Origin of the sequence: Staphylococcus sp. acrmy, assembly GCF_022690565.1 — a bacterium.
GTDB classification, from domain to species: Bacteria; Bacillota; Bacilli; order Staphylococcales; family Staphylococcaceae; genus Staphylococcus; species Staphylococcus caledonicus.
Window position 1 is genome coordinate 1 of record NZ_JALCVE010000010.1, and the last position, 84,470, is coordinate 84,470.

The window sequence follows — 84,470 nt, forward strand, 5'->3', positions numbered from 1 at the left end:
TCTATAACTATAAAAAATAGCTATGAAAAAATCTATCGTCATAGATTTCTTCATAGCTAATCTTAGTATGTTTAGGAGTCTCGTCAACAATACTACGTTATTAATATGGATTCTTACCTTAAGATATTTTAAAAATAATACATCTCGTATATTTTTATAATTATTGATTAGTTTAAGTATTTTATCGGCAGTTTATTTAACCAATTTTAATAAAGCGCTTTATTGGTTTTCAGCTGTAATTTAATGCAACTCACCCAATTATTTCTGTAACTCACAGATAAAAATGCCACAAAAAACCTTTTCCGTTCTATTCTAAATACATTAAAAGAAAGAAAAGGGAGCGTTTATTTATGTCAAATGACAATGCCTCAAATGGTGCTGCTCAACGAAATGGTAAGTTAGCCAAAACTTACAACTTTTTCCAACAAGCATTAACCATTGCCATAGTATTATTCATTTCTAAAATTATTGAAAGTTTTATTCCATTTCCAATGCCCGCTTCAGTAATTGGTCTTGTATTATTATTTATTCTATTATGCACAGGCATCGTGAAATTAGGACAAGTTGAAGGTGTAGGAACTGCACTCACAAACAACATTAGTTTCCTATTCGTCCCTGCTGGTGTATCAGTAATTAATTCATTACCAATCTTAAGCCAGCATCCTATATTAATCATTTTATTAATCGTAATTTCAACATTATTGCTATTAATCTGTGTAGGTTTTGTTTCTCAATTATTCGTAACAAAATCATTATTCCCATCTAAAGAACAAAATGAACAAACTAAACTTGGGGAGGGTAACTAATGGTTGATCACTTAGGTATTACAACACCATATTTCGGAATTTTAGTTTCACTTATTCCATTCGTTATCGCGCAATATTTTTATAAAAAAACAAATGGCTTTTTCTTACTTGCACCACTTTTCGTAGCGATGGTAGCAGGTATCGTATTTCTAAAAGTAACTGGCATTAGCTATGCTAACTATAAAATCGGTGGGGACATCATCAACTTCTTCTTAGAACCAGCAACAATTAGTTTTGCGATTCCTTTATACAAAAAACGTGACGTACTTAAAAAATATTGGTTACAAATCTTCGGTGGTATCGCAATTGGGACATTAATTGCACTTATCTTAATTTACTTAGTCGCAATCATCTTCCAATTAGGCGATAAAATTGGAGCATCAATGTTACCACAAGCTGCTACAACAGCTATTGCCTTACCAGTATCTGAAGGTATCGGCGGTGTGAAAGAATTAACATCATTAGCCGTTATCCTTAACGCAGTTGTTATTTCTGCACTAGGAACTAAAATTGTTAAATGGTTTAAAATTTCAAACCCTATTGCCCGTGGTTTAGCATTAGGTACAAGCGGACATACACTTGGTGTTGCCGCTGCTAAAGAACTTGGTGAAACTGAAGAATCAATGGGTAGTATCGCCGTAGTTATCGTCGGTGTTATTATCGTAGCCATCGTTCCACCACTCGCTTCAATCTTGTTTTAATCATTAAAAAGCAGCTATAAGAAATCTATAATAATAGGTTTCCTATAGCTGCTTTTTCTATTACAAAAATACAATTGATTTTATTTTAATTAATACTTTGAACTTGGTTTTGTCGTTTTTTACTTTTATTTGTTGGATCTAATCGACGTTCTAAAAAGCGTAGTCCTAAATCAATAAGAATAGCGATTAAGGCAATTGGAATCGCCCCTGCTAAAATATATACTGTACCGTCTGTAGAATTGGTACCACGAATAATAATATCACCTAATGTTGGCGCTCCAATAAATGAACCGATTGCCACAATACCAATCGCTACAACTAACGCAATTCGAATGCCTCCAAGAATAACAGATAATGATAATGGTAGTTCTATCATGCGCATAACTTGGTTCTTAGTCATGCCCATACCTTTGCCGGCATCTTTAATATTATTGTCTACTTCCGTAATACCAGTGTACGTATTTTTTATAATTGGAAGTAAAGCATATAAGAAGACCGCAAATACAACCGTTGTAGGTCCTAGTCCAAGTGATAACATTAGTATCGCTAACATCGCGATTGCTGGTACTGTTTGAATAATATTCGCAATCGTAATCAACGGCCATGCCAATTTAGTGTAACGTGAAATTAAGATACCTAAAGGAATACCAATAATACACGCGAATAGTACTCCATAAACTGACATTAATAAATGTTTAAAAAATAACTCCATCAGATAGCCAAAGTTCAAGGTATAGTATTCATAAAGTGAACTTAATAAGTTACCATTCATTAGTTTTGACCACCCTTCTTAGTATCATCTTCGAAATAATTATGTTTTTTCACATATTCTTCAGCAATAACAGCTGGCTCTTTTCCTTTACCATCCGCTTCATAATTTAATTTCTGCATTTCTCCCGTACTAATCTTGCCTTCAAGTTTTTGTAAAGCTTTATCAATTTCTGGGTTATCTTTGATTAGTTTTTCAGTTGCTAACGGACTTCCGTCATATGGTGGGAAGAATTTACGATCATCTTTTAAGATTTTTAAATCATACGCAGCAATACGACCATCTGTTGAATATCCAACTGCTACATCTAACTTTTTATTCTTCAACGCATCGTAAACTAAACCGATTTGCATTGGTCGTGCACTCGCAAATTTGAAACCATAATCTTTTTGGAACGCTGGATAACCATCACCCGCACGATTCATCCACTGCGTATCCATGCCTAGACGCAATTCATCTTTATATTTCTTCAAATCTGAAACCTTTTCAAGATGATATTTCTCAGCAACCTCTTTCGTTACCATAAATGCATACGTATTCTCAAAGCCAAATGAATTATAGAATTTTTGATCATATTTCTTTTTGAAAAGTCTTTGCGACTCTGACATCGCCTTTTTCGTATCTTTAGTAGGTGGCGCCTCAAGTACACTTGTCAATTCAGTACCTGTATATCTTACAGCCGACATATTGACGTCACCACGTTGTAAGGCGTTATGTTGAATAATACTAGAACCCAAGTTACCAACAATCGTCGGCTTAATTCTGTCATTGGTATAATGTTCAATCATTAACTTTTCAATATTTGCCATAATTTTTGTTTCACTTGTTTCAGTAGCGGTAATCTTCACACTATCTTTGCCATCGCCATCGCCTAAACCTGGTAAGCTACATCCAGATAATACAACGAGAGACAATGCCATAAGTATGAAAGTAAGTTTTAACTTTTTCATAAATTAGATATCCTCCCTTATTATCTAGATACTTTTAGTCCTTTAGGCACGGCCCATTTTTCAACTAAAGAAAGTAAAAAGTCTACAATTAATGCTAAACATGTTACTAAAATCGCTGCGCTAATAATCATTGGTGGTTGGTAAAGGTTTAAACCATTAAATACTAAGTCGCCTAAACCACCGGCACCAACATAACTGGCAAGTGTCGCCCAACTAATCACATAAACACTTGATAAGCGAATACCACTAATAATTAATGGTAAAGCCAATGGTAATTCAACGTCTTTCATAAGTTGTAATTTCGTCATACCCATACTCGTACCGGCTTGAATAATATTTTTGTCAATATTTTGCACACCTAGCACAGTATTATTTAAGATTGGTAATAATACATATATGAATAATGCAACTATTGCTGGTGTTTTACCTACACCAAAGATTGGAATCATAATGGCTAATACGGCTAACGTAGGAATGGTTTGAAGCACGCCCGCAATCGTCAACACTACATTCGCAGTTCGTTTGGTCTTAGACAATAAGATGCCTAATGGTACCGCAACGACAATCGCAATGAGTAATGCGATGATTGAGATATAAAAGTGTTCAACCGTTTTCGATACGAGCTGACTTCCATACTCTTGGAAAAATTGTCGCATTAACGATCAACTCCTGACTCATGTGTTTCATCTAAGTCGTGTGTGTCCAATCTATCTGTAACATCTTTCTGTTTATCCGTTGCATCTTTATTATTTTGTTGAGCAAGGTCTTTCTTTTCTTGATTGCCTAGTTCATTTTCACGTTCAACACCGTTCATATGTGAATCTGACAAGGTCATGTCTTGGTCTTCTTCGCCCCAAATTGAGTCATACACAATATCAACAAGGTTCGCACGTGTAATAAGCCCTATTAACGTATTGTCATTATCTACTACTGGAATATTTCTAACGTTTCTTTTCAAGATTGTGCGTACAGAATCTTGTAACTTAGAATCAATATGTACTTTATAAACATCGCGTTGCATCGTATCTATCAATTCTTTATGGTGACGTAATCCTTGATTGATATCTTCAATATCCAAGAATCCTAATAAACGATTATGACTATTCACTACAAACAGTGTATCTACACGACGCTCTCTCATTATATTTACTGCGTCGTTAAGTGAGTCATCAGCTTTGACTGTAACCGGCGTAATCATCGCATCTTCAACAGTTCTCATATTTGGACGATCTTGAATCAGTCTATTTTGACCGATAAATTCACGCACGAAGTCATTTGCCGGATTTCTAAGAATATTGTCTGGGGTATCATATTGCACTACTTTACCTTGCGACATGATGCAAATACGGTCGGCTAATTTAATCGCTTCGTCCATATCATGTGTGACAAAGATAAATGTTTTCCCTAATTTTTGTTGTAATTCTTTAACTAAGTCTTGTAAGGTATCACGAGTGATTGGGTCTAACGCACCAAAAGGTTCATCCATTAAAATGATATCTTGTTCTGCTGCTAAGGCACGTACTACCCCTATACGTTGTTGTTGTCCACCTGATAATTCAGAAGGATAGCGATCTAAATATTCTTCAGGTAAGTCTACTAATTTTATCAATTCTTTAGCTTTTGCGTTTTTCTTTTCTTTAGACCATTTTAAAAGTTTAGGTACTAACACAATGTTCTCACGAATAGTCATATGTGGCATAAGCCCAATTTGTTGAATCACGTAACCAATGCTTCTGCGCAATTCTACAGGGTTCATATTGCTTACATTTTTACCATTCATTTCAATTGTGCCTTCGGTAGCTTCAATCATACGGTTAATCATTCTTAACGCAGTTGTTTTACCGCTACCACTTGTCCCAATAAAAGCAATAAATTCGCCTGATTCAATATCTAGTGAAATATTGTCGACTGCTTTTTTATTGCCAGAGTAAATTTTTGTTAAGTTTTTCACACTTAGCGTCATTCCATTTCCCCCTCTTGTTATTCCCGATGAAAAATTTTCCGGACACAAAAAGGCCAACAGTCCCGTTGTTAAACATATACTTGATAAGTCAAACAAGAGCCTAATGGCCTTTGCTTTTTAATTTTTTAATTTTAATTCAAACGGAAAATCATCAATTTTTCATCATTTATAAATATATACCCTATATAATTTTTTGAAACATTTGTAATACCAACTATTAAAAAAGTTCACAATTTTTTTTTTTATGAATCATTTAAATATTAACAAACATTGCACTACTAATTCAAATCCGACTAATAACTAAAAATTCACACAATTGTCAATAATCCGAAATAATACTTCCCAATTATATAGGTTAAATTGAATTCTTATCGGAATAGTATTAATCTATAAGTGTAGTAAGTATTTAACGAAGGGATGTTTTACTAATGAAAGCAGCAGTATGGTATGGTCAAAAAGATGTTCGTGTGGAAGATCGCGAACCTAAACAATTACAAGACAACGAAGTTAAAGTAAAAGTATCGTGGGCAGGTATTTGCGGTACAGACTTACATGAATATTTAGAAGGACCTGTCTTTATTTCTACAGATAAACCTGACCCATTCTTAGGTCAAAAAGCGCCTGTAACGTTAGGTCATGAATTCGCAGGTGTTGTAGAAGAAGTTGGTAAAGACGTAACTAAATATAAAAAAGGCGACCGCGTTGTTGTTAACCCAACTGTATCAAAACGTGAAAAAGACGAAAGTGTAGACTTATATGATGGTTATTCATTCATCGGTTTAGGTTCAGATGGTGGTTTCGCAGAATTCACTAACGCTCCTGAAGAAAATGTTTATACATTACCTGAAAATGTTTCAGACAAAGAAGGTGCATTAGTAGAACCAACAGCTGTAGCAGTACAAGCCGTTAAAGAAGGTAATTTACTATTTGGTGACACTGTGGCTATCTTTGGTGCTGGCCCAATCGGTTTATTAACAGTTGTTGCAGCTAAAGCAGCCGGCGCAAGCAAAATCTTCGTCTTCGATTTATCAGAAGAACGTTTAGCAAAAGCGAAAGAAGTTGGCGCAACTCACGTTATCAATTCTGGTAATACTAACCCTGTGGAATTCATTAATGAACATACTGAAAATGGCGTAGACGTTACTTTCGAAGTAGCTGGTGTTGGCGTAACATTATCTCAATCAGTACAAGTTACTCGTCCTAGAGGTACAGTTGTTATCGTTTCTATCTTCGCTCACGAAGTAGACTTCGACCCAATGTTATTAACTAACTCTGGTGTACACTTAGCATCAACAATTGCTTATTCACCAACTACATTCCAACAAACAATTGATTTAATTGCGAACGGTAGCTTAGACGTTAAGAGCGTAGTTACTGACGAAATCGAATTAGAAAACATTGTTGAATCTGGATTCGAACAATTAGTGAATGACAAATCACAAGCTAAAATCCTCGTTAAATTAAACGGATAAATTTAAATACGCATCATTCAAAAGAATGGCTTGAGGGCGTTTTCCAAGGAAAACACCCCCAAGCCATTTTAATTATTTATCATCTATCAATACTCCGTATTGTTTGGCTCGCGTTCCGAGGAGATGGGTCGAGCCGCGGTCTCGACACTCATCCTATTCCCTCAGGAGTCTCGCCTACAATACTACGTTAGCTACATGTAATTAATTTAAATAAAGACAATGAGATATTTTAGTGTGAAATTTTAGCACTTTAATTTAATATTTAACTCCATTCTCACTTCCCAATTTTTTTCTTTTAATATAGCTTTTTCAACCTATTTATCATGCATGCCTTTGCCTTCTAAGATATGGTCAACATATTTATCTACTCTGTTTTGTCGTGTTTGGCTACGTTTGGCTTGGCTAATATGGTAAATATATTGATGTTGTCTTCCAGGTGTAAGTTGGTAAAATGCTTTTTCAAGTTCTGGCATGTCTTCAAATTTATGTTGTAACTCTTCAGGAATTGTATATTCTTCAGTCTGTTTTAAGGCCACTTTTTTACCTGCTTTTTCAACCTTAATCGCTTCATTAATATAATATAGAATTTCTTCTTGGCGCTCTTTAATCTCATCTAACGTATTAAATCTTAATTGTCTTGCTGCCTGCACCTTTTCAGTTTGTTGAATAAGTGTCTGATAACGGTCCTCTAAGATAGCCCCTTTATGAAATAACAGTGCTACATAATGCTTGAACCCATGGATTAATACTACATTTTTATCATTCAATGTATAACATGGATGCATCCATTTATAAGTTTCTTCTAACTCAGTTTCTTCAAATATCAAATTTCTTAAATATTGATATGCTTCCTTCCATTGGCTTTCTTTTTCTAAAAAAGTTAAAACATCAGCATTCGCCTGTTTCTGAGTCATGTGACACATCCTTTAGTTCATAATTTTAAAACAATACAGTCATTATAATATGATAATTTCTAATTAACTATAAATAACACAATATTTTGTAAAATCGCAAAATCATAAATTGACTAATTTATTGATAAGCGTATAATTATATTGTGTCATTTTTAATAAATATTAAAAGAAATAAAAGGAGATTTTATGGGACAGAATAACAACGATAGCAATAAGATCAATCTGACTCAACTAGTCTTACTTGGGTTAGGCGGTTTAATCGGTTCCGGATAGCTCTTTGGTACGTGGGAAGCCTCTTCAGTGGCTGGACCAGCATCGATTATCTCTTGGATAATTGGGTTTATCGTCATCGGATCTATTTCATATAACTATATCGAAATTGGAACAATGTTTCCGCAATCAGGTGGTATGAGTAACTATGCTCAATACACACACGGTTCTCTATTAGGATTTATTGCAGCGTGGGCAAACTGGGTATCACTTGTAACCATCATTCCTATTGAAGCGGTATCAGCCGTTCAATATATTAGTTCTTGGCCTTGGGACTGGGCTAAGCCAACATCTGCATTAATGCACGATGGAACTATCAGTACGATAGGTCTATTTACCGTTTATGCGATTATTATCATCTTTTCACTATTAAACTATTGGTCAGTGAAATTATTAACGTCATTTACAAGCTTAATTTCTATATTTAAACTCGGCGTACCTTTATTAACAATTATTATGTTAATTATCTCAGGTTTCGATACGAGTAATTACGGTTCATCAATAGGTGAATTTATGCCGTACGGTAGTGCGCCAATCTTTGCGGCTACTACAACGTCAGGTATCATTTTCTCATTTAATGCATTCCAAACAATCATTAACATGGGTTCTGAAATTAAAAATCCTGAAAAGAACATTGCACGTGGTATCGCAATTTCTTTAACATTAAGTGCGATTTTATATGTAGCTTTACAAAGTACATTTATCACATCAATGCCACAATCAATGATTCACGAGCACGGTTGGCACGGTATTAATTTCAACTCTCCTTTCGCTGATATGGCGATTCTATTAGGCTTAAACTGGTTAGCTATTTTACTTTATATTGAAGCCGTAGTTTCACCATTTGGTACAGGTGTATCATTCGTCGCAATCACAGGACGTGTATTACACGCAATGGAGAAAAATGGACACATTCCTAAATTCTTAGGAAAAATTAATTCAAAATATAATATCCCACGTGTGGCAATTATCTTTAATGCCATCGTAAGTATGATCATGGTAACGTTATTCCGTGATTGGGACGTACTTGCGGCGGTTATTTCAACTGCAACATTAGTGGCTTATTTAACTGGTCCAACGACAGTTATTGCTTTACGTAAGATGGGTCCTAAATTACACCGTCCATTCCGAGGTGCATTATTAAAATTCATGGCGCCATTCTCATTCGTTTTAGCATCACTAGCCATCTATTGGGCGATGTGGCCAACAACTGCCGAAGTTATCTTTATTATTATTTTAGGTTTACCAATTTATTTCTTCTATGAATATCAAATGAATTGGAGTAATACTAAAAAACAAATCGGCGGTAGTTTATGGATTATCGTTTACTTAATTCTTTTAGCTACAATGTCATTTATTGGTAGTAAAGAATTTAATGGTATTAATTTAATCCATTACCCTTACGATTTCATTGTTATTATTGTATTAGCGTGTATCTTCTATAAACTTGGTACAATCAGTCACTTTGAAAGTATTTACTTCAAACGTGCGAAACGTATCAATAAGAAAATGAAAGAAGATACTATGGATACAACACAACAAGACGTTAATCAACAACAGTCAGAGAAATAAGTAAAATTTAGAAGTGAGACAGAAATTAATTTAGATTTCTGTCTTGCTTCTATTTTTTTGTGTTTTTTTAATGGTAAAGTAAGGATAAATAGCGTATAGGAAGTAGTGATGAGATGGTTACAATTCAAACTGACGGTGGCAGTATTAGAGGTATTGAAAAAGATGGTTTACATATGTTTTTAGGCATTCCCTATGCTTATCCTCCTACTGAACATCGTCGTTTCAAACACTCTGAATTAGTAACAACTTGGGATAATATTATTGATGCTTTAGCTTTTCAAAATATCCCTCCCCAACCTGATAATAAATTAGAAACATTCTTTTCTTCTAAACCTGTTTCATTCAACCAGAGTGAAGATTGTTTATATTTAAATATTTGGTCTCAAAATAATCAACTCAAAAATAAACCAGTTATTATTTACTTTTACGGTGGCGGTTTTGTAAATGGTCATAGATCTGCCGAATTATACACGCCTGAACATATTGTTGAACAACACGATGCAGTAGTCGTGACTTTTAATTATCGCCTAGGCGCTTTAGGCTATTTAGACTGGCCCTATTTTAATCAAAACTATCATAAAAATAATGGGTTATCCGACCAGATCAATGTTTTAAAATGGGTACATCGTTTTATCGAAGACTTTGGTGGCGACCCTCACAACATTACATTAATGGGTCAGTCTGCAGGAAGTATGAGTATTATGGCATTGATGCAACAACCTGAGTTAGATATGTACTATCAAAAAGTCATATTATTAAGTGGTACTTTACAACTCGACACACTACAAAATGGCTATTTGAAAGCACAACATTTTGATAAATTAAGGGAGCACCATTTTCCAAATAAAGAGATAGAAGAGTTAACAGCTAATGAGATTCTAAAATTAATGGCAGAAGATGAAAAAGTTAGCGGGAAATCTAAAGGATTGGAACTTATTTATGCCCCTATTGATGATACAACAATGTGCCGTCCTTTATCCGAATTCACTAAGCCAGTCGTGGTTGGTTACACTCAGGATGAAGGAGATTGTTATATTCGTAATGAGTCGCGCAAATTAGTACCCCAACGATTTGTAGATGTTATGAAATTAAATAATATTAGAATTAATATTGAACAAGCTCAAACGGGTCAGCAACAAGCGCAAGTGGTCACAGACTTATATTTCAAACGGCCTGCCTTACAATTTCTAGATAATTTGAAGAATAATTCTCATAAATGGTTAGCACGTTTCGATTGGTCATTACTGTCTCATCCGGCTTTCAATAGCGCGTATCATATTTTAGATTTAGTGTTTTGGTTTGGGAAAATGGAAATTTTAAACGCTCACGATGTTAAAGATTTAACTTCTGAAAAAGTATTAAGCCAACAAATGATGAACGATTTATTCTATTTCGCGAAGAACAGTATCATGCCATGGGCGCCCTATACCCTTCATCACACTCAACCACATAAATATATTTAATAAAAACAAAGGCAATTTCTATCTAAAATTAGTAGAAATTGCCTTCTAATCATTAATTTTTAGCGTAGTGATAATTTTTCAATGTAAGTACAACGATTAAGCCTAATAAGCCTATAAAGGCACTTACTAAAGTGACCGCTTCGACAGAGATGTTAGATACAACAAGTCCGCCTATAATACCACCGAAACCGATGCCTGCATTAAGACAAGACATATTCCAACTCATCACTTGGCTTGTGTCGTCTTCGACATGTTCAATAATCCCACTTTGAATTGCTGGGTTGGTACTCCATTGAACGATGTTCCAAATAAAGAGCCCTATTAATAATAAGACCGTCGTAGAAAGTATTAAGTTAACGATTAACATCATGACAGTAAATACTGAAAATGCGATAATTAACCAACGTTTACTTGTTAGTTTATCTGCTAAGACACCACCTAATGATGTACCTACGACACCTGCCACACCGTTCACTAATAATGCTAATGATACATATCCCATGCTATGACCATTTTCCAAAATAAGTGGATTAATGTAGACGAATGTTACAGAATTGGCAATAAGAATTAACAGTGTAATCGCCAAGTATTTCACAATTTCTGCAGGACGTAAGATACGAGAAGACGACTGATTGTCTTCTGTCACATGATTAAACATTCGATTCGCATCATTAAGTTCTCCCGCGGTTGGTAAGTATTTCAACATTAATAATCCAGCAAGAAGACTGATTACAATAATAAAGACGAACGTAAAACGCCAACCAATCCAATCACCTATCATTGTTCCAATAGGTACACCGAAGACGTTAGCCCCACTAAAGCCAGTGTAGACAACGCCAATCATTTTACCTCTATTCTTAGGAACGGTAAGCATTGCTGTTAAAGCAAGTACTTTTACAATAATGAGAGAAGCAGCTGCTGAAGATAAAATACGTCCAATAACTAAAATAGTGAAATTAGGCGCTATCGCAATAATACCGTTACCCACGATAAACGCTACCAACGTCCATAGTAAAACTGAACGTGCAGGAAATCGATTGGTTAACTTAACTAATATAGGTCCACAAATCGCAAATGTTAGTGCGTAAAGCGTAACAAGCTGACCGATAATTGGTTCTGAAACGCCTAAGTCGTCACTCATAAGATTCATGATACCAGCGACCATCATTTCAACCATGCCTACGATAAAGACACTAATAATGAATGTCGCTATACGCATGACAGACATGTTATGTTCTCCTTTCTTTGTGTTATCTATACAAATATTGCTCATTAATAAATATGATCCCTTAAAAATAAAAAAACAGCTACAAACTATTTTCCAAGTATTATAACTGTTCTATTATATAATATTCAATTGTAATTTTCTTCAAAAAGGTTTTAATATACTTGTTTATTATCTTTTAAATATTGGTTAATCACTTCTTGTACAGTAATTAATAGTATTAGTAGTCCCATTGTGCCATATACGACATAGTTATTATGAAGTAATATATCAATGCCGAAATTCAAGTTGAAATGATTTTCTGTGAGAATAAATAAAAAGCGTAAAATATTGTATAAAACTAAGATAGTTATTATAAAGCCAATAATATGCGATAAAGTTTTCATATTAATACCCCTTCACTTCATTATTTAGCTTTATTGTAATCATCGTGGATTAATTCAAACTTATATTTTCCTTAATTTTTCCTTAAATAATAATAGCAAGAATAGTTAAATCTCAAAAAGTTTTATAAGATGAATAATGAGGTGTTATTAATGAATGAAGAGGTTCTTATAATTGAAGATGACAAAGATATTAATGAATTAATGAAATTATCTTTAAATACAAAAGGTATTACGCGAGTAACTGCGGTAGATAATATCATTGATGCAAAAACAGAATTACTAAATTTCAATTATCAAGTCGTGTTGTTAGATTTAAATTTAAAATCAGAAAGTGGTTATCAATTATTGAAATACATTGATTTAAAAGATACCGCAGTTATAGTAGTTACAGCGAAGACGACGCACATTGATGTTTATAAAGGATTTGAAAATGGCGCCGTTGATTATATTAAAAAGCCCTTTGATCCAATGGAGCTTTATTACAGGGTATCAATCCATTTAAAGAATAACTCAGACGAGATTTATACTTATCAACATTTAAAAGTAAACTTTAATAGTATGGAAGTTTATATACATAATCAGCTAATTAATCTAACTAATCGTGAGTATAATTTACTTACTTTTCTTATTAAAAATAAAAACCAAGTACTTACAAAAGAACAACTGTATTCTAAAGTCTGGGGCTACGATACTGGCGTTGATGATAATACGCTAATGGTTCATATTCGAACATTACGTAAAAAGATAGAAGATGAACCAAATACGCCAAAGTTAATCAAAACGGTGCGTAGTAAAGGCTATATGTTTAAGGAAGCTCAATATGAATAAGCGCTTTATTATAAAATTCTTCAAATATATGTCGATATTTCTTGTTGTTAATTTTATTGTATCTGTAGCTTTTGTATTTTTTATGTTTTATACACTTGTTGTTAATCTTTATGATGGTATGAATGCTATTAGTTCTGAAGATTTAGAACTCTACAACATTACTGACGAGCCAAATGAAAGGATAAAAAATTTAGCTAAAAAGCAAAATGCATCTCTTTATGTCACCAAAAAGAATGGTGATATCTCTTATCCTAAACATCTAAAATCTAAAAATATTAAGCCTATTATACTCAAGAATATTAATAATGCTAATTCTATAGAATCTGATCGTGGCATATATTTAGTTTATATTTATGATAATTTAACTAAAAATTATGCTATACGTAATAGTGACGATATTGATGCAAACCAGTTGCTAGATAGTATTAAAACTCAAGACTATAATCGTTTTAATTACAACGTTTCAGATGGCTTGCTCACTTTCACTAAGAATTCTAATTTTAGACAAGACTCCCCCTCAATAGAAGCTGGAGAACGAGCAAGTATGTCTTTCATTAAAATTACATGTATTTTTATTCTTGTAAATATAGTTTTAGTAGCGCTAACTGCTTTCTTTATTTCCAAACGTTTAACAAAGCCGTTATCATACTATATTGATTGGATTGGTAATCTGTCACAAGGTAAGCTACATCAGCCTACTTCTAAACGTAAAATTAAGAAAAAGCGTAAGACTTATCCAGAATTAGATACCTCGTTAACGCAACTGAATCAACAAATGTTGTCGAATAAGATTTATCATAATCAAATTGACTACTATAAATCTAAATGGATTAGCCAAATTTCTCATGATTTAAAATCACCGTTAACTACAATTTACGGCTATTCTAAATTAATTCAAACAGATGAATCATCTCAACCGTATGTTCAGCTTATCGTTGAAAAGTCTCTATTTATGAGTAAATTAATTGATAGCTTGAATACTACGTTCGATGCTGAAACTCGTCAAATGAAACAGGACAAAGAACATTTTCCAATCAAATCAACGGTCGATCATATTACATCGATTATTGGATATGAAGCTATTTCACTTACGTACAACCTTAATGGAAAAGACGAATTTTACGGTAACAAGTTATATTTTGAGCGTTTGTTAATCAATTTAATTAATAACAGTATTGAACATAATAATGAGAATCCAGCTATTGATATTACATTTACGCTTGAGGACATTAATTTAGTCATCGATTATAAAGATAATGGTCAAGGTATTGCTAAAAATAATATTGAACAATTAATTAAACAATCATATACTTCAAAGCTTAATAAAGAACAACATGGTGTGGGACTATCAATTATTCAAGATGCCGTTAATTATCATAATGGGCATATTGAACTTGTTCCTATTTCTAAAGGAGTTCATTTCCATATTGTGCTTATCAGTGAAGAAGACCCACAATAACACACAAGGCAGTTTACCGTTCACCTATATGAACGATAAACTGCCTTTTTATATTTAATAATCATTCACTTTCATGTTCGTTACTTTTTATTGGGGCTTCGCGGGCTACTAATTGATGGCGCGCATTAAAGAATTGATTATAACTTAAATATGTTGCGATTAAAGCTGACATGATAGTGGCAGTAGTATGAATAAACACTACGAGCAATTGGAATTTAATCGCTTGTAATGGTGGTGTGCCTCCAATAATTAGTCCTGTCATCATACCTGGAATTGAAACTAACCCGTATGTTTTAACTGAATCAATCGTTGGGACAATTGCTAGACGTATACTTTCTCTGATTGATTCTTTAGAAGCAAGCTTAGGCGTTGCAGCTAACGTTAACTTAGACTCAATGTCAGTGACATCTTTGACAAAGGCACGGTCTAAATTCTGATAGGCTAAGTTAATAGCGATTAAGCCATTGTTAGCCAACATACCACCAATAGGAATAACTTCGTTGGCTTTAAAATCAATCGCGCCTGCCAACACTGTTGCTGTTAAAGGTAACGCTGTTCCGATAAAAATAGCCACAAAAGAAATGAAAAATGCATGATGCATAACTGGTGACGCTCGGTTAATCGTATTCCATGAGGCATTCACAATAATGACAAGGACGGCTAGAATAAGAATCCACGCTTCGTCAATTTTAAAAATATAGTGAAGCACAAAGCCTAAAATAATCAATTGGACGACGGCACGAATAGACGCTACAACTAAATCTTTAATAATGTGCAGGCCTTCTTTATAAGAAATAAAGATAGGTATTAACAGTAATAACGCAGTTAAACAGAGGGCTGTATTACTCATCTTGATTCAAGTCCTCCTCTTTAGTAATCTGTCCATCGGTAATCGTAATTCTTCTTTGAAAATAGCGCATACTTTCATCATCGCTATGTGTAATCCATAAAATTGCGACCCCTTCATGTGCCAATTCAAAGATAATATCTTCAATCTTTTCTTTATTATGCGTATCCAATGCACTTGTCGATTCATCCAACAATAAAATTTCGGGACGATACATTAATTGTCGCGCAATTGTTATTCTTTGACGTTCACCGCCAGATAAGTGTTCAATGCGATCATTAAGTTGATAATGACCTAAACTGACTTTCTCAAGCAATTGTTGCGCTTTCTCTTCATCAAAGTCATCTCCATGCGCAAGAGCGGGAAACGCCATATTATCTCTAATCGTTTCACCAAATAACTGGCTTTGTTGCATTAAATAGCTAATTTTTGAGCGCAATTCTTCGGGTGGATAGTCATTATAAGGTTTTCCTTTGAAAAGTAGCTCCCCCTTCGTAGGGCTTATTAAGTTGTTGATTTGTTTAAGAAATGTACTCTTACCGCTTCCAGATGGGCCTATAATAGCTACTGTTTCTCCTGCTTCCAATTGAAAATTAACATCGTCTAATATAACCCGTCTATCCGCTTTATATGTAAGATGTTTTACTTCTAATAACATAGCCGTCCCTCCTCTTCATCATTATTTACAACACCAAATTAAATCATTACATAAAAACAATTTTTATATTAATTAATTTTCTCCTTTATAATAACAAAAAAGAAGTGGAAGAGTGTAACTCAAGTTTGTCCCTTGAGCTATTCTTTTCCACTTCTCTATAATCATTTTATTTCCACAACATCATACCAACAATTGTAAAATAGGATATGCCGTTGTTAATCATATGTAGCGTAATCGTCGTGGCGAGATTGCGTCCACTGAAATGATAAGCTACAATGAAACATGTGGCCATAATCAAATATGGACCTATTTCAAAAATTGAAGTTGCGTTTATGACATGCAAACTTGCAAAAAATACAATTGAAACTACGTACATTAAGCCGTATGTCAATTTCTTACCTAACTCATGAATGATTAAATGTCTAAACAATAATTCCTCTACGATAGGCGTAATAATAACAATATCTAAAAAGAGTATCGGCCAAATCCAAGTCGTTTTGAATAATTGAATAATTTGTTTATTATTCTCCGTCTCATCAAATTGATATTTCTTAGGTAAAAATTCCATCCCAAACGCATACGCATAATTTAATAAATACATCGCAATGAACACGATAACGATGAGTACGATATGCTTTTTCAAATCTTTAAACCGTTGAATTGCCAATGGAATAAGTGTTTTACGATGCATTAAGTAAAATAAAAGCAACACTAGACACTGGCCTATTAATGCGAATACTTGACTAATCCCCATGGCTTGTCGCGTAAATTCATTTTCAGAACTGCTGCCTGTTAATAAAACCATAAACAACATCACAAAAAATGATAATACAATTGGTAACAACATACTAAATCCTAAGTATCCCGGTATTAACCAAAAGTCACGTTTAACTACGCGTTTAGAGGCAAATTCATTCTCCAACTGTGGCTTCTGTGAAAGTGATTGCGAATCTTTATATTCCGAAGTCATATTTTTCTCCTTTTCTTCTTATCTTTGAAAAGTAAGTTACCCAACTCTTTTCAAATATTAAAAGAACCTTTCAACCATTGTAATAATAAATATCACCAATTGTACAGAGCTATGGTAAAGATAAGACGCTGCTAAATTTTTACCACTATATAAATAAACGACGATGGCTCCTATTGATAATATCATGTACGGTATCATCTCCATGATTGATATTAAATCATATACATGCAAGATGACTTCAATAAACAAACTTAAAATAACAACGAGTGCGAGATTCCACTTTTTACCTAGTTCATGTATGATCAAATGTCTCAAGATTAACTCTTCCACTAAAGGTCTCAAGATTACCATACTCACAAAGGCAAAAATTATCGCCCCAGGATGATTAAATAGCCCTTCTAATCGAATGAGTGCTTGCGTCTTTTCATATCCAAAAGGCGACGGGATAAATTGTGCTAACATATTAAAACCAAAGTACAAAATCAAACTAATGATAGTTACGCACGCTATTACTCCTACGTAACGTTGTTTAACATAATACAACTGGCGTCGCGCAACATCAGCAATATAATATTTATGCAAGGCAAAAAACGCCCCAATCGCAATAAACTGTGCAATAACGAAACTAATGCTTAATGTTAAATTATATAAATATAAAGGTGGCGGATCTTGGGTAATCATCGCCGTCACACCTAAAACACCAAAGACGATAATAATTGGCATTAATATTTGAAAAAATATGTAAATAGGAAGTAATAGAAAATCTTTCTTTACAATGTCGTTGGTTCCCCACCGATTTCTCGGAACCACACGCGCTACAACTTCTTTACTCATAACACACCTCAACTATTTCTTTGCTTAACCTTACCACAGAAAACCAATTATTTTTTATATTTTAAATTGTAACAAAGTTGCGATTATAAAAAATTTAAAATTTATTAAAAATTTGAATTGTAAAAAAGAAGTGTTGGTGTATGATTGAAATTGTAAAAGGATATAAGGGGGAAGTTTTAATTGTTATCATTACTTACAACAATGCAATTTATTGTAAATGTTATGATTTTTATAATCATATTTGCAGTAATCATCCTTGTTTTGATTTTCCTATTCAAAGATAAAGGGCAATCACAACATAGTGTATTACGTAATTATCCAGTTCTAGGACGCGTACGTTATTTTGCTGAGAAAATCGGTCCAGAATTACGTCAATATCTATTTGCGAATGATACAGAGGGGAAACCATTTTCAAGAAATCAATATACTAATATTGTCTTAGCCGGCAAATATAATACACGTATGTCAAGTTTCGGTTCACAACGTGACTATGAAGAAGGTTTCTATATTCGTAATACGATGTTTCCACTACAACGAAATGAACTTCACATTGATAACGCCTCAATGATTTCAACATTCGTATATACAGTGGATAATGAGCGATTGTTTAAAAGAGATGAACATCGTGATAGAAAAGATATTGATCCATACTATTTATCATCAGACAATGCGGTGGTCTTAGGTGAAGAACTTGCGCATCCATTTAGAATCAAACGTTTAGTAGGACAATCGGGGATGAGTTATGGTGCGCTAGGTGGACGTGCAATTACCGCGTTATCACAAGGACTAGCACGTGCCGGTACATGGATGAACACAGGTGAAGGTGGTTTATCAGAATACCATCTCAAAGGTGGCGGCGATATTATCTTCCAAATTGGGCCAGGATTATTTGGTGTGCGTGACAAGGATGGCAACTTTAGTGACGATAAGTTTATGGAAATGGCACAACATAAAGAAGTTAAAGCCTTTGAACTTAAACTTGCCCAAGGTGCGAAAACACGTGGTGACCATATGGAAGCTAATAAAGTGACAGAGGAAATTGCTCAAATTAGAAATATTGAACCATATAAAACAGTTAACTCACCTAACCGCTTCGAATTTATCAACTCTCCAGAAGATTTATTAAAATTCGTGGACAAGATACGTCAATTAGGTCAAAAACCAGTGGGCTTTAAAATTGTCGTGAGTAAAGTAGAAGAAATCGAGAAACTTGTGCAAACAATGATTCAACTTGATATCTATCCAGACTTTATTACTGTCGACGGCGGTGAAGGTGGTACGGGAGCCACTTTCCAAGAGCTTCAAGATGGCGTCGGCCTACCACTATTTACTGCTCTACCTATCGTTTCAGGTGTATTAGAACGCTATAAAGTGCGTGATAAGATGAAGATTTTCGCTTCAGGAAAATTAATTACCCCTGACAAAGTAGCCATCGCTTTAGGTCTAGGTGCAGATTTAGTAAACATCGCTCGGGGTATGATGATTAGCGTTGGTTGTATTATGAGCCAACAATGTCATCTTAATACTTGCCCTGTCGGTGTAGCGACAACAGATCCTAAGAAAGAGAAAGCTTTAATTGTAGAAGAAAAACAATATCGTGTAACCAACTACATAACAAGCTTACATGAAGGATTATTTAATATCGCTGCTGCAGTAGGCGTTAAAAGCCCAGATGAAATTACAAGCGACCATATCGTTATTAAACGAAAAGATGGTTCTATTGAAAATATCGCAAATTATAAACTTAAATTAATTGATTAAATATAAACGAGGTTGAGGTTAAGACATTAATAACTTATGCTCTGGGAAACCGATAAACGGTGTCCCAAAAGCAGGATTCTCGGCAGATACCGTCACGATTCGACAAAATTTGAAGAACAATTTTGCTCATCGTTCGGTTCTGCTCAAATCCTAAACACTTTTGTCCCAACCTCACTTCGTTTATTAATTCCTAGTAATTTGGTTTGATTTAAATTGAAACTGCTGTATAATATGGTTAAAAATATCAGAATATTCTATCAATTTGAGGTTTTATTTATGACAGAACAACATCCAAACTGGAAATTTGAAACTCAAACGATTCACGCAGGTCAAGAAGTTGATGAATTCTCGAAATCTCGTGCCGTTCCAATCTATCAAACTTCAAGCTATGTTTTTGATAACACACAGCATGCACAAGACTTATTTTCACTGGCTAAACCCGGCAATATCTATACACGTATCATGAACCCTACGCAAAACGTCTTTGAAGAACGTATCACTCAACTTGAAGGTGGCGTAGGTGCCTTAGCAACGTCTTCTGGACAAGCTGCTATTGCCCTTGCCTTACTCAACATTGTAGAATCAGGTTCAGAAATTGTTGCTTCGTCTAATCTTTATGGTGGTTCATATAATTTACTTCATATTACCTTTGAAAAGTTAGGCATTAAAGTTCATTTCGTCGATCCAAGCAATCCAGATAATTTTAAATCAGCAATTAATGACAATACACGCGCAGTATATGCCGAAACAATCGGTAACCCGGCAATTGATGTATTGGATATTGAAGCGGTAGCGAAGATTGCACACGATAATGGCGTACCTTTAGTAATTGATAATACGTTCGCCTCTCCATACCTATGCCGTCCATTTGAACATGGTGCCGATGTAGTTATTCATTCTGCCACTAAATTTATTGGTGGCCATGGTACATCTATTGGTGGCGTTATTGTAGATAGCGGTAAGTTCAATTGGGATAATGGTAAATTCCCAGGATTAGTTGAACCTGACCCAAGTTATCATGGCATTTCTTATACTAACGATGTAGGTGAAGCGGCTTATATTACTAAAGCACGTGTTCAACTCTTACGTGATTTAGGTTCAGCCGTCTCTCCATATAACGTGCATGAATTCTTAATTGGTCTTGAAATACTTCATTTACGCATGGAACGTCACTCTGAAAATGCCTTAAAAGTAGCACAATTCCTTGACCAACACCCTAAAGTAACTTGGGTAAATTATCCTGGACTTGAAAATAGTCAATATCATCATTTAGCTAATAAATATTTACCTAAAGGACAAGGCGCCATCTTAACTTTCGGCGTAGATGGTTCTATCGAGGATATCGCCCACTTTGTCGATGAGTTACAATTATTCTCATTACTTGCCAACGTTGGCGATTCTAAATCATTAGTTATCCATCCGGCTAGCACAACGCATCAACAATTAACGGAAGAAGAACAACGTCAGTCAGGCGTCCTTCCAGAAATGGTCCGCTTATCTATCGGAACTGAAAATGTTGATGATATCATCCAAGATCTCGACGCAGCACTAAATTCAATCTAAAAAATATAAAGGTTGAGTCATTAACTGTTTAAATTTTAAGAAACTACTTAATAGTTACTCAAAGTTTAATTAATGGCCCAACCTTCTTATTAATCATCTGTCATATTACTTTTTTGAGTGAATCCCATACGTTTTAATTGTCTTACTGTGCCTTCCATATTAACTTTCTTATCATTTTTAGAAGTTAAGGCTAATGAGAAGTATTGTTTAATTTCTTTGATATCTCCCTTTGTATAATCGATATCTATATTTTCCACCCATTTACCATGATTATTCTCTAAATGATATGTCACACCTTTTAAATGTTTCAATGGACGGTTCTCTTTAAACGCATTCTTACCTTCTTTTTTCGACATGCCTAAATCATTGTATTTCAATATGCTCACCGTCGATTGTTTGACTACCTTATTCTTCTTATAAGATAACGTCGTTAAGACATGCTTACCTTCCACGTTCCCCTCATATGTTTTAGAACGCTCTTTACTACAAGCCCCTAGTATACCTACGCTTAACACTAAGATTATCGTTAACGTTAAGAATTTTTTCATCCTATTCATCTACTTCCCACTATGTCATTTTCAACTAAATTATATCTCATTATCTATAACATTACCTTATACTTTCTATTACAAACACTTTTTTCAGAAAATTAAATCTAGGCATGCTACAATAACAGTATCTATTTCTATTGGGAGCGTGTGAAAATGAAAGAATCAATCGAATTACTCAAATCATTAACGGACGTTAATGGCATCGCTGGTTATGAACATCAGGTTAAGGAGAAAATGCGTGAGTATCTCGAACCAGTGAGCGATGAAATTATTGAAGATGGTTTGGGTGGCATTTTCGGGAAAAAAGAAAGTAAAAATGGTACTAAATCATTAATGGTGGCAGGTCATTTAGACGAAATCGGCTTTATTGTTACTAAAATCGATAAAGACGGCTTTATTAAATTCCAACCTATTGGTGGTTGGTGGAATCAAGTGATGTTATCACAAAAAGTGACTATTACCACTGATGATGGTACGGAAATACGTGGTATTATTGGATCTAAACCACCACATGCGTTAAGTGCTGAAGAAAGAAAACAACCCGTTCAAATTAAAGATATGTTTATAGATATTGGTGTACGAAGCAAGGAAGACGCAGAACAACACGGTATCGAGGTCGGTAATATGATTACACCTTATAGCGAATTTGAACAATTAGCTAACGGTAAATATTTAACGGCTAAAGCGTTTGATAACCGTTATGGTTGTGCATTAGCTGTCGATGTACTAAATAACATTAAAGATGAAAATATTGGTATCAATGTTTATGCAGGAGGCACAGTACAAGAAGAAGTAGGCTTACGTGGTGCGAAAGTAGCTGCTAACAAGATTAAACCTGATTTAGCCATTGCAGTTGATGTAGCAGTCACTTATGATACACCAGGAATGACTAATCTAGGCAGTGATACAGCTATTGGTAATGGTCCTGTCGTAATTTTAATGGATGCTTCTAACGTTGCGCATCAAGGCTTACGTCAACACATTAAAGAAGTCGCTAAGAAACATTATATCACGGTACAATGGGATACAACGCCTGGTGGTGGCACTGATGCAGGTAGTCTTCATGTCGCTAACGAAGGTATTCCAACCATCTCAATTGGTGTAGCTCTTCGTTACATGCACTCTAACGTTTCTGTACTCCATACTGACGATTATGAAAATTCAGTACGCCTAGTTACAGAAATCATACGTTCACTTAACGACGACGCATACGATAAAATTAAATGGTAATGATTACCTATTAAACATTAAAAGGCTGAGCCATAAAAGAATGGCTCAGCCTTTAGCTTTATCAGTAGTTGTCCGAAATGAAATTAAGACATTAATACTTTGTGCTTTGGAAGACCGATAAACAGTGTCCCAACTTTCCCCTTATTCTACTGAGTTTTTCCAACTGTTATCACTTAACATTTCGCCTGGCCAAGTATAAGCCATGACGCCTCCGTCAATACGAATGGTTTCTCCAGTCACAAATGAACTATCATCTGAAGCTAAGAACGCGACAAGTTTACCTACTTCTTCTGCTTTACCTAATCGACCAAGTGGCGTTACCCATTTTTGATTTTCACGGAATGTTTTACCCGCTTCATCTTCTTCTGTACCAGCTAAATTATCAACTAATGGCGTTTCAATTGTACCTGGTGCAATCGCATTAGCGCGAATATTCTCACGACCATATTCAATCGCAATTGACTTCGTGAAATTGATGACTGCCCCTTTCGCCGCATTGTAGCCTGAACGATATAAGTCTGCAGCTTGGCCTGAGAATGAAGATGTATTAATAATTGAACCACCGTTCTCCATCATTAATGGTAATAAGAATTTTGTTACTAAGAACGTTCCTCTCATATCAACTGCCATGATTTTATCAAACACTTCTACTGGATATTCATGAATACGGCCAGCGTTATCATCGACGCCTGCATTATTAAAGATAACATCAATGCGTCCATACTCTTTTTTCGCTTGATCAGCAAAGTCTTGAACCTGTTTATCATCTGAAATATCCACTTTATACGCCGTTGCTTTACCACCATTATTATTAATGTCTGCAACCGTAGATTCAAGTTCATCTGCAATATCTAGCGCTAAAACATGCGCACCTTCATTAGCTAACACTTGCGCTGAAGCTCGACCAATTCCAGTACTTGCCCCTGTAATGACTGCTATTTTATTTTCTAATCGTTTCATAACGCATTCACTCCATTTTTTAAATATCTGTCTAGAAGTTCAAGTTTTATATAATTCTTATGTTCCACTCTTGAAGTGTACTCAAACCCCTTCTGAAAATGATAGCGCTTTACCTTATCACCTTAATTTACTTATTTTAATTTGTTATATCTTATAAATATTATAATTTTTTCTTATGTAAAATTTCTGAAAATTGGTATATTTTAAAATAATGTTTGTTATACTTTACGTTAACTAACAAAGGGGGCTGCTTTATGACTACAAAGGCAAAAGAAAGACCATCTTTAATTAATCGATTTCTTAATATTGTTGAAAAAGCAGGTAATAAATTACCAGATCCTTCCGTACTATTCTTTTTAATGTGTGTGGGCTTAGCCGTCATCACATGGATTGTGTCGTTATTCGATGTGTCAGTTAAACACCCGGGTAGCGGAGAAATGATACATATTAAAAATATTATCAGTACCGAAGGCATCGCAATGATTATGAATGATGCAATTAAGAACTTTTCAGAATTCCCTACACTTGGGCTTGTACTAGCTGTCATGATTGGTGTAGGTGCCGCTGAAAAGTCAGGCTATTTCGATAAACTAATGATTTCAGTAGTCAATAAAGCCTCAAAGAAGATGATTGTACCTACTATCATCTTGATTGGTATTTTAGGAAGTTTAGCTGGGGATGCTGCGACAGTTATCTTACCACCACTCGCAGCGATGATCTTCATTAAAATTGGTTACCATCCCATTGCTGGCTTAGCTATGGCCTACGCTTCAGCTGTTGGAGGATTTGGTGCTAACTTACTTATCGGCATGCAAGATGCTTTAGTATATGCTTTTACAGAACCTGCGACAAAGATTGTTTCTGATAGCGTAAAGATTAACGTCGCAATGAATTGGTATTTTATTGCAGCGAGTGTCTTTCTCGTGTTGCCGGTCATTTATTTTACAACGACTAAAATCGTGCTACCACGCCTAGGTACCTACGATGAAAGTCAATCTACCATCGATGAGGAAGAAGAAACATCATCAACTATAACAACAACAGAGAAGCGCGCATTATTCTGGGCAAATATGTCATTTATCGTTTTAGTCGTTGCACTTATTATTTGTTGCCTTCCTGAAGGTAGCTGGCTACGTAACGCTAAAACAGGTAGTCTGATTGATGATTCCCCACTTATTAATGGCGTGGGTCTCGTTATTCTCGTACTTTTTTTAATACCTGGTATTGCCTACGGCGTTCTTAGTAAACAAATCAACAATTCTAAAGATTTAGGCGCCATGGTGAGTGAATCTTTAGGTTCAATGGGAGCGTTCATCCTAATCGTCTTCTTTGCCGCTCAATTACTCGCCTTTCTACAATGGAGTAACCTAGGCATTATTGTCTCTGTTTACGGGGCTAAGTTATTACAACATCAAAGCGGTATTGTACTCATTATCGGTATTATCGTGTTAAGCAGCTTAATCAACCTCATCATTGGCAGTGCCTCTGCTAAATGGGGCATTCTCGCTCCAATCTTTGTGCCGATGATGATTTTAGTGGGCTACCACCCTGCTTTTACGCAAATGATTTATCGTGTAGGTGACTCAGTTACAAATCCAATTACACCTATGATGCCTTACTTACCACTCATCTTATCTTATGCGCAAAAGTATGATAAAAATATGAAGCTTGGTTCTCTACTTTCAAGTCTTATGCCATATACAATTGCCCTATCTATCATATGGACACTCTTTATTATTGTATGGTACTTAATCGGACTTCCATTAGGACCAGGTGGACCAATTAAAATACCAAAATAACATGTAAATTCAGTTATTTTTCGACTAAATAAAGTCGATGATCATTTTCATAAATAAATTAAATACTTGGGTAAATAAATTCTTATTTATTAAATAAGATTTCTGCTCCAGTCCCTTTTTCAAACGGCAATATTACGGTAAAATATAAGTATAGAGAGTGTATAAATTCAGCTATTTTTTAGCAATTTAGGAGGACACGATGGAAGAACGTATAGGTTTAATAGATATTGGGTCAAACACCATCAGGCTAGTTATATTTAAATTTGATAAAGCGACAGGGATTAATGAATTACTAAACATTAAAACACCTGCCCGTCTTAGCCAATATCTCAATAAAGATAACGAAATGAGTAAAGAAGGTATTCAAGTTTTAATAGATGCCTTACACAGTTTTAAATCCGTTTCTGAGAAGTTTAACGTCACAGAATTACATCCAATTGCGACAGCTGCAATTCGTCAGTCTAAAAATAATGCTGATATTATAAAAGCAGTCAAAAAAGAAGTCGACATGGATATTAAAATTGTCCCTGAAGAAGATGAAGCGTTTTACGGTTACTATGCGATTACACATACCACAGAAATTGAAAACGGCGTTTCAGTAGATATTGGTGGTGGTTCAACAGAGGTCACATTATTTAAAGATAAAGAACTTCTTAAAGCACATAGTTTCCCATTTGGCGTCGTAACGCTAAACCGCAAATTCTTCGACGGCAAAGCGCACAACGACAAAGGTGCCATTAAAGATATGGAGAAATTCTTAGCACAACAATTCGATACATTAGATTGGTTAAAAGGCCAAGATGTCTCACTTGTAGGTGTAGGTGGTTCTGCACGTAACGTCGCTCGTATCCACCAAGCGAAACATTCTTACCCTATCGGTGGCGTGCATAACTATACAATGACATATAAAGATATCGATGAAGTCTTTGACCTTATTCGTAAAAGTTCTCGTGATGAGTTAACGAACCTTGATGGCTTAAGTCGCGATCGTGCTGACATTATTTTACCTGCCGTTTCTGTCTTTAAAGCACTTTATAAGAAAGTAGACGCAAAACAATTTACATTTTCAAGAAATGGGCTTCGTGAAGGCTATATCATTCATCAAGTGAATGAACGCTATCCTGATGTATTCGATAAGCACAATGTGCGTAAAGAATCGATTCATTTCTTAGCACGTGAATATATTATTGAAGACGTGACATCACAAGTACGATTAAAACTGGCGAAATCTTTACTTGCACAACTTATCGAGATGGCTGATTTAGATATTAGTGAGAACGACCAACGTTTATTTGAAGAAGGGACTTATATTTATTACTTAGGTAGTTTTATCGATTCCGATTCAAGTTCACCACATACATACTATATTATCGCGAACTCAATGATTAATGGCTATACACATAAAGATCGTGTCAAATTAGCATTATTAGCTAGTTTTAAAAATAAATCATTATTGAAATTCTATTGCGAAGAAACGGACTGGTTTAGCAATAAAGAAATAGATACAATTCAAACTCTCGGGGGTATTATCAAGTTCATCAATGCATTAAACATCTCACACACTAGTTTCGTTGAAGATGTCGTATTGAAGAAGAAGAAAAAAGGTGACGAGGATTACGAACTAACCGTATTTTATACTGAAGGTGAACCTGTCGCTGAAGAGTATCAAGCTGTAAGACAGAAAAAACATATAGAAAAGATACTTAAAGGGAAAGTTTCCATCATCTTTACAAAATCTTAAAATAACTATGCTATTTTAAAGTTAGGTAGTTATGCCTTCCACTAAAAAATTAATTAAACAAAGTATATTTGAGGAAATGACGAGGTGTATTCGGAATATGCAAACTCAATTGGGAGAAAATGATATTAGCTTACCACAATACTATAATAACCGCGAATTAAGTTGGTTAGACTTCAACTATCGTGTACTTCAAGAGTCATATGATAATAACAATCCATTATTAGAAAAATTAAACTTTATTTCTATTTTTAGCTCAAACTTAGATGAATTCTTTATGGTGCGTGTGGCCGGCTTAAAAGACCAAGTGAAATTAGGCTATGACAAACCTGAAAACAAAGCACAAATGACGCCACAAGAACAAGTCGATGCCATCCAAGAAAAAGCTAAAAAATATGTAAACAAACAATATGAACGTTATAACGAATTAATGAACGAACTAAAAGATTACGACATCGTAATGTGTGAACCAGACAAATTATCAGAATCTCTATTAGAAAAGTTAGAAAGGGACTTTAAATTAACCATTCTACCAACATTAACACCGCTTGGTATCGATGCGTACCACCCTTTCCCAAAACTTAATAACAAAAGCTTAAACATCTTCGTTGATATTGATACAGAGGATGCGATTAATTCAGCGATTGTACAAATTCCATCGCTAATTCCAAGATTCTTAACTTACAACGAAGGTCCTAAGCAATATGTCTTGATGATTGAAGATGTGATTTCATACTTCATCAATTATTTATTCACAGGATATGAAGTTTTAAATACGTTCACATTCAGAATTACAAGAAATGCCGATTTAACTATCCATGAAGATGGTGCTGAAGACTTATTAATCGAAATTGAACGTTTCCTTAAAGAACGTAAAAGCGGTTCTGCCGTGCGCTTAGAAGTAGATGGTCGCACTGCGAATCGTGATGATTTAGACTGGTTGGTTGAAACATTAGAAGTAGATAAACAAGACGTTTATTTCTTAGATGGTCCATTAGATTTAACATTTATCTTTAGCTTAGTTGATCATCTATCTCATAAACTAAATTATTTAACTTATAAGAAGTATTCACCACAAATTTCTCGTTCTTTAGGTAATAACAATGTATATGAATTAGCATTAAAACGTGATATCTTCTTCCACCACCCTTACGAATCATTTGAACCTATCGTCGACTTTATACGTGAAGCGGCGGATGATCCAAATACAATTGCGATTAAACAAACGCTTTATCGTGTAAGTAAAGATTCACCGATTATCAACAGTTTAAAAGAAGCTGCTGAAAAAGGTAAACAAGTAACGGTGCTAGTAGAATTAAAAGCTCGTTTCGATGAAGAAAATAATGTGCACTGGGCACGTATGTTAGAAGATGCAGGTTGTCACGTGATTTACGGTATGACACATTTAAAAACACACAGTAAAATCGCCCTAGTCGTTAAACGTATCGGCGGCGAATTAACATCATTCGTCCATCTCGGTACAGGTAACTATAACGATAAAACAGCGAAACTTTATACTGACATGGGCATTATTACCACTAATAAAGAAATTGCAGAAGACGCGATTAACTTCTTCAATTACCTAAGTGGCTACTCAGTGAAACCAGGGTACAATAAATTAATCGTTGCGCCATTCGATATTCGTGACGTCTTTATCGACCGTATCGATAAAGAGATTAATAGTCACCTTCAACATGGCAACGGTAAGATTATGATGAAGATGAACTCTTTAACTGATAAAGCTATCATTGAAAAGTTATTCGAAGCATCACAAGCCGGCGTGAAGATTCAACTTATCATCCGAGGTATTTGTTGCTTAAAACCAGGCATTCCTGGTATTAGTGAAAATATCGAAGTAGTAAGTATCGTAGGACGTTTACTTGAACATTCTCGTATTTATTACTTCCATAACAATGGCGATGAGCGCATTTATTTATCATCTGCCGATGTAATGACACGTAATATGATTAAACGTGTGGAAATTTTATTCCCTGTTGAAGATAAAGAAATTGGTAAACGTTTAGTAGACTTTATGAATTTACAATTATCTGATAATCAAAAAGGTCGTTATCAAGACCAAGAGGGTAACTACCATTATGTTGAAAATAATTTATCACCATTAAATTCTCAAGTATATTTAATGCGTGAAGCTGTTGAATATGGCCAAGAACTAAAGAAACAATCTGCGCAACCATCAGGCATGCCTGTCGTTTCTAAACGTAAAGCAGGTTGGGTTAACCGTATTCGACGTTCATTAAAAAAATAGGATTTTAATACGAAAAAGCTAGGTTTAATTCCAAACTATAGGCGTAGAAATGATTCAATTATGAATTATTTCTACGCCATTTTCATATTAATACTTCGTATTGTTTGGCTCGCGTTCCTGGGAGACAACTTCAGCCAGCCCATACTGACGTTTGGGCCCCAGTCTTCAGTTTGTCTTGTTTCCCTAGGAGTCTCGCCAACAATACTATGTTATATACATGTAATTTTACACTTAAATACTTTGCAGTTAAATCGACTTTGCTTACTTTAATATCGATAAATCACATTAATATTAAATAATTACTTAGTACTGAGATATTTTTAACTCAATCTCACTTTTTATTTTTCAGGGTTTTGGTACCAATGTTTGAGGAAGGTGTATAAGACGTTGCTATAGGTCTCTAATTCTGAGGCTTCTATTTTTTCGTCTACGCTATGTGCTTCTTCAAGGCTTCCTGGTCCATATAAAATAGTCGGAATACCAAAATGCGCTGTCCAACCACCATCTGTAACAGTCGTACTCATACCATATTGCATGTCGGTACCATTTACTGTTCGATGCGCATCTTGTAATTGTTTAAATCCGGGATGTTCTGTTGGAATCGTAAAGCTCGGGAAGATTTCACCTTTATCTTCAATCATAGATTCTCCGCCCCATTCGAATTGTAACGGGTTCTCTCGTAACCAAATATCTGCATTGGCCATTCGATTCAAGTAATCTTCAATTTCCGCTATAACATCTTCATAGCTTTCATTTGGCAAGTAGTGTACCGTAATCCACAATCGGCACTCATCTGCAATAAAGGCTGGATGACGGCCACCTTCTATCACTGCTGGATTAATAGTATTGGCACCTGGTGGCATACCAGGACTATGTTTCATAACGGCCCAATGTTGTTCTAACTCATTCAAGGCTTGTATGACTTTGGTCATCTTTTCTATAGCGCTTGCGCCAAATAAGCCACCGCCTGCATGAATGGTTTGGCTACGGGCACCATCATGGATAGTATTTTTACTTTTCACTGTTACCCAGCCTGTAATAACGCCACCTTGACCTAATGCCATCATTTCACTCGTATCTAATACTAAAGCTAAATCCGCTTTCGGACCAATTTCACACGCTAATTTTGTTCCCGCTTCGCCTACTTCTTCACCTACGACCGATTGTACGATAATATCGCCTTCAGGTTGGCGTCCTTCTTGGCGTAACTTTTCAAGAACATAAAATAATGAGGCCATGCCACCTTTCATATCACTCACACCACGACCATAAAGCCAGTCGCCACTTTGCGTAAGTTTAAATGGTGGATAAGTCCAGTTTGAGTCATCATCGACAGAAGCTACGTCTACATGACCATTTAAAATTAACTTCGGTGCATCAGGATTCTTACCTTTCAAGGTGCCTACAATCACGCTATCATTCTTATACAGTTGTTCACGTTGAATGCTAAAACCTATGTCTTTTAATACATGTTCAATCTCATCTTGTAGTGGATCTGTATTACGTCCAGGAGGGCTCTCCGTATTATACTTAACCAATAAATCTAATAAGTCATAAAGACGTTGTTCCATATCAGTCACATCCTTGTATAAAATTGAATACACTAAGCGTATGTCAATTCTAGTGTAACATTTTACAGGATATTATTTAGCCCCTGTTTACACTGGTCGGACAATGACTTCATTAACATTAACGTGGTCCGGTTGTGTTAAGGCATAAATAACCGCATTGGCGATATCTTCAGGGTCTAACTTTTTACGTCCGCCGAAATCAGTATTTTCCGTCATAGGCGTATCTACCATGCCTGGTAAAATGCTTGTCGATTTAATGCCTGTACGCGCTAATTCTTTCTCTAAGGCTTCTACGATACGTAGTACTGCTGATTTACTTGCGCTATAAATTGCACTGTCTTTTGATACTTCAAAGCCAGAAATTGAGGCTAAATTGATAATATGACCACTGTTTTGTTCTTCAAAGTGTGGTAATACAGCGTTCAAGCTATATAATAAGCCTTTGACATTCGTATCTATCATCGCGTCCCAGTGGTCGACGTCATAGTCTGTAATTTTAGATGAACCGTTAATACCGGCGCAATTGACTAGAATGTCTACTTGTTTAAATTTGGCGACGGCATTTTCAACTAGTGCGTCGACTTCGTCTTTAGATGTGATATCTGTTGGCGTAATGAGGTAATCACCTTCAGCCATATCACTTGCTACTTCTTGTAGTTTGTCTTCGTTCCGTCCTGCTAAGACGACTTTTACGCCTTGATGTGCAAGTGTTTTAGCGGTTGTTGCCCCAATACCACTACTTGCTCCCGTAATAATTGCTACACGTCCATTTAATTCTGCCATTTCAACTTCACCCTTTACTTTAGTGTCATTGATTACCTATCCTTAATCATCGTTGGCTAAACTTGGGTTGCTTTAATTTTCAAAAATTCTCAGAGAAAAGCTCATGAAGAATTGTATTATTTGTGAAAACGTAATAAAGTTAAGATATAGGATTCATGGGCATATAGAAAGAGAGGATGACAAGAGTGACATTTACTGAACGTATTCAAGCATTACGTGGTAGCATTGGTAGAACGAGTTTCTCATTCCGCTTCAAAGATTTATTTACTGAGGAAGAATGGTTAGAGATGAGTGTGAAGCAACGTACGCGTCAGGAGAGAGAATTTATTGCACAGATTGATCGTATTCTGCATGTGAGAATGCCTTTCTCAAGTGCAGAGCATTATAAATTTAAGTTATATAATCAAGAGTATCAATATAATGAAGTTAAGAAGAACTTTAAAGCAGTATAATGTGAGCGAGAGTTGGAATAGATTAAGTACGGATTGAGCATGCTGTGGTTTCAATTAGCTCGTATCACATGAAAGGCTGGGGCACTTTTGTAGAAGTGTCCCAGCCTTTTCAACACATTATTCCATGATGATTAGGGGTATATTTATGGTATGCCTCCGACTGCTCACCAACGAAGGCATAGTAAGTTCTTGAATGTTATAGGAGGTCATTCAAATTGTGTTAATTGCTTACGAGTGTTTTACGTTCGAGTCCATAGAAGTATAATCGTTCGGCATCGATATAAGGAATTGAGTCGATTGTTAAATAGCCATCTTTAATATCGCCAATAGTGCCTTGGTTTACACCTGTTTTTAAATAAATATCGTAGCTGCCTTCTTCAGAAAAAATTACATCTTCAATTACTTTTCTCATCCGTATCACTCCAATTACTTATTCCTTACACTTCATATCATACACGCTTTTTAAAATATTTAAAGTGATTTGTGATAGTTTTCACAAATAGTTCATTATTTTTAAAAATCAATTCTTTTTAATATTTTTATGCAGATAGTATTTAATGTAATGTTTCGTAAAAAAAGGAATCAAAATAGGTTTGGTTGCGTTTATGTTGTGACGCTTTCCTGCGTGAACTCGACGAGCCGCGGTCTCGCCATTCGTTCTTTTACGCTAGGAGTCGCACAACAACACTCCACCTCCCATTTTGGGATGCCGTCTCAGCCTGTAGTCTTCGACTGGCATTGCTTCCGCAGGAGTCTCGCTAACAATACTATGTTAGATCGAGAAATAATACATGCAAATATTAAAAATTAAAACACTTTCTCACGAAATTAAATTTAAAAAATAAAAAATGATAATTCCTATATTGTTTCAATAGAAATTATCATTTTCCTTTTAGCCTGAGTTATGTATGTCTCAGATTATTCTTTGATATTTACTTAAAATAGATAAATCTACCAAAGTACTTAAAATTGTATATATTATTCTTCAACAATGTATCTATAAATATCATCTCTAATTGAAGTTTTCATAGCTAAATTCATAGTAACTACTCTATCTCCAATATCTCTATCTTGTTCTTTAGCAGTGCCTTTTATATATTCCGCTTCTCCTAAATAGTAATGCAATTTGCCTTCAGCATCACTTTTTTTAACAAAAATATATATTTTCTTATTTCTTTCCTTATGATTTATAATATCTTGGATTTCTTTACTCTTAAGCGAAGCATTTGCTCTTGAAACCCAGGCTAGCTCATCTTGACTAAGAAAACGATCTTCATATTTTATATTATCATCTATAACTTCAGATTTCGTATAAGTTATAAACACAGGAATATGATCGTCTAATACTCTATAGCCATAGATGTTGTTACTCATATTCTTTTCATCATTTCTCCAATTAACTAACTTAAGGAAATCTAATCTTGAATATTGGTTGTATAAAATTAAAACATTACCAGAATCTTGAAATTTATTATTATAATATTTCGATAAACTAAGAATATCGGTTACATACTTTTTAAACTCATCATCTTCAATATACTTTTTAAATGTATTACTGAGTGAAACTTGCGAATCATTAACGACAATAGGTGAACCATATCTTTCTTGTTCAGGTAAACCAAAATAATCTAAAGTTAATATTTTAATTGATGTATCAATATCTTCATTTTTAATCGCATCTAAATTTTCATATAGTGCTTCACGATTCATATCAGTATTAATGATTTTTTCTAAAACTTCAATATCAGAACGTTTCAACCCTGGTAATATTTCTTTAGAAAGAAATGTTAGATTTTTAATCGCATTTTCAGACAGAACTTTTTCAGTATAATTATATTTTTTTAAGAAACAATAATAATTTCCAAATTTAGAAATTATTACTTCAGGATCTATAGAATGCTGCTCAGTATAATCCATCAACATAGGTGTTCTACCAATTCTCTGTTTGACATTATTAAAAGCTTCTTTAATTACTTTAACGCTATTTAAAGTTGCTTCGTTAATCGAATCATAAATTTTCTTTTTAGCTACTTCTTCAAAATTAATAGTAGATACACCTTCAATTTGATTTGGGTCACTTAAAAATTTACGATAATCGTTTTTATTTTGCGATTGATTATCTGACAATGCAATTGGAATAAGGTAATTGTTTTTATAATTCCCAATAAAGTCAATAACAGTTACATAATCTTTATTTGAACTTTTTCTTAATCCTCTTCCTAATTGTTGAATAAAAATAATACTAGATTCTGTTCCTCTAAGCATAACAATTTGATTCACTTCTGGGATATCTACGCCCTCGTTTAACAGGTTAACTGAAACAATATAGTTTATGTCTCCATTTACTAATTCATTTATTATTTTTAGTCTTTTGTTTTGATCATCTTGTTCACTGGTTAGTGACTTACTAGGTATATTTCTATCTTGTAATAATTTAGCTATTTCTTTTGCTTCTTCAGTACTACTAACAAAAATTAAACCCTTTAGTTCTTCACCTGAATATCCATAATAATTCGTCTTTTCGATAATATGATTTATTCTTTCATCTGAAGTTAAATCTTTTAAAGTAGTTAAATCATCACTTTCTACTCCGTTATATATATAATCCGTAACCCCAAAATAATGAAAAGGACAAAGTATATCACTTTCTAACGCTTTAGGCAGTCTAATTTCATAAGCTACATTGTTATCAAAAAGCTCAAATATATTCCCTGTATTTGTTCTTTCAGGAGTGGCAGTCATGCCTAAAAAGAAGTCTGGTGTGAAATATTCCAAAATTTTACGATAGGTTTTTGCATCAGTTCGATGTGCTTCGTCAAAAACTATATAATCAAATTCTTCTTTGTTAAAATTTTTATAACTATCTTTACTATTTAAAGATTGAATAGTTGCGAAAATATATTTAGCTTCTTTATTTTTGATAGTCCCTGTATAGAAGCCAAATTGATCATCACTTTCAAAAGGAAGTACCTTTTTAAATTCTTGTCGCGCTTTTTTTAATATTCCTTCGTTATGAACTATAAATAAAAACTTTTGAGGCTTATAATTTCTAACATCAAGAGCACATAAAATAGTTTTCCCAGTTCCTGTTGCTGAAACCACAAGGCCTTTGTGTTCCCCTGAAGTTCTTAATTTTTTTAACGCCATTAAGGCTTCCTCTTGCATTTTATTAGGCTTAATTTGTATTGAATTAGAAAACTTTTTTATATCTTCGTTTTGTTTACTATTAATCTTAAACAAATCTTTATATAATTTTGATTCAAATGTTTCTTCATAGTTGTTAATTCATTCATGGTTTAAAGGAATGCTCTTTTCCCATAAATCAAAGAATTGACTTTGAACATTATAAATTAACTCTCCATTTTTATGAGTCGATAATAATACATTATGTTCATAGTTTGTTTTCAATGCTGTTGAAGTTAAATTAGAACTTCCAATAATCATTGAAGAATAATTTTCATGTTCAAAAATATACCCTTTAGCGTGAAAACCCTCGATATCAGTTAATCGTATCTCAACGTTCTTCAATTTCAATAATTCTTTGTACATTTTAGGAGTATTAAATCCTAAATAATTTGAAGTAATTAGTTTGCCTTGAACACCTTTTTGTTTTAAATCATATAACACTCTCTTTAAACTAGTTAACCCGCTTTCAGTAATAAACGCTACTGAAATATAAAACGTTTTACATTTTTCTAACTCATTTATAATAGAAGTAAGAACATTTTGATTTCTATTATTAACTAACAACTTAGGGTTTAAGTTGCCTGTGTGAGCTGCGTTTTTATCAATGAATCCTTTGTATAAAGACTGCGTCAGCTTAGGTACTAAATTACTTTCCATTAGTTTTCACCCTTAATGATGATATTAACAGCAGGGATATCCGCTGGGGCCCAATTTAAATTACTTAGTTCATTTAATGGTAGCCATTTAATAGCTTTATGTTCTGTTAAGGTAGGCATTTCCTTATTCAACTCACATTTATAGGTCGATAAGCTTACTATTCCAAAATCATACTCATAATCTGTAGTAGTAATTTTTTCTTTCACTATAAGATCACATTTCATTTCTTCTTTTATTTCTCTAATTAAAGCTTCTTTTTCAGTTTCTCCTTTTTCGATTTTTCCACCAGGGAATTCCCACATCAAAGGAAGACTCATATTTTCACTGCGTTGTGCGCATAACACTTTACTTTCTGAGTAGATAACTGCTCCAACAACATTTATAATTTTTTTCAATAAAAACACCCTTTTTATATTATTATCTTTAATTTTATCAAAGTTGGCTTTTTCATCAATATCTTAAATACCACAGATATTATTTTATGATAAACGGGTTGATTGAATTTATCGGATTTACATATAGTTATATTAAAAAAGTCTAAAAAGTGATATTTTTAGTCAAAAGATTGCTATTTCTAGGGGTTTAAATATAAATTATTTATATTATAATTTAATTGTGTAATAGCTTTATAGCTATTACACAATCGGAGGTTTGTGTGGGTATGGAAAGAGAAATTCAAATTCTTCCTATATGCATCTTAGCGGAAAATGAGATGTAATTATTTATTATTAGTGAATAGTATTTTTGCTTTTTCTTTCCATAATTCTGTTAGATCGATCTAACTACCATTGAGAATGCCATTAATTCTCAATTGGTAAAATTCCTTAGGGGTTCATCTTAATAGAGAGTAAGATGGGTCCCTTTGTTTATTTTTTATCTATGTAAGATTGAGTAATAATCCAATTTTTATTTCTAAAATGGTCTCTAGCTATTCATTTCTTCTTTAAAAAATGTATAAAGTTTTTCTGTTGTTTTTAGTGTTAAATCATCTATGGCTTTATCACCGTTTCTCAATCCTGATATTACACTTTGACTAATACCTGTTTTTTTATATATTTTATATCCTGTAATATCACTATTTATGACCTTTACAATAACGTTTCTATAATCACTCATGCTGTTTTCACTCCTTGTTTAATTGCAAAATAACTTTTTGTTTTATATACTTAAATTTGAAAAGGACTTTTTATAGTCCTTGTTGTTTTCTTTTCGGTCTACCATACCGAAAATGAACAATCTGATTTCCTTCAAAATACCTGGTATTCGGTAAATAATTACTGATACCAGTATTTTTGTGTCTTTTCATCATTTTCTATTGCTCATTCTAGGTTTATACAAATCTTCTCAATTCTTTTTTAATATATTGCCTTAAATTTGTTATATATATTTTTCATACCCCATTTTATTAATCAATTTCTTAGAGTTTCATGATTTTTAGGCTGAATTTTATAAATTAGTCAAAAAAGTGATATTTTTAGTCAAAAGATTGCTACTGCTTGTGGTGTTTTTTCGAATATAATAAATGCATATTAGATTTCGGTCTAATATACGGAGAATCATAAGGGGGGACATTACATATGTAACTCCCCGGGGAAGCTCATCTTAGCGGAAAATAGGATGGGTTTCTCTCATAGTTAGTTTTATATTTTGTCTCTTATTTTGTTTAGTTAAAATGATGTTAAATTTTATTTTTTGTTTGAAACGAGTATAGTCAAAATGAGCAACGATTTATCATTATGCCAAACTAAAGATGTTTTAATCATTTAACTATTCAAGGTAAGAAGACACACGTCATGTTTAATGCCTTCTCTCTACTCCAAATATAAGGCAGGCGCAGGACATTTTAAGCGGGTGTAGCGTATTTCTTAATACGCAAAGAGCCTAAAGCGATATTAGTTAATCATTCAGGGTGTTTGATATTAACTTACGCTTTAGGCTCTATTTTTATAATCCGAGTTGTTTAATAAAATGTACAAGTTCGTCTTTCATTTTCGGATCTTTAAGGGCGTATTCAATTGTTGTTTTGACGAAACCTAGTTTTTCTCCAACATCGTAGCGGTTGCCATCGAAGTCATATGCGTAGACTGGAATGTCGGCGTTCATGCGTTCGATTGCGTCGGTTAATTGAATTTCGTTGCCGGCGCCTTCTTTTTGAGTTTTTAAGTAGTCGAATATTTCTGGTGTCAGGATATAACGACCCATAATCGCTAAGTTGGAAGGTGCAGTCCCTTGTTTAGGTTTCTCTACAAATTGTTTAACTTTGTAACGTTGGCCTTCTTTTTCTAAAGGATCAATAATGCCATAACGATGTGTAACGTCTTCTTCTACTTCTTGTACACCAATGACTGAATGGCCTGTTTCTTCATAGACATTCATTAATTGTTTAATCGCAGGTTCTTCAGATTCAACAATATCATCGCCTAATAAGACCGCAAATGGATCATTACCGATAAATTGACGTGCTGTATAGATAGCATGGCCTAGCCCTTTTTGTTCTTTTTGACGAACGTAAAAGATATTAGCCAAACCTGTGGAATAATTTACTTTTTCAAGTAACTCTGTTTTACCTTTTTCTTCTAATACCATTTCTAATTCTTTTTGATTATCAAAATGATCTTCAATCGCACGTTTATGTTTGCCAGTTACTATAATGATATCTTCAATTCCTGCGCGAGAGGCTTCTTCCACTATGTATTGGATGGTAGGTTTATCTAAGATTGGAAGCATTTCTTTAGGCATCGCTTTGGTAGCTGGTAAAAATCTTGTTCCTAAACCAGCGGCAGGTATGATAGCTTTTTTTATTTGTTTCAAACTTGAGTAACTCCTTTGTACATTCTGTTGTTTTATCATTTGTTAGTTTATCACTCTTTATGTGTCATTCCTAGTGATAGCCTAATGTTTGCTTTATAAATAGAAACCGCTTCAAATTATAAAAAGGTTGAGAGGATATCTCAACCTTTAATGACGAAGCAGTAATGTATCTTAATTTTAAACAAATAAACTAATAAACAGGATAAAGGTAATACCTGATACTGAGATAATGGTTTCTAGTAATGACCATGTTAAGAAGGTTTCTTTAACTGTTAATCCGAAGTATTCTTTAAACATCCAAAAGCCTGCGTCGTTAACGTGTGACAAGATAACGCTTCCGGCTCCGATAGCAAGAACGACAAGTGCGACGTTCACATCTGAATGTTGTAATAATGGTAAGACAATACCTGTCGTTGAAATGGCCGCCACTGTTGCTGAACCTAGTGCGATACGTAGGACTGCTGCGACCATCCATGCTAGTAATATCGGTGACATAGTTGAACCTTCAAACATTTTCGCAATTGTATCACCAACGCCACCGTCGATAAGGACTTGTTTGAATGTACCGCCACCGCCGATGATTAAGATCATCATGCCGATGGGATAAATCGCATTAGTCGCTGATTTCATAATGTCGTCCATTTTTCTACCGCGTTGTAAGCCCATTGAGAAGATAGCGAAAATGACAGAAATCAACATTGCTGTACCTGCTGTACCTATGAAGTAAATGATTTGTTCGACAATATTTTTCGCTTCTTCGTGTCCAGTGACCAACTGTACAATCGTTGAAATTAACATTAAGATAACTGGTAAAATGGCTGTGAATATACTTAATCCAAAGCCTGGCATTTCAGACTCTTTGAATTCTTTTTGAGAGCCTAATGCTGAAATGTCGCCTTCACGTGTATAGGCTGAAGGAATTATTTTTTGTGCTAATTTATTAAAAATTGGTCCGGCTATAATAGTTACGGGTATCGCGATAATAATGCCGAATAATAATACTTGGCCTAAGTTCGCTTTTAATTCTTTAGCAATGACTACTGGACCAGGATGTGGTGGTAAGAAGCCATGTGTTACTGAAAGTGCAGTCACCATTGGTAAGCCGAGTTTTAATGGTGATACGTTAGCACGTTTGGCGATTGTAAATACTAATGGTATAAGTAAAACTAGCCCTACTTCAAAGAATAGTGCAATGCCGACGATAAAGGCTGCGATAAGCATGGCCCATTGGACGTGTTTTTGTCCAAATTTAGCGATTAACGTATCGGCAATGCGGTTTGCCCCGCCTCCGTCCGCGAGTAATTTACCGAGCATCGCACCTAAACCAAAGATTAATGCGATATGTCCAAGTGTGCTACCCATTCCATTTTCAATGGTTTCCATAATTTTATTCAGTGGCATGCCGAGTAAAATGGCAGTTACGACTGATGTGACGATTAACGAAATAAATGTATTAAGCTTCAAGAATATAATAAGTGACAGTAGTAATAATATCCCAATAACCACGCTAATTAGTGGCCAAATTTCTCCAAACATCGTAAAACCTCCCTGTTTCTCTTTTTATGTACTGATTTACTGCATGTGTTTCCGTTGAAAATCTGCTATTTCTGCATATCTTTCTTCGAGTGAACGGCTTAAATTGATAAAGATAGACACTAGTTGTTGATAGACGTTGACTGTATCTTGATCTGGTTGATGTTCATGTGTAGTGCCGACCATCTTTTCAACAATAGAAAAATCATCAATCTCACCTAAAGCTTTAAGACCAAGTACACAAGCGCCTAGGCAAGAACTTTCATAACTTTCTGGCACGTTAAGATTTGTATCAAAGATGTCAGCCATCATCTGACGCCACATCTCACTCTTCGCAAAGCCACCTGTCGCTTTAATTGTCTTAGGTGTTTCATTCATCACTTCTACTAAAGCAAGATAGACGGTATAAAGGTTATACAGTACACCTTCTAAAGCGGCACGAATCATATGTTCTTTCTGATGTGAGAGTGTTAAGCCAAAGAATGAACCGCGCGCATCTGCGTTCCATAAAGGTGCACGTTCCCCAGCAAGATAAGGATGGAAGATTAATCCATCGGCGCCTGGTTTCACTCGGCTAGCGATTTTAGTAAGAACATCGTAAGGATCAACGCCTAAACGTTTAGCCGTTTCTACTTCACTTGCGAGCAATTCGTCTCTTAACCATCTCAGGACTACGCCACCATTATTCACTGGTCCACCAATTACATAATGGTCTTCATCTAAGACATAACAGAAGATGCGTCCTTTATAGTCTGTACGAGGTTGATTAATCACTGTACGAATAGCGCCAGACGTTCCAATTGTGACTGCGACTTCACCTTTTTTATAGCTATTTACTCCTAGATTAGAGAGCACACCATCGCTTGCGCCAACAACGACTGGCGTATCTTCGTCGATGCCCATTAATGTAGCATAGCGTTTCTTCATACCTTTCAGTATGTGTGTAGTTGGTACTAGCTCTGGTAGTTGTTCACGTGTAATACCTAATAACTGAAGCGCTTCGTCATCCCAATCTAAATTTTCCAAATTAAATATACCTGTAGAAGATGCCATTGAATGGTCGATAACATATGTTTCAAAAAGTTGATGGAAAATGTATGTCTTAATATCGGCAAACATGGCGGTTTGATGATAAATTTCAGGTTGTTTATGTTTCATCCAAAAGATTTTAGCTAACGGTGACATCGGATGAATCGGTGTACCCGTGCGTTGATAAATGTCAAAGCCGTTATGTTGTTGATTAATCATTTCATCATATTTACTAGCACGATTATCAGCCCACGTAATACTTTCTGTTAAGCGACTGTGTTGCGCATCTAATGCGATTAAACTATGCATTTGGGCACTGAATGATATCAATTTAATATCCGCTTTGTTGATGCCCGCTTCTCTAACAACATATTTTACTGTCATTAATACGGCATCGAATAACTCATCAGGGTTTTCTTCAGAAACATCTACGTTTGGCGTATGTAAGGGATAACCGATATGATGTTTCATAATCAATTGTCCATTTTCGTCGTATAATACTGATTTCGTACTTGTAGTACCAATATCAACGCCAATCATATATTTCATAATATTCCTTCTTTCCTTTATTTATTGTAACCAGAAACTTTCAATATCTTTACCGACGTCATCAAAGTTAAGATGAAAGGCTTTCTTTAATGTTGCCGAATCATAATTCTCTACTGCTTCTATAAATACTTCATGATTATGATGAATCCGTTCAAAGTCTGCTTTATCACGTGCCATACGTTGGCGCATCGATATTAAAACGAGCGATTCTATGACGGGTTTTAAATGACTCCAGAATGTGAGTAAATATTGATGATTAGAGGCCTTAATCGTTGCTTCATGGAATTGGATATCGTGTTGTGTAAAAGCTTCAGCATCATCAAACTTTATAGCTACTTTCATCATTTCTAGATGTTTACGCATTTCTTGTACGATTGTTGCTGTGTCTAGATGCTTTATTTTTGAAAATGCGAACGACTCGAGCATTAATCTTAAATCATAGAGTTCTTTCTTTTCTTGTTCACCGAATTGAAGTACCTTTGCGCCCATCCGTTCTAGCTGTATCAATTGATCAGTTTGTAATAGTTTAAAGGCATCTCTAACTGGAGAACGGCTCACATCAAACTGTTTGGCGACTTGATTTTCTGTAAGCAACGTGCCCGCTTCGATATCGCCGTTAACAATTTGTAAACGTAATTCCGCTGCTACATCTTCTCCTTTAGTCATACCTCCAAGCCATTGTTCTGGGTATCCCTGTTCCACTTTTGTCACTCCCACTGCCTGATTTCCAACTTGTATACAAGTATAGTAATACACAAAAGTAACTTTTGTAAACGTTTTCTTTTTAAAATATAAAAATTCCCGACTTCTTTTAGAAGTCAGGACATCAATTCGTCATTATTCTTATTATATATATAAGGGAGCGGTGACAGAAATCTAATGTAATTTCGAAGATTTCTATCACCACTCCCACTGTTAATTATTATCTGTAATTGCGGAATGTATGGATTGCATTTTTGATTCTACGTCTGAAATTTCAAATGCGCATTCTTTTAATGTTTCTTTGTAATCTTCGGTACTTGCATTATTTTTATATCGTATTTTATGTTCTAAGCTTGCCCACATATCCATACCAATTGTACGAATTTGAATTTCTACAGGAGTGGTTTCTACTCTATCTGATAAAAAGACAGGGATAGAAACTACAATATGTAAGCTACGATATCCATTTTCTTTAGGTTCTTTAATATAATCTTTGCGTTTTAATAATTTAACGTCTTCTTGTTTAAGTAACATCTTTTCAATAACATAAATATCATCTAAGTAGTTGCAGACGACTCGAATACCAGCGATATCGAGAATATTTTCTTTGGTACTTTCTGCACTTATGATTAAGTTTTTACGTTGGAGCTTTTTCACTAAACTATTCATTTCTTTCACACGACGTTCCATGTGATGGATGGGGTTATGTTTATACACATGGTTAAAATTATCGTCTAAGATATCTAGTTTCGTGCTTATTTCTTTTAATGCTGAGGAGTATAGATGATCAAGTTCAACGAAGCCAATTAAGCGGTCAAATGCTTCGTCCTCATTTTCAAGATGATTTAAACTCTCTTTAAATTCATTACGTAATTCTTCAATATACAATGACGGTTTTCTCTCTACGTACATAGTATTTCCTCCTTATTTATCACATTACATTATATCGAATTGAAAAATGAACTAAAAATAATATCCATCTGTATTTACTACATCATTAGCCCGATATATGTTATATGCATAATAAGAAGGTAAATTAGAATGTCGCTTTAAAACATTATGCCTTGATTTATAAATATTAAGAAGTATTAAATGTATCTTTAAAAATACATGAGTATAAAATTTCATATTTATACATAGTATTAGTGGCGGGACTCCTGGGGGAATAGGATGAGTGTCGAGACCGTGGCTCGACCCATCTCCCCGGAACGGAGCCAATCAATACGAAGTATTAATAAAAAAGCCTAGGACATTGATATTGGAAATGTCCTAGGCTATGATTAATAGTCTCTCTAATTATTCATCTTTTTTATGTTCGATGACTTTTGTATCGCGATTGTCGGCAATATTTTGTGCTTTCTTTTTAGCTTCTTCTTTGGTATCAAACGTGTCTGATGCTTGTTTCGCACCTTCCGTTTTTACTTTCCATTCGTTCTCTTCATAATACACATGCACATTTTTATCATTCAATTCAGGATTAGCCGACTGATCCTTTTGATGCTCAGTAATATGTTTATTCTTTAACTCTTCTAACTCATCTTTACTCGCATCTTTATACCAATCTTCAGCTTGTTTTGTCGCGATAGGTACAACATCGCCTTCTTTATATCCATCTTTCAACATGGCGTTACCGATATCAATCGCTTTTTTACGTTCAAACTCTTTCATATTCTTCCAAGTATTTGGATAATCGTTCATTGTCCAAGGCATAATGTCACACTCCTCTATTTATCAATAGTATGCTTTACCACTTTCCTTGAAAATGAAACTTCCACTACAACAAACTACGCTTTCGTAGCTGCACCGTCTTCAATCTCATCTATATCTTTACGAGTGTTAACACAATTGTTTTGTAACTTCATCAATACAGATTTTAAATAATTATATTGAGGTAAGTCCGATAAGGTATTTACTTCAAGACTACTTTGTAATTCGAAATGTTTAGCTATATTTTCAAAAATAACTAAGTATTCACCCATTTGTTCATCTGAAATATGTTGACGTTGGTGATTTTGCATAGCGCGCATTAACATAAAGTTAACTTCTTCCAAGGCGAAGATACTTGGATAATAGTAACGAATAACTTCTTTATTAGAGAAGAATTCCTCACTTGCTGAATTATAGACTTGCGTCATGTTACTCATTTTCACTGATAAGGCTAAGCTTTCATTTTTCTCATACTCTTCATCCTGATACGCATTACTAGAAAATACATATTGGAAAATGTCGGCTTCTTTACGTACTACTTCTGCAATCGTACCTGGCAACATGGCAGATGACGTTTGACGATTAATTAATAAAATACCAATAATCGCTATAGTAATACCGATTAAAACATCAAAAATACGTGTGTACGCAATGGTAATTGATAAATTTTCAGAGGCTAAACCGTTTAATAAAATAACTTGCGTCGTAATAAAAATAACGGCGAAAGCATAGTTTGACCCTACAAACGCTTCAGTCATCATTGCTGCAAGTCCCATTACAATAACTGCCACAATTAGGTGCGGATTAAAGTATAGAATCACCGATAATAACAGTGTACCCATAATGGTACCAAGTCCACGCGCCGTGGCACGGTCTAACATACGACGTGTCGTCATACCTACCAAGACAGTATGCGCCGTTAATGGAATCCAATATGATTTTTGAATGTTAAACGCTAGTGAAATAAAGATTGCGACCGCCATAATCACGGTATAAATTAACGTATTACGGAAGACAATTGAATCTAGTGTTAAATTATGAATAATTCTTTGACTATACAATGGCTTTCTAACGCTTGCCTCATGTTCAATTTGGTTTGAACCTAAGTTTGCTATTTCATCGATTTTTAATACATATTGTAATAAATTATCAAATTCCTCATCAACATGAACTTCCTTCGTCCATTTCTCACGATTTGCGCTTGGGCGATATGCATTACGTGTCGTTACGTCCATCATTTCTATTAATTCTTGTGGAAGTGGACGTATATCTTTTTCATGTAATTCTAGAAGTTCTGAATAAATCCCTTGCGCCGATGTATGTAATAAGAGTAATCTTTGGAAACGTTGACTCAGATTATTATTTGTCCCAGCAGTCGCCGTTATCAATAGTTCATCGGATGTTCTAAATTGTGTAACTGCACTTTTTGTAATTTCTTTAAACTTTTCAGGATCATTAAAGTTATGCATTAATTGATTAATGGTTTTAAAGTCAGAATTGATGGCTTTATTTTCAATTTTTTGTTTTTGGAAAAGTACTGTGATAAGTACAAGAAGTGTCGCAATTCCGCCACCAATAAGAATAGCAAAGCCACGAATTAATGCTTGGTCTGGTGCTACTGGCAAGTTACTAGGTAAACAAAATGTAACTAAGAAGAAAGTTGAAGATGGTCCTGCGATCTTCAAGGCGCTGAATACGTAGAATGGGACAACCGTTACAATAAGTAATGTCACACCATAAAGTATCGGTTCAGTAACAGTGAGTGTACGAGCATCATACAGACTGCGAAAGATAAGGTACATAAAATGACCGTTCTTAGCATAGAACGTGGTGAGCTTTTAAAGACATAGATATGTGCTAATGTACCTGTGGCAACAAGTAAACCAAAACTAAAATTACCTAGGAAATAACCTATTAATGCAGGGATAATCATTAATAAGCCCTGCCTAATCCCTTTCATTGGGTCAATTTTAGAGGTATCGAAGCTTATAAGAGATTTTAATACGTTTCCCAATGCTATCGTTCCTTTCTATAAAACATATACACTCTATGATAACATTTTTATCACTAAATTTTGTTGTAGAATACTAAACCACTATATGAAAATTTAACAAAATTAAAAGCTGAAACATTTTTATATTAATGTCCCAGCTTATAATACTTAGCTATATGATAGATTATTTTGTTTCAGCAACGTCAATTTCTGGTTTTTCAGTAATATGTTTACCAATATTTTCACTAAATACTTTGAAATGTTCTGAATGATTGTGCGCTTCTACCGCTTCTTGGTCTTTATAATTTTCAACAACAACAAACGTATTGCGTTCACTCACATCTTCGTAATGGCTATAAAATGTATTACCTTCTTCTTGACGTGCGTTGTCTACAAGGCCTTTCATTAATTCTAAATAGTCCTCACGATGATCTTCATTTACTTTAAGTTTTGCATTAATAATAATCATACGACTCACCCTTACCTTTAAGATTTACTCTTATTTTATCATTTTCTTTATTTTTGAGTTAATTTTATACACAAGATATCTCATTAATTTAACTTAATATATTTGATTGTACGAAAGTGTCTTATTTTTGTAAATTACCACGTAACACACGTAGTATTGTTGGCGAGACTCTTGAGGGAACAGGGCTAGGCTAAGACCGTGGCTTAGCCAGTCCCCCTAAGAAAGCGAGCCAAACAATACGAAGTATTACTAAAAAAGCGTAGAAACGATTCATAATTGAATCATCTCTACGCTTATTAAGATTTATGTCTCAACCTACAATAGGTTGTTGTCGTTCAATCTATTTCAATTTACGTGATTCATCTTTAATCAATGGTTTATCTGGTGTTACAAATAACCATAAGATAGCAGCAATCACTGCTGGAATAATTAATAATTGGAATGTCATTGTCCAACCAAGTGATGCAACTAAAGCACCGGCTAAGAATGGACTTAATAAAGCACCAATGTTACCCCATAAGTTCATCCAACCTGACACTGTTCCGGCAAAGTTACGACCAATGTCATTCGCTGCAGCCCAGCTCATACCCATTGAAATACCCATGCCACCTAAACCAAGTGATAACCAGAAAATAGTGACATATAATTTCTCAGTATGTACTGCAAAGAAGATTGAAATCGCAAATACGATAAAGCCGACAATAGCAATTAATCCTCTTGAAACGAAACGTGATTGACCACTACGTAAAATTTTATCTGAGATTGCACCAGCAGATAAGATTAAAACAAACATGATAAACCATGGTAATGAACTGATTGTCATATGTTTAAATTCTACATGATATTGTTCTGTTAAATATGTTGGTAACCAAATTAAGAATAATGTGATTACAAATTGAACTACAAAATATTGTCCTGCAATCGCATAGAAACTTACACGACGGAAGAATTGATTCCATGGAGGTGTTGATTGCGTTGTTTGTACTAAATCACGATTCTCCATAATGAAATGTTTCTCTGCTTCATTCACCATACGATGTTGTTCTGGTAAATCTTTTGCGATGATGCCCCATAAGATGGCGATTAAAATACCTACACCACCAAAGATATAAAAGACTGCTTGCCAGTTAAAGGCGTTAACAATCGCAATTGTAATAATAGGTGCTAATACTGGTCCAAAATATGAACCTGCTAATAACATACTCGATGCTCTACCTTTTTCATCTTTTGAGAACCAAGTAGAGTTAAATACGGCATTAGATGGATACATTGGCGCTTCCCCTATACCGAATAAGAAACGAACTAAATATAATAACCCGTGATGTTTAATCATACCCGTAAAGATAGTGAAGGCACTCCACCATAATAAGGCAATTGTAATCATCTTACGTGGACCAAATTTCTCTGCTAACATACCTGAAGGCACTTGCATTAATGCATAACCTAGTGAGAAGAATGAAGCGAGCAACCCAAATTGTTGCTTGTTCATATGTAAATCAGCCATCATTTGTGGCGCGATATATGAGATGTTCGATCTATCCATATATGCGATAACTCCGATAATAAAAAATGCTAATGCGAAAAACCAGCGAACACTACTTCTTTTTTGTCTTTGAACCATTTCCTCTTTTTCCTACTTCCCTTAAATTTGTTGATTCTTAAAATGTTGTCTAATATATTCTTCGAGACTCCCAATTCTCTAAAAATATCATCCCATAACGCCCATTCTCATAGTCTTTTGAGCTTATTTTTATTTATAATATCAGGTTTTGTAATCGTTTACAATAGGTTTTCTTAAAGTTTTTTATTAAATTGCGTTTGTTTAAATATGAAACCAATCCTTTCCTTGAAAAAGCCTTGCACCGCTTGTTATAAACTAAGATTTGAATTCTATTCCAAAAAATTGTAGAATGAACTTGAAATAAAACGTGAACGGTTATTTTTTAACACATAAAATTTAATTTTCCACTGGAAGTGCCTTTGTTTAGGGCTGAGAGTAAAGAACGGACTTTATAATTCCTGGAACCTGATCCAGTTTGTACTGGCGTAGGAAAGTGGCGCATAGGATATCATAAAGCTAAGTTAAACGCTATTTCCCTACGAGGGAGATAGCGTTTTTTTATATCTTAAGGAGTGATGCTCATTTTCATTGCTATAACATCTTATAAAGCGTTAACGACTAAAGATTTACACCATTTTCTCGAAATTGCTAAAGGTATAGACGGCCTATTATTCAGGACACCAATGTCTCATGAAGACTTATTTCATTTTATAACGGACTTGCTCAAACAAGGATTTCCTAAAGATAAAATGATTATTCATAGTGACATTGCATTGCTAGAAAAATTAAATCTCTCATGCTTACACATGCGTGAAATGGACACTCAAGCGTTTGATTACAAAGCACGACATCCAGAAATTGAAATCAGCATGTCGACACACTCACTACAGTCTGTGACACAAGCTTATGAGCATCATCTTGATTATGTGTTTTATGGTCATATCTTTGAAACACCATCTAAACCTAATCAGACGCCACGGTCCATAGAAGAGATTCACCAAGTTTTACAACTCCCAATTTCTGTCTATGCGATTGGCGGTATAACTAAAGAAACAATTCACGACTTACCTCATGGCTTTGCCGGTGTTTGTGCAATTTCTTTCTTTATGAACGCATCTTTGACACAAATTGAACAGTTACGAAAGGAGTGGTTGAAAGATGCGTGACGTTCTCATTATTGGTTCGGGCGTGATTGGTATGTCTATCGCTAGAAACTTAAGCCAATCACAAATGGACATTGCTATTGTAGATCGTGATATTCCAGGTAAACATGCCTCATACAAAGCAGGTGGCATGTTAGGCGCACAGAATGAATTTACTGAAGATAATGATTTATTTAGACTCGCGCTTGAATCGCGTAGCCTTTTCCCAAAACTGTGTGAGACATTACAAGATGAAACGGGCATTGATATCCAATATCAAGCTTCTGGTTTGATTAAAATTGCGAATCGCCCAGAAGACGTCGACAGTTTGTGTAAGCAGTACCATTTCTTAAAATCATTAGATGACAGCGTGGTAGAACTTTCAGATACCGATTTGATTCACTTAACGAATGGTAATGTCACATCAAGTGAGATGGCTATTTATATTCCTCACGATGGTCAAATTAATGCGAATCATTATACGAAAGCTCTATTCAAGTCATTACAACAGCGTGATATTAAACGATATTTCAATACGGAAGTAACACGCATTGAACATTTAAATGGGTACTATCAGGTAGAAACAACTGATGGCTCACTTTACGCGAAGAAAGTGATTGTAGCCGGTGGCGCTTGGTCATCTCAATTGCTAAAAGACTATCATCTCCCTCGTGAAGTGGTAGGCGTTAAAGGTGAAGTCTTACTCATTGAAAATGACGACTTAGATTTAAAAGAAACGGTGTTTATGACAAATGGTTGTTATATCGTTCCTAAACAACCTAACCGCTTCTTAATCGGTGCGACAAGTGAATTTGATAATTATTCTGTAGGAAACACGAGTGAAGGTATATCTTGGCTTCATCAATATGCGAATGAACGTATCCCTGAACTCGCGCAAGGCAAAGTGATTAAACAATGGTCAGGTGTGCGTCCCTATACTGAAGGCGAAGTACCGATTATGGACCGCATTGACGATGGACTTTATGTCATCACCGGCCATTATCGTAACGGCATCCTACTCTCACCTATTATCGGACGCGACATCGCAAACTGGTTATTTACCGGCGTGAAGCCACGTAACTATGAATCTTTCAATGTTTCAAGGAGGTCAAATCATGAAGTGTATCATTAATGGCGATGAGTTCAATTTCGATTCAGAACAGTCTATCAATGACGTTTTACGTTCTCTCGAATTGGACCCACAACGTGTCATTATCGAATATAATAAAACATTAATTAAACAAGAAGAGTACGATAATCATACTGTTAGAGAAGACGATCAACTAGAATTATTAGAATTTGTTGGAGGCGGATAATATGTTTAAAATTGGACCATTAGAATTACAATCTCGTTTATTATTAGGTACTGGTAAATTTGAAAATGAAGATATACAAACGCAAGCAATTAAAGCATCAGAAACCAATGTACTTACTTTCGCAGTAAGACGTATGAATCTATATGATAAAAACTTACCTAACCCACTTGCAAATATTAATTTAAAAGATTTTATTACTTTTCCAAATACTGCAGGCGCAAAAACTGCTGAAGAAGCGATTCGTATCGCAGAAATCGCAAAACATGCCGGCGTATGTGACATGATTAAAGTCGAGGTCATTGGCGATGACGAAACATTGCTACCTGACCCATTCGAAACTTACGAAGCTTGTAAAGTCTTATTAGACAAAGGCTATATCGTTTGTCCATACATTTCTAACGACGTCGTATTAGCGAAACGTTTAGAAGAACTTGGCGTACATGCAGTTATGCCACTTGCTTCTCCAATCGGTACAGGACGTGGTATTAATAACCAACTTAATTTAAGCTACATTATTAAAAATTCAAATGTCCCTGTTATCGTAGACGCAGGTATCGGTTCAGCGAAAGACGCTTGTCACGCAATGGAATTAGGTGCAGATGGTATCTTGCTTAACACAGCAGTTTCAGGTGCTAAAGACCCTGTGAAGATGGCCGAAGCAATGAAATTAGGCATTCACGCTGGTCGTTTATCTTATGAAGCCGGCCGTATTCCTGTGAAATACACAGCCCAAGCTTCAAGCCCTACTGAAGGATTAGGATTCTTATAATGCAACGTTATCAACGTCAAATGCGTTTTCATCCTTTTGGGGAAAATGGGCAAAACGCCCTAACGCACGCCAATATTTTAATATTAGGCGCCGGCGCATTAGGTAGTCATGTGGTTGAACAACTCGCACGCATGGGCGCGCATCATTTAACCATCGTTGACATGGATATAGTCGAAGAATCCAATTTACATCGTCAAGCACTCTATACTGAAGACGATGCAGTGAATATGACGCCTAAAGTCTATGCGGTTAAAGACAAAATTGCTCATATCAATTCTAACGTCGACGTTCAAACGTATTATCAAGAAATTGACTCGACTAATATTGAAGATTTACTCAAAGACGTTAACCCAGATATTGTGATTGATGGTATGGATCATTTTAAAATACGTTATCTAATCAATGAAGCATGTCATAAACACAATATTCCATGGGTTTATGGTGCAGCCGTTGGTAGTAAAGGCACAGTGTATGGTATTGATTTTAGTGGCCCTTGCTTGAAATGTTTATTAAAACGTATGCCATCAAGTGGTGAAAGTTGTGCTATCAACGGTGTCTTACCACCTGTCATCTCTCAAGTAGCGAGTTATGAAGTATCCGAAGCTATTCGTTATTTATCTGGTCACGGCTTTTCAAAAAAACTTATTACTATCAACGCATTTGATATCGACTATAAAGCAATGAACGTAGATATCTTGAAAGATGACGCTTGTGAAGTATGTGCCGAACATCGTTATACTTTACTCGAAACAAAGCAACAACAACAGATTGAGAGTTTATGTGGAAAGACCTATCTCTTTAGATATGACGCGTCAGTGTTCGGACATGCAGACTATTTCCCGGGCGATATTGTGAAATCAACGTCATTCGCTAAATTGATCAAAGACCATGATTATGAAATTACTTTATTTAAAGATGGACGTATGAATGTCTACGGCGTGGAAGATGATGACGAAGCGAACAAATTATACCACTATTATTTAAAAGCAATAAAATAATGTGAGTTGGTTATATCTGAAGAAAGTCAGGCAATTTTTAGGCTTATACAAGCAATTCATAGTAAATTTTATTATAATGAATTTACTATGAATTTTTTATTTTCAATAAAGCTTAATCTTAAAGGAGTTCTTGCTAATAAATGGAACAATTAATCACCGACTTTATAAGTAGATGGGGTTATACAGCGATTTTCATTCTTATTATACTGGAGAATGTATTGCCTGTAGTACCATCTGAAATTATCTTAACGTTTGCTGGGTTAATGTCAGTTAAATCAGGCTTATCGATTCCAGTCCTATTTCTTATTTCAACTCTATCGCCTCGTTAATTGGATTATTAATCTTGTACTATATCTGTCGTCTTATTAATGAGGAAAGTATTTACAGCTTTGTAGATAAGCATGGTAAATGGTTTAAATTGAAAGGGAAAGACGTTAAACGTGCCAATGATTGGTTCAAGCGGTACGGTTCTTGGGCTGTGCTATTATGCCGCTTCATTCCAGTCTTACGTGTTTTAATCACTATCCCGGCTGGTATTAATAAAATGAACGTCGTGCAATTTATGACACTTTCATTGATTGGTACGACGATTTGGAACTTTGCCTTAATTCTATTAGGTCGTCTGTTAAGTGATAGCTTTGACGCCCTAATGGCTGGTTTACACACGTATTCATATTTCATGTATATTATTATCATTCTAGCCGTATTGTACCTAGTGTATAGAATCTTCTTTAAAAATAGAAAACGCGGTGTGAAGTAATCGAAGAGGTTGGGATCAACTTACGTAGAGTTGTTTTATCCCAGCCTTTTCACTGTTTTAATAGCCTATTTGTAATTTAATTATGACATTTTAAGCATCACCATTGAAAAAGTGATGCTTTTTAACGATAATTTATGTAAGCGGTTTACTAATTACTGTTACTTTTCGAAAATAAATGGAAATTCCACACAGGAGTGAAATCGAATGACGCAAACAACTGAAAGTGAATTAAGAAAAAAATATTTAGACCTACTATCCCAACAATTTGATAGTCCAGAAAAATTAGCTACAGAAATCGTGAGCTTAGAATCTATTCTTGAATTGCCTAAAGGTACGGAACACTTTGTAAGTGACTTACATGGTGAATATGAATCATTCCAACACGTATTACGTAATGGTTCAGGTAATGTGCGCGCAAAGATTAACGACCTCTTCGCGAAGTCATTATCACAAAAAGAAATCGATGAACTAGCTGCCCTAGTTTACTATCCAGAAGAGAAATTAAAACTCGTCAAAAATAACTTTGATACAAAAGGTAAGTTAAACGTTTGGTATATTACTACCATTGAACGTCTTATCGATCTTATTACATATTGTTCTTCCAAATATACACGTTCAAAATTAAGAAAAGCGTTACCTAAAGAATTTGTCTATATTGTTGAAGAACTACTTTATAAAAGTAACGAATTTAATAATAAAAAATCGTACTACGAAACTCTTGTAAACCAAATTATCGAACTTGAACAATCTGATGATTTAATCATCGGTTTATCTTATAGCGTGCAACGTCTTGTAGTTGATCATCTTCACGTCGTTGGCGATATTTATGACCGTGGACCGCAACCCGATAAAATTATGGATACCTTAATTAACTACCACTCAGTTGATATTCAATGGGGTAACCACGATGTGTTATGGATTGGCGCTTATGCCGGTTCTAAGGTATGTTTAGCCAACTTACTTCGTATTTGTGCGCGTTATGACAATTTAGACATTATCGAAGATGCGTATGGTATCAATTTGCGTCCATTATTAACGCTAGCCGAAGAACATTATAGTGGCGATAATCCTGCATTCAAACCTAAGAAACGTCCTGATAAACCTGCCGCATTATCTAAACTAGAAGAAGACCAAATTACAAAGATTCACCAAGCTATCGCCATGATTCAGTTCAAATTAGAAATGCCAATTATCAAACGTCGTCCTAGTTTTGAAATGGAAGATCGCTTAGTATTAGAAAAAGTAGATTATGATAAGAATGAAATTTCAAATTACGGTAAAACATATCCATTAAAAGATACATGTTTTAGTACCGTTGATAGACAAGACCCAGGAAAATTATTACCTGAAGAAGAAGAAGTAATGAACAAATTATTGCTTTCTTTCCAACAATCTGAAAAACTTAAACGCCATATGTCATTCTTAATGCAAAAAGGTAAACTATACCTACCTTACAATGGCAATTTATTAATTCACGGTTGTATTCCAGTAGATGAACAAGGCGAAATGGAAGCCTTTGAAATTGAAGGTAAATCACATAAAGGACGCGACTTATTAGATGTGTTCGAAAGACACGTGCGTCACGCCTATGACCATAAAGAACTTACTGATGATTTATCAACTGATTTAGTATGGTATCTATGGACAGGTAAATATAGTTCACTTTTCGGAAAACGAGCTATGACGACATTCGAACGTTACTTTATTGAAGACAAAGCCTCTCATAAAGAACCTAAAAATCCATATTATTATTTACGTGAAGACGTTGATATGATTCGTAAGATGTTAAAAGACTTTGGATTAAATCCAGATGAAGGACGTATTATTAATGGTCATACACCTGTAAAAGAAATCGATGGCGAAGACCCAATTAAAGCGGATGGCAAAATGTTAGTAATTGATGGTGGTTTCTCTAAAGCTTATCAAAAAACAACGGGTATCGCTGGCTATACATTGTTATATAATTCATTCGGTATGCAATTAGTAGCCCACCAACATTTCGATTCAAAAGACAAAGTATTGTCAGATGGCGCCGATGAATTATCAGTCCGTCGTGTTGTTGACGAAGAACTACAACGTAAAAAAATCAAAGACACCAACGACGGTAAAGCAATGCAAGAACAAATCCGCATCTTAAAATTATTAATGCATGATAGATATTTAAATTAAAGTCTTAAACAAATAGGCGCACAGATGATTTCATTTAGTAATCAATCATCTGCGCGCCTTCTTTTCTTACTATTACTTCGTATTGATTGACGAAGCTTTCTTAGGGGGGAGCGGTGACAGAAATCTAAAGTAATTTCGAAGATTTCGTTGTCCCGCCCCGGCAAGGTTGACTAGAAATGAAGAAAGTACAGGTTGGACGCATCTTCATTTCAGTCAACTACTGCCAAACTCAGCCAATTTTTATGCTCTCAAGAGTCTCGCCAACAATACTACGTTAGTTACATGTAATTTCACTTTATAAAACTAAAAAATAAGACACCTCTATAATTTAATATAAATATACTAAATTATAGAGGTGTCTTACTTTAATTTTCACTTAATATTAAACAATAATTATTTAGTTTTAACCGTTAACATTAAACCTTATTTTTATTTTTTATAATCAAAATCTGGTATTGAATGCCATCTTTCTTTAAAGTAATGGGCTATGGCTTTAGGTTTTCTATCGCGAGTGAAGATACCTTTTTTGTTACCTTGAATTCTAAATAAGCCATCAGATGTTTCAAAGTCTGCAAAATTCCATGTTTGTTCTCCAATAAATGATGAGAACTGATCTACAATTTCATGATTAGCTTTATAATAGTTTACTTGATATTCTTCAGTGAACATTTGTGTATTGGCTGCGTGGAAGCCTGAGACTGTATCAGCGCCATATTCAGTAAACATAATTGGTTTTCCTGGCGCTTTTTTCTCCCATTGTTCCATTTCTTTTTTCAATTCTAATTTGGCTATGTTTAAATCTGCTGTTTGAGTATACCAGCCATAATATCGATTTAAACAGATTACATCAATTAAATCATAAACCTTATCAGTATCAGGTTGAGCAGTTAACAACAAGACAATCGTAACTGGTCGTTTTTGAGGATCCAAATCTTTCGTTAATTTAACTAATGGTTCAAAATATTCTTTAGCTCCATCCTCCATTGATGCTGGTTCGTTAGCTACAGACCACATAACTACTGAAGGGTGGTTTTTATCTCTAGCAACAAGTTCTCTAATCACTTGTTCGTGAGCTTCTTTTGTTTTCAAACCTTCCCAAGAGTTAGGTTTCTCTGAACCATCATTACTCAATAACGCAGTGAAACTTAAGTGTAAGCCTACGCCTGTCGTTTCATCTATTACAACAATACCTTGTCGGTCAGCCAAACGCATCATTTCTTCAGAATATGGGTAATGTGAAGTTCTGAATGAGTTTGCCCCAATCCATCTAAACAGTTCTAAATCTAAAACGTTTGCAGTTTCATTTAGCCCTCTACCGCTATAGAATGTATCTTCATGTTTACCAAATCCTTTGAAGTAAAATGGTTTATTGTTGATTAAAAATTGTCCATTCTTAACTTCGACTGATCGTATGCCAAATGGTTCGCTATAACTATCAATTAATTGCTCATCATTATCAAAGATTTCCACTTTCAAATCATACATATAAGCATTTAAAGGCTGCCATAAATGTGCATGTTCTATTTCAATAGTACTTTCTGTTTGGTTGGCAGAAGCTACATTATTACCTTTTTCATCAATAACGCTTACTCGAACATGTGTATTAGAAGGAAATTGTCCTTTAATTTTATAACTAACTTCACCTTTATCATCATTTAAAACATTAGTTATAATTTCAATATCTTCTATATAATTTTGCGGTGTCGTATAGATTTTCACGGGTCTATGTAGCCCTGCGTAGTTAAAGAAGTCAAAGTTTGGATTATTTTTTCGTACTATTTCTCCATTTTCATCTTTTTCTTCAGAATAATTACCTACTGGTAAGGTTGAATAATCTAAAACATTGTTTACTTTGACTGATAAACGGTATGATCCTGTAGAAGCTAATTCTCCAGTTAATTTAACTTCGAACGGTAAAAAACCACCTGAATGAGATACTACTTCTTTTCCATCTACATAAACTGTTGCTTGATGTGTTGCTGAAGCAAATCTTAATACCACTCTATCATCTGCAAATGATTTAGGAATGGTAAATTCACGTTCATACCACACATCACCAACATGATTTCTTATTTTATCTACAATACCTTGATCATTATAAGAACCAGGAACTGCCATAACATATTCCGTTTCCAAAGGTGTTTGTACATCATTAATATTTTGAGCATTTTCTAATTTAAAATTCCAAATACCACTTAAATCTATCACTGTTCTTGTTTCTGTAACTATTGGATATAACATAAGTTCACTCCTAAATGATTTATTTAAACTCCTGAATACGCATTAAATCCTCCATCTACTGGCAAGACCACACCATTAACGAAGCTTGACGCTTGGTCGCTTACTAAAAACAATAGTGCGCCTATAAGTTCTGAAGGTTCTCCAAAACGTCTTTGTGGTGTAGACTCAATAATTTTTGTAGCACGTTCTGAGTAACTGCCATCATTATTTAACAATAATCCTCTATTTTGATCTGTTAGTAAAAATCCAGGTGCTATCGCATTTACTCGTATATTGGTACGTGAGAAATAAACGCTTAACCATTGCGTAAAGTTACTAACTGCTGACTTAGCTCCACTATATGCTGGTATTTTAGTTAATGGAGTAAAAGCATTCATTGAAGAGATGTTAATAATACTGGCGAAATCTTTATTAATCATATCTTTACTAAATACTTGAGTTGGTATAAATGTACCTTTGAAATTTAAATCAAATACAAAGCCGACGCTTTCTTCATCCAAACCATAAAAATCTTGTATAGATTCTTTATTATTATTATCAAAGTATTCATCGTCTGTAGTGCCTTTAGGATGATTTCCTCCAGCACCATTGATTAATATAGAAATTTCACCATATTGTTCGTTAATTTCTTTCTTAACTCTTTCCATATCTTTTCTAGAAGTAACATCGCCTTGGAAAAAACTAGCTTCTCCATTATCTTTCTTTATTGTTTCAATTAATTCGTTTCCTTTATTTTGTGTCAAACCAACTATAGCTACTTTTGCTCCACAACTTGCTAGAGCTTTTGACATTTCGGAACCGATAACACCTGAACCTCCAGTAATAACGGCTATTTTACCACTTAAATTTATTTCAAAAGGTAATCCCATTTTATTACACCCCTTAGTTAGATTTTGTTACTGCTTCGTATAATCCGATAAGATACGTTGCACCTAATGCACGGTCATATAAGCCATAGCCCGGTTTACCAGTTTCGCCCCATATCATTCGGCCATGGTCAGGTCTAATAGGCCCCTCATAATTAAACTCATGTAAAGCTTTTACTATTTCGTACATATCTAGCGAACCTTTAAATGAAGGATGGGCTGATTCTTGGAATGAGTTTGGACCAGTATGTTTGATATTGCGAGCATGGACGAAATGTACTCGATCTTTTTCGCCAAAATAGCGTAACATTTCAACAAAATCATTAGATTGATCTGCTCCAAGAGAGCCAGAACACATTGTTAGACCATTGCTTCTAGAATCATATAAATTAATAAAACGTTCTAAATTTTCTTTATTCGTGATAATTCTTGGTAGACCAAAAATACTCCATGGTGGATCGTCCGGATGTATTGCCATTAAAACATCTTCTTCTTCAGCTACAGGAATTATTTTTTTAATAAAATATTCTAAGTTAGACCATAACGCCTCTTCGTCGACATCATCATATTCATCTAACAAGGCATTTAAACTTTCTTTTGTATAACTTGAATCCCAACCAGGTAAAGCAAGTTCACCACTACGTGGGTTCATTTTATCTACGTCATTTTCATCGTAAATTAAGCATGTTGAACCATCCTCTAAACGATATTCTAGTTGAGAACGTGTCCAATCAAACACGGGCATAAAGTTATAACACACCGTTTTAATACCCTCAGATGATAAATTTCTCAATGTTTGACAGTAATTTTCAATATATTGTTCTCTAGTTGGCTTTCCTAATTTAATATCTTCATGCACAGGCACACTTTCAATTACTGAGAATTCTAAACCTGCTTCTTCTATCTCGTTTTTTAGTGCCTTAATTTTTTCTTTAGGCCAAACTTCACCAACAGGCACATCATAAATTGCACTAACTATACCTTTCATTCCTGGTATTTGGCGTATTTGTTCTAACGTAATAGGATCATCAGAACCATACCATCGAAATGTCATTTTCATTTCAAATTACCCCCTTGTTTAAATTAAATTGAAATAATTATAAGCATTGTTATAACAAATATTTTGAATTAATTTTTTTAGCAACTCATTTTCATTAGGAATTTCATCTTTTTCAACTAAATCTCCTACAAAAGTACATAAGATTCTGCGGAAATAATCATGTCTTGAGTAAGAAATAAAACTTCTTGAATCAGTTAACATACCAACGAAATTCATTAATAATCCTTGGTCAGCAAGTGATGACATTTGGCGAAGCATGCCACGTTTAGTATCATTGAACCACCAGCCTGCGCCATGTTGTACTTTTCCTTTTATGCCCGCTTCTGTCTGAAAATTGGCTATTGCTGAACCCACAATATCGTTATAGATTGGGTTTAAATTGTAAATAATAGTTTTAGGCAAATGTCCTTCATATTCCATCATATTTAGTAAAGAATTTAAGTGGTAAGCTACATGGGTTTGATCTAACATAGAATCAAAACCTGTATCTGGCCCTAATTTTTCAAACATTTTAGTATTAGCATTTCTCAACGCTCCAAAATGAATTTGCATTGCCCAGCCTTTTTCATAATATTTTTTACCCAGTTCATTCAATACATAAGTTTGAAATTGCGCTTTATCTTTACTAGTTAATTCTTCTTTATTTATAGCTTTACTAAAAATGCGACTAACTTCTTCTTTTGTAAAATCTTCATAATGTAATATTGAAATACCATGATCTGACAATTTAGCACCTTTAGCATGAAAATAATCTATTCTATTAAATAAGGCTTTTATAAAGTCATCTTCAGTTTTTAATTGTTTATCTTCAACTTGTCCTAATTTTTCTAAAAAATTTAAGAAAGCCTGGTCTCCTATTTTGAAGACATCATCTGGTCTGAAAGCTGGTAGTACCGTTGTCTCAAAAGCGTCTTGTTTAGCAATATCATCATGATAATGTAAGTCATCGGTAGGGTTGTCTGTCGTACAAATTAATTTCACATTAGAATTAGTAATTAATGATTGGGTTGTTACGTGATTTTCTTCCAAATATTTGTTAGCCTCGTTGTATATTCGTTCAGCATTTTCTGAGGTTAGTAATTCATCAATGTTAAAGTACATTTTCAACTCTAAGTGTGACCAATGATACAAAGGATTCCCTACGCTGTTTTCAAGTGTTTCTGCCCATTTTATAAATTTTTCTTTATTAGAGGCATCTCCAGTAATATATCGTTCTTCAATACCTTGTCCTCTCATAGCACGCCATTTATAGTGATCTCCACTTAACCAAATGTCTACAATATCTTTAAAATGAACATTTTCAGCGATTTGCTTAGGGTCTAAATGACAATGGAAATCATATATTGGTAAATCTTTTGCATAATCGTTATATAATTTTTTACCTGTTTCATTATTCAACATAAAATCTTTATTTATAAATGCCATAAAACTTTTGCCTCCTTATTACAATTCATCTCTAAGTGTTAATTCTTTTACAATTTGTTTATGTCTTTTATCTGTTAATGGATAAGTAAAGAAGAAAATGATTAATGCTATTAAACTTATACTTCCTGGGATTACAAAGAATAATATTCTTAATCCTTCTAAGGTTCCTGCTGATTGAGCAACGTTAGGTTGATAGCCAATTAATGTAAGTGCAAGACCTGGTACAAAACCGGCAAGTGCTTGTGATAATTTCCGAGTGAAACTATAACTTGAATAAATTATGCCTTCAGTTCTTTTACCAGTCTTCCATTGTCCATATTCAACTACATCAGCTATAAACGCCCATGATACTGTAGTTGGTATAACTAAAAAGAAGTTTGAGAATGTATTTACAGTTAAAAAGCTAATATGTTGTTCTCCGAAGAAGAAATAATTTAAAAATTCGCATACTACAAAGCCAGCTATACCGATGATTGCAGTCATTTTTTTACCAAATTTTTTACTTAAGTAAGTCGTAAATATTAGTGCAGGGATTAGTGAAATAAAATTCAATGTACTTACTAATCCTACGAAGTTAGGTTCATTTAATACATACTGGAAATAATATAATTGTGATGATTGTTTTAAAAATAATGCCATAATACTAAGTCATGTAAAGATTGCTAATGCTGCAAAGGCTCCATTTTTCAACACACCTGCAAAAGCATTTCCACTATCTTTTTTAACAGGTTGTTCACGTATTTCGCCTTTTTCTTTAGGTTCTAATTTCACATGTCGTTCCTTAACATTTTTATAGCAAATTAAATGTAATAAAACACCAACAATTGCTAGAGCAGCTACTACAACTGGATAACCCAGAGTATGACTGTTGAAAAGGTTAACCATTGGTACAACTACTATACCTGCAACAAATATTGCTCCTTGAGACCCTAAATTTCTAAAGACAGATAACTGTGTACGGTCATCTGCATTAAGTGTCATAGATGCTGAAAGAGAACCGTATGGAATGTTAACAACAGAATAGGCTAGGTTAAATAACATATACGTTCCAAAAGCCCATGCAATTTTTCCAGTATGACTCAAATCAGGAGATAAGAAGGTTATTACCGTTATAATTGCTAGCGGTAAAGTACCATACAGAATAAATGGACGGAATTTACCTTTTGGTCCAATTTTCTTTCTAGAATCAACAATTGTCCCGACTCCAGTATCAACAAAGGCATCAAATATTTTAGATATTAAAAAGACAAGACCGCCATAAAATGCTGATATTCCTAAAATGTCAGTGTAAAACTTCAATAAATAAATTTGTCCCATGTCGAACATCAGGCCATTTCCTAAATCTCCTAAGCCATAAGAAAGCTTTTCTTTAAACTTGAGTTTAGGTTGTTCAATATCTTTGAATTTTTTACTTTTGGATTGCTATCGTGATTTACTTCAGTAGTCATATTTTCCCCTACTTTCTATCTCTTCATCTTTTTATATCTTGTGCAGTGGTTTGGATAGAATTGATAACTTCAAAATCTGAGGTAGTATGGTCTCCTTCAACGGTATGCTTATATAAAGCATTTTTAATTCCAAAATCAACAGTATCTTGTAAAGGAAGCTGATTGATTAATCCATAGATTATTCCTACGCTAAATAAGTCTCCAGTTCCAACTCTATCTAAAATATCGACATCATATTTCTCAGATTGATATAGATGATTGCCATTATATATAAATCCTTGTAAGCGGTTTCTTGAACTGCTAAAATTTTTTCTTTGCATAAATGCAATGTAGTTAATGTCATATTTTTCAGTAATTTCTTTTAAAATTGGTTTAAGTATTTTAATATCAGCTAAACGATTAAGACTATCCTTTTTATCTTCGTTATTATCATTAGGTAAAGACAATGGTTCATAGCCAAAGATTAAATTCACATATGGCAAGAGTTCAGACATCTTTTGTCGTGCGTAATCAAATTTCCATAAAGCTGCTCTAAAATTCAAATCACAACTTACAAATAATCTTTTCTGCTTGGCAACTTTTAATATTTGTAAAATACAATCAAACATCTCATCGTTGAGTGCAGGAGTTATACCAGTAAAGTGAAACCATTGGTGGTGGCTAAGTGCCTGTTCTATTTCATAATCTTCAAATCTTAGTTTAGAAAACACTGAGTTGGCACGATCATAAGTTACTTGTGATGGACGGACACTAAATCCCTTTTCTAGAAAATAAGTTCCCAGCCTACCTTCGCGTTGTTCAATAAAATCTGTATTTATATTGAATTTTCTTAAATTCATTAACACCGTATTACCTAACACATTAGAAGGTAGCCCAGTTAACATTGAAGTTTGAACTCCTAATGATGATAATCCCACAGCTACATTCATTTCTGCGCCCCCATAGTTGATGTCAAACTTAGTTGCATCTTCAATCTTTCCAAAACCTGGTGGTGATAGGCGCATCATAATTTCACCAAACGTTATTACTTTCACTTCCTCACCCTCTTACATCTTTTAATTTTTGTACAAATTGTTGAGTGTTTATTTTTACTTGATTGATGTTATCGTTAGCGTTTTTAGTAAGCGCGCTACCAATTCCAACTGCAAAGGCACCTTGCTGATACCACTCATGCATATTATCAATTGATACTCCACCTGAAGGCATCATTTCTACTTGTGGTAGCGGACCATGAACATTTTTAATGTATTTCGCACCTAGTAAATCTCCTGGGAACAGTTTAACTACGTCTACACCTGCTTTTAGTGCTTGCGTTATTTCTGTAAAAGATCCACAACCTGGTAAATAAGGAGTGTTATATAAGTTGCACATCTCAGCAATTTTCACATCAAAATGTGGGCTGACAATATAAGATGCACCATTCATAATAGCCATTCTTGCCGTTACGTCACCTAAAACTGTTCCAGCACCAATAACGACTTCTTTGTCTTTATAATTCTCTTTTAATTCTTGAATAACTATTTCTGCTTGAGGAGTAGTGAAGGTAACTTCAATATTCAATATTCCGCCCTCAATAATTTGTTCTATATAGTCTAAAGCTTGCTTTTTAGACTTCCCTCTTACTACAGCAACCAAGTAGTTATCATGTAAGCTTTTTAAAGTATTAAATTTATTCATTCGCATCTTCCCCTTTCTCTCCTTTTTTCAGTTCCAATTTTAGAATTATATTTAGATTTTTCAATTAAATCTCTGAGGAGTAGCTATTTTAATAAAAAATCGGCATAAAAAAACACTTACATTCAAAGGCTGTAAACCATTGATATGTAAGCGTTTTCTTTAAATATTGAAAATTTTCTTATTAATTACAATAATTCTAAATAATTCATTAAAGCATGGATAATAAGTAGAAAATTTCAACCTATTTGTGTTAATTTGACCTTTTTTATAATTATTTTACCTTTTACTAAAATTTTAAGTTTCTATAGTTTGTTTTTAATATATTTTACCTGTTCTTTTTACGGTATTGATTTGGGGATAACCCGAAAATATTTTTAAAACACGTCGCAAAATAACTTTGTTGCTTAAAGCCGACATAATGTGCAATTTGCTCAATAGACATATCTGTATTTTTCAATAAATATTCGCCTTTACGTACTCTTTGCTCCGATAAAAACAATGATATAGTTACTCCTACTTCTTTTTTAAACGTTCTTGATAAATAAGCAGGTGATAATTCTACGCTCTTCGCTAAGTCTTCTAAAGTAATGTCACGACTTAAATGTAATTCCATATATTGAATCACTTTATTAATTTTAGAACTGTAATTTAAACTTTTAGTGCTTAAAGTTGTATTAGCATACTCTTCAATCATAGTTAAAGTTAAATTTTCAATTCCTTGCACACTTGTTTCATCGTCGCATATTTGCCAGATAAAGCATCAACCGTTAATAAATTAACTCCGCTTCTTTCAATTGTCTTTCTACATAATGCATTCATTAAATAGGCAAAATATTTCATTGTAACAAACACATCATGCCCTCTACGTAAACCTGATATTTGAGAAGAAACTAATTTAAAGTATTTTAAAGCTTCTGAAGGATTGCCGTTTGCAACTTCGGTTAAAAATTGATTCTCTAGTTCGTATCTTTTCTCTAACTGTAGCAAAGTGTATTCATATTGCTCTGTTGCTTCAGAAAAGTTAGTACTTGAAATGTGAAAATTAAAGTCAATTTTTTCTACTAACTTATGATAAGATTTACCTTTTAAAAACTTATAAGCTAATCGCGTCGTTTTATCCACTTGTGTTTGAGGGCATAGTGGAATAGTAAGTAAATATTGTTTTAAAGCTTCAATTTTATCTACACCCATATTATTTTGTTGCAATAAATAATGACAGTCTTTATCACTTGGTCTTTTAGTCAAATATGGACCTACCACGATAACTTGTTTTACCTTTCTATATTTAAACATCATAAATTTAACATTAAATTTATTCGTATAAACATAGATATGATTACCATCCATATCATCAGTTAGACACTTAAGTTGATTCTTAAAATGCTTACTTCTCGTATTAGTGAAGGGCGTTTGAAGCCAATTACCTAATTTCCTTAATTCATAAAGATGAAAACTTTTAACTTGTAGATTAAAAAATTCAAGGGCATGTGTTTTTATCAATTCCATTTTACTTTTATCCATAAAAAACACCTCACCTAATTATAAACATATTCCTAACTTCATAAGTTATATAATAAAAAAAGAACGATGAAAGTTAATCCATCGTTCATATGCGCATTCAATTATTTTATTTTCATATTAGATATGACACTTATACGAAGTATTGTTGGCGAGACTCCTAGGGGAACAGGGCTAGGCTAAGACCGTGGCTTAGCCAGTCCCCCCAGGAAAGCTTCGCCAAACAATATGGAGTGTGCGCATAAAAAGCCTTTAATTCAATTAGTTATCTTACTTTAAATTATACTAATGTACATCTTTTAAGATGCCGTAAATGCCGTGTTCGTGTTGTGGCATTGGTTTGGTACTTTTATTAAATGTCACGACGCTTTCATTATCTATATGATAAATAATCATGTCATTATCTGTAATATTGTCATATTCGTCGGCATTTATTTCAATAATATTTTGATTTGATATGACGTTATCAAACCAGCGTGGGCTATGATTGTCATCAAATAAAATATGGTTACGTAACGGACCATTTAAATTATTGCGTGCTTGTTCATCGGTAAATGAGACAGGCATCATGCTAACATTGTTCAAACCAAATTCAGGAACAAGTTCATTAAATGCTAAACTATTGAAAATAAAGGACTTAGTCATCAATAAACATTTACTATAATGAATTAAATCTGCTGAGAGACGATCACTACTTGATAATAAATGTCCTCTAAATACCTCAAATCCAAGTTCTTTCGCATCTTCTGAAGATTCATCGAAAAGATTAAACACCATTACTGGAATCTCGTGTTCACGTAACTTTTTACCTAAATGGAATGAGAATTCGCTTTCCCCTACTAATATCACGCCAGGTGGTTCTGTACTAGCTAAGCCGAGTAATTTACTTAAAGGTTTAAAACTAAAACCATAAATGACTACGGTAATAAAGACTAAGCCGAACGTCACCGGCGTAATGTAACTCGCCATTTTGACATTATCTTCTAAAAATAAGCTACTAAAAAATTGTGCTACAGTAAGCACTACGATGCCTCTTGGTGCCATCATTGCGACAATCGCACGTTCTTTTTTAGTAATTTCAGTCCCAATTGTTGATAACAACACTGAAATCGGACGTACAAGAACAATCATCACAATCGCAAATACTAATAATTGCCAAGATAAAACGTGCATAAGCACAGATGACGTCAATGATGATGTAATTAAAATAAAGACTGTTGAAACCAATATAGATGACGTATTTTCAATAAAATGATCGGATTCTTTGAAAATTAAATCATGACGTTTATAGTGTGCCATCATTAATCCGAAAATGGTTACCGCTAATAATCCAGATTCTTGAAGTATCTGGTCACAAATACTAAATACCAATAAGATGAAAACGAGTTGTATAGATGGCATTAATGTTTGTGGAATTAAATCTCGTTGTATCAACCAATTGAATATAAATGATGCACCAAATCCAATTATAGCAATGGCAATCATTTGTAAGATAAAGACGAAAATAAGTTGAAAACCAAAGCCTTCACCTATAATTTGATACACGTAGAATGCGGTAAGCGCTAAAATTGGCCCCATTGGATCCAAAATAATACTTTCCCAACGTAATATTGAATCAACATTTTTACGCACTTTCGCTTGTTTCAATAAAGGTTGAATAACAGTTGGACCAGTGATTAAAAAGAGTCCTCCCATGACCATAGCTACAGAAATTGGAAAGTCTAATATTTTATGTAATGCGATGGCACCGAGTATCCAAGCTAACACGGCTCCTATAGTAATAATACGGATAACTGCTTTGGAAATACCTCTTAACTCTCGGAAATCTAAGTTACTGCTTCCTTCAAACAGAATGACTGCTACGGCTAGCGATACAATAGGACTGAATACTTCAGAACCCAATGTAGCTTCAGGATTAGCTAAACCTAAAATAGGTCCTACTAATAATCCAACAATCGACATAACTACAATTGAAGGCCATTTAATACGGTCTGCTAACCATTGACTGAAAATACCTAGTGCTAGAAAGAGTACAATGACTAGCATGACAGGTAAATCTAGTGACATACCTACACCTTCCTCAATAATTTCAAGTTTTGTTTAATACTTGCCATACTACCAAACTTTGTTTAAGACTGCATTACTATTTTACAACACTTTGGTTAATGACCTCACACAAAAAACATTGTTCATGTGGAATGAACTTACTATTTATTTTTAAGTCATTTTCGGCTAAAATAAGTTATTGCGTCTTACATATATAAATATAATAATTGAAAGGACTTTTCAAAGTGCAACAATTTAAAGAGGCCATGATGGTGGCTTTCGCCTTTGTCGGTGTCGTAGTTGGCGCTGGATTCGCTACTGGGCAAGAAATTTTCCAGTTCTTTACTAGTAATGGGAGCTTTAGTGTTCCAGGTATTATCATTACCGGAGCAATTGTGACGCTCGGTGGCATATTTGTATTAAACACTGGTTACATCTTAAAATCTCATAACCATTCTGAATCTATCCACTATTACTTACACCCGATTATTGCGCGTATATTTGATATTATACTTACAATTTTTCTGTTTTCGCTTGCAATCATTATGACTGCTGGCGGGGCATCTACTATACATGAAAGTTTTGGTTTACCTTATTGGCTAAGTTCATTACTTCTTGTAGTAATGATTTTAGTCACTTTATTTTTAAAATTTGATCGACTTATTACGGTACTTGGAATCGTGACACCGTTTTTAGTCATTGTAGTAACTATTATCGCTATTTATTATTTTTCAACAGGTTCACTTAATTTCGATAGTGCAAATCAATTTTCAGAACATCACCATGCACTTTCACTTGGTTGGTGGTTTGACGGTATTAATTACGCCAGTCTTCAAATCGCTGCAGCGTTTAGCTTTCTAAGTGTAATGGGCGGTCGTATGCATCATCAACGTTCTGGCCTATGGGGTGGCTTAATTGGTGGTCTCATCATTACGTTTCTACTTTTAATGATTAATTTAGGGCTCATCACTGAATTTAACGAGATTAAATCGGTTGCTTTACCAACATTATTACTAGCCCATCATATTTCGCCTATATTAGGAACAATTATGTCGATTATTATGATTCTGGTTATCTATAATACAATTGTGGGCCTTATGTACGCCTTCGCTTCACGTTTTACAGAGCCATTTTCAACATCGTACTTCGTATTAATCATTATTATGGCAATCGTTACATTTATTTGTACATTTATCGGTTTCATTTCATTAATTGGAAAAGTCTTCCCAATTATGGGATTATTCGGTTTCATACTCCTTATCCCAATTATGTATCGTGGCTTTTTAAATTTGAAATCCTTCAAAAAATAACTTAATAAATTAAAAATCTAGCGCATCGAGATGTGCTAGATTTTCTTATATCTAATTTAATTTTAAGGGTGTTAAATGTGATTCAATTTCGTAACGTCGCTCTTCATAAAATGGTGGCAGTTGTAAGTGGTTGCCTAGGCTTTCTATATCTTCGTCAATCGTAAAGCCAGGGCCTGCAGTCGCAAATTCAAAGACTAAATGCCCAGGTTCTTTCATATAGATAGCGTGGAAGTAGAAGCGCTCTTTGACCTCTGTAACGTTCAAACCCTTATTTCTAAAATGATGTTGCCATGCGACATGTTCATCATCATTTGGGACTGACCAGGCAATATGATGGAAGATACCCACACCCCAGCGTCTAAGTTTTTCAAGTGCTACACTTTCAACAATGACTTGATGATGTACTTCGCCTACAGTTTGATATTGCACATTCTCTTTAGTTGTTGTCACGTATTCTAATTGTAAATCCTCTTGTAACAAGCCTGTTGTTGCTTCAGGATTCGCTGATAACATTGTTACGCCATGAAATCCCATAATGTCGCTTGTATCTCGTTCTTCTTCACTCTCTACTAATGCAAGTGTTAACCCATGGATATCTTCAAATTCAAGTGTTGCTTGATTGAAGGTGTGAGTTTGACGTGTTTTGACTCCTTGCGCATTAAGGTACATTTCCCACTCGGCCATGCTATCTTTTGGGATTCTAAACGCTAGACGCCCTATTTGTCCTGCACCTATGCGCCCTTTGTATTGATTTGGCCAGTTAAAGAATGTTAATACCATGTCGCTATTGGTTTTATGATTGGAAAAGTATAAGTGATATATTTTAGTGTCATCGTAGTTTACCGTCTGTTTAATCAATGTTAATTTCAATATCTTCGTATAGAAATCGTACGTTTCTTGCGCGTCGCCGACAATTGCAGAAATATGATGAATATGAGTAATAGGTTTCATCGTTAGCACCTCCTGATTTTTTAAGCTTACTAATTATTTCGATTTCGAGATAATTATATTTAAAAAGATAAGCGCACAGACTTATACGTCAGTCGTTTGTGCACTTAGTTTCTTGAATGCCTGTTGTAATGTAGTTAATTCCTCATCTGTTAAGACGGAGAAAGCTTCTTCTAATGTGGCTGCGTGTTGTGGAAATATTTTAGCCATAAATTGTTGGCCTTTGTCTGTAAGTGTTGCATTATAGACGCGTTTGTCGCAGGAATCTTTGTCGCGTATAATCCAGCCCTTTTCCTCAAGTTGCGTGACCACATACGAAATACTACTACTTGCGATGAGTACTCTTTCTCTAATGCGTTGTATAGGTTGTGGTCCTTTGTTGTACAGTAATTCTAATACCGCAAATTCAGTGACATTTAGTCCATAATTTTGAACATCTTGTTTTACAATTTTTTCCAATGTATCTAATGAACGATTTAATCCTATAAATGCGTTTAAGGAATATTGTGTTCTATCCATTATGTCACCCACTTTATATTATTTCGATTTCGAGATAAATTATACACTTTGTTGATATAAGCGTCAACGTTTTGATTTAGTCTATTTTTCTTGAAAATGAAGTCCCTAATCGTCTGCATGTGTGGGCCCCCTTTTCAAAAATAAGAATGAAAGCAAGACTTTCAGGGAATACTATTCATGGAGGTGTCACAAATGACCAATCAATTATTTATTAACAATGAATTTGTAGCAAGCAAATCTAACGAAACAATGGACGTTATCAATCCAGCTACGGGTGAAACAATTGATACCATTACATTTGCGACTGAAGAAGAAGTAAACGAAGCGATAGAAAAATCTAAGCATGCGCAACGTGAGTGGGAACAAGTCCCTGCTCCAACACGTGCTGAACATGTTAAATTATTAATTCCATTATTGGAACAGAATAAAGACGAGTTAGCCAATTTATATGTAAAAGAGCAAGGTAAAACGCTCGCTCAGGCAGAAGGTGAAATTGATAAAGCCGTTCAATTTATCGATTATATGACAAGCCTAAGCATGAGTAATAAAGGCGAAGTCTTACAAAATAGTGTCTCAAATGAAACAATTCAACTAACGAAAAAACCAATTGGAGTAACGGCAGGCATTGTACCGTGGAATGCGCCGATAATGGTATTAATGCGTAAAGTGATTCCGGCGCTAGTGACTGGTTGTTCTGTGGTAATTAAACCAAGTGAAGAAACGACTCTACTTACATTGAGATTAGCAGAACTCTTCCGTGCGTCAACGATTCCAGCAGGCTTAGTTCAAATCTTGCCAGGTACAGGCGAAACGGTAGGTACTCAACTTGCTAGTCATAAAGATATTCAAATGATTTCTTTAACTGGCAGTATGCGTGCCGGTAAATCAGTGTACCAACATGCGGCGGATACTGTGAAGAAAGTGAATCTAGAATTAGGCGGTAATGCGCCAGTATTAATTACCCCTCATGCCGATTTAGATAAAGCAGTTGATTATATTGTGACTGCTCGTATTAACAACGCCGGCCAAGTATGTACGTGTCCTGAACGTATCTTCGTTCATAAAGATGTGCATGATCAATGGATTGAAAAAGTAAAACAACGTATGAGCGACCTTCAAGCAGGCGATCCATTTGATAACAATACAGATTACGGCGCTATTATTAACCAACAACAATTAGACAGCATTGATGATAAAGTACAAGAAGCAGTGAACAATGGTGCTAAGTTGGTATTAGGTGGTCATAAATTAGATCGTCCAGGTTTCTTCTATGCGCCGACGATTTTAGACAATGTTAAAACAGATGACCGAGCGTTTAAAGAAGAAATATTTGGTCCAGTCTTAGCCATCACAACGTACAGTGACTTTGATGAAGCCATTGAAGCTGCTAACGATACCAATGCAGGATTATCTTCATATATCTTCTCTGATAACCTACAAGAAATGATGACGGCAACTGAACGTTTAAAATTTGGCGAAGTTTACGCCAATTGCGAAGCTGAAGAAGTCGTTAATGGCTATCACGCAGGTTGGAGAGAATCTGGTCTTGGAGGCGCAGACGGCATCCATGGCTTTGAAGAATATTACAATACAACAGTAAGTTATATTAGATGGTAAAGTAGTTGTTCTCATAATGACATTTTAAATATAAAAACTTAAATCCCTTATTCCATTAAGTTGGAGTAAGGGATTTTTTATGGCCATATTTTGGTTTGCATAGGAGTTTATAGGATTGGACTCGCACTAAATGGTTGTGCCGCTTCTTATTTATTTAAGGCTTTGTCGAGAGATTGAATATTTTTCTTCATAACAGATTGGAATGTAAGCGACTCATCATTCGCTTGTGATTTAGATAATACTGATAAATTATTAAAGCTCACAGGTTCCGCATTGGTTTCATCACGTATTATATCCGTGATTTTTGAAGTGATATTTTGTTCGTATAAGATGTACGGTTGTTTCGTATCATTAATATTTTTAACTAACGCTAGAATATCTTTCTGGCTAGGTTCTTCATTATTCATACCACTGACGCCCTCTTGTTCGAAGTGATAACGATGCGCTAAATAGCCTAATGAATCATGTGAAATCACTACTTTATCACGTTTTGGATTAGCTGTGATTTGTTTTAACTTTTTATCTAAATCTGTTAAATCTTTATCTAGTTTTTTATAATTCTGTTCATAATACGCTTTATGGTCAGGGTCTCTTTTTACTAAATCATTTTTAATTTTCTCGCTCATTTGTTTATCTAACACTGGATCTAGCCATACATGTGGGTCATGACTTTCTTCTTCGTGACTATGATGCTCATGTTCGTGTTCATCGTGGTCATGGTCTTCTTCTAATAGTTCATCATGATTCAACCCCTCAGCTACCGCTAATTTCATATCATCATTGTTCATAGATTTTGTAATCTTTTTAGCGACTGAATCTAAGTCATCACTTGAGTAGATAAACAAATCACTTTTCGCGATATTAATCATATCTCTTTGCGAAGGCTCGTACGTATGTGTATCTGCGCCTGGAGGATAAATTGTATCTACATTCACATATTTACCGCCAATTTGCTTCGTAAAGCTTTCAAAGGCGAAAACGGTAGTATAAATATTAAGTTTATTTTTAGTAGTTATTTTATCTTTCTCATTATGTGTATAGTGTCCTGAACTACATGCCGTTAAGGCGACACTTACACACACGACTAGTACGATATAGACCAACTTTTTCACAACGAGCCCTCCAGAGCGTAATAATTTCGTTCTCAACTATATCTATTCTACCCTAGAATTGCAATATCTATAGGTAGATTAACTTCGATATTATTTATAATTTAATATAATTTTTATGCAATGTTTTAATTTTCCGGAAAAGTGATACATAATACTATGACATTATTAAGGAGTGAATTTTCATGGCTGAAGAAATTAAACAAGGTAATAACAAATTTTACGTTGGCGAAGATGAAAATAACGCACAAGCAGTAATCACTTTCAAACAAGTGGATAATAATGAAATTGATATTGATCATACTGGTGTAGCTGACGAATTAGGTGGTCAAGGTTTAGGTAAAAAATTAGTAGAAGCAGTTGTTGAACATGCACGTAAAAACAACTTGAAAATTATCGCATCTTGTCCATTTGCGAAAGATGTATTAGAGAAAAATAAAGATTACCAAGACGTATACTTTGGTTAATCAAACTTAGGAAGAATTTTCCGAATATAGGCGTAGAGGTGATTCAATTATGAGTCGTCTCTACGTCTTTTTCTTTATCAATATTTTATGTCGATACTCCGTATTGTGGGTTCGCGTTCCGAGGAGATGGGTCGAGCCGCGGTCTCGACTCTCATCCTATTCTCTCAGGAGTCTCGCCAACAATACTCCGTTATTTATATGTTATTTTACAATTAAAAATTAAATACTAAAATCTAACGCGATTTAACTTACTCTTCTTATAGAAACTTATATCTTAATCTATTGTATATTGTCATATTTTATTAATCGGTTGTATTGATATCTCAACTTCTTTTTTAACTTCCTAAACAATGTGCTTGCTTATTTTTTATCATAGTAGTATATTTATTATACTTAATATAAATAATAGATAAAGATGAAGTTTCATCTTAGGAGGCACTTTACTATGAATGCATTTCATACTACTAAAGCTACACAAGTTACTAACATTACATTAAACGTTGAAGATTTAAATAAAATGACACAGTTTTACTCAAATATTTTAGGCTTTTCAATTAAAGAACAAGATGATCAACACACTGTATTTAATATCGGTGCACATGGACATACATTAACTTTAAACTACTTAGCTGACGGACGCCGTCAAGGGTTCAGAGAAGCTGGTCTCTTCCATATTGCCTATCTTTTACCTACACGAGCTGATTTAGCGAACTTCTTATATCATGCAAGTCGCTTAAATATACGTGTTGGTGGTGGCGATCACTTAGTTAGTGAAGCATTATATTTAGCTGATCCTGAAGGCAATGGCATTGAAGTCTATCAAGACCGTCCAAACGAAGACTGGCAATGGGATGGTAATTACGTCAAAATGGATACCCTAGAAGTGGATGCGGATGACTTAATCGATCAACGCACAGAAGAAGGCTGGCAAGGTTGGCCTGAAGATGGCATGATTGATCACTTACACCTTAAAACACATGATTTAGGACAAGCACGTGACTTTTATATTGAACAAATTGGTTTAGAACATATTTCTAATTACCCACAAGCTTTATTCATGTCTACTGAAAAATATCATCATCACATTGCCACAAACACTTGGCAGTCTAGTGAAGTAAGAACAGACAATGAACACACTTATGGCTTAGCACATTTTGATATTTATAAACCAGATATGGAAGAAACTCATTTAACATCACCAGAAGGTTTCGACGTAACTGTTCATAGTGATACTAGCGTCGTGCCAGGCTAACTTTCATCTAATCAAATGATATATCCCCCTCCATTAACACAAATAATGGCGGGGATTTAACGTTATATCATTAATAATTTAGTAATGAGCAGTTTGATTTCACTATCTTGAATTGCCGTTTACAATAGTCTTTCAATCAAATTAATTTGATGATTCAATTGATGGAGCATGAATTACTTTCAATCAAGATATATCTTATCTAGCGTTAGTAACTCCGCTTCATTTAGTTGAACTCATTTTACAAAGGAGAATTACATTGACGATTACAAATATAGATTTAAATAAAGAAAACACTATTATTTCAATAAAAACAATTAAACTTCATGATTCAAATCGTAATACAGATGCCATTCTAAAAATAACGGCGCCTATGGATTGGAATAATGCGCCGGTTATCTTATTCGCGCATGGGTTCGGATCTTCTTTAGATGGTTATGGCCCACTTGCTGATTTCTGGGCAAGACATGGTTTTGTTGTCATTCGACCAACGTTCCTAGATTCTAGAACTGTTAACTTAGATTCAGACGATCCACGCCAACCTTATATTTGGAAACATAGAGTTCAAGATATGAAACTTATTTTAGACCAATTAGATACAATTGAAGATTACCTTCCAGGCGACCATTATCACCTTGATCGTTCTAAAATAGCGACAGCTGGTCATTCATTTGGTGGTCAAACTGCCGGTAACTTACTAGGTTTACAAGTATTAGATTTAAACACTCAAAAGAGAGAAGATTTATCTGATTCAAGAGTTAAGGGCGGTATTTTAATCGCAACTGCCGGTGAAGGTGGCGATAATCTTACAGAATTTGCAAAAGAAAATTTCTCATTTTTAAATCCTTCATTTTCTAATATGTCTAAACCAGCACTTGTTATCGCAGGTGATCAAGACCACAATCCACTTACAGTACAAGGTCCAGAGTGGATGATGGAACCGTACCATTTAAGTCCAGGGCCTAAAAGTCTATTAACACTTTATGGCGCTGAACATTCATTAGGCGGTATCGCAGGTTATGAAGTAAAAGAAACTACTGATGAAAATCCTGAACGTGTGAGATTGATTCAAGAAGTCACATGGGCTTATTTCCGTCATTTATTAGATATTGAACATGATAGTTGGAAACAAGTTCAATCTTCCCTAGCTAATAAAGATAACGCTATGGGTTACATCGAATCTAAAGAATAAATAGTTTATATTTTATATGTATATAAAAACGGTCATCTCTATTGAAGTCCAATAGAAATGACCGTTTTCTTTATTTAAGAATATAAGTTAGTTTCTTAATCTTAATGGTTTATTGTTTATTAGTATAAACCTTTTGTTTCATTGCTTGTATCTATGAAGATATTTTTAGATTGTTGATAGTTTTTAATTGTATCTTTGTAGATTTCACGACCGATACCTGATTTTTTATAACCGCCAAATGGTGCGCCAGCTGGGAATTGGTTGTAAGTGTTAATCCAGATACGACCTGTTTTCATTGCTTTAGCAACATTTAGTGCACGGTTAATATTAGTAGTAAAGATACCGCCTGCTAAACCGTATTCTGAGTCGTTCGCAATTTTAATTGCTTCGTCTTCATCTTCAAATTTTTCTACGACTAGTACTGGTCCGAAGATTTCTTCTTGTGCTAATTTATGACTATTATCTTTTAATTCGATAATTGTTGGTTCAAAGAAATAACCTTTGTCGCGACCGTTGTCAGTAATACGGTGGCCACCAGTTAGAATATTAGCTGAACTATCTTCTTCTGCAAGTTTTACGTAGCTTTCGATTTTTTCAAGTTGTTCAGGTCCAGTTTGCGCACTCATTTTAACGTCTTCGTCAAATGGATCGCCGACTTTAATATTTTCAAATGCTTCTTTTAGTTTAGGCATTACTGTGTCATAAATAGAAGATTGAACTAATAAACGTGAACCTGCACTACATACTTCACCTTGGTTGAATAAGATACCTAATTGAGCACCTTCAACAACTTGATCTAAGTTAGCATCGTCGAAGATAATGTTTGCACTCTTACCACCAAGTTCTAATGTAGTTGGTACGATACGTTCTGCACCTGCTTTAGCTACGCCATAACCAACGTCAGTTGAACCAGTGAATGATAATTTATTTACGCCTTCGTGATTGAAGATAGCGTCACCTGATTCAGAACCTTTACCTGTTAGGATATTCACTACACCTTTAGGTAAAACTTCTTGGAAAATTTTCGCAAGTTCAATTAATGATAATGGTGTAGATGATGATGGTTGAATAACAACAGTGTTACCAGCTGCTAATGCTGGCGCTAATTTCCATGATGCTAGTAGAAGTGGGAAGTTCCATGCAACTACGGCACCTACAACGCCAATTGGTTCATTAACTACTAAGCTCATTGTATTATCATCGATTTGGTTAACTGTACCTTCGTCAGTTGTTAATACACTTGCAAAGTATTTAAAGTGGCTTGCTGCTAATGGTACGTCGATTGTAGACGTTTCACGATATGGTTTACCATTTTGTAATGATTCAACAGTTGCGAAGTGTTCTGCTTTTTCGTGAATACGACGGCTAATTTCTAATAAATAATCCGCACGTTCTTCTTTGGAAATTTTGCTCCAGTCGTCGAATGCATTATGTGCAGCTTGAACGGCTTTGTCGACATCAGATTTTGATGCTTTAGCTACTTCTGCTAAATCTTCGCCGTTAGCTGGGTTTGTTACTGTTAATGTGTCTCCACTTTCACTTGCTTGGAAATCACCATTAATAAATAATCCGTATTTTTCATCTATAAAATCTCTAACATTTACTTTTGCCATAGTTCATCATCCTTTATATAAGATTTATGAAGCCTTTTGCAATTGTTCTATATCTATTACATCGATTAGATGTAAGCGTTTACTACAACTAAAGTTATTTTACCTTTTATTACTTGAGATATAAAATAACTTGCTTATATTTAATTCCACATTTTCAAGATTTAAAACCTATAACAAAAAGACTACTAATAGTCAGTGCAACACTTCTAATAGTAGTCTTATCTATATTTATTTAATCCATTCGATGACGTCTTCAGCTGGTTGGCGAACTTTATCTTTAGGTTCGTTCTTACGATAGCCGAATGCAACCATCACTGATGGCGCAAAGTGTTCTGTATCCACTACGTCTTCTTCTGCTAAAATTTCTGTCACTTTATCTAAGTCGAAACCTTCCATTGGACATGAATCAATGCCGAGCAATGCTGCTGATGTCATCATGTTAGTCAATGCGATGTAAGTTTGTTTACTAGCCCAGTCCAATAATGTTCTTTCACTGTCGTTAATATGGAAGTTTGTTTGGAAATTATTAAATTTGTCTTCTACGGCTGGGATAGTACTTTCTTCATATTTCTTAATACCACGAATAATATGTTGCACGTATTCTGATGATGCAGTCACATTTTTACGAGCAAGAATAATCACGAAATGACTCGCACTATCTAATTGCTTTTGTGCACCCCAACTATAAGGTTTTAATTTATCTTTTAACGCTTCGTTCTCAACGACGATAAAACGCCAAGGTTCTAAACCTAATGAGCTTGGTGATAAACGTCCAGTTTCTAAAATTGTATTAAAATCTGATTCACTTATTTTCTTTTGGGCATCAAATTCTTTTGTTGCATGTCTAAAATTAAATGCTTTAATAATCGTATCTTGCATCTCAGTCATGACATATACCTCCTAAGTATGTAATAGTTAGATTATAAATGATAAATTCATTTGCCAAAAGTTATACGCTTACATTTTCGGTGCCGAAAAAAATTGATGAAAAATAACAATTTTATGTGGATTTTTTATCATTTTAAAAAGAAATTTATATTTATCTATTGAATTGTGAATAAATTCACAATATAATATATCTATGAGTTAAGTAATAGAGATGTTTCCAACCATTATTCTAATTATAAATATTCATTTCTATATGTAACTTCTGTCTTACTTACTTATTTATTAATATTTTATACAAATTGAAATGGGGTTAATATAATGACAAAAATTATGTTTTACGGAACTCGTGATTACGAAAAAAATGACGCTTTAAATTGGGGGAAAGCTAACAATATAGAAGTTGTTACGACTGAAGAAATTTTAAGCGAAGATACAGTAGATATGGCTAAAGGTTTCGATGGCGTTACTACAATGCAATTTGGTAAATTAGCAGAATCTGTATATCCTAAACTTGAAGAATATGGCATTAAACAAATAGCTCAACGTACTGCAGGTTTCGATATGTACGATTTAAAACTTGCTAAAAAACACGGCATCATTATTTCTAACGTACCAAGTTACTCTCCAGAAACGATTGCTGAATATTCAGTATCAATTGCTTTACAATTAGTTCGTAAATTCCCTGCAATTGAAAAACGCGTTCAAGAACATAATTTCAAATGGGCTGCACCAATTATGTCTACACCTATTAAAAACATGACTGTAGCAATTATCGGTACTGGTCGTATCGGTGCTGCAACTGGTAAAATCTATGCTGGTTTCGGTGCTAAAGTAGTAGGTTATGATGCATACCCTAATAATTCATTAGATTTCTTAGAATATAAAGATTCAGTTGAAGAAGCAATTGCTGATGCTGACATCATTTCATTACACGTACCTGCAAACAAAGAAAGCTTCCATTTATTCGATGCTGACATGTTCTCTAAAGTTAAAAAAGGCGCTGTATTAGTTAACGCTGCACGTGGTGCTGTTATCGATACACCTGAATTAATTAAAGCAGTTAACAACGGTACTTTATTAGGTGCTGCTATCGATACTTATGAAAATGAAGCAGCTTACTTCACATATGACTGGACTAATAAAGAAATCGAAGATAAAACATTATTAGAATTAATTGAAAATGAAAATATCTTAGTAACACCACACATTGCATTCTTCTCAGATGAAGCTGTAAGAAACTTAGTTGAAGGTGGATTAAACGCTGCATTATCTGTTATCAATACAGGTAAATGTGACACTCAATTAAACTAAGATAGTAATCATATAATTAAAAAGGATGAAATCTCTATTTGAGAAGATTTCATCCTTTTTTATATTCTTAGGAAAGTTGCCAACAATACTACTATTTCAATACTTCTTGTTCGATAATTTGTAAGACACCTTGTTCGTCATTGCTTGGTGCGACTGCTTTTGCAATCTCAAATAGCGATTGATCTTGACTGTTTGCCATTACATAACTATATTCTGCTAATTCCAACATATCTTTATCATTGTTCGCATCTCCAAATGCCATAAGTTCAGAAGTTGGCATTCCCCACTCTTCTAATAATCGAGTAAGCGCCTGGCCTTTTGTCATATTCGGCATGATAATATCAATACTATTATGCCCACTTGAAACAAGTTTAATAGTCTCGCTAAACTTTTCTTCTAAATCAGTATCGAGTGTTGAATGTGTGTCACGATTAATATTAAGCGCAATCTTCACGTATTCATCTTCTGGCAACGGTTGGAACGAATCAATTTCTTCTAGTTGATGATAATAGAAATGCGCATCTTTTTTAAATGCTTCGCTTGTATCTTTTAAAATATAGGCACTTTTTAACCCACACACTATAAATTCATCAATTTTTCTATCAATGTTTAAATAATCTACTATTTCTTTATAGTCCTTTTTATTAAAACTACGATAATTATATAATTCTGTTCCATGATAAATAACTGCCCCATTTTCAGAAATAAAGAACATATCTCTTTCTCCAAAAATAGATTTCAGTTTTGAAAATTGATTACCACTAGCAGCGATAAATTCAATATGTCGTGACTTTAATTCTTGAAAAATTCTGTCAAATCGTGCTTTATCATAGGCTTTGTTTGAATCTAAAAATGTCCCATCCATATCTACAGCAATTGCTTTAACCATATTCGTTCCCCCTTATGCACTATGTTATATTCTCATTCATTATATAGTTCATAGTCTATAGGTTGAAGATACCCACGACAGGATGAAACAATATTCACATTTTGAAATGACTTTCATTATTAAAATAAGCGCCCCCTTTTCCATTCAGAAAAGGAACGCTTAATATCTTTAATCTAGCATAGTTAGATTATTTAGTTTGCTGTTTGCGACTGCCTTTTAACAACAATAAACTACCAACAAGTAATAATAAATATTCTAATGATAGTTCATCAGATTGACCTGTATTAGGTAAAGCATAGCGTTTAGCTATCACAGAACGATATTGATTCATAGCTTCTGTCATAGTGTAGCCTTGACCTTGTGTAGTCATATTTTCATATGATGAAACATGATTATATCTGTCTGAGTAATTATCACCGTTATGACCATAATGATTGAATTCATAATGATCTACAAATTGACGATGGTCGTTGCCATAATATCTGTCAAAGTGTGATTGGTGATTATAGTCATAATGCATTTGTTGATTAGAATATCCATTGAAATGCTGTTGATTATTGTAACCATAATTAAAGTGTTGTTGACCGTTATAACCATGGTTAACATGTGGTGGGTTGTTATAACCATAGTTGTAATTGAAATTATGATCATAGTAATTATGGTTGATATGTGTCACTTCAATTGGCTTTCTTGGGATTACAATGCTTGGATGGTTGTTAAAGTCAATATTGATATTACCATCCTTGTCCATGTAATAATAGTTAATCGTTGCTGCATTATTACCCATGCAAGGTACTTTGATTTGTCTACCGTCAGCTAAGAATATATTTGTATTTCTATGATTATCAATATAATAATGGTTTACGATATTTTGTGGCGTATGAGTTTCGTGTGGTGGTGCTGGTGTTTGATTATCAATTACCACTTTTTTATCATCACTAAAGATAATGACTGTATTACCATTATTATCTTTTTGAATTTCTTTTACTGTCACTGAGTGACCATCTTGACCTTTTGGAATTGTAACGCTATTACCATCACTAAATTCAATTACGGTATTACCGTCTTTCGTAATTCTTTGACTTGTAATAGTAATTGACTTTCCATCTTTACCGTCTTGACCTTTTTCAATAGTAATTGTATTACCATCACTGAAGGTTACAACGGTATTACCATCTTTATCTTTGTGGCTTTCTTTCACAGTAACTGAGTGACCATCTTGGCCTTTAGGAATTGTGACTGAGTGTCCGTCACTAAATTCGATGATTGTGCTACCATCAGATGTTATTCTTTGGCCTACAATTGTAATTGATTGGCCGTCTTTTCCATCTCGACCATTAGTGCCGTTGATTCCATTGTTTCCATTATTGCCATTTTGACCGTTATAACCGTTGTTGCCATTTTGGCCGTTTTGACCATCTCTACCGTCACGTCCGTCGCGGCCATCTCTACCATCTCGACCGTCTTTTCCGTCGTGACCATCTTGGCCTTTTTCAATAGTAATAGAACTATCATCACTAAAGATTACGACAGTGTTACCGTCTTTATCTTTATGAGTTTCTTTTACTGTAACTGAATGGCCATCTTGACCTTTAGGAATTGTAACTGAGTGACCATCACTAAATTCGATGACAGTATTACCATCAGGGGTAACTTTTTGATTAACAATTGTAATTGATTGACCATCTTTTCCATCACGGCCATTGTCACCACGGTCACCTTTATCGCCTTTGTCACCTTTAGAGCCTTTTGGTATTGTGATTGTTTTGCCGTCTGTAAACGTTACGACTGTGTCGCCTGTTTCATTGACTTCTGTCTTCGCAATACCGACTGATGTACCTTCTCCACCTTTATCACCTTTTGGAACTGTCATGATTTTACCATCAGTGAAGTGCACCACTTTATTGCCATCACCATCTGTTTCGATGTTTACGATACCAATTGATGTGCCATCTTTTCCGTCACGACCATTGTCACCGCGATCACCTTTTGGAATTGTGATTGTTTTTCCATCATTAAAGTGGAGGACAGTATTACCATCTTTATCTGTTTCTGTACTTGTAATAGTGATTGATGTGCCATCTTCACCTTTGTCGCCTTTTGCGCCTTTTGGTATTGTGATTGTTTTGCCGTCTGTGAATGTTACGACTGTGTCGCCTGCTTCATTGACTTCTGTTTTCACGATACCGACTGATGTGCCGTCTTCACCTTTGTTACCTTTTGGAACAGTCATAGTTTTACCATCAGTAAAGTGAACTACTTTATTGCCATCGCTATCTGTTTCAATGTTTACGATACCGATTGATGCACCGTCGTGGCCATCTTGACCATTGTCACCACGGTCGCCTTTATCTCCCTTAGGGATCGTCACTGTTTTTCCGTCGTTGAAGTGGATAACTGTATTACCATCATTATCTTTTTCTGTGTTTGTGATTGTAATTGACGTACCATCTTGACCGTTTTCACCTTTAGCACCTTTTGGAATAGTTACTGATTTGCCATCACTGAAATGAACAACTTTATTACCATCACCATCTGTTTCTGTGCTAGTGATTGTAACTGATGTTCCATCTTGACCATCTTTTCCGTCGGCGCCTTTTGGAATTGTCATAACTTTACCATCTGTGAAGTGAACGACTTTGTTTCCATCGTTATCTGTTTCGATATTCGTAATGCCAATTGATGTTCCATCTTGACCGTCTCGACCGTCTTTACCGTCGGCACCTTTGTCACCCTGAGCTCCTTTTGGTATTGTGATTGTCTTACCATCGGTAAACGTTACAATTGTGTCGCCTGCTTCATTAACTTCAGTTTTCGCGATATCTACTGATGTTCCATCATGTCCGTCTTGACCATTTTGTCCATCTTTACCATCAGCACCTTTGTCTCCTTTTGGAATAGTTACTGATTTGCCATCACTGAAGTGAACAACTTTATTGCCATCGGCATCTGTTTCTGTACTTGT

The 84,470-nt window shown here is 34.6% G+C and carries 66 protein-coding genes, 6 pseudogenes and 1 riboswitch; of the genes and pseudogenes, 27 read left to right on the forward strand and 45 right to left on the reverse strand.

The genetic code is table 11. The features are described from left to right. Window positions 1-350 precede the first annotated feature (350 nt). Together lrgA and lrgB are read left to right on the forward strand one after the other, a co-directional pair. Window positions 351-806 (forward strand): antiholin-like murein hydrolase modulator LrgA, encoded by a 456-nt coding sequence (gene lrgA, locus FH144_RS09910; RefSeq protein ID WP_107508206.1) that lies wholly within the window; start codon window positions 351-353, stop codon window positions 804-806. Further along, the gene (gene lrgB, locus FH144_RS09915; protein ID WP_107505993.1) at window positions 806-1,507 is read left to right on the forward strand and encodes an antiholin-like protein LrgB; all 702 of its coding nucleotides are present in this window, start codon (window positions 806-808) and stop codon (window positions 1,505-1,507) included. The genes lrgA and lrgB overlap by 1 nt, the downstream gene beginning before the upstream one ends. Window positions 1,508-1,592: 85 nt before the next feature. On the opposite strand, the gene FH144_RS09920 is transcribed toward lrgB, so the two are convergent. From FH144_RS09920 to FH144_RS09935, 4 genes are read right to left on the reverse strand one after another with little or no spacing between them, the layout of a single operon-like run. Then, the gene (locus tag FH144_RS09920) at window positions 1,593-2,279 is read right to left on the reverse strand and encodes an ABC transporter permease (RefSeq protein ID WP_242315560.1); all 687 of its coding nucleotides are present in this window, start codon (window positions 2,277-2,279) and stop codon (window positions 1,593-1,595) included. Continuing rightward, window positions 2,279-3,226: an osmoprotectant ABC transporter substrate-binding protein gene (locus tag FH144_RS09925; protein ID WP_242315562.1), complete on the reverse strand. Its 948-nt coding sequence runs from the start codon at window positions 3,224-3,226 to the stop codon at window positions 2,279-2,281. Before FH144_RS09925 ends, FH144_RS09920 begins: the two co-directional genes overlap by 1 nt. Window positions 3,227-3,246: 20 nt before the next feature. Beyond that, window positions 3,247-3,882: an ABC transporter permease gene (locus tag FH144_RS09930; RefSeq protein WP_107508203.1), complete on the reverse strand. Its 636-nt coding sequence runs from the start codon at window positions 3,880-3,882 to the stop codon at window positions 3,247-3,249. After that, on the reverse strand, window positions 3,882-5,189 hold the full coding sequence (locus tag FH144_RS09935) for a betaine/proline/choline family ABC transporter ATP-binding protein (RefSeq protein WP_242315564.1): 1,308 nt from the start codon (window positions 5,187-5,189) through the stop codon (window positions 3,882-3,884). The genes FH144_RS09930 and FH144_RS09935 overlap by 1 nt, the downstream gene beginning before the upstream one ends. Window positions 5,190-5,617: 428 nt before the next feature. Here FH144_RS09935 and FH144_RS09940 point away from each other — a divergent pair, with 428 nt between their 5' ends. Next, window positions 5,618-6,661: a 2,3-butanediol dehydrogenase gene (locus tag FH144_RS09940; protein ID WP_107508201.1), complete on the forward strand. Its 1,044-nt coding sequence runs from the start codon at window positions 5,618-5,620 to the stop codon at window positions 6,659-6,661. Window positions 6,662-6,975: 314 nt separating this feature from the next. On the opposite strand, the gene FH144_RS09945 is transcribed toward FH144_RS09940, so the two are convergent. Further along, window positions 6,976-7,575, reverse strand: coding sequence for a YdeI/OmpD-associated family protein (locus FH144_RS09945; protein ID WP_242315566.1), 600 nt, complete (start codon window positions 7,573-7,575; stop codon window positions 6,976-6,978). A gap of 186 nt (window positions 7,576-7,761) precedes the next feature. On the opposite strand from FH144_RS09945, the pseudogene FH144_RS09950 reads away from it, so the two are divergent. Together FH144_RS09950 and FH144_RS09955 are read left to right on the forward strand one after the other, a co-directional pair. Continuing rightward, a pseudogene (locus FH144_RS09950) lies at window positions 7,762-9,417 on the forward strand (APC family permease). 113 nt (window positions 9,418-9,530) lie between these two features. Further along, window positions 9,531-10,880: a carboxylesterase family protein gene (locus tag FH144_RS09955; RefSeq protein WP_242315569.1), complete on the forward strand. Its 1,350-nt coding sequence runs from the start codon at window positions 9,531-9,533 to the stop codon at window positions 10,878-10,880. A gap of 52 nt (window positions 10,881-10,932) precedes the next feature. On the opposite strand, the gene FH144_RS09960 is transcribed toward FH144_RS09955, so the two are convergent. Continuing rightward, window positions 10,933-12,108 (reverse strand): MFS transporter, encoded by a 1,176-nt coding sequence (locus tag FH144_RS09960; RefSeq protein ID WP_242315571.1) that lies wholly within the window; start codon window positions 12,106-12,108, stop codon window positions 10,933-10,935. Window positions 12,109-12,260: 152 nt separating this feature from the next. Then, window positions 12,261-12,491, reverse strand: coding sequence for a hypothetical protein (locus tag FH144_RS09965; protein ID WP_242315573.1), 231 nt, complete (start codon window positions 12,489-12,491; stop codon window positions 12,261-12,263). Window positions 12,492-12,641: 150 nt separating this feature from the next. Between FH144_RS09965 and FH144_RS09970 the strand changes: the two genes are divergently transcribed. Together FH144_RS09970 and FH144_RS09975 are read left to right on the forward strand one after the other, a co-directional pair. Beyond that, a complete protein-coding gene (locus tag FH144_RS09970) occupies window positions 12,642-13,319 on the forward strand; it encodes a response regulator transcription factor (protein WP_242315575.1) in 678 nt (225 codons plus the stop codon). Window positions 13,320-13,401: 82 nt separating this feature from the next. Further along, window positions 13,402-14,778 (forward strand): HAMP domain-containing sensor histidine kinase, encoded by a 1,377-nt coding sequence (locus FH144_RS09975; RefSeq protein ID WP_242315577.1) that lies wholly within the window; start codon window positions 13,402-13,404, stop codon window positions 14,776-14,778. 61 nt (window positions 14,779-14,839) lie between these two features. On the opposite strand, the gene FH144_RS09980 is transcribed toward FH144_RS09975, so the two are convergent. The 4 genes from FH144_RS09980 to lnsB form a co-directional block, all read right to left on the reverse strand. Continuing rightward, window positions 14,840-15,628 carry an ABC transporter permease gene (locus FH144_RS09980; protein WP_242315579.1) on the reverse strand — a complete coding sequence of 263 codons (789 nt, stop codon included), beginning with the start codon at window positions 15,626-15,628 and terminating at the stop codon, window positions 14,840-14,842. Continuing rightward, the gene (locus FH144_RS09985) at window positions 15,621-16,283 is read right to left on the reverse strand and encodes an ABC transporter ATP-binding protein (RefSeq protein ID WP_107508192.1); all 663 of its coding nucleotides are present in this window, start codon (window positions 16,281-16,283) and stop codon (window positions 15,621-15,623) included. Before FH144_RS09985 ends, FH144_RS09980 begins: the two co-directional genes overlap by 8 nt. A gap of 166 nt (window positions 16,284-16,449) precedes the next feature. Further along, window positions 16,450-17,253 (reverse strand): CPBP family intramembrane glutamic endopeptidase, encoded by an 804-nt coding sequence (locus FH144_RS09990; RefSeq protein ID WP_242315582.1) that lies wholly within the window; start codon window positions 17,251-17,253, stop codon window positions 16,450-16,452. Window positions 17,254-17,310: 57 nt separating this feature from the next. Then, window positions 17,311-18,087 carry a CPBP family lipoprotein N-acylation protein LnsB gene (gene lnsB / locus FH144_RS09995; RefSeq protein WP_242315583.1) on the reverse strand — a complete coding sequence of 259 codons (777 nt, stop codon included), beginning with the start codon at window positions 18,085-18,087 and terminating at the stop codon, window positions 17,311-17,313. Between the two features lie 201 nt (window positions 18,088-18,288). Between lnsB and FH144_RS10000 the strand changes: the two genes are divergently transcribed. Together FH144_RS10000 and FH144_RS10005 are read left to right on the forward strand one after the other, a co-directional pair. Further along, window positions 18,289-19,848 (forward strand): FMN-binding glutamate synthase family protein, encoded by a 1,560-nt coding sequence (locus FH144_RS10000; RefSeq protein ID WP_242315678.1) that lies wholly within the window; start codon window positions 18,289-18,291, stop codon window positions 19,846-19,848. Between the two features lie 276 nt (window positions 19,849-20,124). Next, window positions 20,125-21,411, forward strand: a complete 1,287-nt coding sequence (locus FH144_RS10005) for an O-acetylhomoserine aminocarboxypropyltransferase/cysteine synthase family protein (protein ID WP_242315585.1) — start codon at window positions 20,125-20,127, stop codon at window positions 21,409-21,411. 89 nt (window positions 21,412-21,500) lie between these two features. Here the strand turns inward: FH144_RS10005 and FH144_RS10010 are convergent, their stop codons facing one another. Continuing rightward, complete coding sequence (locus FH144_RS10010) at window positions 21,501-21,968, reverse strand: YehR family lipoprotein (RefSeq protein ID WP_242315587.1); 468 nt, start codon at window positions 21,966-21,968, stop codon at window positions 21,501-21,503. A 147-nt stretch (window positions 21,969-22,115) separates the two neighbouring features. Here FH144_RS10010 and FH144_RS10015 point away from each other — a divergent pair, with 147 nt between their 5' ends. Then, the gene (locus tag FH144_RS10015; protein ID WP_242315589.1) at window positions 22,116-23,192 is read left to right on the forward strand and encodes a M42 family metallopeptidase; all 1,077 of its coding nucleotides are present in this window, start codon (window positions 22,116-22,118) and stop codon (window positions 23,190-23,192) included. 141 nt (window positions 23,193-23,333) lie between these two features. Here the strand turns inward: FH144_RS10015 and FH144_RS10020 are convergent, their stop codons facing one another. Beyond that, window positions 23,334-24,152 (reverse strand): SDR family oxidoreductase, encoded by an 819-nt coding sequence (locus FH144_RS10020; RefSeq protein WP_242315591.1) that lies wholly within the window; start codon window positions 24,150-24,152, stop codon window positions 23,334-23,336. 254 nt (window positions 24,153-24,406) lie between these two features. Here FH144_RS10020 and FH144_RS10025 point away from each other — a divergent pair, with 254 nt between their 5' ends. The 3 genes from FH144_RS10025 (at window position 24,407) to FH144_RS10035 (ending at window position 29,955) form a co-directional block, all read left to right on the forward strand. Continuing rightward, window positions 24,407-25,951 carry an AbgT family transporter gene (locus FH144_RS10025; RefSeq protein ID WP_242315594.1) on the forward strand — a complete coding sequence of 515 codons (1,545 nt, stop codon included), beginning with the start codon at window positions 24,407-24,409 and terminating at the stop codon, window positions 25,949-25,951. A 199-nt stretch (window positions 25,952-26,150) separates the two neighbouring features. Next, a complete protein-coding gene (ppx, locus tag FH144_RS10030) occupies window positions 26,151-27,692 on the forward strand; it encodes an exopolyphosphatase (RefSeq protein WP_242315596.1) in 1,542 nt (513 codons plus the stop codon). 97 nt (window positions 27,693-27,789) lie between these two features. Beyond that, the gene (locus tag FH144_RS10035; RefSeq protein ID WP_242315598.1) at window positions 27,790-29,955 is read left to right on the forward strand and encodes an RNA degradosome polyphosphate kinase; all 2,166 of its coding nucleotides are present in this window, start codon (window positions 27,790-27,792) and stop codon (window positions 29,953-29,955) included. 338 nt (window positions 29,956-30,293) lie between these two features. On the opposite strand, the gene FH144_RS10040 is transcribed toward FH144_RS10035, so the two are convergent. Beyond that, window positions 30,294-31,535 (reverse strand): acetylornithine deacetylase, encoded by a 1,242-nt coding sequence (locus FH144_RS10040; RefSeq protein WP_347341118.1) that lies wholly within the window; start codon window positions 31,533-31,535, stop codon window positions 30,294-30,296. Between the two features lie 78 nt (window positions 31,536-31,613). Then, window positions 31,614-32,309, reverse strand: coding sequence for an SDR family oxidoreductase (locus FH144_RS10045; RefSeq protein ID WP_242315602.1), 696 nt, complete (start codon window positions 32,307-32,309; stop codon window positions 31,614-31,616). Between the two features lie 176 nt (window positions 32,310-32,485). On the opposite strand from FH144_RS10045, the gene FH144_RS10050 reads away from it, so the two are divergent. After that, window positions 32,486-32,761, forward strand: coding sequence for a DUF1413 domain-containing protein (locus FH144_RS10050; protein ID WP_277953169.1), 276 nt, complete (start codon window positions 32,486-32,488; stop codon window positions 32,759-32,761). A gap of 220 nt (window positions 32,762-32,981) precedes the next feature. Here the strand turns inward: FH144_RS10050 and FH144_RS10055 are convergent, their stop codons facing one another. The 13 genes and pseudogenes from FH144_RS10055 to FH144_RS10115 form a co-directional block, all read right to left on the reverse strand. Then, entirely contained in the window at window positions 32,982-33,173 is a 192-nt protein-coding gene (locus tag FH144_RS10055) for a hypothetical protein (protein ID WP_198611959.1), read from the reverse strand. 566 nt (window positions 33,174-33,739) lie between these two features. After that, window positions 33,740-36,604, reverse strand: a pseudogene (locus FH144_RS10060) (DEAD/DEAH box helicase). Continuing rightward, window positions 36,604-36,999, reverse strand: coding sequence for a (deoxy)nucleoside triphosphate pyrophosphohydrolase (locus tag FH144_RS10065; protein ID WP_242315605.1), 396 nt, complete (start codon window positions 36,997-36,999; stop codon window positions 36,604-36,606). Before FH144_RS10065 ends, FH144_RS10060 begins: the two are co-directional and overlap by 1 nt. A 529-nt stretch (window positions 37,000-37,528) precedes the next feature. Continuing rightward, a complete protein-coding gene (locus tag FH144_RS10070) occupies window positions 37,529-37,720 on the reverse strand; it encodes a hypothetical protein (protein ID WP_242315607.1) in 192 nt (63 codons plus the stop codon). Between the two features lie 828 nt (window positions 37,721-38,548). Further along, on the reverse strand, window positions 38,549-39,415 hold the full coding sequence (gene galU / locus FH144_RS10075) for a UTP--glucose-1-phosphate uridylyltransferase GalU (protein WP_107508048.1): 867 nt from the start codon (window positions 39,413-39,415) through the stop codon (window positions 38,549-38,551). Window positions 39,416-39,592: 177 nt separating this feature from the next. After that, window positions 39,593-40,951 (reverse strand): gluconate:H+ symporter, encoded by a 1,359-nt coding sequence (locus FH144_RS10080; RefSeq protein WP_242315609.1) that lies wholly within the window; start codon window positions 40,949-40,951, stop codon window positions 39,593-39,595. Window positions 40,952-40,987: 36 nt separating this feature from the next. After that, the gene (gene gntK, locus FH144_RS10085; protein WP_242315611.1) at window positions 40,988-42,526 is read right to left on the reverse strand and encodes a gluconokinase; all 1,539 of its coding nucleotides are present in this window, start codon (window positions 42,524-42,526) and stop codon (window positions 40,988-40,990) included. A gap of 21 nt (window positions 42,527-42,547) precedes the next feature. Next, window positions 42,548-43,228: a GntR family transcriptional regulator gene (locus FH144_RS10090; protein WP_242315613.1), complete on the reverse strand. Its 681-nt coding sequence runs from the start codon at window positions 43,226-43,228 to the stop codon at window positions 42,548-42,550. A 213-nt stretch (window positions 43,229-43,441) separates the two neighbouring features. Further along, complete coding sequence (locus FH144_RS10095) at window positions 43,442-44,140, reverse strand: GTP pyrophosphokinase (RefSeq protein ID WP_242315615.1); 699 nt, start codon at window positions 44,138-44,140, stop codon at window positions 43,442-43,444. 384 nt (window positions 44,141-44,524) lie between these two features. Then, window positions 44,525-44,938 carry a DUF2188 domain-containing protein gene (locus FH144_RS10100; protein ID WP_242315616.1) on the reverse strand — a complete coding sequence of 138 codons (414 nt, stop codon included), beginning with the start codon at window positions 44,936-44,938 and terminating at the stop codon, window positions 44,525-44,527. Window positions 44,939-45,012: 74 nt separating this feature from the next. Continuing rightward, window positions 45,013-46,895 (reverse strand): annotated as a pseudogene (locus tag FH144_RS10105) (FUSC family protein). A 217-nt stretch (window positions 46,896-47,112) separates the two neighbouring features. Continuing rightward, window positions 47,113-47,397 (reverse strand): putative quinol monooxygenase, encoded by a 285-nt coding sequence (locus tag FH144_RS10110; protein ID WP_242315619.1) that lies wholly within the window; start codon window positions 47,395-47,397, stop codon window positions 47,113-47,115. 340 nt (window positions 47,398-47,737) lie between these two features. Further along, complete coding sequence (locus FH144_RS10115; RefSeq protein ID WP_107508039.1) at window positions 47,738-49,018, reverse strand: pyruvate MFS transporter; 1,281 nt, start codon at window positions 49,016-49,018, stop codon at window positions 47,738-47,740. 339 nt (window positions 49,019-49,357) lie between these two features. After that, window positions 49,358-49,467: riboswitch (TPP riboswitch) on the forward strand. Between the two features lie 66 nt (window positions 49,468-49,533). Between FH144_RS10115 and FH144_RS10120 the strand changes: the two genes are divergently transcribed. The 7 genes and pseudogenes from FH144_RS10120 to FH144_RS10150 all read left to right on the forward strand — a co-directional run bounded on the left by FH144_RS10120 (window position 49,534) and on the right by FH144_RS10150 (window position 56,112). Then, a complete protein-coding gene (locus tag FH144_RS10120) occupies window positions 49,534-50,124 on the forward strand; it encodes a thiamine phosphate synthase (protein WP_242315621.1) in 591 nt (196 codons plus the stop codon). Further along, entirely contained in the window at window positions 50,117-51,232 is a 1,116-nt protein-coding gene (thiO, locus tag FH144_RS10125) for a glycine oxidase ThiO (RefSeq protein ID WP_242315623.1), read from the forward strand. The genes FH144_RS10120 and thiO overlap by 8 nt, the downstream gene beginning before the upstream one ends. After that, a complete protein-coding gene (gene thiS, locus FH144_RS10130; protein ID WP_242315625.1) occupies window positions 51,216-51,416 on the forward strand; it encodes a sulfur carrier protein ThiS in 201 nt (66 codons plus the stop codon). The genes thiO and thiS overlap by 17 nt, the downstream gene beginning before the upstream one ends. Window position 51,417: 1 nt before the next feature. After that, entirely contained in the window at window positions 51,418-52,185 is a 768-nt protein-coding gene (locus tag FH144_RS10135; RefSeq protein WP_119527656.1) for a thiazole synthase, read from the forward strand. Further along, window positions 52,185-53,183 (forward strand): ThiF family adenylyltransferase, encoded by a 999-nt coding sequence (locus FH144_RS10140; RefSeq protein WP_242315627.1) that lies wholly within the window; start codon window positions 52,185-52,187, stop codon window positions 53,181-53,183. Before FH144_RS10135 ends, FH144_RS10140 begins: the two co-directional genes overlap by 1 nt. Before the next feature lie 140 nt (window positions 53,184-53,323). Beyond that, window positions 53,324-53,943, forward strand: a pseudogene (gene uptA / locus FH144_RS10145) (undecaprenyl phosphate transporter UptA). A gap of 204 nt (window positions 53,944-54,147) precedes the next feature. Then, window positions 54,148-56,112 carry a fructose-1,6-bisphosphatase gene (locus FH144_RS10150; RefSeq protein ID WP_242315629.1) on the forward strand — a complete coding sequence of 655 codons (1,965 nt, stop codon included), beginning with the start codon at window positions 54,148-54,150 and terminating at the stop codon, window positions 56,110-56,112. A 429-nt stretch (window positions 56,113-56,541) separates the two neighbouring features. Here FH144_RS10150 and uidA read toward each other — a convergent pair whose 3' ends face one another. The 10 genes and pseudogenes from uidA to FH144_RS10200 all read right to left on the reverse strand — a co-directional run bounded on the left by uidA (window position 56,542) and on the right by FH144_RS10200 (window position 68,414). After that, complete coding sequence (uidA, locus tag FH144_RS10155) at window positions 56,542-58,353, reverse strand: beta-glucuronidase (RefSeq protein ID WP_242315631.1); 1,812 nt, start codon at window positions 58,351-58,353, stop codon at window positions 56,542-56,544. Window positions 58,354-58,376: 23 nt separating this feature from the next. Then, window positions 58,377-59,222, reverse strand: coding sequence for an SDR family oxidoreductase (locus FH144_RS10160; RefSeq protein WP_242315633.1), 846 nt, complete (start codon window positions 59,220-59,222; stop codon window positions 58,377-58,379). 13 nt (window positions 59,223-59,235) lie between these two features. Then, a complete protein-coding gene (gene uxuA / locus FH144_RS10165) occupies window positions 59,236-60,279 on the reverse strand; it encodes a mannonate dehydratase (RefSeq protein WP_242315635.1) in 1,044 nt (347 codons plus the stop codon). 18 nt (window positions 60,280-60,297) lie between these two features. After that, window positions 60,298-61,704 carry a glucuronate isomerase gene (uxaC, locus tag FH144_RS10170; RefSeq protein WP_242315637.1) on the reverse strand — a complete coding sequence of 469 codons (1,407 nt, stop codon included), beginning with the start codon at window positions 61,702-61,704 and terminating at the stop codon, window positions 60,298-60,300. An 18-nt stretch (window positions 61,705-61,722) separates the two neighbouring features. Continuing rightward, window positions 61,723-63,099 (reverse strand): annotated as a pseudogene (locus FH144_RS10175) (glycoside-pentoside-hexuronide (GPH):cation symporter). Between the two features lie 76 nt (window positions 63,100-63,175). Beyond that, window positions 63,176-64,186, reverse strand: coding sequence for a PfkB family carbohydrate kinase (locus FH144_RS10180; RefSeq protein ID WP_347341117.1), 1,011 nt, complete (start codon window positions 64,184-64,186; stop codon window positions 63,176-63,178). Window positions 64,187-64,190: 4 nt separating this feature from the next. After that, window positions 64,191-64,829 carry a bifunctional 2-keto-4-hydroxyglutarate aldolase/2-keto-3-deoxy-6-phosphogluconate aldolase gene (locus FH144_RS10185; protein WP_242315640.1) on the reverse strand — a complete coding sequence of 213 codons (639 nt, stop codon included), beginning with the start codon at window positions 64,827-64,829 and terminating at the stop codon, window positions 64,191-64,193. A 325-nt stretch (window positions 64,830-65,154) separates the two neighbouring features. Next, a complete protein-coding gene (locus tag FH144_RS10190; RefSeq protein WP_242315642.1) occupies window positions 65,155-65,553 on the reverse strand; it encodes a helix-turn-helix domain-containing protein in 399 nt (132 codons plus the stop codon). After that, the gene (locus FH144_RS10195; RefSeq protein WP_242315644.1) at window positions 65,532-66,350 is read right to left on the reverse strand and encodes a hypothetical protein; all 819 of its coding nucleotides are present in this window, start codon (window positions 66,348-66,350) and stop codon (window positions 65,532-65,534) included. Before FH144_RS10195 ends, FH144_RS10190 begins: the two co-directional genes overlap by 22 nt. Window positions 66,351-66,632: 282 nt before the next feature. Next, the gene (locus FH144_RS10200; protein ID WP_242315654.1) at window positions 66,633-68,414 is read right to left on the reverse strand and encodes a cation:proton antiporter; all 1,782 of its coding nucleotides are present in this window, start codon (window positions 68,412-68,414) and stop codon (window positions 66,633-66,635) included. Window positions 68,415-68,659: 245 nt separating this feature from the next. Between FH144_RS10200 and FH144_RS10205 the strand changes: the two genes are divergently transcribed. Beyond that, window positions 68,660-69,703, forward strand: a complete 1,044-nt coding sequence (locus tag FH144_RS10205; RefSeq protein ID WP_232806148.1) for a YkvI family membrane protein — start codon at window positions 68,660-68,662, stop codon at window positions 69,701-69,703. A 51-nt stretch (window positions 69,704-69,754) separates the two neighbouring features. On the opposite strand, the gene FH144_RS10210 is transcribed toward FH144_RS10205, so the two are convergent. Together FH144_RS10210 and mhqR are read right to left on the reverse strand one after the other, a co-directional pair. Further along, on the reverse strand, window positions 69,755-70,654 hold the full coding sequence (locus FH144_RS10210; protein ID WP_242315656.1) for a VOC family protein: 900 nt from the start codon (window positions 70,652-70,654) through the stop codon (window positions 69,755-69,757). A gap of 81 nt (window positions 70,655-70,735) precedes the next feature. Then, window positions 70,736-71,170 (reverse strand): MarR family transcriptional regulator MhqR, encoded by a 435-nt coding sequence (gene mhqR / locus FH144_RS10215; protein ID WP_242315658.1) that lies wholly within the window; start codon window positions 71,168-71,170, stop codon window positions 70,736-70,738. Between the two features lie 192 nt (window positions 71,171-71,362). Between mhqR and aldA the strand changes: the two genes are divergently transcribed. Next, window positions 71,363-72,787 carry an aldehyde dehydrogenase gene (gene aldA / locus FH144_RS10220; RefSeq protein ID WP_242315660.1) on the forward strand — a complete coding sequence of 475 codons (1,425 nt, stop codon included), beginning with the start codon at window positions 71,363-71,365 and terminating at the stop codon, window positions 72,785-72,787. 146 nt (window positions 72,788-72,933) lie between these two features. Here the strand turns inward: aldA and FH144_RS10225 are convergent, their stop codons facing one another. After that, complete coding sequence (locus FH144_RS10225; RefSeq protein ID WP_242315662.1) at window positions 72,934-73,899, reverse strand: metal ABC transporter solute-binding protein, Zn/Mn family; 966 nt, start codon at window positions 73,897-73,899, stop codon at window positions 72,934-72,936. 182 nt (window positions 73,900-74,081) lie between these two features. On the opposite strand from FH144_RS10225, the gene FH144_RS10230 reads away from it, so the two are divergent. From FH144_RS10230 to FH144_RS10240, 3 genes are all read left to right on the forward strand, one after another. Beyond that, window positions 74,082-74,363 carry a GNAT family N-acetyltransferase gene (locus tag FH144_RS10230; RefSeq protein WP_107508018.1) on the forward strand — a complete coding sequence of 94 codons (282 nt, stop codon included), beginning with the start codon at window positions 74,082-74,084 and terminating at the stop codon, window positions 74,361-74,363. Window positions 74,364-74,808: 445 nt separating this feature from the next. Then, complete coding sequence (locus FH144_RS10235; protein ID WP_242315664.1) at window positions 74,809-75,615, forward strand: VOC family protein; 807 nt, start codon at window positions 74,809-74,811, stop codon at window positions 75,613-75,615. Window positions 75,616-75,871: 256 nt separating this feature from the next. After that, window positions 75,872-76,804: an alpha/beta hydrolase family protein gene (locus FH144_RS10240; RefSeq protein ID WP_242315666.1), complete on the forward strand. Its 933-nt coding sequence runs from the start codon at window positions 75,872-75,874 to the stop codon at window positions 76,802-76,804. 119 nt (window positions 76,805-76,923) lie between these two features. Here the strand turns inward: FH144_RS10240 and FH144_RS10245 are convergent, their stop codons facing one another. Together FH144_RS10245 and FH144_RS10250 are read right to left on the reverse strand one after the other, a co-directional pair. Further along, window positions 76,924-78,417, reverse strand: a complete 1,494-nt coding sequence (locus FH144_RS10245; protein ID WP_242315668.1) for an aldehyde dehydrogenase family protein — start codon at window positions 78,415-78,417, stop codon at window positions 76,924-76,926. A gap of 228 nt (window positions 78,418-78,645) precedes the next feature. Further along, a complete protein-coding gene (locus FH144_RS10250) occupies window positions 78,646-79,305 on the reverse strand; it encodes an NAD(P)H-dependent oxidoreductase (RefSeq protein WP_242315670.1) in 660 nt (219 codons plus the stop codon). A 318-nt stretch (window positions 79,306-79,623) separates the two neighbouring features. On the opposite strand from FH144_RS10250, the gene FH144_RS10255 reads away from it, so the two are divergent. Beyond that, window positions 79,624-80,616, forward strand: coding sequence for a D-lactate dehydrogenase (locus tag FH144_RS10255; RefSeq protein WP_242315672.1), 993 nt, complete (start codon window positions 79,624-79,626; stop codon window positions 80,614-80,616). Between the two features lie 91 nt (window positions 80,617-80,707). Here FH144_RS10255 and FH144_RS10260 read toward each other — a convergent pair whose 3' ends face one another. Beyond that, the gene (locus FH144_RS10260; protein WP_242315674.1) at window positions 80,708-81,505 is read right to left on the reverse strand and encodes a Cof-type HAD-IIB family hydrolase; all 798 of its coding nucleotides are present in this window, start codon (window positions 81,503-81,505) and stop codon (window positions 80,708-80,710) included. Between the two features lie 187 nt (window positions 81,506-81,692). Next, window positions 81,693-84,470: pseudogene (locus FH144_RS10265) on the reverse strand (YSIRK signal domain/LPXTG anchor domain surface protein); the annotation flags it as partial.

Coding starts and splice junctions, on each gene's coding strand:
- gntK (WP_242315611.1), bottom strand. CDS start 42,526: ATGAAATATATGATTGGCGTTGATATTGGTACTACAAGTACGAAATCA.
- uxaC (WP_242315637.1), bottom strand. CDS start 61,704: ATGGCATTTATAAATAAAGATTTTATGTTGAATAATGAAACAGGTAAA.
- FH144_RS10140 (WP_242315627.1), top strand. CDS start 52,185: ATGCAACGTTATCAACGTCAAATGCGTTTTCATCCTTTTGGGGAAAAT.
- FH144_RS09975 (WP_242315577.1), top strand. CDS start 13,402: ATGTTTTATACACTTGTTGTTAATCTTTATGATGGTATGAATGCTATT.
- FH144_RS10015 (WP_242315589.1), top strand. CDS start 22,116: ATGAAAGAATCAATCGAATTACTCAAATCATTAACGGACGTTAATGGC.
- FH144_RS09930 (WP_107508203.1), bottom strand. CDS start 3,882: ATGCGACAATTTTTCCAAGAGTATGGAAGTCAGCTCGTATCGAAAACG.
- FH144_RS10260 (WP_242315674.1), bottom strand. CDS start 81,505: ATGGTTAAAGCAATTGCTGTAGATATGGATGGGACATTTTTAGATTCA.
- lnsB (WP_242315583.1), bottom strand. CDS start 18,087: ATGAGTAAAGAAGTTGTAGCGCGTGTGGTTCCGAGAAATCGGTGGGGA.
- FH144_RS10235 (WP_242315664.1), top strand. CDS start 74,809: ATGAATGCATTTCATACTACTAAAGCTACACAAGTTACTAACATTACA.
- FH144_RS10255 (WP_242315672.1), top strand. CDS start 79,624: ATGACAAAAATTATGTTTTACGGAACTCGTGATTACGAAAAAAATGAC.
- mhqR (WP_242315658.1), bottom strand. CDS start 71,170: ATGGATAGAACACAATATTCCTTAAACGCATTTATAGGATTAAATCGT.
- FH144_RS10010 (WP_242315587.1), bottom strand. CDS start 21,968: ATGAATAGGATGAAAAAATTCTTAACGTTAACGATAATCTTAGTGTTA.
- FH144_RS10195 (WP_242315644.1), bottom strand. CDS start 66,350: ATGGATAAAAGTAAAATGGAATTGATAAAAACACATGCCCTTGAATTT.
- FH144_RS10080 (WP_242315609.1), bottom strand. CDS start 40,951: ATGTTTGGAGAAATTTGGCCACTAATTAGCGTGGTTATTGGGATATTA.
- aldA (WP_242315660.1), top strand. CDS start 71,363: ATGACCAATCAATTATTTATTAACAATGAATTTGTAGCAAGCAAATCT.
- FH144_RS10055 (WP_198611959.1), bottom strand. CDS start 33,173: ATGAGAAAAGTAATTGAAGATGTAATTTTTTCTGAAGAAGGCAGCTAC.
- FH144_RS10045 (WP_242315602.1), bottom strand. CDS start 32,309: ATGGCAGAATTAAATGGACGTGTAGCAATTATTACGGGAGCAAGTAGT.
- FH144_RS10250 (WP_242315670.1), bottom strand. CDS start 79,305: ATGACTGAGATGCAAGATACGATTATTAAAGCATTTAATTTTAGACAT.
- FH144_RS10120 (WP_242315621.1), top strand. CDS start 49,534: ATGCTCATTTTCATTGCTATAACATCTTATAAAGCGTTAACGACTAAA.
- uxuA (WP_242315635.1), bottom strand. CDS start 60,279: ATGAAAATGACATTTCGATGGTATGGTTCTGATGATCCTATTACGTTA.
- FH144_RS09955 (WP_242315569.1), top strand. CDS start 9,531: ATGGTTACAATTCAAACTGACGGTGGCAGTATTAGAGGTATTGAAAAA.
- FH144_RS10000 (WP_242315678.1), top strand. CDS start 18,289: ATGCAATTTATTGTAAATGTTATGATTTTTATAATCATATTTGCAGTA.
- FH144_RS09965 (WP_242315573.1), bottom strand. CDS start 12,491: ATGAAAACTTTATCGCATATTATTGGCTTTATAATAACTATCTTAGTT.
- uidA (WP_242315631.1), bottom strand. CDS start 58,353: ATGTTATATCCAATAGTTACAGAAACAAGAACAGTGATAGATTTAAGT.
- thiS (WP_242315625.1), top strand. CDS start 51,216: ATGAAGTGTATCATTAATGGCGATGAGTTCAATTTCGATTCAGAACAG.
- FH144_RS10210 (WP_242315656.1), bottom strand. CDS start 70,654: ATGAAACCTATTACTCATATTCATCATATTTCTGCAATTGTCGGCGAC.
- FH144_RS10035 (WP_242315598.1), top strand. CDS start 27,790: ATGCAAACTCAATTGGGAGAAAATGATATTAGCTTACCACAATACTAT.
- FH144_RS10150 (WP_242315629.1), top strand. CDS start 54,148: ATGACGCAAACAACTGAAAGTGAATTAAGAAAAAAATATTTAGACCTA.
- FH144_RS10025 (WP_242315594.1), top strand. CDS start 24,407: ATGACTACAAAGGCAAAAGAAAGACCATCTTTAATTAATCGATTTCTT.
- FH144_RS09960 (WP_242315571.1), bottom strand. CDS start 12,108: ATGTCTGTCATGCGTATAGCGACATTCATTATTAGTGTCTTTATCGTA.
- FH144_RS10205 (WP_232806148.1), top strand. CDS start 68,660: ATGATGGTGGCTTTCGCCTTTGTCGGTGTCGTAGTTGGCGCTGGATTC.
- FH144_RS10115 (WP_107508039.1), bottom strand. CDS start 49,018: ATGGTTCAAAGACAAAAAAGAAGTAGTGTTCGCTGGTTTTTCGCATTA.
- FH144_RS09970 (WP_242315575.1), top strand. CDS start 12,642: ATGAATGAAGAGGTTCTTATAATTGAAGATGACAAAGATATTAATGAA.
- thiO (WP_242315623.1), top strand. CDS start 50,117: ATGCGTGACGTTCTCATTATTGGTTCGGGCGTGATTGGTATGTCTATC.
- FH144_RS10050 (WP_277953169.1), top strand. CDS start 32,486: ATGACAAGAGTGACATTTACTGAACGTATTCAAGCATTACGTGGTAGC.
- FH144_RS10110 (WP_242315619.1), bottom strand. CDS start 47,397: ATGATTATTATTAATGCAAAACTTAAAGTAAATGAAGATCATCGTGAG.
- FH144_RS10020 (WP_242315591.1), bottom strand. CDS start 24,152: ATGAAACGATTAGAAAATAAAATAGCAGTCATTACAGGGGCAAGTACT.
- FH144_RS10245 (WP_242315668.1), bottom strand. CDS start 78,417: ATGGCAAAAGTAAATGTTAGAGATTTTATAGATGAAAAATACGGATTA.
- FH144_RS09935 (WP_242315564.1), bottom strand. CDS start 5,189: ATGACGCTAAGTGTGAAAAACTTAACAAAAATTTACTCTGGCAATAAA.
- FH144_RS10200 (WP_242315654.1), bottom strand. CDS start 68,414: ATGTCACTAGATTTACCTGTCATGCTAGTCATTGTACTCTTTCTAGCA.
- lrgB (WP_107505993.1), top strand. CDS start 806: ATGGTTGATCACTTAGGTATTACAACACCATATTTCGGAATTTTAGTT.
- FH144_RS10005 (WP_242315585.1), top strand. CDS start 20,125: ATGACAGAACAACATCCAAACTGGAAATTTGAAACTCAAACGATTCAC.
- FH144_RS09990 (WP_242315582.1), bottom strand. CDS start 17,253: ATGACTTCGGAATATAAAGATTCGCAATCACTTTCACAGAAGCCACAG.
- FH144_RS09920 (WP_242315560.1), bottom strand. CDS start 2,279: ATGAATGGTAACTTATTAAGTTCACTTTATGAATACTATACCTTGAAC.
- FH144_RS10100 (WP_242315616.1), bottom strand. CDS start 44,938: ATGCCTTGGACAATGAACGATTATCCAAATACTTGGAAGAATATGAAA.
- FH144_RS09940 (WP_107508201.1), top strand. CDS start 5,618: ATGAAAGCAGCAGTATGGTATGGTCAAAAAGATGTTCGTGTGGAAGAT.
- FH144_RS09980 (WP_242315579.1), bottom strand. CDS start 15,628: ATGAGTAATACAGCCCTCTGTTTAACTGCGTTATTACTGTTAATACCT.
- lrgA (WP_107508206.1), top strand. CDS start 351: ATGTCAAATGACAATGCCTCAAATGGTGCTGCTCAACGAAATGGTAAG.
- ppx (WP_242315596.1), top strand. CDS start 26,151: ATGGAAGAACGTATAGGTTTAATAGATATTGGGTCAAACACCATCAGG.
- FH144_RS10160 (WP_242315633.1), bottom strand. CDS start 59,222: ATGGGATTACCTTTTGAAATAAATTTAAGTGGTAAAATAGCCGTTATT.
- FH144_RS10185 (WP_242315640.1), bottom strand. CDS start 64,829: ATGAATAAATTTAATACTTTAAAAAGCTTACATGATAACTACTTGGTT.
- FH144_RS09985 (WP_107508192.1), bottom strand. CDS start 16,283: ATGTTATTAGAAGTAAAACATCTTACATATAAAGCGGATAGACGGGTT.
- FH144_RS10070 (WP_242315607.1), bottom strand. CDS start 37,720: ATGAGTGATTATAGAAACGTTATTGTAAAGGTCATAAATAGTGATATT.
- FH144_RS09945 (WP_242315566.1), bottom strand. CDS start 7,575: ATGACTCAGAAACAGGCGAATGCTGATGTTTTAACTTTTTTAGAAAAA.
- FH144_RS10230 (WP_107508018.1), top strand. CDS start 74,082: ATGGCTGAAGAAATTAAACAAGGTAATAACAAATTTTACGTTGGCGAA.
- FH144_RS10095 (WP_242315615.1), bottom strand. CDS start 44,140: ATGTACGTAGAGAGAAAACCGTCATTGTATATTGAAGAATTACGTAAT.
- FH144_RS09925 (WP_242315562.1), bottom strand. CDS start 3,226: ATGAAAAAGTTAAAACTTACTTTCATACTTATGGCATTGTCTCTCGTT.
- FH144_RS10135 (WP_119527656.1), top strand. CDS start 51,418: ATGTTTAAAATTGGACCATTAGAATTACAATCTCGTTTATTATTAGGT.